At 62.8% G+C, this 114,453-nt stretch carries 99 protein-coding genes and 1 pseudogene (1 of these 100 running past the window's edge); 39 read left to right on the top strand and 61 right to left on the bottom strand.

Annotated features, from left to right (window positions below; all coding sequences use genetic code 11):
* Positions 1-147: 147 nt before the first annotated feature.
* From phnC to hutU, 11 genes are all read left to right on the top strand, one after another.
* Entirely contained in the window at positions 148-990 is an 843-nt protein-coding gene (phnC, locus tag AC0C6X_RS06250; RefSeq protein WP_472952246.1) for a phosphonate ABC transporter ATP-binding protein, read from the top strand.
* Between the two features lie 85 nt (positions 991-1,075).
* Positions 1,076-1,981 carry a phosphonate ABC transporter substrate-binding protein gene (phnD, locus tag AC0C6X_RS06255; RefSeq protein ID WP_173518599.1) on the top strand — a complete coding sequence of 302 codons (906 nt, stop codon included), beginning with the start codon at positions 1,076-1,078 and terminating at the stop codon, positions 1,979-1,981.
* A 200-nt stretch (positions 1,982-2,181) separates the two neighbouring features.
* Positions 2,182-3,144, top strand: a complete 963-nt coding sequence (phnE, locus tag AC0C6X_RS06260) for a phosphonate ABC transporter, permease protein PhnE (RefSeq protein ID WP_472952247.1) — start codon at positions 2,182-2,184, stop codon at positions 3,142-3,144.
* Between the two features lie 9 nt (positions 3,145-3,153).
* Positions 3,154-4,671 (top strand): phosphonate ABC transporter, permease protein PhnE, encoded by a 1,518-nt coding sequence (gene phnE / locus AC0C6X_RS06265; RefSeq protein WP_472952248.1) that lies wholly within the window; start codon positions 3,154-3,156, stop codon positions 4,669-4,671.
* 123 nt (positions 4,672-4,794) lie between these two features.
* Positions 4,795-5,502 carry a DUF1045 domain-containing protein gene (locus AC0C6X_RS06270; RefSeq protein ID WP_472952249.1) on the top strand — a complete coding sequence of 236 codons (708 nt, stop codon included), beginning with the start codon at positions 4,795-4,797 and terminating at the stop codon, positions 5,500-5,502.
* A gap of 1 nt (position 5,503) precedes the next feature.
* A complete protein-coding gene (locus AC0C6X_RS06275; RefSeq protein WP_173518603.1) occupies positions 5,504-6,643 on the top strand; it encodes an alpha-D-ribose 1-methylphosphonate 5-triphosphate diphosphatase in 1,140 nt (379 codons plus the stop codon).
* Positions 6,640-7,224 carry a phosphonate metabolism protein/1,5-bisphosphokinase (PRPP-forming) PhnN gene (phnN, locus tag AC0C6X_RS06280; RefSeq protein WP_173518604.1) on the top strand — a complete coding sequence of 195 codons (585 nt, stop codon included), beginning with the start codon at positions 6,640-6,642 and terminating at the stop codon, positions 7,222-7,224. The genes AC0C6X_RS06275 and phnN overlap by 4 nt, the downstream gene beginning before the upstream one ends.
* 296 nt (positions 7,225-7,520) lie before the next feature.
* Entirely contained in the window at positions 7,521-8,765 is a 1,245-nt protein-coding gene (hutI, locus tag AC0C6X_RS06285) for an imidazolonepropionase (RefSeq protein ID WP_173518605.1), read from the top strand.
* The gene (gene hutH / locus AC0C6X_RS06290; RefSeq protein ID WP_472952250.1) at positions 8,762-10,297 is read left to right on the top strand and encodes a histidine ammonia-lyase; all 1,536 of its coding nucleotides are present in this window, start codon (positions 8,762-8,764) and stop codon (positions 10,295-10,297) included. The genes hutI and hutH overlap by 4 nt, the downstream gene beginning before the upstream one ends.
* 1 nt (position 10,298) lies before the next feature.
* Positions 10,299-11,117: an N-formylglutamate deformylase gene (gene hutG, locus AC0C6X_RS06295; RefSeq protein ID WP_173518607.1), complete on the top strand. Its 819-nt coding sequence runs from the start codon at positions 10,299-10,301 to the stop codon at positions 11,115-11,117.
* A gap of 2 nt (positions 11,118-11,119) precedes the next feature.
* Positions 11,120-12,793 carry a urocanate hydratase gene (gene hutU, locus AC0C6X_RS06300; RefSeq protein ID WP_173520110.1) on the top strand — a complete coding sequence of 558 codons (1,674 nt, stop codon included), beginning with the start codon at positions 11,120-11,122 and terminating at the stop codon, positions 12,791-12,793.
* 18 nt (positions 12,794-12,811) lie between these two features.
* Here hutU and AC0C6X_RS06305 read toward each other — a convergent pair whose 3' ends face one another.
* From AC0C6X_RS06305 to AC0C6X_RS06330, 6 genes are all read right to left on the bottom strand, one after another.
* Entirely contained in the window at positions 12,812-14,035 is a 1,224-nt protein-coding gene (locus AC0C6X_RS06305) for an MFS transporter (protein ID WP_173518608.1), read from the bottom strand.
* A 185-nt stretch (positions 14,036-14,220) separates the two neighbouring features.
* The gene (locus AC0C6X_RS06310; RefSeq protein WP_472952252.1) at positions 14,221-15,663 is read right to left on the bottom strand and encodes a M81 family metallopeptidase; all 1,443 of its coding nucleotides are present in this window, start codon (positions 15,661-15,663) and stop codon (positions 14,221-14,223) included.
* An 11-nt stretch (positions 15,664-15,674) separates the two neighbouring features.
* A complete protein-coding gene (locus AC0C6X_RS06315; RefSeq protein ID WP_472952253.1) occupies positions 15,675-17,594 on the bottom strand; it encodes a beta-N-acetylhexosaminidase in 1,920 nt (639 codons plus the stop codon).
* A 22-nt stretch (positions 17,595-17,616) separates the two neighbouring features.
* Complete coding sequence (locus tag AC0C6X_RS06320) at positions 17,617-18,393, bottom strand: SDR family oxidoreductase (protein WP_472952254.1); 777 nt, start codon at positions 18,391-18,393, stop codon at positions 17,617-17,619.
* A gap of 21 nt (positions 18,394-18,414) precedes the next feature.
* Complete coding sequence (locus AC0C6X_RS06325) at positions 18,415-19,278, bottom strand: MurR/RpiR family transcriptional regulator (RefSeq protein WP_247959611.1); 864 nt, start codon at positions 19,276-19,278, stop codon at positions 18,415-18,417.
* Positions 19,279-19,365: 87 nt separating this feature from the next.
* Positions 19,366-19,755 (bottom strand): RidA family protein, encoded by a 390-nt coding sequence (locus AC0C6X_RS06330; RefSeq protein WP_173518613.1) that lies wholly within the window; start codon positions 19,753-19,755, stop codon positions 19,366-19,368.
* Positions 19,756-19,869: 114 nt separating this feature from the next.
* On the opposite strand from AC0C6X_RS06330, the gene AC0C6X_RS06335 reads away from it, so the two are divergent.
* Together AC0C6X_RS06335 and AC0C6X_RS06340 are read left to right on the top strand one after the other, a co-directional pair.
* Positions 19,870-20,361 (top strand): hypothetical protein, encoded by a 492-nt coding sequence (locus AC0C6X_RS06335; RefSeq protein WP_472952255.1) that lies wholly within the window; start codon positions 19,870-19,872, stop codon positions 20,359-20,361.
* A gap of 29 nt (positions 20,362-20,390) precedes the next feature.
* Positions 20,391-21,866: a M81 family metallopeptidase gene (locus tag AC0C6X_RS06340; protein WP_472952256.1), complete on the top strand. Its 1,476-nt coding sequence runs from the start codon at positions 20,391-20,393 to the stop codon at positions 21,864-21,866.
* 125 nt (positions 21,867-21,991) lie between these two features.
* On the opposite strand, the gene AC0C6X_RS06345 is transcribed toward AC0C6X_RS06340, so the two are convergent.
* The 10 genes from AC0C6X_RS06345 to osmF form a co-directional block, all read right to left on the bottom strand.
* On the bottom strand, positions 21,992-23,125 hold the full coding sequence (locus AC0C6X_RS06345; protein ID WP_472952258.1) for an ABC transporter ATP-binding protein: 1,134 nt from the start codon (positions 23,123-23,125) through the stop codon (positions 21,992-21,994).
* Positions 23,126-23,211: 86 nt separating this feature from the next.
* Positions 23,212-24,429, bottom strand: coding sequence for an ABC transporter substrate-binding protein (locus AC0C6X_RS06350; protein WP_173518617.1), 1,218 nt, complete (start codon positions 24,427-24,429; stop codon positions 23,212-23,214).
* Positions 24,430-24,465: 36 nt separating this feature from the next.
* Complete coding sequence (locus AC0C6X_RS06355; RefSeq protein WP_173518618.1) at positions 24,466-25,323, bottom strand: carbohydrate ABC transporter permease; 858 nt, start codon at positions 25,321-25,323, stop codon at positions 24,466-24,468.
* Entirely contained in the window at positions 25,320-26,204 is an 885-nt protein-coding gene (locus AC0C6X_RS06360) for a carbohydrate ABC transporter permease (protein ID WP_247959610.1), read from the bottom strand. The genes AC0C6X_RS06355 and AC0C6X_RS06360 overlap by 4 nt, the downstream gene beginning before the upstream one ends.
* 13 nt (positions 26,205-26,217) lie before the next feature.
* Positions 26,218-27,375 (bottom strand): Gfo/Idh/MocA family protein, encoded by a 1,158-nt coding sequence (locus AC0C6X_RS06365; protein ID WP_472952259.1) that lies wholly within the window; start codon positions 27,373-27,375, stop codon positions 26,218-26,220.
* 240 nt (positions 27,376-27,615) lie between these two features.
* Positions 27,616-28,428 carry a pirin family protein gene (locus tag AC0C6X_RS06370; RefSeq protein WP_472952260.1) on the bottom strand — a complete coding sequence of 271 codons (813 nt, stop codon included), beginning with the start codon at positions 28,426-28,428 and terminating at the stop codon, positions 27,616-27,618.
* An 84-nt stretch (positions 28,429-28,512) separates the two neighbouring features.
* Positions 28,513-29,250, bottom strand: coding sequence for an ABC transporter permease (locus tag AC0C6X_RS06375; RefSeq protein ID WP_173518622.1), 738 nt, complete (start codon positions 29,248-29,250; stop codon positions 28,513-28,515).
* The gene (locus AC0C6X_RS06380) at positions 29,250-30,188 is read right to left on the bottom strand and encodes an ABC transporter ATP-binding protein (protein ID WP_472952261.1); all 939 of its coding nucleotides are present in this window, start codon (positions 30,186-30,188) and stop codon (positions 29,250-29,252) included. The genes AC0C6X_RS06375 and AC0C6X_RS06380 overlap by 1 nt, the downstream gene beginning before the upstream one ends.
* Positions 30,185-31,354, bottom strand: coding sequence for an ABC transporter permease (locus AC0C6X_RS06385; RefSeq protein ID WP_247959606.1), 1,170 nt, complete (start codon positions 31,352-31,354; stop codon positions 30,185-30,187). The genes AC0C6X_RS06380 and AC0C6X_RS06385 overlap by 4 nt, the downstream gene beginning before the upstream one ends.
* 97 nt (positions 31,355-31,451) lie before the next feature.
* On the bottom strand, positions 31,452-32,363 hold the full coding sequence (osmF, locus tag AC0C6X_RS06390) for a glycine betaine ABC transporter substrate-binding protein OsmF (RefSeq protein ID WP_173518625.1): 912 nt from the start codon (positions 32,361-32,363) through the stop codon (positions 31,452-31,454).
* Positions 32,364-32,692: 329 nt separating this feature from the next.
* Between osmF and AC0C6X_RS06395 the strand changes: the two genes are divergently transcribed.
* Positions 32,693-33,160 (top strand): DUF4126 domain-containing protein, encoded by a 468-nt coding sequence (locus AC0C6X_RS06395; protein WP_173518626.1) that lies wholly within the window; start codon positions 32,693-32,695, stop codon positions 33,158-33,160.
* Positions 33,157-34,533, top strand: coding sequence for an FAD-containing oxidoreductase (locus tag AC0C6X_RS06400; RefSeq protein ID WP_173518627.1), 1,377 nt, complete (start codon positions 33,157-33,159; stop codon positions 34,531-34,533). Before AC0C6X_RS06395 ends, AC0C6X_RS06400 begins: the two co-directional genes overlap by 4 nt.
* Before the next feature lie 20 nt (positions 34,534-34,553).
* On the opposite strand, the gene AC0C6X_RS06405 is transcribed toward AC0C6X_RS06400, so the two are convergent.
* The 8 genes from AC0C6X_RS06405 to AC0C6X_RS06440 all read right to left on the bottom strand — a co-directional run bounded on the left by AC0C6X_RS06405 (position 34,554) and on the right by AC0C6X_RS06440 (position 41,918).
* Positions 34,554-35,705, bottom strand: coding sequence for a M20 aminoacylase family protein (locus tag AC0C6X_RS06405; RefSeq protein WP_472952262.1), 1,152 nt, complete (start codon positions 35,703-35,705; stop codon positions 34,554-34,556).
* Positions 35,706-35,715: 10 nt separating this feature from the next.
* Positions 35,716-36,480, bottom strand: a complete 765-nt coding sequence (locus AC0C6X_RS06410) for an ABC transporter ATP-binding protein (RefSeq protein WP_173518629.1) — start codon at positions 36,478-36,480, stop codon at positions 35,716-35,718.
* A gap of 39 nt (positions 36,481-36,519) precedes the next feature.
* Positions 36,520-37,221 carry an ABC transporter permease gene (locus tag AC0C6X_RS06415; RefSeq protein WP_472952263.1) on the bottom strand — a complete coding sequence of 234 codons (702 nt, stop codon included), beginning with the start codon at positions 37,219-37,221 and terminating at the stop codon, positions 36,520-36,522.
* Positions 37,221-37,934 (bottom strand): ABC transporter permease, encoded by a 714-nt coding sequence (locus AC0C6X_RS06420; RefSeq protein ID WP_173518631.1) that lies wholly within the window; start codon positions 37,932-37,934, stop codon positions 37,221-37,223. The genes AC0C6X_RS06415 and AC0C6X_RS06420 overlap by 1 nt, the downstream gene beginning before the upstream one ends.
* A gap of 274 nt (positions 37,935-38,208) precedes the next feature.
* Positions 38,209-39,009, bottom strand: a complete 801-nt coding sequence (locus tag AC0C6X_RS06425) for a transporter substrate-binding domain-containing protein (protein ID WP_173518632.1) — start codon at positions 39,007-39,009, stop codon at positions 38,209-38,211.
* Positions 39,010-39,037: 28 nt separating this feature from the next.
* Entirely contained in the window at positions 39,038-39,841 is an 804-nt protein-coding gene (locus AC0C6X_RS06430; protein WP_173518633.1) for a dimethylarginine dimethylaminohydrolase family protein, read from the bottom strand.
* A gap of 31 nt (positions 39,842-39,872) precedes the next feature.
* Positions 39,873-40,844 (bottom strand): citrulline utilization hydrolase CtlX, encoded by a 972-nt coding sequence (ctlX, locus tag AC0C6X_RS06435; RefSeq protein WP_472952264.1) that lies wholly within the window; start codon positions 40,842-40,844, stop codon positions 39,873-39,875.
* Positions 40,845-41,918: an ornithine cyclodeaminase gene (locus AC0C6X_RS06440; RefSeq protein ID WP_247959732.1), complete on the bottom strand. Its 1,074-nt coding sequence runs from the start codon at positions 41,916-41,918 to the stop codon at positions 40,845-40,847.
* A 100-nt stretch (positions 41,919-42,018) separates the two neighbouring features.
* On the opposite strand from AC0C6X_RS06440, the gene AC0C6X_RS06445 reads away from it, so the two are divergent.
* The 4 genes from AC0C6X_RS06445 to AC0C6X_RS06460 all read left to right on the top strand — a co-directional run bounded on the left by AC0C6X_RS06445 (position 42,019) and on the right by AC0C6X_RS06460 (position 44,926).
* A complete protein-coding gene (locus AC0C6X_RS06445) occupies positions 42,019-42,444 on the top strand; it encodes an Lrp/AsnC family transcriptional regulator (protein ID WP_043613515.1) in 426 nt (141 codons plus the stop codon).
* 54 nt (positions 42,445-42,498) lie between these two features.
* Entirely contained in the window at positions 42,499-43,020 is a 522-nt protein-coding gene (locus AC0C6X_RS06450; protein ID WP_472952265.1) for a carboxymuconolactone decarboxylase family protein, read from the top strand.
* Between the two features lie 111 nt (positions 43,021-43,131).
* Entirely contained in the window at positions 43,132-43,527 is a 396-nt protein-coding gene (locus tag AC0C6X_RS06455) for a MarR family winged helix-turn-helix transcriptional regulator (protein ID WP_173518637.1), read from the top strand.
* Positions 43,528-43,630: 103 nt separating this feature from the next.
* Positions 43,631-44,926: an MFS transporter gene (locus AC0C6X_RS06460; protein ID WP_173518638.1), complete on the top strand. Its 1,296-nt coding sequence runs from the start codon at positions 43,631-43,633 to the stop codon at positions 44,924-44,926.
* Positions 44,927-44,995: 69 nt separating this feature from the next.
* On the opposite strand, the gene AC0C6X_RS06465 is transcribed toward AC0C6X_RS06460, so the two are convergent.
* The 3 genes from AC0C6X_RS06465 to AC0C6X_RS06475 all read right to left on the bottom strand — a co-directional run bounded on the left by AC0C6X_RS06465 (position 44,996) and on the right by AC0C6X_RS06475 (position 47,838).
* A complete protein-coding gene (locus AC0C6X_RS06465) occupies positions 44,996-45,424 on the bottom strand; it encodes an OsmC family protein (protein ID WP_173518639.1) in 429 nt (142 codons plus the stop codon).
* Between the two features lie 133 nt (positions 45,425-45,557).
* Complete coding sequence (locus AC0C6X_RS06470; RefSeq protein WP_173518640.1) at positions 45,558-47,147, bottom strand: ABC transporter substrate-binding protein; 1,590 nt, start codon at positions 47,145-47,147, stop codon at positions 45,558-45,560.
* A gap of 10 nt (positions 47,148-47,157) precedes the next feature.
* Positions 47,158-47,838: a helix-turn-helix domain-containing protein gene (locus AC0C6X_RS06475; protein WP_247959599.1), complete on the bottom strand. Its 681-nt coding sequence runs from the start codon at positions 47,836-47,838 to the stop codon at positions 47,158-47,160.
* A gap of 304 nt (positions 47,839-48,142) precedes the next feature.
* On the opposite strand from AC0C6X_RS06475, the gene AC0C6X_RS06480 reads away from it, so the two are divergent.
* The 5 genes from AC0C6X_RS06480 to AC0C6X_RS06500 all read left to right on the top strand — a co-directional run bounded on the left by AC0C6X_RS06480 (position 48,143) and on the right by AC0C6X_RS06500 (position 52,203).
* The gene (locus AC0C6X_RS06480) at positions 48,143-49,132 is read left to right on the top strand and encodes an ABC transporter permease (RefSeq protein ID WP_247959731.1); all 990 of its coding nucleotides are present in this window, start codon (positions 48,143-48,145) and stop codon (positions 49,130-49,132) included.
* 12 nt (positions 49,133-49,144) lie between these two features.
* Positions 49,145-50,050, top strand: a complete 906-nt coding sequence (locus AC0C6X_RS06485; RefSeq protein WP_472952267.1) for an ABC transporter permease — start codon at positions 49,145-49,147, stop codon at positions 50,048-50,050.
* Positions 50,050-50,883: an ABC transporter ATP-binding protein gene (locus AC0C6X_RS06490; protein ID WP_472952269.1), complete on the top strand. Its 834-nt coding sequence runs from the start codon at positions 50,050-50,052 to the stop codon at positions 50,881-50,883. Before AC0C6X_RS06485 ends, AC0C6X_RS06490 begins: the two co-directional genes overlap by 1 nt.
* The gene (locus AC0C6X_RS06495) at positions 50,880-51,620 is read left to right on the top strand and encodes an ABC transporter ATP-binding protein (RefSeq protein WP_173518643.1); all 741 of its coding nucleotides are present in this window, start codon (positions 50,880-50,882) and stop codon (positions 51,618-51,620) included. The genes AC0C6X_RS06490 and AC0C6X_RS06495 overlap by 4 nt, the downstream gene beginning before the upstream one ends.
* A gap of 76 nt (positions 51,621-51,696) precedes the next feature.
* On the top strand, positions 51,697-52,203 hold the full coding sequence (locus AC0C6X_RS06500; RefSeq protein ID WP_247959598.1) for a GAF domain-containing protein: 507 nt from the start codon (positions 51,697-51,699) through the stop codon (positions 52,201-52,203).
* 44 nt (positions 52,204-52,247) lie between these two features.
* On the opposite strand, the gene AC0C6X_RS06505 is transcribed toward AC0C6X_RS06500, so the two are convergent.
* The 15 genes from AC0C6X_RS06505 to AC0C6X_RS06575 all read right to left on the bottom strand — a co-directional run bounded on the left by AC0C6X_RS06505 (position 52,248) and on the right by AC0C6X_RS06575 (position 70,247).
* Positions 52,248-53,339: an ABC transporter ATP-binding protein gene (locus tag AC0C6X_RS06505; protein WP_247959597.1), complete on the bottom strand. Its 1,092-nt coding sequence runs from the start codon at positions 53,337-53,339 to the stop codon at positions 52,248-52,250.
* 84 nt (positions 53,340-53,423) lie between these two features.
* Positions 53,424-54,878 carry an ABC transporter substrate-binding protein gene (locus tag AC0C6X_RS06510; RefSeq protein ID WP_247959596.1) on the bottom strand — a complete coding sequence of 485 codons (1,455 nt, stop codon included), beginning with the start codon at positions 54,876-54,878 and terminating at the stop codon, positions 53,424-53,426.
* Between the two features lie 40 nt (positions 54,879-54,918).
* On the bottom strand, positions 54,919-55,947 hold the full coding sequence (locus AC0C6X_RS06515; RefSeq protein WP_247959595.1) for a carbohydrate ABC transporter permease: 1,029 nt from the start codon (positions 55,945-55,947) through the stop codon (positions 54,919-54,921).
* On the bottom strand, positions 55,944-56,819 hold the full coding sequence (locus AC0C6X_RS06520) for a carbohydrate ABC transporter permease (protein ID WP_247959594.1): 876 nt from the start codon (positions 56,817-56,819) through the stop codon (positions 55,944-55,946). The genes AC0C6X_RS06515 and AC0C6X_RS06520 overlap by 4 nt, the downstream gene beginning before the upstream one ends.
* Complete coding sequence (gene rbsK / locus AC0C6X_RS06525; protein ID WP_247959593.1) at positions 56,816-57,748, bottom strand: ribokinase; 933 nt, start codon at positions 57,746-57,748, stop codon at positions 56,816-56,818. Before rbsK ends, AC0C6X_RS06520 begins: the two co-directional genes overlap by 4 nt.
* Positions 57,749-57,853: 105 nt before the next feature.
* Positions 57,854-58,309 carry an RbsD/FucU family protein gene (locus AC0C6X_RS06530; RefSeq protein WP_247959592.1) on the bottom strand — a complete coding sequence of 152 codons (456 nt, stop codon included), beginning with the start codon at positions 58,307-58,309 and terminating at the stop codon, positions 57,854-57,856.
* 133 nt (positions 58,310-58,442) lie between these two features.
* Complete coding sequence (locus AC0C6X_RS06535; protein ID WP_247959591.1) at positions 58,443-60,827, bottom strand: aldehyde dehydrogenase family protein; 2,385 nt, start codon at positions 60,825-60,827, stop codon at positions 58,443-58,445.
* 5 nt (positions 60,828-60,832) lie between these two features.
* On the bottom strand, positions 60,833-61,846 hold the full coding sequence (gene deoC, locus AC0C6X_RS06540; RefSeq protein ID WP_472952273.1) for a deoxyribose-phosphate aldolase: 1,014 nt from the start codon (positions 61,844-61,846) through the stop codon (positions 60,833-60,835).
* 166 nt (positions 61,847-62,012) lie between these two features.
* Positions 62,013-62,744, bottom strand: coding sequence for a DeoR family transcriptional regulator (locus tag AC0C6X_RS06545; RefSeq protein ID WP_247959589.1), 732 nt, complete (start codon positions 62,742-62,744; stop codon positions 62,013-62,015).
* Positions 62,745-62,945: 201 nt separating this feature from the next.
* The gene (locus AC0C6X_RS06550) at positions 62,946-64,748 is read right to left on the bottom strand and encodes an aminopeptidase P family protein (protein WP_472952274.1); all 1,803 of its coding nucleotides are present in this window, start codon (positions 64,746-64,748) and stop codon (positions 62,946-62,948) included.
* A 25-nt stretch (positions 64,749-64,773) separates the two neighbouring features.
* Positions 64,774-65,787, bottom strand: a complete 1,014-nt coding sequence (locus AC0C6X_RS06555; protein WP_472952275.1) for an ABC transporter ATP-binding protein — start codon at positions 65,785-65,787, stop codon at positions 64,774-64,776.
* Positions 65,784-66,797 carry an ABC transporter ATP-binding protein gene (locus tag AC0C6X_RS06560; RefSeq protein ID WP_472952276.1) on the bottom strand — a complete coding sequence of 338 codons (1,014 nt, stop codon included), beginning with the start codon at positions 66,795-66,797 and terminating at the stop codon, positions 65,784-65,786. The genes AC0C6X_RS06555 and AC0C6X_RS06560 overlap by 4 nt, the downstream gene beginning before the upstream one ends.
* 1 nt (position 66,798) lies before the next feature.
* Positions 66,799-67,668, bottom strand: a complete 870-nt coding sequence (locus AC0C6X_RS06565; protein ID WP_472952277.1) for an ABC transporter permease — start codon at positions 67,666-67,668, stop codon at positions 66,799-66,801.
* Entirely contained in the window at positions 67,665-68,606 is a 942-nt protein-coding gene (locus AC0C6X_RS06570) for an ABC transporter permease (RefSeq protein ID WP_247959585.1), read from the bottom strand. Before AC0C6X_RS06570 ends, AC0C6X_RS06565 begins: the two co-directional genes overlap by 4 nt.
* Before the next feature lie 63 nt (positions 68,607-68,669).
* The gene (locus AC0C6X_RS06575; RefSeq protein ID WP_247959584.1) at positions 68,670-70,247 is read right to left on the bottom strand and encodes an ABC transporter substrate-binding protein; all 1,578 of its coding nucleotides are present in this window, start codon (positions 70,245-70,247) and stop codon (positions 68,670-68,672) included.
* Positions 70,248-70,474: 227 nt separating this feature from the next.
* On the opposite strand from AC0C6X_RS06575, the gene AC0C6X_RS06580 reads away from it, so the two are divergent.
* Positions 70,475-71,095 carry a helix-turn-helix domain-containing protein gene (locus tag AC0C6X_RS06580; RefSeq protein WP_173518659.1) on the top strand — a complete coding sequence of 207 codons (621 nt, stop codon included), beginning with the start codon at positions 70,475-70,477 and terminating at the stop codon, positions 71,093-71,095.
* Between the two features lie 56 nt (positions 71,096-71,151).
* Here the strand turns inward: AC0C6X_RS06580 and AC0C6X_RS06585 are convergent, their stop codons facing one another.
* The 6 genes and pseudogenes from AC0C6X_RS06585 to AC0C6X_RS06610 all read right to left on the bottom strand — a co-directional run bounded on the left by AC0C6X_RS06585 (position 71,152) and on the right by AC0C6X_RS06610 (position 77,604).
* A complete protein-coding gene (locus AC0C6X_RS06585) occupies positions 71,152-72,183 on the bottom strand; it encodes a trans-3-hydroxy-L-proline dehydratase (protein ID WP_173518660.1) in 1,032 nt (343 codons plus the stop codon).
* Positions 72,184-72,436: 253 nt separating this feature from the next.
* Positions 72,437-73,063, bottom strand: a complete 627-nt coding sequence (locus AC0C6X_RS06590; protein ID WP_247959583.1) for a hypothetical protein — start codon at positions 73,061-73,063, stop codon at positions 72,437-72,439.
* Positions 73,064-73,215: 152 nt separating this feature from the next.
* Positions 73,216-73,365: pseudogene (locus AC0C6X_RS06595) on the bottom strand (Imm8 family immunity protein); the annotation flags it as partial.
* A 361-nt stretch (positions 73,366-73,726) separates the two neighbouring features.
* On the bottom strand, positions 73,727-75,943 hold the full coding sequence (locus AC0C6X_RS06600) for a xanthine dehydrogenase family protein molybdopterin-binding subunit (protein ID WP_472952278.1): 2,217 nt from the start codon (positions 75,941-75,943) through the stop codon (positions 73,727-73,729).
* 4 nt (positions 75,944-75,947) lie between these two features.
* Positions 75,948-76,406, bottom strand: a complete 459-nt coding sequence (locus AC0C6X_RS06605) for a (2Fe-2S)-binding protein (protein ID WP_247959581.1) — start codon at positions 76,404-76,406, stop codon at positions 75,948-75,950.
* Between the two features lie 235 nt (positions 76,407-76,641).
* Entirely contained in the window at positions 76,642-77,604 is a 963-nt protein-coding gene (locus AC0C6X_RS06610; RefSeq protein WP_173518665.1) for an AraC family transcriptional regulator, read from the bottom strand.
* Positions 77,605-78,197: 593 nt separating this feature from the next.
* On the opposite strand from AC0C6X_RS06610, the gene AC0C6X_RS06615 reads away from it, so the two are divergent.
* From AC0C6X_RS06615 to hpaH, 4 genes are all read left to right on the top strand, one after another.
* Positions 78,198-78,863 (top strand): GntR family transcriptional regulator, encoded by a 666-nt coding sequence (locus tag AC0C6X_RS06615; protein WP_173518666.1) that lies wholly within the window; start codon positions 78,198-78,200, stop codon positions 78,861-78,863.
* 202 nt (positions 78,864-79,065) lie between these two features.
* On the top strand, positions 79,066-84,522 hold the full coding sequence (locus AC0C6X_RS06620; RefSeq protein WP_472952279.1) for an alpha-2-macroglobulin family protein: 5,457 nt from the start codon (positions 79,066-79,068) through the stop codon (positions 84,520-84,522).
* Between the two features lie 8 nt (positions 84,523-84,530).
* Positions 84,531-86,612 carry a penicillin-binding protein 1C gene (gene pbpC / locus AC0C6X_RS06625; RefSeq protein WP_247959580.1) on the top strand — a complete coding sequence of 694 codons (2,082 nt, stop codon included), beginning with the start codon at positions 84,531-84,533 and terminating at the stop codon, positions 86,610-86,612.
* Positions 86,613-86,802: 190 nt separating this feature from the next.
* Positions 86,803-87,606, top strand: coding sequence for a 2-oxo-hept-4-ene-1,7-dioate hydratase (gene hpaH / locus AC0C6X_RS06630; RefSeq protein ID WP_247959579.1), 804 nt, complete (start codon positions 86,803-86,805; stop codon positions 87,604-87,606).
* A gap of 41 nt (positions 87,607-87,647) precedes the next feature.
* Here the strand turns inward: hpaH and AC0C6X_RS06635 are convergent, their stop codons facing one another.
* From AC0C6X_RS06635 to gcl, 4 genes are all read right to left on the bottom strand, one after another.
* Positions 87,648-88,916 (bottom strand): glycerate kinase type-2 family protein, encoded by a 1,269-nt coding sequence (locus tag AC0C6X_RS06635; protein ID WP_173518669.1) that lies wholly within the window; start codon positions 88,914-88,916, stop codon positions 87,648-87,650.
* A 308-nt stretch (positions 88,917-89,224) separates the two neighbouring features.
* Positions 89,225-90,109 (bottom strand): 2-hydroxy-3-oxopropionate reductase, encoded by an 885-nt coding sequence (locus AC0C6X_RS06640; protein WP_173518670.1) that lies wholly within the window; start codon positions 90,107-90,109, stop codon positions 89,225-89,227.
* A 5-nt stretch (positions 90,110-90,114) separates the two neighbouring features.
* Positions 90,115-90,930, bottom strand: a complete 816-nt coding sequence (gene hyi, locus AC0C6X_RS06645; protein WP_247959578.1) for a hydroxypyruvate isomerase — start codon at positions 90,928-90,930, stop codon at positions 90,115-90,117.
* 65 nt (positions 90,931-90,995) lie between these two features.
* Positions 90,996-92,780 carry a glyoxylate carboligase gene (gene gcl, locus AC0C6X_RS06650; protein WP_173518672.1) on the bottom strand — a complete coding sequence of 595 codons (1,785 nt, stop codon included), beginning with the start codon at positions 92,778-92,780 and terminating at the stop codon, positions 90,996-90,998.
* A 171-nt stretch (positions 92,781-92,951) separates the two neighbouring features.
* Between gcl and AC0C6X_RS06655 the strand changes: the two genes are divergently transcribed.
* On the top strand, positions 92,952-93,773 hold the full coding sequence (locus AC0C6X_RS06655) for an IclR family transcriptional regulator (RefSeq protein ID WP_472952281.1): 822 nt from the start codon (positions 92,952-92,954) through the stop codon (positions 93,771-93,773).
* Positions 93,774-93,848: 75 nt separating this feature from the next.
* Here the strand turns inward: AC0C6X_RS06655 and guaD are convergent, their stop codons facing one another.
* Together guaD and AC0C6X_RS06665 are read right to left on the bottom strand one after the other, a co-directional pair.
* Positions 93,849-95,201 (bottom strand): guanine deaminase, encoded by a 1,353-nt coding sequence (gene guaD / locus AC0C6X_RS06660; protein ID WP_472952283.1) that lies wholly within the window; start codon positions 95,199-95,201, stop codon positions 93,849-93,851.
* Entirely contained in the window at positions 95,198-96,436 is a 1,239-nt protein-coding gene (locus AC0C6X_RS06665; protein ID WP_173518675.1) for a urate hydroxylase PuuD, read from the bottom strand. Before AC0C6X_RS06665 ends, guaD begins: the two co-directional genes overlap by 4 nt.
* Before the next feature lie 147 nt (positions 96,437-96,583).
* Between AC0C6X_RS06665 and AC0C6X_RS06670 the strand changes: the two genes are divergently transcribed.
* Positions 96,584-97,498, top strand: coding sequence for a LysR family transcriptional regulator (locus tag AC0C6X_RS06670; RefSeq protein ID WP_173518676.1), 915 nt, complete (start codon positions 96,584-96,586; stop codon positions 97,496-97,498).
* A gap of 18 nt (positions 97,499-97,516) precedes the next feature.
* Here the strand turns inward: AC0C6X_RS06670 and AC0C6X_RS06675 are convergent, their stop codons facing one another.
* The gene (locus AC0C6X_RS06675) at positions 97,517-98,443 is read right to left on the bottom strand and encodes a LysR family transcriptional regulator (RefSeq protein ID WP_247959576.1); all 927 of its coding nucleotides are present in this window, start codon (positions 98,441-98,443) and stop codon (positions 97,517-97,519) included.
* A gap of 95 nt (positions 98,444-98,538) precedes the next feature.
* Between AC0C6X_RS06675 and AC0C6X_RS06680 the strand changes: the two genes are divergently transcribed.
* Complete coding sequence (locus tag AC0C6X_RS06680; RefSeq protein ID WP_247959575.1) at positions 98,539-99,330, top strand: NAD(P)H-dependent oxidoreductase; 792 nt, start codon at positions 98,539-98,541, stop codon at positions 99,328-99,330.
* A 32-nt stretch (positions 99,331-99,362) separates the two neighbouring features.
* Here the strand turns inward: AC0C6X_RS06680 and xdhC are convergent, their stop codons facing one another.
* From xdhC to uraH, 4 genes are read right to left on the bottom strand one after another with little or no spacing between them, the layout of a single operon-like run.
* Entirely contained in the window at positions 99,363-100,232 is an 870-nt protein-coding gene (xdhC, locus tag AC0C6X_RS06685; protein WP_247959574.1) for a xanthine dehydrogenase accessory protein XdhC, read from the bottom strand.
* A gap of 17 nt (positions 100,233-100,249) precedes the next feature.
* Positions 100,250-102,589, bottom strand: coding sequence for a xanthine dehydrogenase molybdopterin binding subunit (gene xdhB, locus AC0C6X_RS06690; RefSeq protein WP_247959573.1), 2,340 nt, complete (start codon positions 102,587-102,589; stop codon positions 100,250-100,252).
* A gap of 11 nt (positions 102,590-102,600) precedes the next feature.
* The gene (gene xdhA / locus AC0C6X_RS06695) at positions 102,601-104,079 is read right to left on the bottom strand and encodes a xanthine dehydrogenase small subunit (protein WP_247959572.1); all 1,479 of its coding nucleotides are present in this window, start codon (positions 104,077-104,079) and stop codon (positions 102,601-102,603) included.
* A gap of 3 nt (positions 104,080-104,082) precedes the next feature.
* Positions 104,083-104,454, bottom strand: coding sequence for a hydroxyisourate hydrolase (gene uraH, locus AC0C6X_RS06700; RefSeq protein WP_173518682.1), 372 nt, complete (start codon positions 104,452-104,454; stop codon positions 104,083-104,085).
* Positions 104,455-104,627: 173 nt separating this feature from the next.
* Between uraH and puuE the strand changes: the two genes are divergently transcribed.
* The 3 genes from puuE (at position 104,628) to AC0C6X_RS06715 (ending at position 107,667) form a co-directional block, all read left to right on the top strand.
* Positions 104,628-106,043 (top strand): allantoinase PuuE, encoded by a 1,416-nt coding sequence (puuE, locus tag AC0C6X_RS06705; protein ID WP_247959571.1) that lies wholly within the window; start codon positions 104,628-104,630, stop codon positions 106,041-106,043.
* Between the two features lie 10 nt (positions 106,044-106,053).
* A complete protein-coding gene (gene alc / locus AC0C6X_RS06710; protein ID WP_247959570.1) occupies positions 106,054-107,076 on the top strand; it encodes an allantoicase in 1,023 nt (340 codons plus the stop codon).
* A 105-nt stretch (positions 107,077-107,181) separates the two neighbouring features.
* The gene (locus tag AC0C6X_RS06715) at positions 107,182-107,667 is read left to right on the top strand and encodes an ureidoglycolate lyase (RefSeq protein ID WP_173518684.1); all 486 of its coding nucleotides are present in this window, start codon (positions 107,182-107,184) and stop codon (positions 107,665-107,667) included.
* Between the two features lie 90 nt (positions 107,668-107,757).
* Here AC0C6X_RS06715 and AC0C6X_RS06720 read toward each other — a convergent pair whose 3' ends face one another.
* Positions 107,758-108,606: a helix-turn-helix transcriptional regulator gene (locus AC0C6X_RS06720; RefSeq protein ID WP_247959569.1), complete on the bottom strand. Its 849-nt coding sequence runs from the start codon at positions 108,604-108,606 to the stop codon at positions 107,758-107,760.
* A 112-nt stretch (positions 108,607-108,718) separates the two neighbouring features.
* Here AC0C6X_RS06720 and AC0C6X_RS06725 point away from each other — a divergent pair, with 112 nt between their 5' ends.
* Together AC0C6X_RS06725 and AC0C6X_RS06730 are read left to right on the top strand one after the other, a co-directional pair.
* Positions 108,719-109,972 carry a cytochrome P450 gene (locus tag AC0C6X_RS06725; protein WP_173518686.1) on the top strand — a complete coding sequence of 418 codons (1,254 nt, stop codon included), beginning with the start codon at positions 108,719-108,721 and terminating at the stop codon, positions 109,970-109,972.
* Between the two features lie 40 nt (positions 109,973-110,012).
* Positions 110,013-110,333 carry a 2Fe-2S iron-sulfur cluster-binding protein gene (locus AC0C6X_RS06730; protein ID WP_173518687.1) on the top strand — a complete coding sequence of 107 codons (321 nt, stop codon included), beginning with the start codon at positions 110,013-110,015 and terminating at the stop codon, positions 110,331-110,333.
* 155 nt (positions 110,334-110,488) lie between these two features.
* Here the strand turns inward: AC0C6X_RS06730 and AC0C6X_RS06735 are convergent, their stop codons facing one another.
* On the bottom strand, positions 110,489-111,781 hold the full coding sequence (locus AC0C6X_RS06735) for an NCS2 family permease (RefSeq protein ID WP_247959568.1): 1,293 nt from the start codon (positions 111,779-111,781) through the stop codon (positions 110,489-110,491).
* Positions 111,782-112,209: 428 nt separating this feature from the next.
* On the opposite strand from AC0C6X_RS06735, the gene AC0C6X_RS06740 reads away from it, so the two are divergent.
* On the top strand, positions 112,210-112,407 hold the full coding sequence (locus AC0C6X_RS06740; protein ID WP_173518689.1) for a heavy-metal-associated domain-containing protein: 198 nt from the start codon (positions 112,210-112,212) through the stop codon (positions 112,405-112,407).
* Between the two features lie 375 nt (positions 112,408-112,782).
* Positions 112,783-114,453, top strand: partial view of a heavy metal translocating P-type ATPase gene (locus tag AC0C6X_RS06745; protein ID WP_247959728.1) — the 5' portion only. It continues 762 nt past the right edge of the window; only the first 1,671 of its 2,433 coding nucleotides appear in the window; its start codon is at positions 112,783-112,785; the stop codon falls past the right edge of the window.

Below are 114,453 nucleotides of genomic sequence, written 5' to 3' on the forward strand. Positions count from 1 at the left end.
GCGACGATTGTATGATCCGGGAGGGATTCCCGCCAGGCTGTGAACTGTAACAGAACTTACAACAAACTGACATTTCGCTTTCATGAAGCGCCGATATGGCAGGTGTCATACCGATGACCGGTCTCCCCGCGAGAGGACCTGCTAGAAATGTTTCAGTTGAAGAGTGTAACCCGCCAATTCGGCAAGAAGACAGCCGTGAGTTCGGTTACCTTCGACATCCCCGAGGGTCAGATGGTCGGCGTGATCGGCCGCTCGGGCGCCGGCAAGTCGACCCTCCTGCGCATGATCAATCGTCTCGCCGATTTGTCGTCGGGCTCGATCGTCTATGACGGTACCGAAGTCTCGTCGCTACGCGGTGCAGCACTTCGCAACTGGCAGCGCGACTGCGCGATGATCTTCCAACAATTCAACCTGGTGCCGCGCCTCGACGTGCTCACCAACGTCCTGCTCGGCCGCCTCAATCACCGCTCGACGGTCTTGAGCATCCTCAACATGTTCACCCGCGAAGAACGCATCATGGCGATCGGCGCGCTCGAACGCCTTGGCATCGAGCAGACTGCGCTCCAGCCCGCAGGCACGCTCTCCGGCGGCCAGCAGCAGCGTGTCGCGATCGCTCGCGCCCTCATGCAGCAGCCGAAGGTGCTGCTCGCCGACGAGCCGATCGCCTCGCTCGATCCGCTGAATGCCAAGATCGTCATGGATGCGCTTCGCGACATCAACGAGCGTGACGGCATCACGGTCATCACCAACCTTCATACGCTCGATACCGCGCGCAATTATTGCGAACGTATCATCGGCATGGCGCACGGCCGCGTCGTCTTCGACGGCCAACCCAAGGATCTGACCGCGGCAGCGGTTGCCGAAATCTATGGCGCCGATACGGGCATCGAGGAATCGATGACCTCCACCAGCATCAACATTCCGGCGGCCGAGCCGCAGGAAGAAACGGCATCGGCCGGCCTCAAGCCGCTGGCACTGGCCGGCATCTGAGCCCGCCAGGATCGAAAGCCCGCGTCAAGGGCACCTCTTTGAAACCGAATAGGATCCGGCCGAGCCGGACATACGGGAGAACCTTATGCTGAAGAAAGCTCTTCTGGGCGCCGTCGCGCTCCTCGCCCTCGTCGGCCACGCTCAGGCCGAAGACCTCAAGGAATTCCGCATCGGCATCCTCGGCGGCGAGAACGAAGCTGACCGCCTGCGCAACTTCCAGTGCCTCGTCGACAAGCTGCCGGCCGCCATCGGCGTCGAGAAGGTCTCGCTGTTCCCGGCCGCCGACTATGACGGCGTCATCCAGGGCCTGCTCGGCGGCACGCTCGACTACGCCGAACTCGGCGCTTCCGGCTACGCCAAGGTCTACCTCGCCAAGGCTGACGCCGTCGAGCCGATCCTGACGACCGTCCAGACCGACGGTTCGACCGGCTACCACTCGATCATGGTTGCCCGCAAGGATTCCGGCATCACCAAGCTCGAAGACCTGAAGGGCAAGAAGCTCGGCTTTGCCGATCCGGACTCCACCTCGGGTTACCTCGTTCCGCTCGTCACCCTGCCGGAAGCGATCGGCGCTCCGGTCAAGGAATTCTTCGGTGAGACCGGCTTCGGCGGCGGTCACGAAAACCTCGTTCTCGAAGTCGTCAAGGGCACCTTCGATGCCGGCACGACCTTCGGCTCGGGCGTTGGCGAATTCAAGGACGGCTACACCTCCGGCAACCTGAAGAAGATGGTCGACAAGGGCATCCTCGACATGAACGACCTCGTCGAGCTCTGGAAGTCGCCGCTGATCCCGAACGGCCCGATCGTTGTCCGCACCTCGATGAACGACGACATGAAGGCAAAGTTCAAGCAGTTCATGATGGACCTGCCGAAGACCGACGCCGCTTGCTTCTCGGCCATCCAGGGCGGTGATTTCACCGGCTACACCGAAGTCAACTCCGACTTCTACAAGCCGATCATCGACGCCCGCAAGGCGACAATCGGCGGCTGATAGGCCGCATCTCCCGGGAACGCTGGCCGCCCAAACGGCCAGCGTTTCACTGTTTGAAGGGGTGTCCGGCACCTGTCCCGACTGCATGTCTCCGCGGCGCGCTGCAGAGCATGTCTATCGCTTATCACGCATTTCCCGACGGAAAGCCGCTTCGCGCTTTCCAGGAAATGCCTAAGAGGCCGGTGTAAGCCGGAATGATCATGGCAACTTCCCTGCTCCCGCGGCATCTGAGCGACAACGGCGCCGTCATCGAGCGCCATTGGCAGGAACTCAGTTCCCGCCGCCGTCTCTATTCCTGGCTCGGCTTCGCCCTTCTCTTCCTGACGCACTCGGGTTCGCTCTGGTTCGCCAACGATTCCAACGCCGGCAAGTTCTTCGATCGCCTGCCGCATTTCTTCGACTTCGTCGGCGATCTCGCACCGCGTGACGGCCTGGAAATCTTCCGCGCCATGTTAGACCTACCCTCGCCCTATGACGACGGCAGCTTCAAGTACAACTACCCCGAAGGCCGGCTGTACCTGACCGACAGCTTCTACATCCCCGAATATTTCCACAAGATGCTGGAGACCGTGAACATCGCGATCTTCTCGACAGTCATCGGCACGGCGCTCGGCTTCGTGCTCTGCTTCCTTGCCGCGCGCAACCTGATGCCCAATCCGTGGATACGCGGCGCCGTTCGCCGCTTCATGGAGATCCTGCGCGCCTTTCCGGAAGTGGTGATTGCCGGCTTCTTCCTGGCGATCCTCTCGCTCGGGCCCATTCCCGCGATCGCCGCGGTCTCGATCCACACGATCGGCGCGCTCGGCAAGCTTTTTTACGAAGTGGTCGAAAACGCCGACATGAAACCGGACGAAGGCCTGCGTGCCACAGGCGGCAACTGGATCGAGCGCGTCTGGTTCGGCATGGTGCCGCAGGTGCTGCCCAACTTCACCAGCTATTTCCTGCTGCGGCTCGAAATCAACGTGCGCGCCTCGACCATCATCGGCGCCGTTGGTGGCGGCGGCATCGGTGAGCTTTTGCGCCTTTCGATCGGCCAGGGTCATCAGGCCAAGACGCTGGCGATCGTCATCCTGCTGTTCGCGACCATTTTCGCCGTCGACCAGTTTTCCGCTTGGCTTCGCCGCCGCCTCGTCGGCGAGCAGGCATTCCAGCTTGCCCAATAGGTGCGCGCCATGACCACGACCACACGACTGAGCCCGATGGAGATGGATGCGATCGCGACCCGCCATCCCGAGCTCCTGAAATCCTCGACCTCCAAGCGGGTACGCACGGCAGCGATCGCCGGCGGCGTCATCGTTTATCTCGTCTTCAGCTGGTGGTTCTTTTCGATCGGCCAGGTGCTCGGCAACGCGAATTGGGGCATTGCCGGCACCTATCTCGCCGACTGGGTTTCTTACGAAGTGCGTCCGCAAATCCACATCGCTTCCGACCGGACGATGAGCCTCAACTATCAGCGCAATTCGCCGCTTGGCCCCAATCCCAAGCCAGACTGGGTGGAACTCGACAAGGAGACGATGACGCGGCGCGTTGAAATACCGGCGTCGACGACGCAGGTGGCCAAGCCGAAAGCAAGCTCGTCCTTCAGCTTCATGGCGCCGGGCTCGGCCCTTGGCCGCGGCTCAACAGCCGAGGCGCAGAACCGCGTCGAAACCCGCACGGAAGAGGTGCTGACGCGCGTCGTCGTGACCTACGACCGCTCGACCAAGATCGAGATCGCCGACGGTCTGGTGAAGGCGACCCATGGCGGCGAGACGCTGACGATGGCCGTCGACGGCGCCGACACGGTGACACCGCAAGGCGCTTTGCCGTCCTGGGCGACGCAGAAGCGTCCCGGCGAAAAGATCGTCCTAGCCTTTGGCGCCACCGGCTGGGCCGAAGTCGAAGGCGACGAGGTCTCGGTGCGCAATCGGTTCTTCGGTTGGGCGAATTTCCTCTTCGACACCAACTCGCCCTTCTTCGGCAGGAGCTATGGCGAGGTCGCCTCGCTGATCACCTCCGGCGAGCGCATCGATCCGGCCCGCTCGAACCTTTCGCTTGCCTGGAACAACATTCTCTACAATGCCGAATGGCAGCACCTGGACGTCTGGACGAAGCTCCTACAGACCATCGTCATGGCCTTCGTCGGCACGCTCTCTGCGTCGCTGATCGCCTTCCCGCTCTGCTTCCTGGCCGCCCGCAACATCACGCCGAACTTCATGGCCAACCAGTTGGCCAAGCGCTTCTTCGACTTCCTGCGGTCGGTCGACATGTTCATCTGGGCGCTGTTCTTCACCCGTGCCTTCGGCCCCGGACCGCTTGCCGGTATCTCGGCGATTTTCTTCACCGACACCGGCACGCTGGGCAAGCTTTACTCCGAGGCGCTTGAGAACATCGACGACAAGCAGCGCGAGGGCGTCAAGTCGGTGGGTGCCGCGCCGCTTGCCGTACAGCGCTTCGGCGTGCTGCCGCAGGTGCTGCCGGTCTTTGCCAGCCAGGCGCTCTATTTCTGGGAATCGAACACCCGTTCGGCGACCATCATCGGCGCTGTCGGCGCGGGCGGTATCGGTCTCAAGCTCTGGGAAGCGATGCGCACCAATTCCGATTGGGAAAATGTCGCCTACATGGTGCTTCTGATCTTGCTGGTTGTCTTTATTTTCGACAGCATCTCGAACGCGTGCCGTTCGCGCCTGATGGGGCGCAAGGCACATTGACGACAAGCGAGCATTGCGCGCCCGCCATCATGATGTTGTCATGATCGGTTAGCTGCGCATCGCATCCCGCAAACACTCGACCCGCCGCCCTGGCGGGCCGGTCGCTACAAGAAAGTGAAGACCGTGCGTTATGCAATCTACTTCGCGCCGCCGGCAGACGACCGGCTGTCGCAGGTCGCGTCCCGTTGGCTCGGCCGTGATGCCTTTACCGGCCAGGCCCTCGATACCCCGCCGGTCGCTGGCCTCGACAAGGACACGCAGCGCGCACTGACAGCCGACCCGCGCCGCTACGGTTTCCATGGCACGCTGAAGGCTCCGTTCGAGCTTGCGGAAGGCCGCGACGAGGACGAATTGCTCAACATCTTCGAATGCTTTGCAGCCGATCTCGATCCCTTCGAAATCCCTGAAATCGCCCTCTACCAGCTCGGTCCGTTCTTTGCCCTGGTGCCGTCCGTCCCTTGCGCCGAACTGCAGGATCTGGCCGAAGATGCCGTTCACCGCTTCGACCCGTTCCGTGCCCCCCTTTCGGAGGCGGACTTTGCCCGGCGCAAGCCGGAGAGCCTTCCGGAGCGCCAAAGGCGCTACCTGAGGGAATGGGGCTATCCCTATGTATTCGAAGAATTTCAGTTCCATCTGACTTTGACCGGTCCCGTGCCCGGCGAGACGAGCAGCGTCATGCGCTTGGCACTGGAAACCACCTTTGCCGAGCACATCGGAAAGCCGCTTCACGTTACGTCAGTCGCGCTCTTCGTCGAACCGGAGCGCGGCGCCCCCTTTACTGTCCGCTCGCTGCTGCCGCTCGGCAGCGACACCCAACGAAAGATTGCATGAGATGAGCAAAGAACAGGTTCTAACCAATGCCCGCATCGTTCTGGAGGACAGTGTCCTCGACGGTTCGGTGCTGATCCGCGACGGCAAGATTGCCGATATTTCCGAGGGAACGGTCGCCGGCGGCGAGGACTTCGAAGGCGACTATCTGATCCCCGGCCTCATTGAACTGCACACCGATCACCTCGAAGCGCACTATTCGCCGCGCCCGGGCGTACGCTGGCTGAAGATCGCGGCGATTCAGGCGCATGACGCGCAGGTCGTCACCTCCGGCATCACCACGGTGTTCGACTGCCTGCGTCTAGGTTCCGACGAAGACGGCGGCTTCCAGAAGGGCGAGATGCGCAGCATGGCCGATGCCCTGGCGCAGGCCAAGGAAGAAGGCCGGTTGCGCGCCGATCACCTGATCCATCTGCGCTGCGAAGTGTCGACCTCCGACGTGCTCGACCACTACGAGGACTTCCAGAACGATCCGCAGGTCAAGCTCGTCTCGCTGATGGACCATGCGCCCGGTCAGCGCCAGTTCCAGACGATGGACCAGTACACGCTCTACTACAAATCCAAGCGCGGCCTCTCGGACGAGGAATTCGCCCGTTTCGTCGAGCGTCAGCAGGCGCTTTCGGCAAAATACGCCGGCCCGCACCGTACCGCGCTTGCCCAGGCCTGCGCCGCCCGCGGCATCACTATCGCCAGCCACGACGACGCAACCGTCGGCCATGTCGAGGAATCGATCGGCTTCGGTATCAAGCTTGCCGAATTCCCGACGAGCTTCGAAGCGGCGGAAGCTTCGCACCGGGCGGGCTTGAGCGTGCTCATGGGCGCCCCGAACATCGTGCGCGGCAAGTCGCACTCGGGCAACATCGCCGCACGTGACCTTGCAGAGCGTGGTGTCCTCGACGTGCTGTCGTCGGACTATGTGCCCTTCAGCCTGATCCATGCGCCGTTCGTCCTTTCCGACGAAATCGAGGCGATCGACCTGCCGAAGGCAATCGCGATGGTGACCTCGACGCCGGCGCGCACCGTTGGTCTTAACGACCGCGGCCGCGTCGCGGTCGGCCTGCGTGCCGATGTCGCCCGCGTCCACCGCAAGGAAGGCATTCCGGTCGTGCGTTCCGTCTGGCGCGAAGGACGGCGTGTCGCATGAGCGCGCGCGAACGAGGTGGCGCGCTCGTCGTCGTCGTCGGACCGAGCGGCGCCGGCAAGGACAGCGTCATGGGCTTTGCCGCCCGGCACTTTGCCGACTGTCACGACGTGCACTTCGTCCGCCGCGTCATCACGCGCCCTTCGGATGCCGGCAGCGAGGTGCATGAAAGCGTCTCGGAAGACGAATTCGCCGGCATGCAGAAGGACGGCGCCTTCGCCGTCTCCTGGGACGCGCATGGGCTGAAATACGGCATCCCCTCCGCGGTACTCCAAAATGTCAGGAACGGCACCACGGCAATCGTCAACGGCAGCCGTGGTGCCTTGCCTGCGTTCCGGGAAGCCTTCGGAGAGATTGCCGTCGTGGTGATCACGGCGGAAACGCCGGTGCTCGCGACGCGCCTTGCCGAGCGCGGCCGCGAGAGCGAAGAAGAGGTATTGCGGCGGCTCAGTCGCCAGGCCCCCGATGTCACATCGGGCCCCGGTGTCAGCGTCATCGACAACAGCGGCAGGCTTGAAGTCGCCGGCAATCGCTTCGTCGAGGTCGTGGAACGGCTGCGCATCAAGGCGGATCACGCCGCTTAGCGTGATCCATTCTTTGCCGCATCAGGGCTTCGACTCACGGACACTCTCGCGCTTATCCTTTCCTAAACATAAGCGGCGGCCCCGAACCTCAGGTTCGGGGCCTTTCTTTTTTTGCGCTCATGAAACCCGACTCCGGGAAAAAACTCCCAAGAAATCAGATGTCTAAAGCCGTCTGCTCAGATGTCTCATCGCTTTGAGGCGAACCGATCGCCCTTTCCTTTTCCTCCAGACCGCCAATTTTCCTCTTGTGGAGCGAATTAATATGTATATACATTATATCCAGTGGAGGCGACCTTATGAACCAACTCTCGACCCGCAAGCAGGCATCCGGCATCTGGCGCAACGTGCGTCTGGTGACGCTCGGCGAAAGCGTCGACGGACTCGATGTCATCGAGGATGCCGCGGTTGCGGTCGTCGATGGTCGTATCGTCTATGCTGGTGCTGAGCGTGATCTTCCTGCAGACTTCGCGCGCAGCCTTGAGGCCACCGACTGCAAGGGGCGCGTCATGACGCCCGCCCTCATCGATTGCCACACCCATCTCGTCCACGGCGGCAACCGCGCCCGCGAATTCCAGATGCGGCTCGAAGGAGCGACCTATGAGGAGATCGCACGTGCCGGCGGCGGCATCGTCTCCTCGGTGAAGGCGACCAATGCGCTGACGGTGGATCAACTGGTCGAGAGCGCCCTGCCGCGCCTCGACACGCTTCTTTCCGAAGGTGTCTCGACCGTCGAAATCAAGTCCGGTTACGGGCTTAATGTGGCTGCCGAGCTCAACATGTTGCGCGCGGCCCGCAAGCTCGAAACTCTCCGCCCGGTGCGTATCGTCACCAGCTACCTCGCCGCGCATGCGACGCCGGCCGACTACAAGGGCCGCAACGGCGACTATATCTCCGACGTGGTGCTGCCCGGCCTCGACGCGGCTCACGCCGAAGGGCTGGTCGACGCTGTCGACGGCTTCTGCGAGGGCATTGCCTTTTCGACCGCGGAAATCGCCCGGGTCTTCGACCGCGCCAGGGCGCTCGGCCTGCCGGTGAAGCTCCATGCCGAGCAGCTCTCCAATCTCGGCGGCGCCAAGCTTGCGGCTTCTTACGGCGCGCTTTCGGCCGACCATCTGGAATATCTCGACGCCGAAGGTGCCGCAGCTCTTGCCAAGGCGGGGACCGTCGCGGTGCTGCTACCTGGCGCCTTCTATGCACTGCGCGAAGAGCGCCTGCCGCCGGTGCAGGCGCTGCGCGACGCCGGCGCGCCTATCGCAATCGCTACCGACTGCAACCCCGGCACCTCGCCGCTGACCTCGTTGCTCCTCACCATGAACATGTCGGCGACCTTCTTCCGGCTGACGGTTGCAGAGTGCCTTGCCGGTGCGACGCGCGAAGCTGCACGCGCCCTCGGCCTGCTCACTGAGACCGGCACGATCGAGGTCGGCAAATCAGCCGATCTCGCGATTTGGAACATCGAGGATCCCGCCGAGCTCGTCTACCGCATCGGTTTCAATCCGCTTCATGAACGCATCTTCAGAGGGCAAAGGACTGGTCAATGACCATTATTCTGCATCCGGGCTCCGTGCCCCTTCGTGACCTCGAAACCATCTACTGGACCGGTGAACCCGCCCGTCTCGACCCGTCCTTTGACGCCGGTATTGAGAAGGCCGCACGCCGCATCGCCGACATCGTCGCCGGCAACGCGCCGGTCTACGGCATCAACACCGGCTTCGGCAAACTGGCTTCGATCAAGATCGACAGCGCCGACGTCGCGACGCTGCAGCGCAACCTGATCCTGTCGCATTGCTGCGGCGTCGGCGAGCCGCTCGCCGAAAACATCGTGCGCCTCATCCTGTCGCTGAAGCTCGTCTCGCTCGGTCGCGGCGCCTCCGGCGTTCGCCTCGAACTCGTTCGGCTGATCGAAGCCATGCTCGAAAAGGGTGTGATCCCCGTCATTCCCGAAAAGGGCTCGGTCGGCGCATCCGGCGACCTCGCGCCGCTCGCCCATATGGCGGCGGTGATGATGGGCCATGGCGAAGCCTTCTTCGAGGGACGCCGCATGTCGGGCGCCGAAGCGCTTGCCGCCGCGGGCCTGGCGCCCGTCGTGCTTGCGGCCAAGGAAGGCCTGGCGCTGATCAACGGCACCCAGACCTCGACGGCCCTGGCACTCGCCGGTCTCTTCCGCACGCACCGTGCCGCGCAGGCCGCGCTGATCACCGGCGCCCTGTCGACCGATGCGGCGATGGGATCCTCCGCGCCCTTCCATCCCGACATTCACACGCTGCGCGGCCATCGTGGCCAGATCGACACGGCCGCAGCCCTGCGTGCACTTCTTGCCGGCTCGGCCATCCGCGAAAGCCATATCGAAGGCGACGAGCGCGTGCAGGATCCCTATTGCATCCGTTGCCAGCCGCAGGTCGATGGCGCTTGCCTCGATCTCTTGCGCTCCGTTGCCCGCACGCTCGAGACCGAAGCCAACGCCGTCACCGACAATCCGCTGGTGCTCTCGGACAATTCCGTCGTCTCCGGCGGCAACTTCCACGCCGAACCGGTCGCCTTCGCCGCCGACCAGATCGCGCTCGCCGTCTGCGAGATCGGCGCGATCTCGCAGCGCCGCATCGCGCTGCTCGTCGACCCTGCCCTTTCCTATGGCCTGCCGGCCTTCCTCGCGAAGAAACCGGGCCTCAACTCCGGCCTGATGATCGCCGAGGTCACCTCCGCCGCGCTGATGTCGGAAAACAAGCAGCTCTCGCATCCGGCCTCGGTCGACTCGACGCCAACGTCGGCCAACCAGGAAGACCACGTTTCCATGGCCTGCCATGGTGCTCGCCGCCTGCTGCTGATGACCGAAAACCTCTTCTCGATCGTCGGCATCGAAGCGCTGACGGCCGTCCAGGGCGTGGAATTCCGCGCGCCGCTCACGACGAGCCCGGAACTTCAGAAGGCCGCCGCCGCACTTCGCGCCGTCTCGCCGACGATTGAAGAAGACCGCTATATGGCCACCGACCTCAAGGCAGCCGGCGACCTCATCGCTTCCGGTCGCCTGAACGCCGCGGTCTCCGCCGGCATCCTTCCCAGCCTGGAGGCGTGAGATGGCGGTTTTCGAAGTCAAAAGGGGAAACTCACCGGTCATCCTCGGATTTCCGCACACGGGCACTGACGTGCCGGGTGCGATCTGGGATCGGCTCAACGACAACGGTCGGATCTTGGCCGATACCGATTGGCACATCCACCAGCTCTATGATGGTCTGCTGCCGGAGGTGACCGTCGTTCGCGCCACCTTCCACCGCTACGTGATCGACGCCAACCGCGATCCCGCCGGCGTCAGCCTCTATCCCGGCCAGAACACGACCGGCCTCATCCCGGAAACGGATTTCGACGGCAAGCCGATCTGGAAGGATGGCGAGGCGCCAACCGAAGCCGATATCGCCGAACGTCTGCGGACGTTCCACGCGCCCTATCACGCAGCACTCGCCGCCGAGATCGAACGTATCAAGGCAATCCACGGCGTCGTCGTGCTCTATGACTGCCATTCGATCCGCTCGCATATCCCGTTCCTCTTCGAAGGAAAGCTGCCGGATCTCAACATCGGCACCGACATGGGCAAGACCTGCGCGCCGGAGATCGAGAAGGCGACTGCCGATATCGCTGCTGCGGCAGAGGGTTACACCAGTATTCTCAACGGCCGCTTCAAGGGTGGATGGACCACCCGCCACTATGGCCGGCCGGAAACCGGCGTGCATGCGATCCAGATGGAGCTCGCGCAATCGACCCATCTCGCCGCAGAAGAGCCGCCCTTCGCGCTCGACGCCGCCCGTAGCGCGCGGCTGCGCGAACCACTGAAAGCCATCCTCAACCGCATCGAAACCATCGCATTTGACCTCAAGACACAGACAGGGAGCGAGGCATGACCATGAACAATCCGCGCCACAACATTCGCGACGTGCGCGCCCCCCAGGGCACAACGCTCAATGCTAAGAGCTGGCTGACCGAAGCGCCGCTGCGCATGCTGATGAACAACCTCGACCCGAACGTTGCGGAAAACCCGCACGAACTGGTCGTCTATGGCGGCATCGGCCGGGCGGCGCGCACCTGGGCCGATTTCGACAAGATCGTCGAGACGCTCAAGGACCTCAACGACGATGAGACGCTGATGGTGCAGTCCGGCAAGCCGGTCGGTGTTTTCCGCACCCACAAGGACGCCCCGCGCGTGCTGATCGCCAACTCGAACCTCGTGCCGCATTGGGCGACCTGGGATCACTTCAACGAGCTGGATAAGAAAGGTCTCGCCATGTACGGGCAGATGACCGCCGGCTCCTGGATCTACATCGGCACGCAGGGCATCGTTCAGGGCACCTACGAGACCTTCGTGGAGGCCGGCCGCCAGCACTATGGCGACAACCTTAAGGGCAAGTGGGTGCTGACCGGCGGCCTTGGCGGCATGGGTGGTGCCCAGCCGCTCGCCGCCGTCATGGCCGGCGCCTCGTGCCTGGCCGTCGAGTGCAATCCGGACTCGATCGATTTCCGTCTGCGCACCCGCTACCTCGACGAGAAGGCCGAATCACTGGACGAGGCGATGGAGATGATCGCGCGCTGGACCAAGAATGGCGAAGCGAAGTCCGTCGGCCTGCTCGGCAACACCGCCGAGATCCTGCCGGAAATGGTCCGCCGCGGCATCCGTCCCGACATGGTCACCGACCAGACCTCGGCACATGACCCGGTCAACGGCTATCTGCCGAAGGGCTGGACGATGGGCCAGTGGAAGGAAAAGCGCGTCAGCGATCCGAAGGCGGTCGAAAAGGCTGCGCGCGCTTCGATGCGCGATCATGTCGAAGCGATGATTGCCTTCCAGGACATGGGCATTCCGACCTTCGACTACGGCAACAACATCCGCCAGATGGCCAAGGAAGAAGGTCTCGAAAACGCCTTCGCCTTCCCGGGCTTCGTTCCGGCCTATATCCGTCCGCTCTTCTGCCGCGGCATCGGTCCGTTCCGCTGGGCGGCCCTGTCAGGCGATCCGGAAGACATCTACAAGACCGACGCCAAGGTCAAGGAACTGCTGCCCGACAACAAGCACCTGCACAACTGGCTTGACATGGCCCGCGAGCGCATCTCCTTCCAGGGCCTGCCGGCACGCATCTGCTGGGTCGGCCTCGGCGATCGCCACCGCCTCGGCCTCGCCTTCAACGAAATGGTCAAGAACGGCGAACTGAAGGCTCCCGTCGTCATCGGCCGCGACCATCTCGACTCGGGCTCGGTCGCCTCGCCGAACCGCGAGACCGAAGCGATGAAGGACGGCTCGGACGCCGTCTCCGACTGGCCGTTGCTCAATGCCCTGCTCAACACCGCATCGGGTGCCACCTGGGTGTCGCTGCATCATGGCGGCGGCGTCGGCATGGGCTTCTCGCAACATTCAGGCGTCGTCATCTGCGCCGACGGCACGGACGATGCGGCCAAGCGACTTGAGCGCGTGCTCTGGAACGATCCGGCAACCGGCGTCATGCGCCATGCCGATGCGGGCTACGACATTGCCCTTGATTGCGCCAAGGAGAAGGGCCTGCGCCTGCCGGGCATCCTCGGCAACTGATGTTGTCTTCGGGGCGCCTCACGGCGCCCCGAACGTTCTTGGATGAGATGAGCTTTTGCCGTCAAGCACCAGCAGCAATACCAGCCCGGCAAATCCCCCGACACCGCCGAGCAGTGCGGTCCCTGAATAGTCGCTGATCCGGGTACCGAGCGCAAAGAGCCCGGCACAAAGCCCGCCGCTCAAGAAAAGGTTCACGGCGATCAGTGAGCTTCCAAGTCCCGGCCGGTCGGCAATCAGGTCTTGAAGATAGCTGATCGGAATGGTGATCAGCGCCGCGGCACCGAAGGCGCTGATGAGCGTGAGCGCGTAGATTTGCCATGTGGCAGCGGAAAAACCGAGCAGCAGCATGTAGCCGATATAGATGGCGCTCCCTAGCGCCAGCGCCTTGAAGGGGACGAGGCTCAACTGAATGCGCGCCCAGACGAAGATGAAGACGACTTCCAGGAAGGCGACGATACCGACGATGATGCCGATATCGGTGACGCTTCCGCCGATTTCGTCGGTCATGATCAGAGGCAGCACCGCGGCATTGACATGCAGCGTCGAGGTGACCGTCGCAACGGCAATCACCCGCAGAAAGATGCGCGGCGTCAGGATTTCCCGGAACGATGTCCAGTAGGACAGCCGCTTGCCGAGCGACGGATCGACGCCGCCCTCATTGGGGAGCGAAAAGAAAACGATCAGCAGGTTGACGGTGCAGCCAAGACAGGCAAGCAGATAGGCAGGCAACATGCTCTCTCCGCCCGCCAGCGCAAAGCCCACCAGTCCCGGCACCAGCACCCAGGCAAGCGAGATGGCGGCACGCGCGCCCGTCGTCAGGGATGCCGCATCATGCCCACTCATCCGCCGTGCGATGCTGCGCACATTGGCGAAGAGAAGCGTATAGAGTGAGCCGTAGATCGGCAGCAGCAAAAGGACGCTGATGACGAAACTCATCTGGTGCGGCAGCAGATAGACGATGCCATAGCCGACGACGCCGAAGAGGATCGCCGTTGACATCAGCACCCGGTAGTTGCCGACTCGATCGGCAAGAATGCCGATCGAAACGCTGACGATGACATTGACCGTCGAAGCGAGAAGGATCAGCAACGAATAGACGGCGTCGCTAAGCCCCAACTCGTTGATGCCGACGACCGACTGGTAGGGCGAGGTTGCTGCCCCCGCAAAGCCGAACAGGAAGATAGCCAGCATGCTGATCCGCATGGCCGGGTTGCGCATGGCGCCGAGAATGGTGGAAGTCATACCAGAACGTGTCCGCGAAGCGGGTGGAGGGCGCTGCAAAATTCCTTAAATCGGCATCGATTCAAGGACAATCATACAGCAACTTGAAGTATCGCTGCGACCTTGGCGCGTCTTCAGAAGACGCGCGGCGCTGCAGCAGAAAGCCTACCCAAGATTCAGGTAGGAACAATGCGGATAGCGCGACCTCAGTCGTCGCTCGACCAACGGGCCGAGAACCGCGCAGCCGGCTCGAAGGCAAAGTCCTGATCGAAGGGGTAGGCCGGCCGCTGGCGGCGGAGGCTTGCCAGACCGGCGATACCCTGATTGACGACGCCTTCGGTCAGGGCCATCAGATTGGGGTTGGCGATCGGCGCCAGTTCCGGCGACAGGTAACCCGACTTGACGACCAGCAACCGCACGGCGTGGGGATCGAGCCCCAGCCGACGGAAGTCCGCGATATCGTGATAGGGCCTGCGGCGCGCGGCAATGACGATATCGATCGCGCCGACACGCACCACCGCCTGCCGCTCCCTCTGAGCACCCGGATCGTCGAGGCTGACGACCTCCACCAGCATCTCGGCGCTTGGGCTTGCCGGGTCGAGGCTTCCGCCGATCTTGAGCATCAGCGTTTCGCCAACACCCGCGTCGAAACAGGCCTCGACAGCGGGCCGGTCGGTGATGCCGGCAATCAAGGCGCCGCGCCAGTTGCGTACAAGCAGCGCCTTCAGTACATCGGCACGGTCGCCGACGCCGCCGCCGGTCGGGTTGTCGCCGGAGTCGGCGAGGATGATCGGCGTTGTCGTCGCCCGCTCGGCGATGTCGAGCATCTCGTCGAGCGGTCCCGTCACCGGACCGAAACGGAAGTTGTTCCGCTCCGCCCAGTAGCCAGCGGCGATCTCTTCGACCGCTTGCTTGGCCGCGGCTCTATCCGTCGCGGTGACGACTGCGCAGGCGGTAGCCCGCGGCTCATCGGCCCAGACGTAACCGACCATCAGGTTCGCGTCGAGGATCCCCCGCCGCTTGTCGATCTCTGGCAGCTGCGCATAAAGCGACTTCGCCGGCTCGTCCTCGGTCGAGGTGCATTCGCCGGGCAGCAACACCGGAACCGGCGCCCAGGCGATACCCGGGCGCGTTCCGTCTTTGAGGGCCGAGACGAGCATCGACCAGGCACGGGTCATGGTTTCCGGCGTGTCGATATGCGGCGCGGTGCGGTAGGCGGCGAAGATATCGAGCTGATCGATGATCTTCTGGCTGACATTACCGTGCAGGTCATAGCTCGCCGCGATCGGGCAATCGGGGCCGACGACGGCACGGGCGGCCGAGATCCAGTCGCCTTCTGCATCGTCCATGCCGTCGACCTTGATCGCGCCATGCATGGCGAGATAGAGGCCGTCGATCGGCAGAGCGTCGTTGAGCTTTACGAAGAACTCCGCCTTGAACGCCTCATAGGTCGGGCGCGATACGGGTCCGCCCGGCACGGCGCGCGCATGCAAGAGCGGCAAATGCTCGACGCCTTCGGCTTTCATGAAGCTGAAATAGTCCACGTCGAGCAACGCCTGCCCGCGCAGGACACGGAAATCCTCCTCCGTCATCAGAACCGGTGAATAGGTGCTGCACTCGGTGTGGATGCCACCAACGGCGATGCGCATGGATTTTCCTCTCAGAGGTTCGGGCTGAGCGGCGCGATTGCCGCGAAACGCAGCCAATCCTTCGCCGACTTGGGTGTCCAGGCCGCTTCGGCGATCGCCGGAAGCCGCGGGAAGACCAAACGGTTGAAGTAGCCGCGCGAGAGGAAGTGCTCGCACCAGATGCAAGCCTGGACGCCCTTGAGGCGCGGCTTCAACTCCTCGGGGAATTCACCCTCGGCCTCATAGCCGTAGGTATGGGCGGGCGTTGCCGTACCAGCCCAGCTCGCACCGGGCTCCTGCCACGCGTCGGCCTGCGCCATGTCGAGGTAATAGGCCTGTCCGGGCGTCATCACCACGTCATAACCTTCGCGCGCGAGCTCGATGCCGACCTCCGGCCGCTCCCAGGCCATCAGCAGCGTATCTTCGGTCGAGACACCGCCGCCATGCGCCACCTCGTTCCAGCCGGCGAGCTTGCGGCCACGCGCCGTCAGCATCTGTTTCACCCGTTTCAGGAAATAGGACTGCAGCGCGAAGGTACCGGAAATGCCCTCCTGCTCCATTAGCTTCTTGGCAAGGGGCGAAGCAAGCCACGAGCCATTCGCCACTTCGTCGCCGCCGATATGGATGTACGCACTCGGGAAGAGCCCGACCATCTCGTCGAAGACCTTCTCGAGGAAATCGTAGGTGAAGGCGACGGCCGGATTGAGCGCATTGTTCGGATAGCCCTGGACCGAGTGGTAGCTCTCCGGCGCCTCCTGGCCATCGGTCAGATCCGGAAGCGCAACGAGCGTCGCCGTACTGTGTCCGGGAATGTCGATTTCCGGAACGACATCGATGTGGAGCGACGTTGCCTGCGCGACGATCGTCTTGACGTCCGCCTGGCTGTAGAAGCCTCCCACGGGCTCTGCACCATTGCCGAGCTGCGGCAAGAGCGGTTCATCGGGGCCACGCAGAACGCCGAGCGTCGTCAGCTCCGGAAACGCCTTGATCTCCAGGCGCCACGCCTCATCATCCGTCAGATGCCAGTGGAAGATGTTGAGCTTGAACCAGGCGAGGATATCGATCAGCCGCGCCACGTCCGCAGTCGGGTAGAATTGTCGAGAGACATCGAGGTGGCAGCCGCGCCAGCCGTAGCGCGGTGCATCCGAGATCGTGCCGCTCGCCGGGAAGCGGAACTTGCCGGGATGATTGCGCGCGCCGTGCAGAAGTTGGGCAAGGCTCGTCAGGCCGTATTGGCGGCCGGCGCTGCCGCCGTAACTCAGGCGAATGTCGGTTTCGGAGAAGTCGAGACGATAGGCCTCTGCCGCCAGACCGGCATCCGCGATGAAGACGATCGGCCGCCCATGCCGCGACGCAGCGAGGCTGAAGGGTGCATGGTTCTCGGGAAACAGTCGGTGGAAGAGCGACAGGACGGTATCAAGCGCAGCAATGTCGCCTTGCCCGGTGCCTGTGGCCGGATAGAGAACGACCGGAAAACCTGTTCCGGCACGAAGCTCGAGTGTCGCCGGCCAGGGTTGAAGCGCATAGGGTTGGTCGAGTTTGCCTTCCGGCAGCCGAACCGGCGGCGGCTCACTGACGGCGTTTTCAAGAAGCAAATCCGATACCGCGACCGGGACATGTCGGCCGTCGGCAAGCGTCAGATAGGCGGACTTGGCGCCATCGGTGCAATGGCGCGCATGGCGATGCAGGCCGCTGACGGTGAAGGTCCAGCTTTCGCCGTTGTCGATCGTCAGCCCCTCCGGCGGCGCAAACTCGTGAAAATTGGCGTTGCGGCGCAGGAAGACGGCATTGCCGCAGGCCTCGGGATCGATGACGCGCGTCAACGACGTATAGACGATGCTGAAGCCGGAAAGTGGCGCACCGGAGACATTAAACAGCGTGAAGGTGAACTGGCCGAACGGCCCGCCATCCGGCTGCCAGGACGCCTCGAGACGATAGGAAACCGGGTGCATCTTCTTCCTCCCAAATGCAATGTCAGTAATGGCTTGATTGCGAAAACGTGCGCGCCAGCTCCGCCTGACCGGCGGTAAGGCCGCAATCGACTGGCAGGCAGACGCCCGTAATGGCCGCGGCGAGTGGTCCCGCGAGAAACTGCACGGCATCGGCGACATCGTCGGGATTGACGATGCGCTGCAGCGGATACCAGCGACGTGCCTCCTCGAAGACATCAGGGTTTGCCGCAGCCCTCGCCTCCCAGGCCTGAGTGCGCACGGTGCCGGGGGCAACCGCGTTCGAGCGGATGCCGAACTTGCCGTATTCCACCGCGATGAGCCGCGTCAGATGCAGGAGGCCGGCTTTTGCGGCGCTGTAGGCCGGGTGGCCGAAGACGTTCATGCCGTTGACCGAGGCGATGTTGACCACAGATCCATGGGTATTTTTCAACATGTCCTCGACGGCACGAAAGCACAGGAACGCGGCTTCGAGGTTCAGCGCGTTGTCCATGCGCCAGATCTCAGGCGTCGTATCATGCAGGCTAACGGCGCGGGCAGCACCCGCATTGTTGACGAGCGTGCGAACCGCTCCTCTCTTAGCTGCCGTCGCCGCCATCGCCGCAACGCTAGTCGTGTCGGTCACGTCGCAAGCCATGGCCACGAAGCGTTCGTCATCGCCGAGCGCGCGTGCAGCCCGTTCGGCAGCGTCGGCATCGATGTCGACGAGCAAGATCACGTCGTGATCGTCGGAAAGCCGCCGGGCGATGGCCCGGCCAATATCGCCGGCCGCGCCGGTTACGATCGCGAGGGATTGCGTCATGCGCTGACCTTTCGCGGCGCGTCAGTCTCCGAGAAGCTGGCGATCGTCACCATCGCGGTGCGCCACCAGCTGCTGCTTGATGCGCCGAAGTGTGGTCGTCGCCTGGGCTTGCACCCGATAGGCGACGAGGCTGGAGAGGATGTCGAGCAGCGCCAGATAGGCGATGCGGGTGGAGGTGGGACGATAAATATTGTTGCCTTCTGGCAGGTCGACCGGCACCGTGATGCTGGCCGCGTCCGCCACCGGACTGCCACTCTGCGTCAAAGCAATGGTCGGCACCTTCAACTCGCGCGCCAGCGTGAAGGCACGCACCAGTTCGGCATTGCGGCCGGAAAAGGACGAGCCGATCAGCACATCGCTCGTCCGGGCGGCCGCCGTCATCATCAACTGCATGCTGTGGTCGGAACTGGAGGTGATGCGCAGGCCGTAACGGAAGAGCCGGTTCTGCAGTTCGCCGGCGATCATCGAGGAATTGCCGCCGGAACCAAAGGCGTAGATCATTTCCGCCGCAGCGATCCGCTCGACCGCCTGCTCGATCGCCGCAAGGTCGAGTGAGCGATGCAGCAGAAACAGCGCATTCTGCGCCTTGGTGATGATGTCCTGGGCGACATCGCCGGTCTCGCGGCTCTTCGGCTCGGGCTTCAGGTAGCGCATGCCGATATAGGCTGTGCGGGCGAGCTGCACCTTGAAGTCTGAAAAGCTGTCGCAGCCGAGCCGGCGACAGAAGCGGGTGACGGTCGGCGGCGACACGTCTGCCTTGCTCGCCAGCTCGATGATCGAGGCGTTCACCGCAAACTCGAAGTCATTCAGGAGAATCTCGGCAATGCGGTTTTCCGATTGGGAGAGCCGCCCTTTTTCTTCCTGCAGTGTCGCGAAGATGTCCATCGCCCGGTTATGCCTTGCTTATGATCACGAATGGGAGCGGGATGCGGGCGGAAAACCGCATACACTTTTCCTCATCCCGCTCTAAGATCAGCCTTCCTTCGGCCTGTAGGCGACGCAGTCGATCTCGACCTTGCAATCGACCATCATCGCCGACTGGACGCAGGCCCGTGCCGGCGGATGAGCTCCGAAATACTCCTGGTAGATCTTGTTGAATGTCCAGAAATCCCTGGGATCGTCGAGCCAGACGCCGCAACGAACCACATGCTCGGGACCGTAGCCGGCTTCGGTCAGGATTGCCAGTACGTTGGCGATGGTCTTGTGGGTTTGCGGGATAATCCCGCCCTCGATGATCTCGCCGTTTTCCATGGCAACCTGGCCGGAAACATAAAGCCAGCCGTCCGCTTCCACCGCGCGTGCGAAGGGCAAGGGTTTACCGCCAGCGCCGACCTGTTCCGCACCATAGCGCTTGATCGTCATCATCAGCCTTCTTGCAAATTATTTTCTTTGATCGTTGACAAGTGACCATAGAAAGCTGAATTTGGCTAGTGAAAAACGCCATTCATGAAAAGAATTTCAATCCAGGGCGCAAATATGCGGGATCCTTTCCTCAATCCATTCCCCTCCTCCGACACTGCACGCCATTCGATCTGGGAGATGCTCGTCTCTCGCGATATCGACGCCTTTCTCGCGGCCGACTGGTCGATGGTCGCGGACGACTTCGTCGAGGAGGGCTTCATCGGCATCGACGGTCGTCGCGAGACCAACCCTGACAATTGGCGGCTGACCTTCCCGTCGCTCGCCGCCTATCGTGACGAGTGGCTGCGCCAGGCGGAAGACTTCGCCGGCCAGAGCTTTGCCGAGGATCCACGCACCGCGATCTTCACGACGACGACGCTCGAGGACATCGAGATCAACGGCGACCAGGCGCTGGCACGCAAGAAGTTCGATGGCAGCCTGAAGAAGACAGATGGCAGCGTCGACATCCTGAAATGGCAGACGGTCTACTACTGCCGCCTGCATCAGGGACGCTGGAAGATCGCCGGCTTCACCGGCTACCTGCCGAACCCGATGGGTCCGGCCTAAAGATCGACGCGACAGAAAAGGCAAAGGCATTGCGGATCTTCACTGCGGCGCTTGCGACCGAGACCAACACCTTCTCCCCGATCTGCATCGACCGCCGGGCCTTCAAGGCCTCGCTCTATGCACCACCGGGTGAGCACCCGGAGACCCCGACGCTTTGCACCGCGCCCATCACGGTTGGCCGTCGCGTCGCCGCGGAAAAGGGCTGGGAACTGATCGAAGGCACCGCCACCTGGGCGGATCCGGCAGGCCTCGTCAACCGCGAAACATATGAGGGCCTGCGCGACGAGATCCTCGATCAACTGCGCGCGGCCATGCCGGTCGACGCCGTTGTGCTCGGCCTGCACGGCGCGATGGTCGCTGCCGGCTACGAGGACACCGAGGGCGACTTGCTGGCTCGCGTGCGCGAAATCGTCGGACCCGATATTCTCGTCTGCGCCGAGCTCGATCCCCACAGCCACCTCACGGCCAAGCGCGCCGCGGCTTCGAACTTCTTCGTGTTCTTCAAGGAGTTTCCGCACACCGACTTCGTCGACCGCGCCGAGGACCTTTGGCGCATCGTGGTCGATACGCTCGAAGGCCGCGTGACGCCGGTCATGTCGGTGTTCGACTGCCGGATGATCGACGTCTACCCGACCTCGCGCGAGCCGATGCGGTCCTTCGTCGACAAGCTGATGCGGATCGAAAGAGAAGACGCGGATGTGCTCTCGCTCTCCGTCGTCCATGGCTTCATGGCGGGCGACGTTCCCGAGATGGGTACGAAGATGGTGGCGGTGACCAATGGCAGGCCGGAGAAGGGGCGAAATCTGGCGCGCGAGCTGGGGCTCGAGCTCTTCTCGAAGCGCGGCACCTTTATCATGCCGCAGATCGACGAGAAGCAGGCCGTCAGCGAGGCGTTTGCCGCGGCCGCAGGGCCAGTGGTGATCGCGGATGTCTGGGACAATCCGGGCGGCGGCACGGCTGGTGACGCGACGGTGTTGCTCGAAGAACTGCTGAGACGTGGCGCAACCGACGTTGCGGTCGGAACGATCTGGGATCCAATGGCCGTACAGATCTGCATGGCGGCCGGCGAAGGCGCCGAAATCCGGTTGCGTTTTGGCGCCAAATCAGCCCCCGGAACCGGCAATCCGGTCGACGGCACGGTCAAGGTGGTCAAACTGGTGCGGGACGCCGAGATGCGCTTCGGCGAGAGTTTCGCACCGTTCGGCGACGCCGCTCACATCCATTTCAGCGGTATCGACATCATCCTCAACTCGACCCGGGCACAGAGCTTCGATCCAAGCCTCTTCTCGGTGATGGGCATCGATCCGACCACGAAGAAGATCCTGGTCATCAAGTCGACCAACCATTTCTACGCCTCGTTCTCGAAGATCGCGTCCGAGATCCTTTATTGCTCGGCGGGCACTCCCTATCCGAACAACCCGGCGCGGACCGACTACAAGCGCGCCCGCAAGGATATCTGGCCGAAGGTCGACAATCCGCACGCAGCGGAAAAGGGTGCGGCCTGAACTGCTCTACACGCGCCGCAGTCTCACCCCGCACCGGTACTTCTCGGACGCGTTCAGCACATAGAAAAAAGGGACCGCCGGCTAACGAAAGCCGGCGGTCCCTTTCCTTGTTCTGAACGTTGCGATCAAGCAGCTGCTGGATCGAGCACGCCCATGTCGATGTCGGTCAATTCGACGTGGCGTTCGAGTGCGATGCCCGCTTCGTCGAAGAGATGGCAATCGGCAACCTGGATGCCGGTCTGGATCGTCACCTCCGGCCGGATCGCCGCCGTGCCCGGCAACATGGCGCAGAAGTTTTCGCCTTCGCCGCCAATCGCCGCATAGGCGACCGTATGGGCGCCGAGACGCTCGATCACCGTCGGCGTAACCTTGAGGGTCAGATCTCCGGGCCCGAGCGTGATGTGTTCAGGGCGAACCCCGAGCGTCAGCGTTCGGCCGACGAGGCCGCCTTGCGGGGCCACGGGAATGACCGCCGTCTGCCCCTTGTAGTCGACCTCGACGCCGGCATCGCTGACGCCTTTGCAGCGAACAGGGAGGAAGTTCATCTTCGGATTGCCGATGAAGCCGGCAACGAAGGTATTGGCAGGCTTGTGATAGAGTTCGAGCGGCGCGCCCGTCTGGGCGATCTGCCCGGTATTGAGAACGACGATCCGGTCCGCCATCGTCATCGCCTCGACCTGGTCGTGCGTGACGTAGATCATCGTTGCCTGCAACTGCCGGTGCAGTTTCGCCAGTTCGATGCGCATGTCCGCCCTAAGGGCCGCGTCGAGGTTCGACAACGGCTCGTCGAAGAGGAAGATCTTCGGCTCGCGCACGATCGCCCGCCCGATCGCGACACGCTGGCGCTGGCCGCCGGACAACATGCCGGGCTTCTGCTGCAGGCGCTGGTCGAGGTGCAGGATGCGCGCGGCATGCTCCACCTTCGCCTTCAACTTCTCTTCGGCCATTTTTTCCACGCGAAGCGGAAAGGCGATGTTCTCGAAGACGGTCATGTGCGGATAGAGCGCGTAGGACTGGAAGACCATGGCGATTCCGCGCTTGACCGGCGGCAAGTCGTTGACGCGCTTGCCCTCGATCAGGATATCCCCTGAGCTGGTCTCGTCGAGACCGGCTATCATCCTGAGCAAGGTCGACTTGCCGCAACCGGAGGGTCCGACGAAAACGACGAACTCACCGTTCTTGACTTCGAGATCGATGCCTTTCAGTACCTCGTAAGTCCCGTAGAATTTCTGAATCCGATTGAGATTGAGCTGTCCCAAGAAACTGTCTCCGGCCACCGGCGAGAAGCGGCTCTTTCATGGCAGAATGCGGGCCGCGAACTTAAGAAAGTCGCGGCCCCGTGACCTTACTTGTACTGTTCGAGGTCGGCGGCGGCCTTCTTCAGCGCGTCAGCCGGTTCGGCCTTGCCAGTCACGACCGACTGGACCATCTCGATCATCGTGTTCTGCAGGCCCTTGTAATCGGTGAAGAGCGGCTCCGGACCACCGTTGGAAATGCCGTCGATGAACGGCTTCCAATAGGGGTTGGCGGCAACCATGTCGTCGACCGCCTTGCCCGGGCGCAGCGGCGTCAGGCCTTCCTGCGCTTCGTAGATCGGCTGGTTTTCCGGATCCGTCAGGAACTTGGCGAATTCAACCGCCTTTTCCTCGACGCCAGTGCCGCTGAAGACAGCCAGGCTGTCGGTGATCAAGAGCGTGCCCGGGCCCTTGGCGCTCGGACCGAGCGGCAGCGGTGCGACGCCCCAGTCGATCTTGGTTTCCTTCAGGCGGTTCACCGCGCCGACCGAAGCCTGGATCATGCCGAGCTTGCCGTCGAGGAAGATCGCGCGGACTTCGTTCTGCTCGTAGGACGTCGGACCTTCTTCGGCGTAGGGAACGATGTCCTTCAGCGCGGTCAACGCCTCCAGGTTCTGCTTGCTGTCGAGCGTGATCTTGCCGTCGGCATCGATGACGGAACCATCATTGGTGTAAACCCAATGCAGGAACTGGTGCATCGTATTGTCGAAGGTCTTGGCGACCACACCGAAGCCGGCAATGCCGGTTTTTTCCTTGATCGTCTTGGCGTATTCGAGCTCTTCCGCCCAGGTTGTCGGCGGCTTTTCCGGATCGAGACCGGCCTGCTTGAACAGGGCCTTGTTCCAGTAGAGGGCCTTGGTCGAGAAGGCGACCGGCACGCCCCACTGCTTACCGTCGGTCGTCACCGTATCCATGATATACGGATAATAGGACTTCTTCTCTTCGTCGGAGAAAGTGATCGGCACGATCAGCTCGTTGTCGGCAAATTCCTTCAGCGTGCGTGAGCCGACATAGGCAAGCGCCACCGGCGTGCCGGAAGCGGCAAGCGTCGTCACTTTGTCCTGGCACTGGCCCCAGCCGACCACTTCGGCCGCGATCTTGTAGCCGGGATTGGCCTCTTCCCACTTTTTGATGAACTCGGCATGGGCCGGCTGCATCTTGTCGCCGCAGGCGATGAAGCTGATTTCCGTGTCGGCGGCCAGCGACGGCAGCGCCGTCGTGGCAAGCAGCGCCAAGGTTCCTGCAATCAATGAGGCATGCTTTTTCATGGTGGTTCCCCTTGCTTATGAAGCTCGTTGTTGCGGTTACTGTTTCACGGCGCCGGCCGTCAGGCCCGCGACGAGATAGCGTTGCATCAGGAAGATGAGGATGACCGCGGGCGCGATGCCGACGAAGCTCGCTGCCATCAGCTCGTTCCAGATGACTTCCTGCCGGCCGAAATAGGCGTAGAGCCCGATCGGCAGCGGCATGTATTCGGTCTTCGAGTTGAAGGTCAGCGCGAAGATGAATTGCTGGGCGTAGGACCCGATGAAGGTGGTGATCGCGACGACCGTGATGCCGGGCATGGCTATCGGCAGGATGACGCGGCGAAGCGTATAGAAGTGGCTGGCGCCATCGACGAAGGCCGCTTCGTCCAGTTCGCGCGGAATGCGCATCATGTAGGTGCGCAAGAGCCAGATCGCCGACGGGATGAGGAAGGCGACGCCCGGCACGATCATGGCGAAATAGGTATTGAGCACGCCGAGGCTGCGCATCAGCCGGAAGAGCGGAATGAGCAGCACCGCGCCGGAGAACATGTTGACCGCGAGGAATGCCGCCAGCAGCGCACCGCTGCCGCGGAATTTGAAGCGCGCAAAGGCATAGGCCGCCGGCACCACCAGCACCAGCACGATCACCGTCACGATCGACGAGATGAAGAACGAGTTGAAGATGTAACGGGCAAAGCCCGGTACGCTCACCCACATCGACTTGTAGGCCGCAAACGACCCGTTCTCCGGCCAGAACTTGTAGGGCGAGGAAAACAAGAGGCCGAGCGGTTTCAGCGACACCAGGAAGCCTTCGACGAAGGGCGCCAGAATGAACGCCAGGAAAACGAAGATCCCGCAATAGATCGCCACCAGCTCATGCCAGCGATAGCGGTTGATCATGGCGGGCTGGCTCATCGGTGCTCTCCCGAGGCAAGGCGGCTGGTGACGCGGAAATAGGCGAGGCAGAAGATCGACAGGAAGATGCAGATGAGCACCGCGCGGGCCGCCCCTTCCCCGTATTTCTTCGAACCGATCGCCGTGCGGTAGGTGTCGATGATCATCGTCGTCGTTTCGCCGTTCGGTCCGCCCTGGGTCAGGATCCAGATGATGTCGAACGAGTTGAAGGTCGCGATCAGCGACAGCATCGACATGGTGATCATCGAGGGGATGAGCAGCGGCAACGTGATGCGACGGAAGCGATAGAGGCGCCCTGCCCCATCCGTCCAGGCGGCCTCATAGAGATCCTGCGGGATCGCCTGCATCGCCGCCAGCATATAGAGCGTCACCAGCGGTACGCCGATCCAGACGTCGGTAATGATCGTTGCCCAGAAGGCTGTCTCACCACGCGCCAGGAAGGCGACCGGCCCGTCAACCAGACCCCAGTTCTGCAGCATGCCGGAGATCATGCCAAACTGGCCGTTGTACATCCAGCCCCACATGAAGATGCCGATCGCCATCGGCACGATCCACGGCGGCATGGTCAGCACGCGGAAGAGCGCGCGGCCCGGTACGGCTGCGTTCAGCATGGTTGCGCCGAAGACGCCGATGATCATCTTGATCGAGACCGAGAAAAAGGTCCAGATGAAGGTGCGGAAGATGACCTCGGCGAAGGTCTCGTTGAAGATCTTGTCGTAGTTCGCCCAGCCGACCCAATTCGTCGTCTTCTTCAGCGAGGCGTCGGTGAACGACAGGATGAAGGTATCGACCAGCGGATAGGCAACGATCACCGTGACGTAGAGCAGGGCCGGTAGGAGCAGGATCCAGGCGAAGATGACCGTGCTGCGTTGAACACTCATCCCGCTTCTCCCCTCACGCCGCGCGGGAATGCAGGGTTTCGTCGAAACGATCCCAGATCGGTCGGAGGTCGATGACGCTCTTTTTGCGCCGCGCCTCGTCCATGGAAAGCGCCAGGATGCCCGCCTCCAGCGCATCGAGCGTCGAGACCGGCAGCGGCCGGCCGTCCCGGACGTGGCCGATGATATCGGTCGCCATTTGCTCGTCGGCACCGTAGTGCTGCGACAGTTCCGTGGCGGCGTATTTGTTCTCGATGACCTTCTTGCCGGTCAGCATCTCGTGGACATCGAAATAGCCGCGGATGAAATCGCCCTCGGCCATGCCGCGCGATCCCATGATGCAGAAGCGGCGGAACTGATCCGGAACGTTGAGATTGGTGTGGAAGTTCATGCCGACGCCATTGGCATATTCGACGATCGCCACCTGATAGTCGATGATGTCGCCGTCGCTGTCGAAGACCTTGTCGGATCCCATCCAGCCGCTCGGCTTGCGATGGAAGAGTTCGAGATCGTTGATGCCTTCGCGCGCCGGATCGTTGGCGGGAATGAAGCTCTTGCGGCCGCCGAAGCTCGCCACCCGTTCCGGCCGCGCGCCGACGACGCCGTTGTAGAGGTCAAGGTCGTGGCAGCACTTCTCCAGCATGAAGCTGCCGGAGTAGCGCTCGTAGCGGCGCCAGTCGCGCATGAAGAAGGCGCCGTGATAGGGCTCGATATGTTCGGCCGCCTCGATCGAGACCACCTGGCCGAGCTTGCCTTCGGCAAGCGCCGCCCGCAGGTCGCGATACATCGGCGCGTAGCGCAGCACCAGACCGACCATCAGTCGCTCATGACCGAATTTCGCCATCAGCGCTGCGAGTTCCATGCTCTCCTGGATCGTCGTCACGATCGGCTTTTCGCTGAAAACCTTGAGACCCGCTTCAAGCCCAATCCGGATATGTTCGAGATGCATGTGGTTGGGCGAGCCGATCATCAAAAGATCGAGTTTCTCATTGGCGATCAGTTCTTCGGGCGTCGCATAGGCCTTGCCGGCCGGGATGCCTTTTTCGGTCAGGGTGGACAGACCCGCCGGGTTCGGATCGACATAACCGGCGATCCCGAAGCTCTCGTCCACGGCCTTGAAGACATAGCCCAGATACCCCAAACGGAATCCGAGTCCGATGATGCCGACTTTCATGCTCGTCCTGTTCCCCTGCCTTTTGGCGTAATTTATTTTCGCAGACTGGGACAGTTTTTTCAGGGCGTCAACCCAAATCCGCAAATTCCGTAAAAATGTGAAATTCATTTTCATAATCGGGGCAGATGCCGCCAAAACAGGCAATTCACCCGACAACCCATGAGGGTACCGTCGCCGCAACTCTACAACAGGAGGAAAGCGGTCCAGACCACTGGACGTTGCGCGGATGGTTTCTGCAATTCAGGTTTTTCCAACCAGACGGTCACGCCAGTGCAATAGCCTCAGCAACGGCCGGGCCAGGTAGGGCGGCGGTATTTTGGGATGGTCGCCAACCGTCCCTCTCCTCGCGACACCGGCATTCGGCTCGATGAGGAACGCAACGATCAATGTGCTACGAGTAGAAAAAAGGTCCAAGGGTTCATCCGACAAGAATAGCCCCTGATCTCCCGCGCCAAATCCGACATCGCCGACCTGTATCGAGCCCGAAAAGAGATAGAAGTAGAGGTGCCGCCCCTCCGCCCGCGGGAACGTAACCTCTGCCTCAGCCTCAAGCCTGAGGTCGAAGATGTCGACGTTGTTACGCACGAAAAACGGCGCCACGCCATCTTCCGTTCCGACAAGGTGCCTCCATTGATTGACGGGTGCCGGCGCAATGGGACCATGCTGGATGTTCGGCGGAAGATCGAGGCTATGAGGACGCACGAAGACTTGCAGCATCCGTAGCGGAGGATCGCTCGGCAACGTCTCCTCCGAATGCCAAAAGCTCTTTCCGGCGTTCATCACCATAAGGTGCGCGCTGTCGGTAATCAGCCGACCGGTAGCCGGGTCGTTGTGACGCATCACCCCATCTGGCACCCATGACAGGATTTCGTCGTTCTGGTGCTCGTGCATGGCGATAAGCCTGCCTGGCTCCAGCATCGACTCGACGACCATGGCCAGGGGGCCGTAGCCATGATCGCGCGGTCTGGGCAACAACCATCCCGGCATATTGAGCCTGGTCTTGAACCCGCCCATATCCCTGACAATCGGACTCTTGGCGCCTCGGTACAGCACGCGCCATTCTAGCATGTGCCACCGCAATTTGGCGCAATAGTCGATCGCCGAGACTTGTCAGCCTGTCGCGTTTCCAGATGGCATCTAGCGCCCCATCCGGGCGGCGAGTTTTCTCTCGGCAGCCTGCAAGCCGTCGTGCAGCAACACGGCAAGCGTCGCGACGATCAGGCCACCCTGAACGACGAATGCCAGATTGTTCGATTGCAGTCCGGCAATGATCACTTCGCCCAGGGTCTTCGCCGCGACTGTCGATCCGATCGTGGCGGTCGCGAGGCTGATGACCACCGAAAGCCGGATGCCGGCAAGGATCACCGGCATGGCAAGCGGCAACTCGACCTTCAGCAGGCGCTGTCCGCCCGTCATCCCGGCGCCGCGCGCCGCCTCCATGACGGAGGGAGGCAAGGTCGTCAGCCCGGTCAGGGCATTCTCGAAGATCGGCAGCAGGCCGTAGAGGAAAAGCGCAATCAGCGTCGGTTTCTCGCCAAAGCCGAAGATTGGGACGGCCAAAGCCAGCACCGCGACCGGGGGAAAGGTCTGGCCGATGTTCACAAGGCTGCGCGAGAGCGGCAGGAATTCCGCGCCGGAGGAGCGTGTCACGAGTATGGCCAAGGCGAGTGCGACCAGCGACGCAGCGGCGGTCGCCACAGCGACGGTCCGCAGATGCAGCAGCGTCAGTTGCAGCAGGCTGCCCTGATTGTAGATCACGGGCGCATTCTCCTGAACCAGCGGCCGCAACAAGGGTTCGAACCATTGCGGCTGCAGCAGGAAGGCGACCAGCACCAGGAACGCTCCCGCGCGAAAAAGCGTGGATAGGTTCGGCATCAGGCAGGCCCAGCTGCTCGTTTTGCCAGCCCTTCGAGACTAACCTTGCCGATGATTGCACCTGCGGGATCAGCCACCGGCAGCGCGCTCCGTCCGGACCAGAGGAGTTCGGCAAGGGCCTCCCGTTGCGTGAGCGCGCTCGATATGGCAGCGCCATCTGCCGAACCCGGTTCGACGGCGCTTGAGACCTGCTCGATCGCGAGCAACCGATAGGGCCGCTCGCTGACCCCGATCAGGCTTTCGACGAACGGGGTCGCGGGCTTGATCAGCATTTCGGCGGGCGTCGCATATTGCACCACCTTGCCCTTGTCCATGACGGCAATGCGGTCGGCGAGCTGGAAGGCCTCCTCCATGTCATGGGTGACGAGAATGATCGTCGTCTCGAAGTGCTTTTGAATGGCGAGCAGATCATCCTGCGCCTTGGCGCGAATGATCGGGTCGAGTGCGCCGAAGGGCTCGTCCATCAGCAGGACTTTCGGTTCGGCAGCCAACGCCCGCGCGACGCCGACACGCTGTTGCTGACCGCCGGAAAGCTCGTGCGGAAAGCGTGGACCAAAGGCGGCCGGATCGAGTTGGAACAGTTGGAGAAGCTCGTCCACCTTGGCATCGATGCGCGAGCGTTCCCAGCCGAGCAGGGTCGGCACGGTGGCAATGTTCTGTGCGACGGTCCGATGCGGGAACAGGCCGTGCCCCTGGATCGCGTAACCGATGCGCCGGCGCAGTTCATAGCCTGGCAGCGAACGGTTGTCCTCACCATCGAGGCGGATCGTCCCCGCCGTCGGCTCCACCAGCCGGTTGATCATACGCAGAAGCGTCGTCTTGCCGGAACCGGAGGTGCCGACCACGACGATGACTGTGCGCGGCGCGATCGTAAGGCTGACGTCGTCGACGACGGCGGTCTCGCCATAGCGCTTGGTGATGTTCTCGATCTCGATCATGCGGCCTCTGCCTGTCTGTTGTTTGGTGTGGCCATCTCGATCATCGCGTCGAGGACGATCGCCGCGGCAAACGCCATCACGACGGTCGGAACGGCCCCGAGCAGCACGAGATCCATCGCTGTCTGCCCGACACCCTGGAAGACGAAGACGCCGAAACCGCCGCCGCCGATCAGCGCCGCAATGGTTGCCAGGCCGATATTCTGCACGAGCACGATGCGGATGCCGGTGAGGATCACCGGAAAGGCCAGCGGAAATTCGATGCCGACAAGCCGCTGCCAATCGGTCATGCCGATGCCGCGGGCGGCGTCATTCGCGTCCCTCGGAACACCGGCCAGCCCAACGACGGTATTGGCGACGACCGGCAAGAGCGAATAGAGAAACAATGCGACGAAGGCCGGCGCGACACCAATGCCGCGAATGCCGATCGTGGCGGCGCCCGGCACGTTGGCGGCGATCCAGCCAAGCGGTGCAATGAGAATGCCGAAAAGTGCGATCGACGGGATCGTCTGGATCGCGTTCAGGACTCCGAGCAAGCCGTCGCGCAGCCGCGTGACGCGATGGCAGAGGATGCCGAGTGGGATGCCGGCGATGGTTGCGGCCGCAAGCGAGCCGAGCGCCAAGGTCACATGCTTGCGAGCTTCCGCCCAGAAAGTATCGACCCGGCTTGCATATTCCTTGAGGATCGAGAGACCGTCCCAGGTACCGGAAAGCAACAGCATCCCGATGAAGGCGAGCACGGCGACAAGCACGATGATGCGCACGAAAGGCGCCGGGCGCAATCGCGTCAGAGCATCGGCGGCCAGCAGCCCGAAGGCGAAGAGCATGACCCAGAAGCCGGAGGCCGGCGAAACGCGGGCGTAGCTGTTGCCTTCCGGCGCCAGGTGGCTGGCGGCGACACCGATGCCGAGCGCCAGCACGCCCAGCGCTGCGAAAGCTGCGACAAGGCGCAAAATGGCGGGCGACCGCATGGCCGCCGCGAGCGCGCCCGCAAGGATCACCAAAAGCACTGCCGCGCTCCAGGGCTGCGGCAGGGACTCGACGAGCGTCTTCGCCTCACCGGCGACGATGCGATTGGCGCGAAACGTTGCGAAGGGCGCGATCAAGGCGCCGCCAAGCGCCAAAGCCGCGATGATCGCTCCGAGCTTGTCAAAGCGGAGTTCTCTCAAACCATATCCCTCCCCGCCTGTGCCGGCGCGACTTCAGCACCTGCAGGCACGCCCCGGAACGCCGGCCATCGGACCAGCGTCCCGGTTGTCGGTCAACTTATTTCAGAAAGCCGTTCTTCTTCAGGAAGTCTTCGGCAACGGTCTTGGCCGGCTCGCCGCCAACCTGTACGCGGCCGTTCAGGTCCTGAAGCGTCTGGAGATCGAGCTTCTCGAACACCGGCTTCAGCAGTTCCTCGATCTGCGGATTTTCCTTGAGCACCGCTTCGCGAATGATCGGTGTCGGCTGATAGACGGGCTGCACCGCCTTGTCGTCTTCGAGCACGACGAGGCCGGAAGGCGCGATGCCACCGTCGGTTCCGTAGACCATCGCCGCATTGGCGCCATTCGTCTGGTTCGCCGCGGCCGCAATCGTTGCCGCGGTATCACCGCCAGACAGCGTGATGAGTTGGTCCTGCTTCAGGGTGAAGCCATAGGTCGTCTGGAAGGCCGGAAGGGCAGCGGCCGAATTCACGAACTCGGACGATGCGGCGAGCACGACCTTGCCGCCGCCCGAAACATATTTGCCGAAATCGCTCAGCGTCTTCAGCTTGTTCTCATCCGCCACTTCCTTGCGAAGCCCGATCGCCCAGGTGTTGTTGGCCGGAGACGGCGTCAGCCAGACGATCTTGTTCGCGTCGTAGTCGAGCTTCTTGGCGGTCTCGTAACCCTTGGCCGCGTCCTTCCACACCGGATCGTCAGCCTTTTCGAAGAAGAAGGCGGCATTGCCGGTGTATTCCGGGTAGATGTCGATCTCGCCCGCGGTGATCGCCTTGCGCACGACCGGCGTCGCACCGAGCTGAACGCGGTCTACCGTCTTGATGTTGTTGGCGTTGAGCACGGCAAGGATGATGTTGCCGAGCACACCGCCCTCGGTGTCGATCTTCGAGGAGACGACTACGTCGGCACTGGCCGCGGCTGCGGTCAAGGTGAAGGCAAAGGCAGTTCCGATAAGCAGTCTGGTCAGGCGCATGGGATTCTCCTCGGATTTCGATCCCCAAGTTTGATCACGGAAAGTCCGCCGCGTCGGGGTAAGCCATTCCATATATGTCAGCCCCCGGCAAAAAATAGGGTTGCACGCTGAGACTGTGACGCATGAAAAATCTCGCCATCCACTAATACGATCGAGAAGCTGGACTATCGTATTCGGCGTTACCGAATGGCGGTTGCAATCGACAGCATTGTCGGCCACCTTGATCAAGGCCCGCCAGAAACATCTGCGTCACTCTTGGTTGCGATGCCGCTCGACCCAACCGCTCGGGGGCTGACGGAGGGTTCGCCCGGCGAAAGTTCGGGGATTTCATGTCGATCCATCTTCTCGCGCTGCTTATCGGCGTGGTTGCCGGCCTGCGAACCATGACTGCACCGGCGGCCGTGAGCATCGGCGCTGCGGCCGGTTGGTTATCGCTTGACGGCACCTGGGCCGCCTTCATGGGCTTTCGGTTCACGCCCTACATCTTCGGCCTGCTCGCCCTCGTGGAGTTCGTCACCGATCAATTGCCGAGCACGCCGAGCCGAAAGGCTCCGCAGCAGTTCGGCGCCCGCATCGTCAGCGGTGGCTTCTGCGGTGCCGTGCTTGGCGCCGCCGGAGGTGCTATGTTGGGCGGGCTGGTCGCCGGCGTCATCGGTGCAGTCATCGGAACGCTCGGCGGCTACGAAGCTCGCAAGCGCCTCGTTGCGGCCATCGGCGGCAAGGATCTGCCGATTGCCCTTAGCGAGGATGCCGTCGCCGTTCTCCTCGCACTCTGGGTGGTGTCCTTAGTCTCATGACAAAACACTTCGACGCAATCATCATCGGCGCCGGTCAGGCCGGCCCTTCGCTCGCCGGTCGTCTGACAGCCGCGGGAAAGACCGTCGCCATCATCGAGCGCAAGTTCTTCGGCGGCACCTGCGTCAACACCGGTTGCATGCCGACCAAGGCGATGGTTGCAAGCGCCTATGCGGCCCATCTGGCGCGGCGAGGTGCGGACTATGGTGTCACCACTGGCCCCATCTCCATTGATTTCGCCCGCGTCATGGCACGCAAGGACACGGTGCGGTTCACGTCGCGCAAGAATGTCGAAAGCTGGCTGAAGGGGATGAAGAACTGCACAGTCTTCGAAGGCCATGCCCGCTTCGAAAGCCCGCATGAAATCCGCGTCGGCGAAGACCTGCTTTCGGCCGATCAGATCTTCCTGAATGTCGGTGGCCGCGCCGCGACACCGGATTTCCCTGGCGTCGAGGAGGTGCCCTATCTCACCAACGTCTCGATCATGGATCTCGACACCCTGCCCCGCCATCTGATCATCGTCGGCGGCAGCTATATCGGGCTCGAATTCGCGCAGATGTTCCGCCGCTTCGGCTCCGAGGTGACCGTCATCGAAAAGGCGCCGCGGCTGATCGGCCGCGAGGACGCGGATGTTTCCGATGCCATTCTCGCGATCCTGGAAAAAGAAGGTATCGAGTTCCGGCTGAATGCCGAGTGCATCCGCTTCGCCAAGCGGGGCGACGAGGTCGTCGCTGGCGTCGATTGCGCGGCAGGCGCGCCCGAGATCGCGGGCTCCCATCTCTTGCTGGCGGCCGGACGTCGGCCGAACACCGACGATCTCGACCTGGACCGCGCCGGCGTCAAGACCGACACCCGCGGTTACATCGAAGTCGACGAGCGCCTCAGGACCAACGTACCGCATATCTTCGCCATGGGCGACTGCAACGGCCGCGGCGCCTTCACCCACACCGCCTACAACGACTTCGAAATCGTCGCGGCAAACCTCATCGATGGCGAGGCGCGAAAGGTCAGCGACCGGATCTCGACCTATGCTCTCTTCATCGATCCGCCGCTCGGACGCGCCGGCATGACGGAAACCGAGGCGCGCAAGTCGGGGCGCAAATTGCACATCGGCACCAGACCGATGAGCCGCGTCGGCCGCGCCGTCGAGAAGGGCGAGACCGAGGGTTTCATGAAAGTGATCGTCGATGCCGACACCAAGGAAATCCTCGGTGCCTCAATCCTCGGCACCGGTGGCGACGAGGCGGTGCAGAGCATCCTCGACGTGATGTACGCAGCCAAGCCCTACACGACGATTACCCACGCGGTGCACATCCATCCGACCGTATCGGAACTGATCCCGACCGTCTTCGGCGACTTGCACCCAAACGCCTGAACGGTCAGCGCCGCCGCGGTTCAGACGAGCGCTGCGCGGGCGAGATGGTAGAAATACATCGCCCCGCGCTCGAGGATTTCGTCGTTGAAATCGTAGCGGGTAGTGTGCAGACCACTGCTTTGACCGTTGCCGATCAACACATAGGCGCCCGGCACCTTTTCCAGCAGGAAGGAAAAGTCCTCGCTGCCCATCAATGGCTCGGGGAGGTCGACATAGGCATCGGCGCCGAAGGTCTCGGCGATCACGGCGCGTGCGTCTTCGACCGCCTGCGCATCGTTGATCGTCGCGGGATAGCCGACCTGCCAATCGAAGGTAGCCTCGGCATTGAAGCTCTGCGCCTGGAAGCGGGCGATCTGCTCCACACGCTCCTGCAACTGCTTGCGCACGGCAGGATCGGTCGAGCGCATGCTGATCTCCAGCACCGCCGTATCGGGAATGATGTTCGAAGCGGAGCCCGACTGGAACGAACCGACCGTCACCACGGACGGCTGATGCGGCGAGACGTTGCGCGAGACCAGCGTCTGCAGCGCCATCACCACGCTCGAGCCGACGACGACGGGATCGACCGTCAGTTCCGGCTGGGCGCCGTGGCCGCCCTTGCCCCGGATCGTCAGCGTCAACACGTCGATCGACGCCGCCATCGCACCTGGACGGCTTGAGAACTGGCCGACCGGCAGGCCCGGCCAGTTGTGCAGCGCATAGACCCGTTCGCAGGGGAAGCGCTCGAACAGGCCGTCCTCGATCATCAGCTTGCCGCCGCCAAAGTTTTCCTCGGCCGGCTGGAAGATCAGATGGACCGTGCCGTTGAAACTCTCATCCCTCGACAGTGCCCAGGCGGCACCGAGCAACATGCTGGTGTGGCCATCGTGGCCGCAGGCGTGCATCGCGCCCGGGTGCTTGCTCTGATAGGCAAGGCCGGTTTCTTCCAGCATCGGCAGCGCATCCATGTCGGCGCGGAAGCCGATGGCGCGATTGCTGTTGCCGCGCTTCAGCGTGGCGACGATGCCTGTCGTCGCCAGGCCGCGCGTCACCTCGAAGCCCCAGGACTGCAGCAATCCTGCGACAAACTCGGAGGTCTTCACCTCGGAAAGTCCTATCTCGGGCATCTCATGCAGCCTGTGACGGATCTCGACGAGCTCGGGCAGGAACTCGGAAAACGTGGCGTCGCGCATTTCAGCCTCCTCAAGCCATCTGCAGGAACTGGCGCAGCCGCGACGATTGCGGATCGCGCATCACCTTTGATGGCGCGCCGCGTTCTTCGACCAGTCCCTTGTGCAGGAAGATCACCTCGCTTGAGATATCGCGGGCAAGGGACATCTCATGCGTGACCATCACCATGGTGCGCCCCTCTTCGGCGAGCTTCTTTATGACGAGCAACACCTCGTTGACAAGTTCCGGGTCGAGCGCAGAGGTCGGCTCGTCGAAGAGCATAACCTCCGGCTTCATCGCCAACGCCCGGGCGATCGCCGCGCGCTGCTGCTGGCCGCCCGAGAGCTGATTCGGGTAATGATCGCGCTTCGGGGTGATGCCGACTTTTTCCATCAGCAGTTCGGCCTCGCCGATCGCATCCTTGCGCGCCATGCCGAGCACGTGGATCGGCCCTTCGATGATGTTTTCGAGGATGGTCTTGTGGGACCAGAGATTGAAGCCTTGGAACACCATGCCGAGGCGCGTGCGGATATGTTCGAGCTGTCGCTTGTCGGCGGCGACGAACTTCCCATCCTTGCCCTTGACGGTGCGGACCACCTCGCCAGACACCGAAATCTCGCCCTCGTCGGGCGTTTCCAGATAGTTGATGCAGCGCAGCAACGTGCTCTTGCCGGAGCCGCTGCTGCCGATCAGCGAGATGACATCGCCGGAATTCGCCTCGAAGGAGACGCCCTTGAGCACCTCGACGGAGCCGAAGCTCTTGTGAATGTTCTTCACGGAAAGCGCTGTTGCAGCCATGTTCGTTCCTCTCGTCGCGTCTTTGCGCGCGCCTCCTCGTTATGCCCACGCCGTGCGGTAGCGGGTAAGCCTCTTCTCGACGACGTGCATGACGCGCGTCAGGATGAAGACGACGGTGAAATAGATGATGCCGGCGGCGATCAGCGGTTCGAAGATCAACAGCGACTGGCGCTGCAGCATGCGGGCAGTGCCCATCACCTCGAGGATCGTGATCGTCGAGGCGAGCGACGTCGTCTTCAACAGGATGATCAGATCGCCCGTCAGCACCGGCAGGCAGGAGCGGAACGCCTGCGGCAGGGTGATGCGGCGGAGGATCATCGACGAGCGCATGCCGATCGATTTTGCCGCTTCGATCTGTCCGAGCGGGACCGCCTTGATCGCGCCGCGGATGACCTCGGCATTGTAGGAAGCCTGGTTGAGGCTCAGCGCGAAGATCGCATACCACAGGCCGTCACGCAGATAGGGCCAGAGGAAGCTGTGGCGCACCCAGGTGCCGGGCAGCACCTGCCCCAGGCCGTAATAGATCAGATAGATTTGCACCAAGAGCGGCGTGCCGCGGAAGGCGAAGGTGAACACATAGGCCGGAACCGAAAGCACGCGGCGGCCGGAAAGCCGGGCAAGTGCCGCGAGCGTACCGATGACCAGTCCGAAGACGCCGGCGACCGCAGTCAAAAGCAGTGTCAGCGGGGTTGCCTTGATCAACGCCGGCAGGAAACCGATGACGTTGGAGATCGTTTCCATCAGTGGTGCCCCCGGTTGAGGCGGCGCTCGATCTCAGCGATCGCCAGGACGGAAACGAGCGTGATCGCAAGAAACAGGATGGCCGTCAGCCCGTAGAAGAAGATGTACTGCTTGGTGCCGGCCGCGGCTCGGTACCCGGTGTAAAGCAGTTCGCTGAACGAGCCGAGCACGCTGATGATGGCGCTTTCCTTGGTGATCGACAGCCAGAGATTGCCCATGCCGGGCACGGCGTAGCGCATCATTTGCGGAAAGATGATGCGGGTGAAAACCTTGCGTCTCGGCATGCCGATCGAGACCGCTGCCTCGATCTGGCCAGGCGGCACGGAAAGGAAGGCGGAGCGCAGCACCTCGGTCATGAAAGCGCCCGAGACGAAGGCAAGCGCAATGATGGCCGCCCAGAAGGAACTGAACTGGAAGGTCTCGGCGACGAGGCCGAAGTGTTTCAACAGCCGCTCGGCGCCGCTGGCTACCGAGAAATAGAGAAGCAGGATGACCAGCAGTTCCGGAAGCGAGCGGACGACGGTCGTGTAGATTTCGGCAAGGACGCGCGGGACGCGGTGCTTCGACAATTTGCCGGCAGCCCCCAGGAAGCCGAAGAGAACCGCAACCGCATAGGCGACCACGGAAACCTGCAAGGTCATCAGCAGGCCCCAGGCGAAATCGTCGCCCCAGCCCTCCCCGCCCCAGGCAAGCAATTGCCAGTAATAGTCCATCCGTCGTTACCTGTTCCCGATTTTCGTCAGCCCTACTGCATGTCTCCTTAAATCGACCTCGATTTAAGGACAAAGACATGCAGCAAATCAAAGTGCTACAGCGACCTTTGCGCGTCTCATAAGACGCGCGGCGCTGTAGAACGCCGCCCGTCCAGTCACGGCGGGCAAAGGTCGTCGTCGCGGTGGCTGCAAGGGTGCCCCGGCGCTGCGGCCGGTTTGGCGAGCAAGGGCGGCGGCGGCCCGAGGCCGGAGCGCCGCCCTCAAGAACGTGCGTTTACTTCTTGCCGAAGATCCACTTGTCGACGAGCTTCTGCGTCGTGCCGTCCTTTTCGAGAACGGCAAGCGCGGCATTGACCTTGTCGAGGGTCGCAGCGTCACCCTTGCGCACGGCATAGGCGACGCCTTCGCCGAGCGTGACGTTCTTCGGCACCTCGACCTTGACCTCGTAGTCGGTGCCTTCCGGCGTCTTCAGGAAGGTCTGGATGTAGAGGTCGGGGATCAGCACGTAGTCGACGCGGCCGGCGATCAGGTCGGCAACCGAGTTGTCTGCCGTGTCGTAGCTCTTGGCTTCGGCACCGGTCAGGTACTTGGCAACGTAAGCCGCCTGCACGCTCGACGTCTGCACGCCGATGATCTTGCCCTCGACATTAGCCGGATCGATGATCTTGCCGGAACCGTCCGCTGCATCGACCGTCTTGATCTCGCTCGTGTCAGCCTTGGCGCCGACGAAGGACGTGCCTTCAGTGTAATAGGGCGTCGAGAAGTCGACGACCTGGCGGCGCTCGTCGGTGATCGAGAAGGCGCCGATGATGAAGTCGACCTTGTTTTCCTTCAGCGACGGGATCAGTCCGTCCCAGGCCATCTGGTTGATGTCGCACTTCACCGCCATCTTCTCGCACAGCGCGCGGGAAAGGTCGGCTTCCAGGCCCTCCCATTCGCCGCCGGCGTTCACCTGGGTGAAGGGCATGTAGGGCTCCGGCGTCATGCCGAGCCGCAGCGTATCCTCGGCAAATGCGCTGCCGGCAGCCATGGAAAGGGCGATCCCTGCGAACAGGGCGGTCTTCAACGTCTTCATAATGTTCCTCCTCGGGGATTGCGTCGGATCAGAGCGTGTTGCTGAACCAGCGCAGCGACATGCAGGAGAGACCTGCATCGATCTTGCCGATCTCCGTCGTCTTCATGGGCACGACCTTGTAGCCGAGCTTGTCGAGCATCTCGATCGTGCGCGGGAAATCGGAGCCGACCATGACGACGTCGTTAACGCGCAGCGCGTTGGCAGCAGGCTCTTCGCCTTCCGGAATGATCACCTGCTTGAAGCGCTCGAAGACGCCGGACTTGGCGAGACGCGCAGTCGAAAGCACGGTCTCGTCGTCGAGCAGCGAGCAATCGGTCTTGAAGTGCAGTACGCCTTCCGGCGTCGCGACGATCTCGCTCTTGCGGCCGAGCTTGGCAAGGCAAGCCTGGAGGGCCTCGGCGCCAACCTTGTTGGTGCGGGCCGACAGGCCGATCATCACGCTTTCCCGGGTCGTCAGCACGTCGCCGCCATCAGCAAAGCCGTCACCCGGCAGGTCGAGCACCGTCTCGAACATTGCACGCAGCGTCGGTTCGATCTCCGGCGTTTCCTTGACGCGCGTTACGGCACCCGGGCGCAGGAGGATTGCGCCTTCGGTGAAGACCAGCGCCGGATCTTCGACGAAGATCGAATCCGGGAAGGCTTCGAGCGCCGGCAGAACCGTCACCTTCACGCCCGCGTCCTTCATCGCCGCGATGTAGGCATCGTGCTCGGCCTTCACACCTTCGAAGGTGGGGTTGCCGCGATCATCGGCGCGCAGGCCGTTGACGACCGACTTCGACGGGGTGCGGACGATGATGTTGTTGAACTGGTAGACGGGGCGGGATTGCGACATTTGTAGTACCTTTGGCTTGGATGAGGTGCTTCTAGCGATCGGACATGGCGACGTAAAGCGGTTGCTTGTTCACGCTTTCCCGACGGGACAAGTGAACCCCTGCAAGCATGCAGCGGACGGATCCGCCGGCTAGCTCGATGGTCGGCACGTCGAAGGCGAGAACACGGGCGGATGCTTCTAGCGCCTTGATCTGATCGGTGCGGAGAGAGGCGAGCGCGCGCGCCGACATGACGACGACGCGGCCGTCCGCGCCGTCGAGCTCGATGGCATTGCCGGCGAAATTCTCGATCTGGTCGATCGTGAGATCGATTACCTGGCGCCCGGTTTCCTCGAGGCGGGCACAGATTTCCTGGCGACGGGCGACATCCGGGATCATCCCCGTGCCGATCAGGGCAAATTCCGTGCCGATGCACATCAAAACATTGGTGTGGTAGATCGAATTGCCGTGGCGATCGACCGCGCCGAAGATCATCGGCTCGAAATTGAAGTGGGTGCAGAAGCGTTCCAGCGCCACTTCATTGGTGCGGTTGGAGCGGGCGGCGTAGGCAACGCGACCGATATGGTCGAGAACCATGGCGCCGGTGCCTTCGAGATAGACGCCGTCCTTTTCGAGACCGGAATAGTCGATCACGTCCTGAACGCGATACTCGTTCTTCAGCATCTCGATGATGTCGGAGCGGCGTTCGCTCTGACGGCTTTCCGAATACATCGGATAGATCGCGACGTGACCGCCGGAGTGGGTCGAGAACCAGTTGTTCGGAAAGACGGAATCGGGCCGCGTCGTCGTCTCATCTTCGAAGAGATGAACGGCAACGCCGGCACCGGCGAGCCCATCAGCCATGCGGCTGACTTCATCGTAAGCTGACTTGGCAATCGCCGAGGGCTGACGCTTCGCATCGGTTGCCTGGAAGGCGTTATCTTCCGCGGTCATCGGGTTCGGGCCGAAATGATGCGGACGGATCATCACGACGCCCTTCGGCGCCTGTACGGACGGTCTCTTCATTCAGGCAACGCTCCGCTCGGCAAAAGCGGCCGGCTGCTGCTTGAACAGGCCGTAGAGATCGCGCGGATGCTCCGGCTGCGTCGTTAGGTCGAGCTCGGTGTAGAAGGCAGTGCCCTGGATCTTGTCGCGCAGGAAGCGCAGCGCCGAAAAGTCTTCCGTCGCGAAACCGACGGAATCGAAGATGGTGATCTGGCCGTTGCTGCGGCGACCTTCGGCCTCGCCGGCGATGACCTGCCAGAGTTCGGTGACCGGGAAATCCGGCGCCATCTGCTGGATCTCGCCCTCGATGCGCGTCTGCTCCGGATATTCGACGAAGACGTCGGCACGGCGCAGGATATCGCCCTGCAGTTCGGTCTTGCCGGGGCAGTCGCCGCCAACCGCGTTGATATGCACGCCGGCGCCGACCATGTTGTCGGAAAGGATCGTGGCGTTGCGCTTGTCGGCCGTGACCGTCGTGATGATGTCGGCACCGGCAACCGCCTCCTCCGCGGTCGCCGCAACGACGATGTCGAAATCCATATCAGCGAGGTTGTTGCAGAACTTGTCAGCCGCTTCGGCATCGATGTCGAAGACCTGGAGACGCTTGACGCCAAGCAAAGCGCGGAAGGCCAACGCCTGGAACTCGGACTGGGCGCCGAGACCGATGATCGCCATCGAGCGGGCGTCGGGACGAGCAAGATACTTTGCAGCAAGTGCTGAGGTCGCGGCGGTCCTCAGGCCCGTCATGATGGTCATCTCGGAGACCAGGCAGGGATAACCGGTGCTGACGTCGGAAAGGACGCCGAAGGCGGTGACCGTCTGCAGACCGACATTCGGGTTCTTCGGGTGGCCGTTGACGTATTTGAAGCCGTAGTGCTCGCCATCCGAAGTCGGCATCAATTCGATGACGCCGGTCTTGGAATGGCTTGCGAGCCTCGGGGTTTTCTCGAATGCGTTCCATCGGCGGAAATCATTTTCGATATATTCCGCAAGCCCCAAAAGGAACGTCTCGATGCCGATCGATTTGACCAGCTCGATTACGTTGCCGACACCGACATACTGAACCACGTTACCACTCCATCGGAGAAATTCGATGAGGTCAGCCTAGGCAGGCAAGAAGTGAGTTGAAATTTTAAACTTGCCCAAAATTGAGGAGCATATTGAGCAATTTGCACAATCGTAATATGCAACATTCATGCATATCTTCGACGACCTCGATCACCAGCTCATCTCCCTGTTGCGCGAAGATGGCCGTGCGCCCTACTCCAAGATCGCGGCGGTGCTCGGCATCTCCAGGGCGACGGTGCAGACGCGGATCGACCGTCTGCTCGAAAGCGGCGCCGTGCTCGGCTTCACGCTGCGCGTGCGGCAGGATTATGACGATCGCGCCATCCGTGCGATCATGATGATCGAGGTCAGCGGCCGCAACACCACCAAGGTCATCAAATACCTGCGCGGCCTGCCCGAGCTTTACGCACTCCATACGACCAATGGCGGCTGGGATCTGGTCGCCGAAATCCGCGCCAACAGCCTCAGCGACTTCGACCGCATCCTGCGCGAAGTACGCGACGTCGACGGCGTGTCGAACAGCGAAACGAGCATTCTGCTCAGCACCGTCTGATTCCTCACCATCACAAGCGCACCAAGAATGCGTCCTTCATAGACAGGCAAGCCCGTGAGCCACATCCCCCAGATCGACTACGAAACCGCTTCCGACGAGATCCGCGCCGCCCATGACGAAGAGGTACGCGTGCGCGGACGCATGACCAACATGAAGCGCACGCTGCTGCATTCGCCGGTTGCGCACCGGATCTATGCAGAATGGTTCACTTTACGCGAGGGACTGCGTCCAGCGCTTGACGATCGGGCGATCTGGTTTCTCTCGCACGCGATTTCCGAGGCCATGCGCTCGCCGATCGCCATGGGCTTCTTCCGCCGCGCCTTCGCCGATGCCGGTATCGATTTCCATACCGTTGTACCCACGCAAGACGAGCAGCGGTTGATCGCCTTCGGACGCGCGATCGTTGCCGATTCCAATGCGGTCCCGGAGGAGATCTGGGCCGGGCTCAAGGCGCGCTACGATGCCAAGGCGCTGGTCGATCTCGTCGCCTTCTCCGGCATCATGGTGGCAACTGCGCTCTTCAACAATGTTGTCGAGGTGGAGTTCGACAAGGAGCTCGAACCCTTCGTCGATTGAGCGCCGCGGCCTGAACGGGCTCCGGGATCATCTCATTGCCTGCCACGCAATCGCGCCCGCCTCGGCTCCGGGGCGCTTGACTCCATCGAGTTGCGTGTATATACACACATTATGTCTCGTTGCTACTGTGCCCTGTTACGCAAAGCCACTCGGAGAGTGACGTCGCTCTATGACGATGCACTTCAGCCGATCGGCATCAACCTCGCCCAATTCAGTTTGCTTCGGCACATTGAGCGCGATGAACCGATCTCGATGACCGAACTTGGCCGCAAGATCGAACTCGAGCGCTCGACGGTCAGCCGCAACGTCAAGGTGCTGGAGGGAATGGGGCTGGTCGAAACCGGGAGCGGCAAGGATCAGAGGGAGGCCGTCGTCGAGCTCACCGAAAACGGCCGGCGGATCCTCGAAGACGGTGCGCCGCTTTGGCAGGGCGCACAGGACCGGATCGAGGCGCGACTGGGGACGGACGCCGCCGCGCAACTGAAGGAACTGCTGCAAACGCTTTAGGCCCCCTCCGTCAGCTGACAACCATTCAATTTGCGAAACGCGCTCGGTAAGCCCGCGCGGCGCTCTCGCACATCTCAAAATCACGGACATAAGGAAATCGACGATGCTCGGTCCAGCGCTTGCGCGTTACCTTGTCAAACGCAATATCCACTACGGCTGGGCCATGGCCGCCGTCACCTTCCTGGTCATGCTGTCGACCGCAGGCGCCATGGGCTCGGCCGGCGTGCTGATCAAACCGCTTGAGACCGAATTCGGCTGGTCCAACGCGCAGATTTCGATGGCGCTGGCGATCCGCCTCTGCCTCTTCGGCCTGCTTGGCCCCTTCGCCGCTTCGTTCATGAATCACTTCGGCGTCCGCCAGGTCGTCTCCGCGGCACTGGTCCTGATCCTCTCGGGCATCGCCGCCTCCTTCTACATGACCGAACTCTGGCACCTCGTCGCGCTCTGGGGCGTGGTTCTGGGTATCGGCACCGGTATGACCGCCCTGGTTCTCGGCGCCACAGTCGCGACACGCTGGTTCGACAAGCGACGCGGCCTCGTCGTCGGACTGATGACCGCGAGCAATGCCACCGGCCAACTCGTGTTCCTGCCCCTGCTCGCATCGCTGACCGAAGCGATCGGCTGGCGGTCGGCCCTGACGCTCGTCATCATCGTTCTCGCCGTTGCCTTCATTCTCGTGCTTTTGCTCATGCAAGACCGGCCAAGCGATCTTGGTCTTGCGCCCTTTGGCGCCAAGCAGGTCGTCCCGGCCCCGCCCAAGGCAAAAAGCTTCGGCGCCTTGCTGACGGCGCCGATCAGGGCGCTCGCCGATGCCGCGAAGACCAACACCTTCTGGGTGCTGTTCGCCACCTTCTTCGTCTGTGGTTTCAGCACCAATGGGCTCATCCAGACCCATTGGGTTTCGATCTGCGGCGATGTGGGCATTGCCGCCGTCGCCGCTGCCGGCTTGCTTGCGCTGATCGGCGTGTTCGATCTCATCGGCACTGTCGGCTCCGGCTGGCTTTCCGACCGCTACGACAATCGCTGGCTGCTGTTCTGGTTCTATGGCCTGCGTGGCCTGTCGCTGATGTTCCTGCCGTTCAGCGGCTTCAATATTTACACGTTGTCGATCTTCGCGGTCTTCTACGGCCTGGACTGGGTCGCCACGGTCCCACCGACCGTGAAACTCGCGGCTGAACGCTTCGGCCCGGAACGGGCGGCGCTGGTCTTCGGCTGGATCTTCGCCGGTCACCAACTCGGCGCCGCCAGTGCGACCTTCGTCGCCGGAGCAAGCCGGACGTCGCTCGAAACCTATACCCCGGCCTTGCTCGCCGCCGGGATGCTCTGCGTGGTTGCGGCCCTGCTGGTGCTGACCATCGGCCGGCGCCAGACGGAAGCACTGGCGCCGCAGCCTGCTTAGGCCGCACTTAGGCCACTTATCTGCGGCCGGCTTTCGATGGCAGCCGGCCATAGGCGCGAATAGCTCGCCTCAAGAACTGAAGCGCGTCACGAATTCCGGATTGCCGCGGATCGTGTTGCTGACGGTGCAGATCTCGTTTTCGGCCGCCTCCGCGATCGCATGGCGGACCGCATCATCGAAATCGCCCTTGATGTCGAAGACGATGTTGAATGTTGCGACGCGCGAAGGCTCGTCATGCGCTTTTTCGCCGGTCACCTTGGCGCTCACTTCCGTCAACCGGTCGAGCACGCCGTAGCGGCTGGCGGCGATGCGGGCGCTGAGCACCAGGCAGCTCGCAAGCGACGCGTAGAGCAGATCGAGCGGACCGTAGCCGGGCTGCGACGGGCCGGTGACGATATCGAGCTCACCCCCGGTCACCGAGGTCACATGCGGAAAGCCGGTCCTGCCGACGACGGCCGTCGCACCGGTTTCACGCGTTCTCACCTTCACATCCGCCATCGCTACTGACCTTCCCTCTGCTTCCTATTCGACCGGCGCTTACCGGTGCCGAAAAACATGTCGCCCCGGGCCGTTTCCGGTCCAGGGCGTTGATATGTGCGCCTTTGAGGATCGGCGCAAGAGCGGCGTCGGCTCAGTTCTTCTTCACCAGGCGGTAGAAGACGAAGTCCGAGATGGCGCCGTTGACGTAGCCTTCGACCTTGTCCTTCATCGCGATCTGGGTCGCGGCCTGGAACATGATCACGATCGGCGACTTTTCCTGCACCTTGTGCTGCAGGTCGACATAGAGCGCATCACGCTTGGCCGGATCGGCTTCCTTGAGCGCTGCCTTGGTCGCTTCGTTGAGTTCCGCCGGCACGGCCCAGCCGTTACGCCAGGTGGTCGTCGACTGATACTTGTCGTCGGCGTTGTCCTCGTTATAGGCGAAGGCCTTGGCGTTCGAATGCGGGTCCATGAAGTCCGGGCCCCAGTAAAGCAGCATGGCTTCGTGGGTGCGTGCACGGTACTTGGTGATCACCTGGCTGCCGGTGCCCGGGATGATTTCGAAGTTGATGCCGGCTTCGGCGAAGGACGCCTGCAACGACTGCGCCATGTCAGTGAACGGCGTCGAGTTGATGACGTCGAGCGTCACCTTGATCGGGGTCTTGATGCCGGCGTCGGCGAGGATCTTCTTCGCCTTTTCAACGTCGTAGCTGTAGGGCGTCTCATCGAGCGAGCCGGGGAAGCCCTTCGGCCAGAAGGCCTGGTGCACTTCCATCTGGCCCTTGAGGAAGCTGTCGGTCATGCCCTTGTAGTCGACGAGGTAGCGCGCGGCTTCCCAGACGGCTTCCGGCTGCAGTGCCGCGTTCTTCTGGTTGAACGACAGGAAGTGAACGGCCGCCTGCGGATAGGATTCGACCTTCGTGCCGCCCTTGCCCTGAAGGCCCGATACCTGGTCCGGCGTCAGGTTCTTCGCCATGTCGACGTCGCCGGTCTCAAGCAGAAGCTGCTGGGTGGCGGCTTCGGCCACGTGGCGGATGATGACGCCCTTGATTGCCGGAGCGCCGCCGAAATAGCTCGGGTTGGCCTGGAGGTTCAGAAGTTCGCCGGCGCGGAACGCCTTCAGCACGAACGGACCGGTACCGGCCGAATTGGCCTTCAGCCAGGCATTGCCGAAGTCGCCATTGGCTTCGTTGGCCTTGACGGTTTCCGCGTCGACGACCGAGGCCGGGCGGGCGGCGAGCACGTTGAGAACGAAGGCCGAGGAGAAGTCGCCTTCGTACTTGATCGTGACCTTGTTGCCGTCGGCGGTCACCATCTTGTCGATATTGTCAGGCGTCCAGCCGAGCTGCGTGAGGATGAAGGCCGGGGCCTTGTTGAGAACGACGACGCGCTTGAAGGAATAGACGACGTCTTCGCCGCGCAGCGGATTGCCGGAGGAGAAGGTAACGCCATCGCGCAGCGTGAAGGTGATCGTCTTGGCGGCATCGTCGGCGGTCCATTCCGAAGCAAGGCCCGGCGCCAGCTTCTTCACGTCGGGCGCATCGTACTGCACCAGGCGGTCATAGGTCTGGGTGACGTATTCGCCTGAGGAAAACTCATAGGCCTCGGCCGGGTCGATGCTGACGATGTCGTCGATATTCTGGGCAACGACCAGCACTTCCGCCGGCGTTTCGGCGAGCGCTGCCGGCGCCACGCTCAGCATCAGGGACGCCGCGAAGACCGCGGCCTTGAACATTCTCATCATCATTCTCCTATTTTCGATGAGGCTTGGTTTTTGTCATTGCCGGCTTCAGCGCCGATTTCGGCGCGCCGGTCTCGTTGGATTGGGATGCGCGCGCGCGGAAGAGCGGCAAGGTGCCGGTCCAGATCAGCCGCACGGGCGTGTTGGTCCTGTTCCACCAGTAGTGAGGCTGGATGCCGCGGAAATGCAGGCCGTCGCCGACCGAAAGCGTCGTCTCGTCGCCATCGAGTCCGAACAGGATTTCCCCTTCGAGCATGTAGACGAGCTCCTCGCCCTCATGGCTGAAGACCTCGGAGCGATGCCCGGGCGGTATCGTGATAACGAAGCTCGAAAGCTGGTTTCCGGCAAAGTCCGCGCCGATCCGCTCATAGGAGACCGGCGAACCGCCGACGGAAAACACCATGCGCCCCTCGGCGCGCGAGAGGCCGGTATCGATCGCGGGCGCCAGGATGAAGTGGTTGAGTTCGGCGCCGAGCCCTTGCGCGATCTGGGCGAGCGTGCCGAGCGAGGGCATGGCGAGATCGCGTTCGATCTGGCTGAGATAGCCGACGGAAACGCCCGCCGCATCGCTCAGTTCCTGCAGCGTCATATGCATCTGTCGCCGACGCGCGCGCACCAGCGCGCCGATCTTCGGTTGTCCTGCCCCGGCACTTTTCCCGGACGTGGCTTCGTCATCCGACGGACCGCTCACGTTTCCCTCCCTGTTGCGATGACTGGGTCGGATCGACCCAGCCGTAAACGCGCTCGCCTCTTATGCGCTGGAGCGACGCGGGCGGAGACCAACACACACTTTTCCCCATAGTCGCCCCAGTAAAATTTTTTTGATTTAAGCAAACTTATTTATATACTCCAAGCGATTTTTTGCGCTATCGGCAAGTGAGACCGCAAGCGAAGAGGGATGGAATCGCCACGTGGCAAACGACAGCACGACACCAGCAGCGCCTGTACGCCGCGCCGCCCGGCCAAGCCGAGCACGGCAGCGCCTATTCTCGTTGATGGGCTTCCTGATCACGCTCGCGATAACCTTTCTCGGCCTGCTCGCGATCACCTTCTTCATCGGCCGGATCGTGCCGATCGACCCGGTTCTCGCCCTCGTTGGCGACCGCGCGCCGGTCGCCGTCTATGAACGTGTCCGCCAGGAAATGGGGCTCGATCAGCCGTTGACCGTCCAGTTCGTCAGCTATGTCGGCGACGTCCTGTCAGGCAATTTCGGCACCTCGGTTTCGACCGGCAAGCTGGTCATCGAGGATCTCGCCCGCGTCTTCCCGGCGACGCTCGAAATGGCGACACTCGGCATCATTCTCGGCGTTCTGATCGGCGTGCCGCTCGGGGTTTTTGCCGCCGCCCACCGCGGCTCGTGGCTCGACCAGGGCATTCGCGTCGTCGGCCTGCTCGGCTATTCCGTCCCCGCCTTCTGGCTCGGCCTTGTCGGTCTTGCCGTGTTCTATGCGCGGCTGAAATGGGTCGGCGGTCCGGGCCGCGTCGATATCTTCTATGACGGCATGGTTACGCCGGTGACCGGTCTGATCCTCGTCGACAGCATCATCGCCGGCGAATGGGAGATCTTCCGCAATGCCGTCTGGCACCTGATCCTTCCGGCGTCCTGCCTCGGCTTCTTCTCCCTCGCCTATATCGCCCGCATGACGCGCTCCTTCATGCTCGACCAGTTGAGCCAGGAATATGTCACCACCGCACGGGTCAAGGGCGTGCCGGAGCGCCTCGTCATCTGGCGCCATGCCTTCCGGCCGATCCGCGTGCCGCTGATCACCGTCATCGGCCTGTCCTATGCCGGCCTGCTTGAAGGCTCGGTCATGATCGAGACGATCTTCTCCTGGCCCGGCATCGGCAACTACCTGACCGTCGCCCTGCTCAACGCCGACATGTCGGCCGTGCTCGGCTCGACGCTCGTCATCGGCGCGGTCTTCATCGGCATCAACAAGATTTCGGACGTGCTCTACCGCGTGCTCGATCCGCGTGCACGCTAAGAGGAGGCGGACATGACCACACTTCGCGACTGGCTGATCGACGACAGCCCCGCCTCGCCGATGCAGGCACGCCTCGGCCGCTTCTACCGCATCTTCGGCGCGCTCATGCGCAATCCGCTGGCCGTCGTCGGCGCAATCATCATCGCGGCACTGGTGCTGACGGCCCTCTTCGCCCCCTGGTTGGCGACACATGACCCGCTGCGCCAGTCGCTCGGCGAGCGCCTGCTGCCGCCGAGCGCTGCCCACTGGATGGGAACCGACGAACTCGGCCGCGACATCTGGTCCCGCGTCGTCTACGGCGCGCGCATCACGCTCGCCATCGTTACGCTGGTTGCCGTGCTCGCAGCACCAGCCGGTCTCGTGATCGGCGTTGTCGCCGGTTACTTCGGCGGCTGGATCGATCGTATCCTGATGGGTATTACCGATATTTTCCTGTCGCTGCCGAAGCTCATCCTGGCGCTCGCCTTCGTCGCCGCATTGGGTCCAGGGATCGAAAACGCGATCATCGCCATCGCCATCACCTCCTGGCCGGGCTATGCCCGCGTCGCCCGCGCCGAAACGCTCACCTTCAAGAACTCCGAGTTCATCTCGGCGGTCCGCCTGCTCGGCGCGTCAAGCCTGCGTGTCAATCTCGGCCACGTGCTGCCGCTCTGCACCTCGTCGATGATCATCCGCGTCACGCTCGACATGGCCGGCATCATCCTGACGGCCGCCGGCCTCGGCTTCATCGGCCTCGGCGCCCAGCCGCCGCTTCCCGAATGGGGCGCGATGATCTCGCGTGGCCGCTCGTTCATTCTTGATCAGTGGTGGGTTGCGACCATGCCCGGCTTTGCCATCATTCTCGTCAGCCTCGGCTTCTGCTTCCTGGGTGACGGACTGCGCGACGTGCTGGATCCGAAGAGCGGGGAGCAGCGCTGATGAAGAAACTTCTCGAAATCGAAAACCTGCGTGTCACCTTCCCGACGCCGCGTGGTGACCTCGAAGTCGTGCGCGGCATCTCCTTCACGCTTGGCCGCGAGCGCCTCGGCATCGTCGGCGAGAGTGGTTCCGGCAAGTCGATGACCGGCCGCTCGATCCTGCAGCTCATCCGGGCTCCCGGCCGGGTCACCGCCGACAAGCTCGTTTTCGACGGCATCGACCTGCTGAAACAGTCCGAGCGACAGATGCGCGCCATCCGCGGCGCCCGCATCTCGATGGTGATGCAGGACCCGAAGTTCTCGCTGAACCCGGTCATGACCATCGGCGAACAAATCGCCGAGGCGCTGCTGACGCACCAGAAGCTGCCGCGCCGCGAGGTCAACAGCCGCATGCTCGCCATGCTGGAATCGGTGCGTATCGCCGATCCGGAGCGTGTCGCCCGCCTCCACCCGCACGAAGTCTCCGGCGGCATGGGCCAGCGCGTGATGATCGCGATGATGCTGATCCCCGAGCCGGACCTTTTGATTGCCGACGAGCCGACTTCGGCGCTCGACGTCTCGGTCCAGGCCCAGGTGCTCGACATCATCGACGAACTGGTGAAGCGCAAGGGCATGGGGCTGATCTTCATCAGCCACGACCTGAACCTCGTCTCCAGCTATTGCGATCGCATCCTGGTCATGAACACCGGCGAGGTGGTCGAGGAATGTAGGGCCGGCGAGCTGATGGCGGCAAAGCATCCCTATACGCGCGGGCTGATCGCCTCGATCCCGCGCCTCGATGAAACACGGGACGAGCTGCCGGTGCTCGACCGCAGTGCATGGGCCAAGGCATGACCGCGCTCTCTCTCAAGAACCTCGACATCTCCTATGGTGACGTGCAGATCACCCACGACGTCAATCTCGACATCGCCGACGGCGAGAGCTTTGCGCTCGTCGGCGAAAGCGGCTCGGGAAAATCGACGGTGCTGAAGGCGATCGCTGGTCTCGCACCGGAATGGACGGGCGAGATCACCGTGCTTGGCTCGCCGCGCGGCCACGGCATCGACCGCGCCTTCTCGCGCCAGTGCCAGATGGTGTTCCAGGATCCCTACGGCTCGCTGCATCCGCGCAAGACGGTGGACGCGACACTCGGTGAAGCGCTGACGATCCATGGCATCGGCGACCGCAGCGCGCGGATCGAGGAAGTCATGACTTCGGTCGGTCTCGATCGCAAGTTCCGTTTCCGCTTTCCCCACCAGCTTTCGGGCGGCCAGCGCCAGCGCGTGGCGATCGCCCGCGCGCTGATGCTCAAACCGAAGGTGCTGTTGCTCGACGAGCCGACCTCGGCGCTGGACGTTTCGGTCCAGGCGGAAGTCCTCAACCTGCTGAAGCGACTCAGGCGCGAGCAGAACCTCACCTTCCTGATGGTCACCCACAACCTGGCAGTCGTCTCATTCCTCTGCGATCGCCTCGCCGTCATGCGCCAGGGCCGCATCGTCGAAGTGGCCGACGTCGCCGATCTCAAGCGCGGCGACCTCAAGGATCCCTATTCGCGTGAACTGATGCAGATCAGCGCCGCGCATGCCACCTAGAGCGGGACAAGGAAAGCGCGTGCGGCTCTCCGCCGGCGTCCCGCTCTAAAATATCGAGTAACCCCAAGGACATAGCATGAACAGTGAACAGATCGCTGCCGCGCTGGCGGAATTCGACGCGGCCATCGCCAAGACCACCGATGCCGATGCGGTATGGACCGCATTGCAGACGCTTTGCCGCCAGGTGATCGGTGCCAAGCTCTTCACCATCATGACGGTCGACATGATCAACGAAGTCGCCCGCCGCGCCTACACCTCGCACCCGCAAGAATACCCGACCTCCGGCACCAAGCCGATCCGCTACGACAGCTGGTTCGACATCGTGCACAAGGCGCACCAGACCTTTGTCGCCAACACCATCGTCGACATTTCCAAGGTCTTCGGCGACCACGAAACCATCTGGTCGCTCGGCTGCGGTTCGGTCGCCAACATCCCGGTTGTCGTCGGCGGCGAACTGCTCGGCACGGTCAACTGTCTCGACGTCGAGCACCACTATACGCCAGAGCGTGTGGTGCTTTCCAAGCATCTGGAAATGCCGGCGAAACTCGCCTTCCTCGCCACTGCGCGCGCCGAAAAGCAATAATACGGCAGGCCGGGGGCGTCATCGCCTTCGGCCCCGCCCGCCGGTCAGCGGCCGATAGCCACGCCGGTTTCCTTCAGGAAAAAGTGCATCTTCTCAGACTCAATCGGCACCTCGATCTCGTCATCCGGGCCGATGCGCGAGGCGGCGTGAACCTGCGCCGTGAAGGCCGCCGGCCCTATTCTGCCGAGCGCGAGCGTATGGGGGCCGAGCGGTTCGATGTCACGCACCGTCAACCTGACCGTCGGCGCACTTGGATCCGCCGCCATTGTATGTTCCGGCCGAATACCGAGCACGACGGTTTGACCGACAAAGGCGCCAAGCTTCTCAGCGCGGCTTTCCGCAATTTTGATCGCCACCCCGCCATCGGCCCTGAACTGCAGCCCGCCGTCACCACGCTCGAGCTGCCCCTCGACGAAGTTCATGCTGGGCGCGCCGATGAAGGCGGCGACGAAGAGGTTGGCCGGGGCTTCGTAGAGCGTGATCGGATCGGCCGCCTGCTCGATGCGGCCCTGATTCATGACGACGACGCGATCGGCCATGGTCATCGCCTCCACCTGGTCGTGGGTGACGTAGACGGCAGTCGTCTGAAGGCGGCGATGCAACAGCTTGATTTCGGTTCTCATTTCGATGCGAAGCTTGGCGTCGAGATTCGAGAGAGGCTCGTCGAAAAGGAAGACATCCGGCTGGCGCACGATTGCACGACCGATCGCCACGCGCTGGCGCTGGCCGCCGGAAAGCGCGCTCGGCTTGCGATTGAGGTAGGCGCCGAGATTGAGGATGCGGGCGGCATCCGCCACCGCCTTGTCGATCTCCGCTTTCGGCGTGCCGCGCACTTTCATGCCGTAGCCGATGTTTTCGGCGACCGTCATATGCGGGTAGAGCGCGTAGTTCTGAAACACCATCGAGCAATTGCGCGAGCCTGGCCGCAGGTCGGTTACGTCGCGCTCGCCGATCCGGATCGATCCCGATGACGCGGTTTCGAGACCGGCGATCATCCGCAGCGTCGTCGTCTTGCCGCAGCCGGACGGCCCGACGAGCACGACGAATTCGCGGTCGGCAATGTCAAGGTCGAGCGGCGGAATGACGGTGACGTTCCCGAAGGACTTGGTGATCTGCTGCAATCGGACCTGTGACATGCTGTAGCCTCTGCTGCTGGCGACGCCCGGTGTAGCCGGGATGCGGGAGCCCGCCCCGACGCGATCGGGACGGGCGTGGTCTCATTATTCCTGGGGAAGGCCCATCGATGCGCGATAGGCGGCAAGCTGCTTGTCGCGGCCGAACTCGTCGGTCAGCTTGTTCCACTGCTCGGCGACGCTATCGAGCGCCTGCTGCGGCGTCACCTCGCCGGCGAGCGCCTTGGAGAGTTCGATTTCCAGCACTTCCGTATAGGAGAAGTAGCCGGGCAGGCGCATGTCGAGTGCAATATTCTTGGCGGTGACCGCCTCCTTCTGGGCGCCGAGATATTCCTTTGCCTCCCGCTCGGAGAAGATCTTCGACCAGAGATCGAGATTGGTCGTGTGCGAGATGCGGTAGGGGTTGACCCCGGTGCCGCCGGTGATCGCCGCCTGGCCGGAAACTGCCGGGCTCGTCAGGTACTGGATATAGTTCCAGGCTGCTTCCTGCTTCGTCGAGGTCGCAGGCACCGCCGCCTGCCACCCGCCGAAGGCCATGAAGGAGGTCTGGACGATGTTATCGAACTTGTCCCACGTCTTGGTCTTGTAGTTCCAGATCTCGTCCGATCCCGGCAGCGGCGCGGAGCCGACATTGCCGGCCACCTTCGATTGTTTCGGGTCGGCGCCGATGACGCCGGTATCACCCCAACCGATCGATTCCGCCACCTGGCCGCCGGCAAAGGCGGCGTTCACTTCACCGAAGGAGAAGTTCAGCGCGTTCGGCGGCGCAAGCTTGGAGGCGCGGATATATTCCTCGAGACCGCGCACCCAGCCTGGATTGTTGACCTGCGCGTCCATCGTTTCCGGATTGAAGAACATGGCACCCGGATTGTCCGGATGGCTGGTGTAGCCGGCGACATGGCTGAACAGGAACCAGAACTGCTGGCCACCGCGACGGAAGGCTTCCGCCGTGCCCCAGAGGTTGTTGGCCGGCTGGTTAAAGTATTCAGCGATGTCCAGATACTGCTTCCAGGTCTTCGGCGGAGCCAGATCGTAGCCGTATTTCGCCTTGAACGCCTTCTGGTTGTCGGCGTTTTCGAAGAGATCGATGCGGTAGCTATAGGTATGGGCATCGCCGTCCATCGTCTGCGACAGCACCTTGCCGTTCCAGACCATCAGCTGTTCGCGGTAGACAGGCGCGATGTCTTCCCAATCGGCGCCCTTGCGCATGTCGGCCGGCATTTCCGACAGGAAATCAGTGAAGTCGGGCGCCCAGGCCGGGGCGAAGGCGATGACATCGAAAGCGTCTTCGCCCGAGGTCAGCGACGTGACGATCTTCGGATAGAGCTCCGACCAGGGAAATTCGACGACCTTGACCTTGCCGCAGGTCTTCTCCTCCCAGCCCTTGGCCGCAAGCTGCAGCGCCGAGGCGATATAGGGGCCGGTCTGTGTCGTCGCCGTCAATTCGACACCGGTGTAATCCGGATCGCAGGCAAACGCCGTTCCCGCGCTCCCCATCGCGAGAGCTGCGAGAGAGCCAGATGCCAGTAGCAATTTCCTCATTCTATCCTCCTATGAATGAATGCATGCCAAAGCGGGTTGGTTACTTGATCGCTCCGAGAAGCAGGCCGGAGCGCATGAGCCGGCTCAAAAGCCCGGCCATGACCATCATCGGAATGATGGCAACGAGAGCGGCAGCCGAGATCGCCCACCATTCGTCGCCGCGCTGGCTGTTCTGGCCGGCGACGAGGATCGGTAGGGTCTGCCATTTGGAATTGGTCAGGAACAGCGCGAACAGGAACTCGTTCCAGACGAAGGCGAGCGTGATCATGAAGGTGGCGATCAGTCCCGGCTTCGACATGGGCAGCACGATGCCGAAGAAGATCCGCCAGGACGGCACGTTGTCGACCATCGCCGCCTCCTCCACTTCGACCGGCAACGCCTCGAAGAAATCGCGCATCAGCCAGATGACGATCGGCAGCGAAAAGGCGATATAGGCGAAGGTGAGGCCGATGTAGCTGTCGACCAGCTTGAAGCCGAGTTTGCCCATCTCCGTGTACATCAGATAGAGCGCGAAGGCGGCGACGATTGGCGGGAACATGCGCTGGCTGACGAACCAGAAGACGATGTCGTTATTGCCGAGTTCCGGCCCCGGAAGGGGGAAACGGCTCGAGATCACTGCAAGCACGAGCGCGGCGACAAAAGCGTAGATCAGCGAGATCCCCTGGCCGAAGCCAAACACATGGCGGCCAAGCAGGAAACCGCCGAAGGCGATCGCCACGAAGATCAACGCCGACAGAAGGCGGAAACGGAAGGTAAAACGCACAAGCGCATAGGCAGCCATGGCACCGATCCCGGTGGCCGCAACCGCTGCTGACAGCCCGATGATCGTCGAGGCGAGGAACGTGTTGAAGAACTCGCCGCGCTGGCCCGACAAGAGCTCGCTCCAGGCCGTCAGGCTTGGCTCGAAATCGACGAAGGGCAGATAGGTCGGCCCCCCGACGACGGCGATCGGCGTCTTGAACGAGGTGATCAGCACCCAGTAGAGCGGGAAGAAGGTGACGGCGAGCCAGACGAGGCAGCCGCCGAGCGCCAGCCAACGCCGCTTCCCCTTGAGAGTACGCACGCTCATTTGTGCTTCTCCAGATAGGGCTTGAGGACCGCGAGATAGACGAGACCGATCACCGTGATGACGATCAGGAACAGGAAGGAAAGCGCCGAGGTGTAACCGAGGTTGAACTTCTTGAAGCCCTCCTGATAGGCAAAGAGGGTCAGCGTCTCGGTCGAGATCCCCGGCCCGCCGCCAGTCATGACGAAGACCGTGTCGATGATCTTGTAGCTCTCGATCAGCCGGATGAAGACAACGGCGACCGAGATCGGCAGGAGCATCGGAAAGGTGATGTCGCGGAACTGCTGCCAGGGCGTGGCATTTTCCAGCGCGGCTGCCTCGTAGACATCGTCCGGCAGGGTCTGAAGGCCGGCAAGCAGCATGAGGATGACGAAAGGCGTCCATTGCCAGACCTCGACGGCGATGATCGAGCCGAGCGCCCAGCTCGTCTGGGTGAGGAAAGGCAGATTGGCAAAGCCGAGCGCCGTCATCAGTTCGTTGAGCGGCCCCATTGTCGGATTGAGCACCTGCCGGGCGATCAGTGCGACGGCGACGGGCGCGACCAGCATCGGCAGCAGGAAGCTGACGCGAAAGATGCCCTCACCCGGTACCCGCGAGTTCAGCGCCAACGCCACCGAGAGACCGATCACATATTGCAGCCCGACGGAGATGAAGGCGATCAGCGTCGTCGTGCCCGCCACGTGCCAGAAGCGTGGATTCTGCAAGAGATCGAGATAATTGCCGAAGCCGACGAAGCGGGCCGGTGTCGGGGGCACGAGCCGCATGCTCATGAAACTCGTCGTCAGCGAATAGACGAGCGGAAAGATCGAAACAAGCAGAACGATGATGAGGGCGGGCCAGATGAAGAAGTGCTTGATCGGGTCGTTGCGCGTCATGCGGACACCCCTCGTGCCAGCAGCGCCTCGATCTCGGCGAGCGTCGGCATGGCCGGTGCGGTGCCGCGGCGGGTGACCGCGATGCCAGCGGTCGCGCAACCAAAGCGAACGGCTTCGATCGGAGCGTGTCCGCGCGCCAACGCCGCTGAGAAGCCGCCGACGAAGGCGTCGCCTGCCCCGGTCGTATCGATCACCGGGCCGCTCGCAATCGCGGGCACCAGCACCGACTGCTCGTGGTTGTGATAGAGCACTCCACGTTCCCCGAGGGTGATGAGCGCGGTCTTCGCGCCCTTCTTCAGGATCGCATCGCCGGCGCGACGGATGTCATCCTGCGAAGAAAGTGCGAAACCGACGATGGCTGCGGCCTCCGTCTCGTTCGGCACGAGGTAGTCGCTAAGCGGATAGATCGCATCCGGGAAGGCTTCGGCGGGCGCCGGATTGAAAACCGTAGTGACGCCGGCCGCATGGGCGATCTCGAGCGCGCGCTGCGCGGCTGCGACCGGCTGCTCCAATTGGGTCACGAAGATGCGTGAAGTTTCAATCGTCTCACGCGCCGCTTCGACGTCGTCGATGCCGATCGAGCCCGCCGCCCCGGGATAGACGATGATCGCATTCTCACCGTTCTGGTCGTTGACGTAGATAAAGGCCGCGCCCGTGGGCAGGTCGTCCATCTGTACGATCTTCGACGTCACGCCCGCTTCCGCATAGGTGCGCAATGCCATCTCTCCGAAGGTATCGCGACCAAGCTTGGAGATGAAGGAGACCGGACTGCCGGCACGTGCTGCTGCAACCGCCTGGTTGGAGCCCTTGCCGCCGGGACCGACCGAGAACCCACTGCCGGTAATCGTTTCACCGATGACCGGCATGCGCGGTGCCAGATAGGCCGTGTCGGCCACGAAGATTCCAAGGATCGAAACACCAACCTTCATTCATGCCTCCCCCTGCGACCGCACCGCAGCAAACGGTGTGCCCAGGCAATCTCTCGCGATTTCATCTGTAGTCAGGCGCTGCGCGGCGACCGCGCAGGCGGTCGATCAGGCGGTCTTGGGCGGGATGACGCCCTTGGTGAACAGAAAGCAGCCGTAGAAGCGGGTCTCGCCCGTGGTGATGACGCAATAGGCTTTTTTGGCTTCCTCGTAGAAAGCGAAGCGCTCGATGCCGTACATCGGCGCCGATTTGCCCTCTGCACGGTCGATCACCGCCTGCACTTCCTGCTGCACCGGCAGGACCTCATCAGGCGCGCCCATAACCTCCATGCGACCGGCGGAAGGCTGCAGCGGCGTGTCGAGCGGCAGCACCGAAAGCACGGCCTCGACCGCCCGCGCGGCCGATACGTTATCGATGCGCAGCAGCGTGCCGAGCGCCGTCTTTCGCGCAATCGCATCGGACGGAAAGTTGGTGTCGGAAATGACCAGCGTGTCGCCGTGTCCCATGGACCGCAGCGCGTGCAGCACGTCGGCGTTCAGCGCCGGATCGATATTCTTCAGCATTACAGTCCTCCTCCTGCGCGCGACGAGTGCCATCGCGCTCTCTGCGCTGCCCTTCGCGGGCGAACGCGTCTCCCTAACTGTTCATTTCCTCCATCGCGCTGACCGGCTCCCCCCGCCCGCGCAATAGCTGCCCCTACTCGCCGTAGGGGATCCAGATGTTTTTGACGTCCGTTGCGCGGCGCAGATAGGCCGGACCTTCTGCCGCCTCGCGATCGAGCCAGTTCGTCGCCTTGCCGTAGTCGACGAAAGTGCGCTTGAGGTTGCCGGCTGAGAGCTTCTCGACCAGCGTCGAAAGCTCGGGCGTGCCGAAGGCCCAGAGCGCATCCACATCGTTGTGGCTTGCAAGAGTCTTTGCCAGCTCGATCGCCGAACCGGTAACGATGTTGACGACGCCGGCCGGAACGTCTGAAGTTTCCAGAACCGTATAGAAATCGGTGGCAGCCAGCGGATGCGGCTCGCTCGGCACCACGACGACGCGGTTGCCGGTGGCAATCAGCGGCGCGACGAGGCTGATCATGCCGAGAAGCGGCGCTTCGGGCGGGCAGACCACGCCGACGACGCCAAGCGCCTCAGGCATGGCGAGCGCGACACCGCGAAGCGGCGGCTGGTGAATGGCACCCTCGTACTTGTCCGCCCAGGCACCATAGGTGAAGAGGCGGGCGATCGAGGCCTCGACCTCGGCATCGGCGTTCGCCGCAGACGCGCCGGTCATGGCCGCGATGCGATCGGCGAACTCATCGGCGCGACCGCTCAGGTTTTCGGCGATGTAATAGAGGATCTGTGCGCGATTGTGCGTCGTTGCCGAAGACCAGGCGGAGGCGGCTTGCGCCGCGACGACGGCGTTGCGGATATCCTTGCGATTGCCCTCGCCGACCTCGCCGAGCACCTTGCCCTTGGGCGAAAGTACGTTGCGGTTATAATTTCCATCCGGCCGCGCCTGCTTGCCGCCGATGAAGAGCTTGGCGGTGCGATCGACATCAGGCATGGCGAAATCACCAACGACGGGTTTCAGCGCCGGTTCGGCGACGGCCGCCCTGAGCTTGCGGCCAAGCCAAGCCTTCGGCTTCAGATATTCGTAACAACCTTCGCGACCACCTTCTCGGCCGAAGCCGGACTCGCGCTTGCCACCGAAACCGGCGGAGGCATCGAAGAGATTGGTGGCATTGACCCAGACGACGCCGGCGGCGAGCTTGGCCGCGACATGAAGTGCGAGGCCGATGGTCTCGCTCCAGACGCTGGCGGCAAGGCCGTAACGCGTGTGGTTGGCAAGCTGGATCGCCTCTTCCGGGGTGCGGAAGGTCATCGATACCGCGACGGGTCCGAAGATCTCCTCGGTCGCAACGATCGAGGTCGGCTGCACGCCGGTCAGCAGCGTCGGCGGATAGAAGCTGCCGCCCTTCGGCAGTTCGATCGTCGGCTGGTGCAAAGCAGCACCCTCGGCAACACCCTTGGCAACAAGGTTTTCGATCCGCTGCAACTGCACGGGAGCAACGATTGCCGCCATGTCGATCGCCTTGTCGAGCGGATGGCCGACGCGCAGCGTCTGCATGCGGCGCTTCAGACGCTCGTAAAAGAGTGGCGCCACGCCTTCCTGCACGAGGATGCGCGAGCCGGCGCAGCAGACCTGACCCTGGTTGAACCAGATGGCGTCCACCACGCCTTCGACGGCGCCGTCGATGTCGGCATCGTCAAAGACGATAAAGGGCGACTTGCCGCCGAGCTCGAGCGTCAGAGACTTGCCGGTGCCGGCGGTCCGCTCGCGAATGAGACGACCGACCTCGGTCGAGCCGGTAAAGGCGATCTTGTCGATATCCGCATGCTCGACGATCAGCGCGCCGGTTTCGCCTTCGCCGGTCACGACATTGAGCACACCGGCCGGCAGTCCAGCGGCGGAAGCGAGTTCTGCGAAGAGCAGCGCCGTCAGCGGCGTGAACTCCGCGGGCTTGAGGATGACGGTGTTGCCGAGTGCCAGCGCCGGCGCAACCTTCCAAGCGAGCATCAGGAACGGAAAGTTCCAGGGAATGACCTGACCGACGACGCCGACCGGTACCTGATCGGCAAACTCGGTTTCCTGAAGCTGCGCCCAGCCGGCATGGTGATAGAAGTGGCGAGCGGCGAGCGGAACATCGATGTCGCGCGTTTCGCGGATCGGCTTGCCATTGTCGATCGCCTCGACCACGGCGATCAGGCGGGCGTGGCGCTGGATCATACGGGCGAGCGCATAGAGATGGCGCGCGCGGGCATGGCCCGGCAGCTTCGCCCACGGGCCCTGAGCCTTGCGGGCGGCCGCAACGGCGTCGTCCACGTCCTTGGCGCCGCCGAGCGCGATCTTTGCGAGCAGCTTGCCGGTCGCCGGCTCATTCGTCTCGAAAGTCTTGCCCGAGGCGGAAGCAACAAAGGCGCCGTTGATGAAGTGGCCGAACTCGCCCTTGTGGCGCGCCAGCCACTGGCGGGCTTCCGTGTCGGCTTCGGGCGCGGGACCATAGGACATTTCGTCAAAATACCTTGCGACAGTCATCGGGATCATCCAATCGGGTGTCGGTTGAGGGCCGAATAGGCGCCGGTCACGTGATGTTCGAGCTGGCGCTCGATGTCGGCGAGCAGGCTCGATGCACCGATGCGGAAGAGATCCGGCTCGAGCCATTCGCGACCGAGTTCGTCCTTCATCAAAAACTGGTAGTTCAGGATGTCCTTGGCCGCGGAAATACCGCCGGCCGGCTTGTAGCCAACCTTGAGGCCGGTCCGCTCCTGATAGGCGCGGATCATGCGCAGCATGACGAGCGTTACCAGAAGGGTGGCGTTGACGCCCTCCTTGCCGGTCGAGGTCTTGATGAAATCGGCGCCCGCCATCATGCAAACGAGCGAGGCGCGCGCGACGTTGCGCAGCGTCTTCAGGTCGCCAGTCGCCAGGATTGCCTTTACATGGGCATCGCCGCAGGCGGTGCGGAAGTCGCGCATCTCGTCGTAGAGTGCCTGCCAGTTGCCGGTCAGCACGTGCTCGCGGGTGATGACGATGTCGATTTCCTTGGCGCCGTCGGCAACCGATGCCTCGATCTCCCGCAGTTTCACATCATGGGGGATGAGGCCGGCCGGGAAGCCGGTGGAGACGGCAGCGACCGGGATGCCGGATCCGTCCAGCGCCTCGACAGCCGTCGAAACGAAGCGGTGATAGACGCAAACCGCACCGGTCGTGATGCCGCGACCGCCCATGCCCATCGCGTCGAGCAGATCCTGGCGCACCGGCTGGCGCGCCTTGGCGCAGAGCCGCTTAACGCGCTCCGTCGTGTCGTCACCGTTAAGGGTGGTGAGATCGATGCAGGTGACGGCCTTCAGCAACCAGGCAGCCTGCGCATCCTTCTTGACGGTGCGGCGGCCAGGCAATGTCGCGACGCGGCGCTCGGCAGCAGACAGGTTGACGCGCTGATCCAGCACCCAGCCGAGATCGAGATCGATGCCGTTGTTGCGCGGCCAGTTATGGCCCGCCGCCGGCGACTGCGCGACTTTCGACGCGCCGGTTTTCACAGCTAGGTCTTCCAAGCGATGGCTCCTTGAACTCCCTGTCGCAACCAGCACGCGGGCATGGCCGCCGAGATCTCGATTTTGTTATTTTTCTATCGAATTTTTGTGACTATTTCATCAAAAACTGAGAGTGTCAAGCGAACCTCTCATGCTTTGACGAATTTGTAATATTTTTGCGCTGCCGCTACAGGCCCGACAGCTGCGTCTCGCCCTCTTCCGTAATGATAGAGCGAAAAACACCGATTGACGCGAAAAAAGCCGGCTTCAATTTGCCGATCTTGCTGAGATCGACAACGAGATGGCTTTCGCGCGCAAGCGAAATGACCTTCTGCTTCACCGAGACTTCGTGAAAATGCACGCAGGTGGCGCCCCGGCCCGGATCGACACCGGCCGCCGACAGAAACGCAACGTTGATGCCGAGCGATTCGAGCGTCTCCAGCCCGGAATTGCCGGAAAAAGACGCCGAGGACGGATGATAGACACCGCCCAGCATGACAATCCGCACATTTGGCTTGTGCGTCAGCTTTTCAGCTACGTTCAGCGAATAACATACTGCCGTAATTGAATAATTTTCCGGAATGAGATCAACGAGATATTCGAGCGTCGTGCCGCAATCGATGAAGATCGTCTCATCCGGACGAATGTGGCGGGCCGCGTGGACGCAGGCCTCGCGCTTGGCGGCGGCGTGGCTGTCGGCTTCGCGCGCCAGTTCGTAGGGTGCGTCGCCCTCGATCTCCGCCGCCGGAACGATATGCCCACCGAGAAAGGCGAACTGGCCCGGGTTGTCGGCGACATCGCGGCGAACCGTCATTTCCGAAACGCCGAGCAATGCAGCGGCGTCGCGCAGATGCAGCACCCTTCGCCCGGAAAGCGCGTCGGCGAGTTGAATGATGCGAGCGGTTTTACGACTGACCATGCCCTTGTCCGTGTTCGAGCCATTTCGTGGCCTCGGCGACCACGAACAATATTTGTGAAAATTATCACAAATTCTGCCTGACGAGCAAGAGGACTCACACGGCGTGTAAGGCGCTGCAACCGTTCGGGTCGTTTGTAAAGAGGTTGCGGCGGGCCGATTGGCCCGCCGTCCGGTGGTCAAGGCTCAAGCACAGGTGTCGCTTCAGGCGTCGATCGGAGCGGTTCTCTCCGAGAGCCAGCGCAATGTCTCGGCATCGAGCAGGCCATCCATCTCGCGCGCAACGCGGCTGTGGTAGGCGTCGATCCATCGCCGTTCCGCTTGGGTCAGGAGACCGATGTCGGCGAGCCGCAGATCGATCGGTACGAGTGTCAGGCTGCGGAAGCTCCGGAAGCCGTCGCCGTCATCCACGACCTCGACCTGGTTCTCGATGCGGATGCCATAGGCGCCGGCCTTGTAATAGCCAGGCTCGATGGTCGTGACCATGCCGGGTTTCAGCTCGATCTCATTGACGCGACGGTCGAAGCGCTGGGGCTGCTCGTGGACCGAAAGAAAATGCCCGACGCCGTGGCCGGTGCCGTGATCATAATCGAGCCCCAGATCCCAGAGCGGACGCCGGGCAAAGGCGTCAAGCTGGTGACCGAAGGTACCCCTCGGAATTTTCAGCGACACCATCGAAATCAGCCCTTTGAGAACGGCGGTATAGGCGCGCCGGATCTCGTCATCGACCGCACCGATCGCCGTTGTCCGCGTGGCATCGGTGGTGCCCGTCAGATACTGTCCGCCGGAATCGAGCAGGTAGACGCCGCCCTTGCGGATCAAGCCGTTGCTCTTCTCGGTGGCCGCATAGTGGCACATCGCGGCGTGGCCGCCGGCTGCCGAGATCGAGCGGAAACTCGACTCGACGAAGCTCTCGGCCATCGAGCGATAGGCGAGGATCCGTTCTTCCGCCTCGAGCTCGGTGACCGGCTTACCGCTCGCATCTCGTTCGGCGGCGTGGCGATCGAGCCAGGCGAAGAAGCGTATCCATGCGGCACCGTCGAGACGGTGGCAGTCACGAAATCCTGCAAGCTCCGTGGCGTTCTTGTGCATCTTGGCAAGCGTGATCGGGCTTTTTGCAAGCTTTACGGTCCCACCAACGGCGCGCGTGGCATGGGCGGCCGCCGATGGGGCGAAACCCGGATCGATCAGCGCCGTTCGCCCGGCCGCCAGTGTCCGAACGCGCTCAAGCAATTGGGCCGGCTCGGCCAGCGCGACCCCGTCGAGTTCGAAATCGGAAAGATCGTTCGGGAGCTTGCGATGGTCGACCAGCCATTCCGTTTGCCCGGTGCGGTCGAAGACCAGGAAAGATTGCGGCATCGGGTTGAACGCGACGTCGCGTCCACGAACATTCAGGAACCAGGCGATATTGTCCGGCTGCGCCTCGATCAGAAGGTCTGCCCCCTGTTCCGCCAGCATTTGAGCGATACGACGTTTTTTCCCGGCAACGCTTTCGCCGGAATAGGCAACAGGGAAAGCCATGATCTTGCCGAGCGGCTTTTCCGGCTGGTCGGTCCAGATCGCGTCGACGAGGTCTTCGTCGACAGGAGTCCAAAGGCCACCTGCCCCTTCCACCGAACGGCCGCAATCGGCGTCCCAGGTCGAGGGCAGCAGCATGGCGTTGAACCCAACGCGCTCGCCCTTGCGGAGATTGTTATTCAGCCAATCCTTGAGCGGTGCGTCATAGAAGTGCTCGATCGCGAAAGTGCCGAGATCCACTTCGTCGCGCACCTGCACCTGATAGCGGCCATCGACGAAGATCGCGGCACGGTCGCGCATGATAATCGCCACCCCGGCCGAGCCGGTGAAACCGGTGACGAAAGCCAAGCGGTTGTCATGTGGCGCGCAGTATTCGCCCTGATGCTCGTCGAAGCGCGGCACGACGTAGCCGTCGAGCCCGGTTTCGGCAAGCTTGCGCCGCAAGGCGCCGATGCGGCCGGAGATATCCGGCCTTGCTGTCGTATCCATAATGTCTTTCCTATCGAGTGGAGTTTCAGGCGTCGCCGATCGTTTCGGCGAAATGGCAGGCGGTCATGCCCGCACCGACTGGACGCAACGCCGGCTTTTCGCGGCGGCAGCGTTCGGTCGCGTGCAGGCAGCGCACGTGGAAGGGGCAGCCGGGCGGAATGGCGAGCGGGCTCGGCAACTCGCCGACGAGTGCCGGCGCACGCCGTCTGGCGCTGGGATCGAGCGACGGTGCTGCGGCAAGAAGCCCCTTCGAATAGGGATGCATCGGCGTTGAAAACAGCGCTTCGGAGGGTCCGATCTCGACGATCGCGCCGAGATAGATGACGGCGACACGGTGCGAAACGTGACGTACGAGCCTAAGGTCATGCGCCACGAACAGCACCGTCAGGCCCAGCTCGTCCTGAAGCTCGATCAAGAGATTGACGACCTGCGCCTGGATCGAGACGTCGAGCGCCGAGACCAGCTCATCCGCGACAAGACACGTCGGCTCCAGCGAGAGCGCACGCGCAATGCCGATGCGCTGGCGCTGCCCGCCCGAGAATTCGTGCGGATACTTGTCGGCGGCCCCTTCCGGCAGCCGGACAAGGTCCAGCAATTCATCGACCCGCCGGTCGATCGCAGCACCGTCGCGCATGCGATGCACGGTGATCGCTTCCCGCAGCGTATCGCGCACGGTCATGCGCGGATTGAGCGAGGTATAGGGGTCCTGGAACATCATCTGGACCCGCCTGTTGTAGGCGCGTCGCCGTGCACCCTTGAGACCGACGACACTTTTCCCCTCGAACAGGATGTCGCCGGCGGTCGGTCGGTGCAGCCCGGCAATCAGGCGCGCCAGTGTGGACTTGCCGCAGCCGGATTCGCCGACGATCCCGAGCGTCTCGCCGGGCATCACGTCGAGGTCGACGCCATTGACCGCCGAAACGACCTGTTGCGGGCGCCGGGCCAGCGTATCGGAGAGCGAACGTCGTTTCGCGAAGCGCATTGAAAGCGCGCGTAGCGAAAGCAACGGGGTCGGGCCTGCTTGCATGGGCATGGTCATTGCGCCGCCTCCCGCGGACCGAAATGCGCAAGCGCATCCTGAAGATGATGACAGGCAACCTGCCTGAGTGCGCCGGCGCCCTGGAGCCGTGGCCGAACATCGGCACAGTCGCCACCGGCAACGGGACACCGCGCGCTGAAGGCACAGCCGGGCGGAAGCGCGTTCAGCGCCGGCGGTGCGCCAGGGATGGAGTAAAGCGGCGTTCGCGGCGCGACATCGCGCGGGATCGAGCGCAGCAACCCCAGCGAATAGGGATGGCGCGCATCGGCGATCACCTCCGTCGTCGTCCCGATCTCGCAGAGCCGTCCGCCATACATGACCGCGACGCGGTCGCAGGTTTCGGCAACGACGCCCATGTCGTGGGTGACGAGGATCACCGCCATGCCGAGATCGCGGCTCAGCGACTGGATCAGTCGCAAGATCTGGTCCTGAATCGTCACGTCGAGCGCGGTGGTCGGCTCATCCGCGAGCAGCAGCTTTGGGTTGGAGGCAAGCGCGATCGCGATCATCACCCGCTGCCGCATGCCGCCGGAGAACTCGTGCGGGAAATCGTCGAGGCGGCTGCGCGCAGCGGGGATGCCGACGAGATCGAGCAGTTCGATCGCGCGCGCCTTCCTTCCCCTGGCGTCGAGATCCGTGTGCGCGACGAGGTTCTCCGAAATCTGCAGGCCGACGGTCAGCAGAGGATTGAGTGACGACATCGGCTCCTGGAAGATCATCGCGATCTCACGGCCGCGGATGCGTCTGAGCCGCGCCTCATCCAGCGGAACGAGGTCCTGTCCGTTCCAGAGGATCTCGCCGGCGACGCGGCCGCGCGGCCGGATGATGCCGAGGATCGAGCGCAGCGTGATGCTCTTGCCCGAGCCGGACTCGCCAACAAGGCCAAGGATCTCGCCTTCCGCCACCTGGAACGAAACGTCGTCGACAGCGACCAACGGCCGTTCTTGCATGCCGAACTCGGTGCGAAGGTGCCTGACGTCAAGAACAACAGTTTTCTTCTGTACTCTCATCTCAACGCCCCTTCGGTCGAAGCAGGTCGGCAAGCGCGTCGCCGACGAGGCTGAAGCCGAGCCCGGTCAGAACGATGGCGATGCCTGGCATCAGGCTCATCCACCAGGCCGTCAGCAGGAAGTTGCGGCCCTCGGCGATCAATACACCCCATTCGGCAGCCGGCGGCTGGGCTCCAAGGCCGAGATAGCCGAGTGACGAGCCGAGCAGGATGGCGAGCGCCATGTCGGTCATCCAGTAGACCAGAATCGGCGAGATCGCGTTCGGCAAGAGATGGCGGAAGATGATGCGGCGATCGGAATAGCCGAGTACGCGGCCGGCGGCGGCATAGTCGTTGGCCTTCTGCGCCATGATTTCGGCGCGGGTGAGCCGGGCGTAATAAACCCAGTTCACAGCGGTGATCGCCACATACATATTGACGAGGCCGGGGCCAAGCACCGCGACGATCGCGATCACCAAGACCAGGAAGGGAAAGGTGATGATCGCATCGACGCAACGGCCAAAGATCGCATCGGCTATGCCGCCATAGTAGCCGACGAAGGCGCCGACGGCGAGGCCGATCAGCAGCGCGAAGATCGTCGCGAAGAAGGCCATCTGCATATCGACCCGATAGGCCCAGATGACGCGCGAGAGTACGTCGCGCCCGAAATTGTCGCTGCCGAAGGGGTGCGCAAGGCTCGGCCCCTGCTGGATCGCCTGGAGGTCGAAGGCCAGCGGATCGTAGGGCGCAAAGACTTGCGGGAACAGCGCAAGCGCAAGCGACAGGCCGAGGATGGCGATGCCGACGATAAAGGACGGGCGGGTAAAGGCGCGGGCGAGAAAGGTCTGCAGACGTCCCCGCGTCCGCGCATGGGATTGCGTCAAGGCGGTCATGATTGGCGAAGCCTCGGATCGAGCCAGGATTGCACGACGTCCGTCAGCAGGAAGACGACGGAGACGAGCACGGCGAAGGTGAGCGTCAGGCCCTGGATCAGCGGATAGTCGCGGGCGAAGATCGCCTCCAGCATCAGCCGGCCGACGCCGGGAATAGCAAAGACCGTCTCGGTCACCAGCGTGCCACTCATCAGGTTGCCGATCGACAGGCCGAGCAGCGTTACGGTGGAGACCAGCGCATTGCGCAGCACATGCCGGGTCATGATGATGCGCGGTGAAAGCCCCTTGGCCCGGGCGAACTGCACATAATCGGCATCGAGCACCTCGATCAGCGAGGCCCGGAGATTGCGCAGGATGATCGCGGACGTGTAGAGCGCGACGCTCAAGGCCGGCAGGATGAGATGATAGAGGTTCGCGAGAAAGGTCTTGCCGTAGCCACCGACCGGGAACCAGCGCAGTTGCGCCGCCAATACGGTCAGCAACAGGAGCCCGATATAGAAGACGGGCATGGAAAGGCCGACCTGAAAGACACCGCGGATCGCGACATCGACCGAACTGTTGACACGCGACGCCGCGAGGAAGGCGAGTGGCCCGGCGAGAAAGACGGCAAGCACGACCGAATAGAGCGCTAGGAAGATCGTCGTCGGCAGCCGATCGAGAATGATCTCCGTCACCGGCGCTTTCAGCATGATCGAGCGACCGAGGTCACCAGTCAGCGTGTTTTTGACGAAGACGAGGAACTGAACCGGCAGCGGCTGGTCCAGGCCGAGATTGTGCCGGATCTGTTCGAGTTGGGCATCGGTCGCCTTGGCCTCTGCCATGGCGATCGCCGGGTCACCGGGCAAGAGGCGTACGAGTAGGAAGATGAAGATCATCACCAAAAGAAAGGTGGGGATGATCTGCAGCAGCCGTGCCACGAGATAGGAAAGTGAGGGCATGAATCCAACCTTCAACGGAAAACCGGGCGGCCTGCCGCCCGGCTCTCGCAGATCGTTTCGCTATCAGTCGGCGCGCCAGGCTTCCGAGAAGTCGTTGGCGCCGAGTGGCGTCTGTACGTAGCCTTCGATCGACTTGGATACCGCGACGGCGAATGGCGTCTCGAACAGGAAGAGCAGCGGCGCTTCCGCCGCGTAGATCTCCTGCATGCGCTTGTATTCGTCCTTGCGCTTGGCCGGGTCGGGTTCGACGTTGGAGGCCTCGAACAGCGTGTTGAATTCCTGGTTGTTCCAGCCGGTGCCGACGGCCTGGCGCTGCTTGTAGTAGCCGAGCCAGCCGGTCACCTGCGCCGGATCGTTGACATCGTTCGCCCAGCCATAGGTATGGATGTCGAAATCACCGGAGCGGTTCTTTTCGCCGCGAGTCGGATTGTCGACCTGCTCGACCTTGAGGTTGACGCCAAGCGGCGCCCACATCTGCTGAAGGGCTGTAAACAGCGTCGCGTCGTCGGCGCTGCCGGCAAGTGTCGTGAACTTCACGTCGAAACCGCTGCCGAGGCCGGCTTCAGATAGCAACTGCTTGGCCTTTTCCGGATCGTAGGGATAGAGCGGCGCAGGGCCATAGTGAAGCTGCGTCGCCGCCGACATCAGCGAGGTCATCGGCTTGCCGGTGTCGAAGGTGACGAGCTTGATCAGCACGTTCTTGTCGGTCGCGTAGTTCAGCGCCTGACGCACCTTGATATCGGCAAGCGGGTTCTTCGAGCCGTCTTTCTTCGTTTCGCGCGTATTGATCGGCGCGTAGACGATACGGGTCGAGGGGAAAAGCTCCATCTTCAGGTTCGGATCGGCGCTGAGCTCACCGACGCGAGCGAAGGGGATGAACTCGGCGGCGTCGACTTCGCCGGCCTGGAGCTTGAGGATACGGGTGGCGTCATCGGGAATGACGACGAACTCCACCTGGTCGAGATAGGGCAGCGGCTTGCCGTCTTCACCCTGACGCCAGTAGTGCGGGTTGCGGACGAAGGTCATGCTGGTGCCCTGCACGTGGCTTTTCATGACGAAGGGGCCGGACGTTACCGGGCCGGCTGCAAAGAAGGCGCGCGCCTTCTCCTGATCCGTTGCACCGGCTGCTTTTTCGAAAGCTGCCTTCGGCACGATGCCGGTATTGAAGGTTGCAAGGATCGAAATGATCGTCGGGTCGGGGTTCTTGAGCGATACGGTGATCTTGTTGCCGTCTGCGGTGACCTTGTCGACAGCGCCGAGCAGTCCTGCCCAGGGACCAAGATCCGGGTTGCGCGCACGATCGAGCGAGAAGACGACGTCGGCGCCGGTCAGTTCCGAGCCGTCGGAAAATTTCAGACCACTTCTCAGCGTCAAAGTGATGGTCTTGCCATCAGCCGAAACCTCGTGCGCCTCGGCAAGCCCCGGCACGATCGAGCCGTCAGGGCCGTTGCGCAGCAGCGTTTCATAGAGGCCGTTCACCATCCAGAGGTCCGGATTGCGGTCCGCGTAAACAGGGTCGATGACGGTCGAGTCGTCGTAGCGCGCGAAGGTCATCGCACCGCCGCGCTCGATCGCAAATGCCGAAGTGGCCGCAAGCAGCCCGAGCGTCGCGCCGAGCAGAATAGGCAATATACGTTTCATCTCACTCCTCCTTTTGACCGCAGACAGCATCGATCGCGCGCCGAACACGTTAATTGGATATTGGATCCAATTTTTCTTGGTGTTTTTTGTCGCCGACGGATTGCCGCGAAGACGTTCTTGTAGTTCCCCTTTTTAAGAAGGCCGGCATCCGATCTGATCGGCTTGCCGAACCAACTTTAGCTGAACTAAAGTACATCGATAGACGCAAGTCAAGCGGAAAGAAAATCATGCCCCTGAAGATCGAAGAGGCGCCTGACGCTGCCGAAAGCGCCTCCCTCCCGGAAACCGCGACGCCCGCCTCGCTCGGGCAAATGCTCAGGGCGCGCCGCAAGGAAATCGGCAAGACGATGAAGGACGTGGCACGCGAAGCCGGTCTGACGGAAGGCTTCATCAGCCAGATCGAGCGCGGCATTTCCACGCCGTCGCTGATCTCGCTCTACAACGTCGCCAACGCGCTCGGCACCAGCGTCGATACCTTCCTGTCGCAGCCGCCGCAGCATGGGCATTCGATGCTCTCGCGCGCCGGCGAACGCCCCGGCTACAATGTCGAGACCAAGGAGCGCGTCTACGAACTGATCGAGCGCGGCTTTCCGGGCGCGACGCTCAATGGCTGCATCACGCACATGCCTAAGGGCTACGCCTCCGAACTGACGAGCCACGAGGGTGAGGACTTCCTTTATCTGATCGAAGGCGAAATGCTCTACGAGATTGACGGCAAGGAATATCTGTTGAAGGCCGGCGATACGCTGCACTTCCCCGCCTCGCTGCCGCATCGCGCCCGCAATGTCGGCGCGGGGCCGGCCCGCGAACTCTGGGTCGGCACCACCCGGATCATAAAGGAAGACTGAGCCAGCAGGATGAAAGGCGGTGTGCGGGCCGCACGAGGCAACCCGCACGCGGCGCCTTACTGCTTGCGCGGCCAGGTGTCAGCAAGACGATAGCCGGCCGGCCACGGATCCGCCGGGTCGAGCATCACCTGGTGCGTGCCGGTGATCCAGGCGCGGCCAGAAATCTCAGGAACGATTGCCGGGCGGCCGCCGACCGTCGTTTCGCCGACGATACGGCAATTGAACGTCGAATCGATGATGGAATGGCCGCTGAAGCGCTGGCCGATCTTCATCACGCCGCGAGCATGGAGCACCGCCATGCGCGCCGAGCAACCGGTCCCAGTCGGAGAACGGTCGAGCTTGGCCGGCTGAATGACGACCGTGTTGCGGCCGTGCAGCACGCCGTCCTTCTCCTCGACCGGCAGCGTCAGCTGGCAGAAGGAGATATGGTCCCATTCCGGGTTTTCCGGATGGGAGAAGCCGAGCTGCTCGTTGGCTGCGCGAGTGATCTTGATGCCGGTTTCGGCCAGTTCCCGCGCCTCGTCTGGCGTCACCGAGAAACCGAGCGCGCGTGCGTCGGTGATGACGAAGCTGTCGCCGCCATAGGCCGTATCGACTGTCAGCGTGCCCAGGCCCTCGACCTCGAGCTTGGCATCAAGCTTGTCGGCAAAAGACGGCACGTTGGTAACGGTGATGCGCTCGGCCTTGCCGCTACGGCACTCGGCAACGACGTTCACCAGGCCGCCGGGCGCCTCGAGCACCATGCGGGTCTCCGGCTCCTGCATCGGCACGATGCCGCTGTCGAGCAGCACGGTGGAGACGCAGATCGAGTTGGAGCCGGACATCGGCGGCGTATCCTCCGGTTCCATGATGATGAAGCCCATCGTCGCGCGCGGGTTCTTCGGCGGCACAAGCAGGTTGATGTGGCGGAAAACGCCGCCGCGCGGCTCGTTGAGCACGAAATTGCGCAGCGTCTGGTCCTCCGCAATGAAACGGCGCTGCTCCCAAAGGGTATTGCCCGGCGGCGGCGCGACGCCGCCGACGATCACGTCGCCGACTTCCCCCTCCGCGTGGCAGGAAACGATGTGGACGACCTTGTTGCTGCGCATGCCCCTTCTCCTTCCGTGCTGGTGGACGGGCGCCACCCGGGCGCGCCGATGCCCTGTGCATCAGCCGCGCTCCCCCGTTTCGCCGGATGATGGAGCAACCGCGCTCGCCACCGGCAAAGAGAATCATAGAAATATTGGATCCAATATACAATCTAGAAAATTCGAACTGCTGCGACTACCGAAGGAAGGCGTCTGTTTGTAAAAAGTAACCTGAATTGCCCACGGCAAGCTGCAGCTTCCGCAAAAGTAAGGCTCAAACTTCCCAGCGCTGAAAACCGCGATTTTTCACTGGGTTAGGCAAGCGCGCCGATACCATTCCAAATAGGATGGCTTGCGAGTTCAAATTCTTGCCCGTCCGATGCATCGAGGCGCCAAGTGTCCAATCTGATGTCATGGCCGCGACTCCCCCGCCAACGGCAAGAGTACCGCCACCGAGCGCGTCACCAGCCATCATTTCACCCACGGCAATGGCCGCCTCGTTGCGGCAGACCAGATTGGCCATGCAAGCGGCAACTGCTGGTGATACTTCGGCAATCGGTCCTGCAGCGAGAACGAGCGCCGTTGTAATCCGCGCCCGCTCTACCGCGTTTCCGACGTCCTTCGCGTGGTTTTCGGCGTAGACATTCAGGGAATTGATCAGTGCGATGCGGTCGTCGAGGCTGAGGTTGGCGCTCGCGAGCGTAATTGCCGCCTTGATGCCATTGGCATTACCACCGCCGATGCCGTTGATACCGGTCATTCCCGTCTGGAATAGGGCTTTTGCCAAGTTGCCTGCAGTACTTTCGATGATTTGCGCTCGCTGTGCTGCCGGCAATACCAGGTGGCGGGCTGACGCCCGCAAATTGAGCGCGGTTGACGCGACGGGGAGGTTCAGATTCAAAACTGCGATGACTCGAACCGGCGAACCTGATGTTGCAGAGTTGAAGGCGCAGTTGGCGGCACATGATGTCGCCCTGCCGGAGTCGGGGTTAGTCGGCGGCGATGCATCCAGTCGATCATGAACAGGATCCGCTCGACGCGACCGACTTGAGCTTACGCTTCGTAGTCCTCAAACTCCCAGAACATGAACCTACCAAGCTTATTGGCAATCTCCGTCCAGGTTTCGCCTTGGGCGGAGGAGACGGTGTCGCGTATAAGCTGCGTTAACGCAACGAAATCGTACTCTTTCATAAAAATCCAGTGCCGAGCAAATTGCCTTGCGAGGAACTTCTTTGCTCGAAATTTGCCTGCTCGCGATTAAGTTGAGGCTTATAACTCGGTGGGCGAAACTGTCGCAAACCGTCTGCACTTTCGTAATACCCCCGAGACGTGATGCGATACCCTGGCCCCACCCACGCTTCGCCCATGGCCATGGTCTCGGCTCTGGTGAAAGCCCCCATACCAAAGTTAATCTTACCTTTCCGGCTAGAGCAGCATTGGCGGCGTTTGAAGCGTCTTTCAACGCGCCTCTTAGGCTGGTGGACGGCGACCACGCGGTTTATGTGACCGGCAGAAGGTCTGGCCCCATGCCCGGCCGGCCGTGCGGCCGGCCGGGCATGCGAGATCACGTGTTGAGCGATTTCACGAATGGCATCACGCGAATCCGCTTGCCGAGCGCCCTGTAGGCAGCATTGGCGACTGCCGGGCCGATGGGCGGAACGCCGGGCTCGCCGATGCCGGAGGGCGGATTGGCGGAGGCGACGATGTGAACTTCGACCTTTGGCATCGCATCGATCCTGAGCGGCGTGTAAAGGTCGAAATTGCTCTGGTCGATGCTGCCGTCCGTCAGCGTGATCTCCTCGCCGAGTATCGCCCCCAATCCAAAGCCGATCCCGCCCTCCACCTGGGCGCGGACCTGGTCCGGATTGATCGCCAGACCGCAATCGACAGCGGCGACGACGCGCTCGACCCGGATCTGGCCTTTTCCGTCGGTCGAAACCTCGGCGATCTCGGCGACAACCGAGCCGAAGCTCTCGGCGATGGCAACCCCTCGGAAGCGCCCCTCGGGCAAGGGCTTGTGCCATTCGGCCTTTTCCGCCGCCAGCTTGAGGACGGTCGCGTGACGCGACTGCGGCTCAAGCATAGAAAGACGGAATTCTACCGGATCTCGTCCTGCCGCCTCGGCCACCTCGTCCAGGAAGGTTTCGGCTGCGAAGGCGGTGTGGGTCGAGCCGACCGAGCGCCACCATAGAACCGGAACGCCGACCTCAGTTGTGGTCAAGCCCACCGTCTGGTTCGGAATGGCATAAGGCAGATTGTTGGCCCCTTCGACCGAGGTCGGGTCGACCCCATTTTTGACCATTCCGTCGAACGCAGTCTTCGCCATGATGGATTGGCCGACGATGTGGTCGCTCCACGCAACGAGCTTTCCGTTCGCATCGATGCCAGCCTTGAGGCTATGCACATAGGCGGGTCGATAGCGACCGGCCCGCATGTCATCCTCCCGAGTCCATTGCACCTTTACCGGCGCTCGGAAACCGAGGGCCTTGGCCACATGCACCGCCTCGACGACGACGTCACCGTCGAATACGGCCCGCCGGCCAAAACTGCCGCCGGTCTTCATCACATTGAGGCGTACCCTTTCGGGGGCAATCCCGGCCACCTGGCCGGCAAGCATCTGGTATACGTCAGGGAACTGATGTCCACCCCAAACCTCGAGCGTGCCGTCCTCGTTCATGCGCGCCACGGCATTCAGCGGCTCCATCGCGGCATGCGCGAGATAGGGGAACTCGAAATTTGCCTCGATTACCTGGGTTGCGCCGGCGAAGGCTGTTTCGGCGTCACCCTCGTTGCGCGCAAGCGCGGCCGGCGCCTTCTTCGCAAGGTCCCGATACGCAGACATCAGCTCAGCCGTGCCGCGCCTCTCCGCCGCCGTTTCGTCCCAATTGACAGTGACCGCCTCGCGGCCCTTAATCGCCGCCCACATGTTCTCGCCGACCACGGCAATGCCCCGAGGCGTTTCGACGATGTCGACCACCCCCTTGACGGTGCGCGCGGATGAGGCGTCGAAGGACTTTACCTTTGCTCCGAACAGCGGCGGATGAATCATCACGGCGGTCAGCATGCCGGGAAGCTTGATGTCGATCGTGTACTGCTCCGTTCCGTTTGCCTTGCCGGCGCTGTCGAAACGCTTCAGCCCGGCATTGCCGATCAGCTTCCAGTCGCTCTGCTGCTTGAGTGCCACGTCCGTGGGCACCGGCATTGTCGCCGCCTTTGCGGCGAAGACGCCGAAGCCGCCGCTCTTGCCGGATGGATGGGCAAGAGTGCCGTTCTCGACGGTGATCTCTGCCGCGGAAACACCCCATTCGGAGGCAGCGGCGGCGACCAGCATGGAGCGGGCCGCGGCACCCGCCTTGCGATAGCGCTCCCACGAGGACGCCATCGACGTGGATCCGCCGGTGCCCTGGAAGGCGCCGCCAAAGGCGAGGTTGCCATAGGCCTTCACGTCGCCGGCGGCCCCCTTCACTTCGATCGTGGACCAGTCGGCATCGAGTTCTTCCGCCACCAGTGTGGCAATGCCGTTATAAGAGCCCTGGCCCATCTCAAACTGTGACGAAAGGACGGTCACTTTTCCATCGCCGTCGATCGTGACGTAGGGGGAAAAGGCATGTGACGCGCTGGTCGTCGCTGTCTCGCCCGCTACCGCTGGGGACGCGGACAGAAGGCGAAAGCCGATGGCTATACCAGTCCCTGCAGCAAGGGCACCAATGAGGAACTGTCGCCGCGATGCCTGCGCTTTCGCGGCCGGAAGGAAAACCGATTGCATGAGTTTGGGCAGCATGGCTTTAACCCTCCAGACGCTTAGCGGCTTCGTGAATGCCGGCTCGGATTCGGTGATAGGTGGCGCAACGACAAAGATTACCCGACATGGCCCTGTCGATGTCCTCATCGCTCGGCTTCGGATTGTTCGTCAGGAGGTCCGTCGCCGACATGATCTGTCCCGACTGGCAGTAGCCGCACTGCGGCACGTCGAGATCGGTCCAGACGGCCTGAACCGTTTCCGCGACCTTTCCCTTGAGGCCCTCGATGGTCGTCACTTTTGCGCCTTCGATGTCACCGACGAAGGTCTGACAAGACCGAACCGGCGAACCATCGACATAGACCGTGCAGGCACCGCACTGCGCCATGCCACAGCCAAATTTCGTCCCTGTTAGTCCAACCAGGTCGCGGATCACCCAAAGAAGCGGCATATCCGCCTCGGCCTCGACCGTGTGTTCGACGCCGTTGATCGTTACAATTGCCATGATGCTCTCCTCGCGTTCGGGCGCGTGGTCTCGGGATGCTCATCCGGAAACCCCGCTTCACGCGCCGCAGCCATTCGCCAGACCGCGGCGGCAGCTTAGAAGACCATCCTGCACGTTGGTAGGTTCGATCCTGTCAGATTATTGCCTATTCCTCTTGGCTTGACGAAATTGTGATCATAGCAAGAGTTGCGCCAATGCGCCCGACGGCCACGCTCCGCCCGCGCTTAGCTGTTGCTCAACCGATGGAGTCGCGTCTTTTTGAATCGCTGGCGCTGAGGATTGCCTTGACGTCTCTAAGCGGCGGATGACCGAAGGCGCGCCGATATTCCCTGTTGAACTGTGTCTGGCTTTCATAGCCGACCCGCAGCGCAGCTGTTGCGGCGTCGAGCGATTCCGAAAGCATCAGTTCCCGCGCATGATGCAGGCGCAGGTGTTTCTGGAACTGCAGCGGGCTCATGGCTGTCATGGCGCGGAAATGGTGGTGCAACGTCGATACCCCCATGTTCGCAATCTCGGCGAGTTCTTCGACCCGAAGCGGACGGGCATAGTTTTCTTTCAGCCACGCGACGGCCTTTGCTACCCGGTTACTGTTCGTGCCAGCGAGCGCGAAACGCCGCAGCCGCGCGCCTTGTTCGCCGGTGAGCAGCCGATAGAGAATCTCGCTTTGGATTTGACTGGCCAGGAACGGGATGTCCGCTGGCGTGTTCGCGAGCGAAATCAGTCGCAATAAGGCGTCGAACAGTTCCGGTGTGGCAGCGCCAACCGCAACGCCGAGATCGCGTTCGGGTGCATCCGGCGGCTGTATGTCGTAATCGGAGATGATTCGACGCAGCTTTTCGAGATCGAGGCGAAGCGTAGCGGCCACATAGGGCTCACTCTCGCTCGCCTCGCAGATCTGGCCGGTCATCGGCAGGCCGATGGCGGTCATGAAGAAGCAGGATTCATCGTAAACGAGCATTTCGTTTCCGACATGGATACGCTTGCTTCCCTTGATGATGAGCGCCACGCTTGGTTCGGAGACGCTGGAAAACGGGCCGGCTGGCGCGATGATGCGATAGAGCGAAAGCCCCGGAATAGGGTGGCCGTAGCGAACGCCGTCCCATGGCAGATGCGTGAGCATGTCGAGAATTCGCGCCCGAAGGGGCGCGGTTTCCTCGCGCAGGTCGCGCTGCTGCATCATTGTCTCGCTCGTTGCCATGCCCTGACCCATCCTCCGACCCGCCCGTCAAATTGGCTTCTCATCATATTACTTTATACTACTTTGATCTCGACAGGATTAGGCAACCACAATGCCGGAGCGCGAGGCGAAGCAGCCGCGCCAGAAGGTCATCATCCAGCAGATCTGCGATCGTGCCGCAGAAGGATGCCCGCCCGGCGCCGATCAACCACGGTGGCCGTCACCCTGCGCCACCGCCAGAAAGTGGCGCAATGGCAGAAATCATTTCTTCTTTCCAACGCCTAGTCATCGCCATTCAATAAAACGATCTTAGAAATCGTTATTGGAGAGCTTTGCCATCCGTGCGCGATCGACCGGTAGCTCCAGGCGATACTTTATGTGATCTTTTGATCGCTTGGCGTGGGCAACTTGAGGTTCCTTTTGGGAATCGAGGTTTACTCTTGGACTTTCCAAGCCAATGATATCAATGGGTTGCGCAGGAGGTTGGGCAACTTGAGCTTATTTTCGACACTGTTGCCCGACGCCTGAATTGGACCTATGACCATTGACCAAGAGCGCGAAAACGCTTCCAAATTCGCCGAGCCACATGGTTCGGCCAGCAGGGTTTGAACACGATGAAACTCGATGCCGTCGATGTCAGGCAAGTGGCCTCAGCCGCCGATATCGTCTATGAAGCCTTGCGCAAGGCGATCATCGAAGGCGACCTCGCCGAAGGCGAGAACCTGCGCCAGGACCACATCGCCCAGATGTTCAACACCAGCCGCATTCCGGTGCGCGAGGCGCTTTCGCGCCTTGAGCAGCATGGGTTGATCACCACAGAGCGCTACAAAGGCGCGGTCGTCGCCGGGCTTTCGATCGAGGAAATCGAGGAGATTTTCGAGTTCCGCGCGCTGATCGAAGCCGAAGTCATCCGCCTCGCCGTGCCCAATCTCGATCGCCGCACGCTCGAACTTGCACGCCAGCATTGCGAGGAGTTCGAGCGCGAGGAAAATTCCGACCGGTGGGGCGAGATCAATCGCAACTTCCACTATAGCCTCTATGAGGCAGCGCGCCGCCCCTACTACCTGCAGATCGTGCGCGCCTCGCTCGACCGCATCGATCGCTACCTCAGAGCGCAGCTGACGCTGACGTCAGGCGTTGCCCGGGCGCGCCGCGAGCACAAGGCGATCTTGGACGCCTGTATCGCGCGCGACGCCGGACGCGCCAGCGAGCTCACACGCGACCATATCCTCGACGCGGGCCGCTCGCTGACGATCTTCCTCAGGGAACAAAGAGGTTAGCCTCGTCGCTTCGTCGTTCGATGTCATAATAGTTTGATTTACATATCGTTTTATCCTGTTTCATTCCGGATCGACGCTTGACCCTTCACACCAGGATACCCGTGGAAATTGCGCTGAGCCTTGAGCTCTCCTCAGTTGACAAGCGGCCCGGAAGCCTGAAAAGTGAAGCCCCTATCGAGACCGGCAGCGTTGGGAGGACTTGATGTCTGTGCGCGCGTTTTTCGGCCTTTTCACCCTCCTTTTGTCTCTTCTGACCATCGGAAGTCTCGCCATCGCGCAGGAGACCGGCCGCCAGGTCGAGATAACGCGGGATGGCGACTATTTCGGCTTCGACCTCCGCACCGAGCAGAACGTCTCGCTCGATGAGTGCCAGCAGACCTGTATCGCGGATCAGTCCTGCCGCGCCTTCACCTACAATCCCAAGGTGAAGTGGTGCTTTCTCAAGTCCGACTACAACCAGCTGAATTCCTTCCCGGGCGCGATCGCCGGCAAGATCGTGCAGCCGCAGGCCGCCGAAGCCGATATCGGCGCACCGCCGCGCCTCAAATTCCTGTCGGACCAGATCCTGCAGGACGCCCGCAACACCAAGGCCAATCTCGCGCTGGCCGACGACCAGCAGGGCTTGGGCGTCAATACGCTCATCGACATGGCCCGCGGCCAGGCCGGTATGGGCAATATCGAAAACGCGCTGAAGGCCTTCCAGGGAGCCCTGGCGATCACACCCGATGACGCCGAGCTTTGGCTGGAAGCGGCGCGCACCGCAAACCGCATCACCAACAACTCGGCCGTTTCGATGCAAGCGGCGATCGCCGCGATCAACGGCTACGAGCTGACTCGCACCACCGAGAGCCGGGCGCATGCGCTTGCCGTCATGGCGAAATCGCTCGAAGGCGCTGAAAACTATCGTGCCGCATTGGACGCTTACAAGGCGAGCCTGGAACTGGTGAAGGCGAAATCGGTCGAGGCCGCCTATCTCGATCTCAAGCAGCGCAAGGGTTTCCGTGTCGTCGAACATACGATCGATTCCGACGCGGCCACACCGCGTGCCTGCGTGCAGTTCTCCGAACAGCTTTTGAAGAGCGGCGGTGACTACGCCTCCTTCGTCACCGTCAACGGCGCGGCGCCGAAGGCGCTCGAAGCCAAGGGCGACCAGATCTGCATCGAAGGCCTTTCGCATGGTGAACGTTACAAGCTGACGCTCCGCACCGGCCTGCCCTCCACCGTCGACGAGGTGCTGGAAGCGCCCGTTACTCTCGACATCTATGTTGCGGACCGTGCCCAGATGGTTCGCTTCACCGGCGACAGCTTCGTGCTGCCATCGACCGCGCGCCGCGGCATCCCGATCGTCTCCGTCAACACCGACAGCGCCAAGCTGAAACTCTACCGCGTTGGCGACCGCAGCATCGCACAGGTGCTGCAAAGCTCGCAGTTCCTCACCCAGCTCGACGGCTACAGCGCCCAGCGCATCGAAGACGAGAGCGGCGAGCTCGTCTGGCAGGGCACAATCGACATCGAGCGCAACGTCAACAAGGAAGTCGTCACCAGTTTCCCGGTCGATGAGGCGCTGCCCGAGCGCAAGCCCGGCGTCTATGTCCTGACCGCGGCGCCGACCACCGGCGTCAGCCAGGAGTGGGACGCGCGCGCGACGCAGTGGTTCGTCGTTTCCGATATCGGCATCTCCACCTACGCCGGCACCGACGGTTTGAACGTCTTCGTGCGCTCGCTTGCCACCGCCGAGCCGATTGAAGGCGTCGAACTGCAGCTCGTCGCCAAGAATAACGAGATCCTCGGCACCGCGACCAGCGATGGCGACGGCCGCGTCACCTTCACGGCGGGCCTGATCCGCGGCACGGCGGGTCTGACGCCGGCGGTCATCACCGCGAAGAAGGGTGAGGACGACTACGTCTTCCTCGACATGAGCCGCGCCGGCTTCGACCTCTCCGATCGTGGCGTCACTGGCCGTGCGGCCCCCGGCGCCATCGATATTCTCGCCTGGACCGAGCGTGGCATCTACCGCGCCGGCGAGACGGTGCATGCCGCAGCGCTTGCCCGCGATGTCGACGGCATTGCGATCGAGAATCTGCCGCTGACCTTCGTGTTCCTCCGGCCAGATGGCGTCGAATATCGGCGCATGACCAGCGCCGGCGGCAAGCTCGGCGGCCATACGCTCGACCTCGACACCCAGGCAAACGCCATGCGCGGCACCTGGACGATGCAGATCTTCACCGACCCGAAGTCCCCGGCGATCGGCGAGAAGCAGTTTCTGGTCGATGACTTCGTGCCGGATCGCACCGAGTTCGAGCTGACGAGCGACGCCAAGGAAATCGCCGTCGGCGAAACGGCAAGTGTGGCGGTCGACGGGCGCTATCTCTATGGCGCGCCGGCAGCCGGTCTCGAGCTCGAAGGCGAAGTGACGATCAAGCCGACGCGAGAAAGCGCTGCCTTCAAGGGCTACTCCTTCGGTCTCGCCGATGAAGAGGCAAGCGAAGACACGCGCCTTCCGCTTGAGGAACTCTCGCCGCTCGACGAGGAAGGCAAATCCAGCTTCGACGTCCTGCTCGACGAAGTGCCCTCGACCACGCAGTTGCTCGACGCCACCGTCACCGTCCGCATGCGTGAAGCCGGCGGCCGTGCCGTTGAGCGCTCGTTGAAGCTGCCCGTGCGGGCCGAAGGCCCGATGCTCGGCATCAAGCCGGAATTCGAGGGCGAACTCGCCGAGAACTCCGTCGGCAAGTTCCGCGTGATCGCCGTCGATCCCTCGGGCGCCAAGGTCGCGATGCCCGGGCTACTCTGGAAGCTGATCAGCGTCGAACGGGACTATCACTGGTACCGCGACGGCAGCGCCTGGAAATACGAACCTGTCGTCACCACCAAGCAGGTGGCTAACGGCAGCGTCGACTTGACCGAAGACGGCGGTGAGATCGCCGTTCCTGTTGGTTGGGGACGCTATCGCCTGGAAGTCGAGACAGCCTCGATCGATGGTCCGACCTCGAGCATCGAATTCGACGCCGGCTGGTATGTCGCGGCCACTTCGACAGAAACGCCCGACGGCCTGGAGATCGCGCTCGACAAGGAGAAATATGCGGTCGGCGACACGGCCAAGCTCAAGGTCTCGCCGCGCTTTGCCGGCGAATTGCTGGTAACCGTCGGCACCGAGAACCTGATCACGACCCAGACCGCATCGATCGCCGCGGAAGGCGGCGAAGTCGAGCTGCCGGTTACCGAAGCCTGGGGCGCCGGCGCCTATGTCACGGCGACGCTTTACCGCCCGGGCGATGCCCAGGAGAGCCGCATGCCGATGCGTGCCATCGGCATCAAATGGCTGTCGGTCGATCCGGCCGAACGCAAGCTCGCCGTCACCCTCGATGCGCCGGAGAAGATGGAGCCCCGCAAACCGCTCGACATCAGCCTTCAGGTCGCCGGTGCCGGCGCCGACGAGGAAGCCTATGTGACGGTGGCCGCCGTCGACGTCGGCATTCTCAACCTCACCCGCTACGAGGCACCGGATCCGGAAGCCTGGTACTTCGGCCAGAGGCAGCTCGGTCTCGAAATCCGCGACCTCTACGGCCGCCTCATCGACGGCTCGCTTGGCGCCACCGGAAAACTGCGCACCGGCGGCGACGGCGGCCAGGTCGCGCTCCAGGGCAGTCCGCCCACGGAAAAGCTGGTCGCCTTCTTCGAAGGGCCTGTGCAGCTCGACGGCGACGGCAAGGCGACCGTCAGCTTCGATGTCCCTCAGTTCAACGGCACGGCGCGGCTGATGGCCGTCGCCTGGACGAAATCCGGTGTCGGCCACGCCACCCGCGACGTGGTGATCCGCGATCCGGTTGTCGTCACCGCCAGCCTGCCGAAGTTCCTGGCGCCTGGAGACCGGTCCGAGCTGAGGCTCGACATCGCCAATACCGACGCGCCGGCCGGTGAATACCAGATCCAGGTTACGACCAGCGGTCCGGCGACCGTCGAACAACCGGGCACAGGCAACACGGTAACCCTGGATCAGGGTGGCCGCTCGGCGGTAACCTTGCCGGTGGTGGGACAATATCCCGGCAATGGCGTCGTCACCGTGACGCTCACCGGCTCCAACGGCCTTTCGCTCGAACAGTCGCTCGATCTGCTCGTGCGTCCGGCGACCTTGCCGGTTACTCAGCGCCAAGTGGTCGCGATCGCGCCCGGAAGCAGCCTGACGGTCGACGGGCAGTTGCTCGCCGACAGCATCCTGCAGGGCGCCTCGGTCAACCTTAGCGTCACCCGTTCCGCGGCCTTCGACATGCCGGCGCTGCTGATCACGCTCGACCGCTACCCCTATGGCTGCGCCGAGCAGACGACCAGCCGCGCGCTGCCGCTGCTCTATCTCAGCGAGCTCGCGAAACAGTCCGGACTCGCCGATGACGAAGGCGTGACGAAACGGGTGCAGGAGGCCATCTATCGCGTTCTCTCCTACCAGTCCTCGTCGGGCAGCTTCGGTCTCTGGGGTCCGGGCTACGGCGACCTCTGGCTCGATGCCTATGTCACCGACTTCCTCACCCGCGCCCGCGAGCAGAAATACGACGTGCCCGAGGCCGCGATGGTCCAGGCGCTCGAAAACCTGCAGAACGGCGTCAGCTACGACACCAACGCCAAGGATCGCGGCAACGAGATCGCCTATGCGCTCTATGTGCTCGCCCGTAATCGCAAGGCGGCGATCAACGATCTGCGTTACTACGCCAACACGCTGATCGATGACTTCCCGACACCGCTTGCGAAGGCGCATATCGCCGCCGCGCTGGCGCTCTATGGCGACGCTCAAGGGTCCCAGGACACATTCGCCAAGGCGGCGAACATGTCGACGGGCCTCGTCAATGTCAGCCTCTCGCGCTCCGACTACGGCTCGTCGCTGCGTGACAACGCGGCCGTGTTGGCGCTCGCGGCTGAAAGCCGCCCGGTCCCGCCGATCGTTCCTGAGCTGTCGAAGACAGTCGCGCGCGAATGGGAGCAGAAGACCTATACCAGCACCCAGGAACAGGCCTGGATGCTGCTTGCCGCCCGCGCCATCCAGAATGGCGACGAGGACATGGCGCTTGACGTCAACGGCGCATCGAAGACCGGCAGCTATACGGCCCAGATGACCGGCGATGCGCTGGCGACCCATCCGGTCGTGATCCGCAATCAGGGTGCCGATCCGGTCTCGGCCGTGGTCACCACGGTCGCCGCGCCCGCCCAGCCGCTCTCGGCCGGCGGCGACGGTTTCACCATCGAGCGCACCTACTACACGCTCGACGGTGCGGAAGCTAACGTCATGGAAGCACGGCAGAACGAGCGCTACGTCGTCGTGCTCAAGATGACGGAGACCAACGACTGGCCGTCGCGGGTGCTCGTCACCGATCTTCTGCCGGCCGGCTTCCAGATCGATAATCCGAGCCTCGTCGATAGCGCCCAGCTCAGCAACTTCGAATGGCTCGGCGAAATTACCGCGACCCACACGGAGTTCCGCAACGACCGCTTCGTCGCGGCGATCGACCGGAGCACCGGATCCGCGCGTGATGTCACGCTCGCCTATGTGGTGCGCGCGGTGACCCCGGGTGTCTACGACCATCCGGCAGCCACCGTCGAGGATATGTACCGGCCGCAGCTCTCGGCCCGCACCGCGACCGGTCGCATGGAGGTGCTCGCGGCGCAATAGGCCAGATCATGTCAATTGGGCGCAAACTGCTGATTGCCTTGCCTGTCTGCCTGCTGCTGACGGGGCTGACGGGCTTTGCAATAGAGAAGGCCGACCAAGCCTTCCCGCCCCCCCTCGACGAGGCCGATGTCGTCTCGCGCGAGGTGGACGATGCCAATGGGCAACTGCTGCGCGCCTTCGCAACGCATCAGGGTCTCTGGCGGCTGAAGACGACGGTGGACGATGTCGATCCGCAGTTCCTGAAGATGCTGATCGCCTACGAAGACCGGCGCTTCCGGGAGCATTCGGGTGTCGACCTGCTGGCACTCGGCCGAGCCGCGCTTCAGTTCGTCAGCAATGGCCGGATCGTCTCGGGCGCCTCGACGCTGTCGATGCAGGTCGCACGGTTGATCGAGCCGCGGCAGCAGCGTTCCGTCACGGCAAAGCTCTTGCAGATCGCCCGCGCCATCCAGATCGAAAGGCGCCTCTCGAAGGACCAGATCCTCAACCTTTACCTGACCCACGCCCCCTATGGCGGCAACATCGAGGGCGTGCGTGCCGCGAGCCTTGCCTGGCTCGGCAAGGAGCCGAAGCGGCTGACGGCCGGCGAAGCGGCCCTGCTCGTCGCCCTGCCGCAATTGCCGGAAAAGCGTCGGCCGGATCGCAATCATGCCGCAGCGGTTGCCGCCCGCGAGCGTGTGCTGAAGCGTCTCGCCGTCGCTGACGTCATTGGAGACGGCGAGGCCGAACGCGCAATCGCGACATCTGTCCCCTCGCGCCGCCTGCAACTTCCGTCCTATGCCGCCCATCTCGCCGAGCGGGCGTTGCGCAAAAATCCGCAGGCGATCCGGCATCAGACGACCTTGCGCCTTGCCGTTCAGCGCAGCCTCGAAGCCGTTGCACGCGACAGTGCCGCCAGGCTCGGACCGAAGGTTTCGGTCGCCATGGTGATGGCCGATGCCAAAACCGGCGAGATCGTCGCCTCAGTCGGGTCGGCCGACTATTTCGATGCCAGCCGTTCAGGCTGGATCGACATGACCCGTATCACGCGCTCGCCGGGTTCCACCCTCAAGCCCTTTATTTATGGCCTGGCCTTCGAAGGAGGACTGGTCAGCCAGGAGACGATCATCGAGGACCGTCCTGCGGATTTCTTCGGCTATCGACCCCGCAATTTCGACATGAGTTATCACGGCGATGTCAGCGTGCGCGAGGCGCTGCAATTGTCTTTGAACGTTCCGGCGATCCGGCTTCTCGACGCGGTCGGCCCGGCCGAACTGATGATGCGCTTCCGCCGCGGCGAAGTGAAGCCGGCCCTGCCTCCCGGCGAAGCGCCGGGCCTTGCGATCGGCCTTGGCGGTGTTGGGCTTTCGCTGCGCGATCTCGTGCAGCTCTATGCCGCACTTGCCAATCGCGGCTTCCCTCTCCGGCTCGGCGACGGCGTCGATGGCAAGGCCGGCCTGATCGAAGCGGAGCCGCTGCTTTCTCCTGTTGCCGTCTGGAACGTCTCCGATGCGCTTTCGAGCGTATTGCCGCCGACGGGCAGCCGCCAGCGCGGTATCGCCTACAAGACCGGCACCAGCTACGGCTACCGCGACGCCTGGTCGGTGGGCTACGACGGGCGCCATGTGCTCGGCGTCTGGGTTGGCCGTCCGGACAATGGCGCCGTGCCGGGCCTCACCGGCTATGGCAGCGCCGCACCGATTCTCTTCGAAGGCTTCGCCAAGTCCGGCTTCGGCATCACGCCGCTGCCGGATGCGCCGGCGGGCGCGGTCCGCATTTCGCAAGCCGAATTGCCGATCAGCCAGCGCCGCTTCTCGCTGACCGCAAGCGGCCTCGTCAACGCCTCGGCGCGCGAGCCGGCACCGCAGATCGTATTTCCGCCCGAGGGGGCGCGTGTCGAACTCGGGATGGATCACCAGGCGATTTCGCCGCTGACGCTCAAGCTGCAAGGCGGCCGAGCGCCATTTCGCTGGCTCGCCAATGGCCGGCCGCTGCCGGAGCTGACACGCCGGCGGATTACTCAATGGCAGCCCGACGGGATCGGCTATTCGACGCTCACCGTCATCGACGCGGTCGGCCGTGCCGCCAGCGTACGTGTCTTTATCGAGTAGCGGCGCTCGGTTCGCGGACACGATCGTCGGGCTTTGCGGCGGGGCACACCCTGTGCCGCGCGTGCTGGTCGATCCTCATCGGCCTCGTCCCGATGCCAGTAAGCCAGCCGATCTGAACGCAAAAGACGGCCCGTGCCGGACCGGCGACCTTGGTGTATCGTTAGACACGCTTAAGTGGAGGGGCCGGACCATGCTCAATGCGACAGAGATTGCCAAAGCCGCTGAAAGCCTGCATGAGGCAGAACGCGACCGAAAACAGATCGGGCTCCTGTCGCACAAACATCCTGACATGACCATCGACGACGCCTACGCGATCCAGGCCGCCTGGGTCAGACGCAAGCGCGACGACGGCCATCGCATCATCGGCTGGAAGATCGGCCTGACCTCCAACGCCATGCAACAGGCGCTTGGCATCGACACGCCGGATTCCGGTGTGCTCTTCGACAATATGCTGTTCGACGACGGCGCGAACATTCCGGCCGATCGCTTCATCCAGCCGCGGGTCGAAGCGGAGATCGCCTTTGTCATGAAGGCCGGGCTGAAGGGGCCGCGCGTCAACATCGTTCAGGTGCTGAACGCCACCGATTACGTAATGCCGGCACTGGAAATCCTCGACAGCCGCATCGTTCAGACGGATCCGAAAACCAGGAAGGCGCGCACCCTCGTCGATGCGATATCCGACAATGCCGCCAATGGCGGCCTCATCCTTGGTGGACGCGCCGTGCGTCCCGACACGGTCGACATGCGCTGGATGGGCGCGATCGTTTCGCGCAATGCGGTGATCGAGGAGACCGGGCTTGCGGCAGGCGTGCTCAATCATCCGGCCCGCGGCATTGCCTGGCTTGCCAACCGGCTTGCCCAATGCGGCGACGCGATCGAGCCCGGCCAGATCGTGCTCTCCGGCTCCTTCATCCGCACGCTCGAGGCCAAGAGCGGCGATACGATCGTCGCGGATTTCGGCGCCTACGGTTCGGTGAGCTGTCACTTCGCGTGACGCGGACAATGACGGGCGAGCTCTCGCCCGCCGCGCCGGTTTCACTGCACCAGAATGGCGCGGAAATCGTTCACATTGGTGCCGGTCGGACCCGGTTTGAAGAGATCGCCGAGCGCATCGAACGCCGACCAGCTATCATTCTTCTGCAGCAAAGCTGCGGCGTCGAGGCGTCGTGCGACGAGCCTTGCAATGGTCGTGTCATCGGCAAAGGCGCCGGCATTGTCCTCGGACCCATCGATGCCGTCGGTATCGGCGGCAAGCGCCGAGACGCCCTTGGCGCCGTCGATGCCCAGCGCCAGCGCCAGCAGGAATTCGCTGTTGCGTCCGCCCTTGCCCTTGCCGCGAATGGTCACCGTCGTCTCTCCGCCCGAGAGAACGACGACCGGCTTGCGGAACGGCCGGCCGCGGCCGGCAACTTCACGGGCGATCGCCGCGTGCACGCCACCGACGTCGCGCGCCTCGCCCTCGATCGCATCGGAAAGGATGACGGCCTCGATGCCGGCGGCACGCGCCTTGGCAGCCGCAGCCTCGAGCGAAACGGACGCCGACGCGATGAGCCGGACTTCGTTTCGGGCAAAGCGCGGATCGCTTGGCGAAGGAGCAGCACTTTCAGGATTCTTGAGCCAGTCCATGACCTTGGCCGGGAGCTGAAGGCCATAACGCTCGACGAGCCTCAGAGCGTCTTCGCGAGTGCTGGCGTCCGGCAGCGTCGGGCCCGACGCAACCAGTGCCGGGTCGTCGCCTGGAATATCGGAGACGATCAGCGAGACGACCTTCGCCGGATAGGCGGCGGCGGCAAGCCTGCCGCCCTTGATCAGCGAGACGTGCTTGCGCACGGCATTCATGGCGCTGATCGGCGCGCCGGAGGCGAGCAGCGCCCGGTTGACTGCAATCTCGTCTTCCAGCGTCAGGCCGGGCGGCGGCGCGGGCAGCAGCGCCGAGCCGCCACCGCAGACGAGCGCCACGACGAGGTCGTTCTCCGTCAGGCCGTTGACTTCCGCAAGCAGCCGCTTCGAGGCCTGCAGACCGTTTTCGTCCGGAAGCGGATGCGACGCTTCCAGCACCTCGATATTCTTGCACGGGGCCGCGTAGCCATAGCGGGTGACAACCACACCGGAGAGCGGACCATCCCAATGGCGCTCAAAGGCTGCCGCCATCTGTGCGGCGCCCTTGCCCGCGCCGACGACCACCGTGCGCCCCCTTGGCCGTTCCGGCAGATTAGCCGCAATCACCTTCTCCGGATCGGCCGCGGCAACCGCAGAGGCGAACAGTGTTTCCAGGAAGCTGCGTGGGTCGGTGATAGCTGGCATTCGTCTCCCCCTACTGCATGTTTCCTTTAATCGTACCCGATTAAAGGACAAAAACATGCAGCAATTCAAAATGCTACAGCGACCTTTGCGCGTCTGATAAGACGCGCGGCGCTGTAGGAGCATGTCGTATCGCTTCTATGCTCCATCCATATGTGCAATTCCACACCCAAAAGTCTCTAGACTCTTTTGCTGGACTTGCGTTCAGAACCGTCTCGGGCGGCGGTTCCTCCAACCGCCGCCCGGACACATGACCGGCCCGGCACAATGGGACGCCGAACGGATCATGCGCATTTTTGCGTTGTCTGCGATCAGGCGACCTGGTGGTTCGCCATGCGCTCCAGCGCCCGGACGAGGCCGGAGTGGTCGAGACCACTGTCGCCATTGGCGGCGCAGTTGTTGAAGAGCTCCTGCGTTGCGGCCGTGTTCGGCAGCGAGATGCCGAGCGACTTCGCCCCCTGAAGGGCCAGGTTGAGGTCCTTCTGGTGCAGCGAGATGCGGAAGCCCGGATCGAAGGTGCGCTTGATCATGCGCTCGCCGTGAACCTCGAGGATCCGCGAGGAAGCAAAGCCGCCCATCAGCGCTTCGCGCACGCGCGCCGGGTCGGCACCGGCCTTCGACGCAAAGACGAGGGCTTCCGAAACCGCCTCGATCGTCAGCGCGACGATAATCTGGTTGGCAACCTTGGTGACCTGGCCATCGCCGCAGTCGCCGACGAGCGTGATGTTCTTGCCCATCAGCTTGAGGAGCGGCAGAGCGCGATCGAAGCTCTCCTGGCTGCCACCCGCCATGATCGAGAGCGACGCGTTCTTGGCGCCCACTTCGCCGCCGGAGACCGGAGCGTCGATGTATTCGGCGCCGGTTTCGCGGACCTTCTTGGCGAATTCCTTCGTCTCGATCGGCGAGATCGAGCTCATGTCGATGACGAGCTTGCCCTTGGAGAGGCCGTAGGCGACACCGTTCTCGCCGAAGAGAACGTCCTTGACCTCAGGCGTGTCCGGCAGCATCAGGATGATCGTGTCGACGGTCTCGGCCAGCGCCTTCGGCGTGTCGACGAACTTGAGGCCGTTGTCGAGCAGTTCCTGGCGCGGCGGGATGACGAATTTCGAGGTGATGACGGTGTGGCCGGCATCCTGCAGGTGGCGCGCCATCGGCGTGCCCATGATGCCCAGTCCAATGAAACCGATTGTTGCCATGGTGCTTAGCTCCTGATCTTGATGATATTTGCGGATTGGGTGCGCTGGCGCTCGGTGCCGAGCCAGCCAAGGCCATCGGCCGTCGTGGTGCGCGGCTTGTATTCGCAGCCGATCCAGCCGTCGTAGCCGGCCTCCTCCAGCGCGTCGAAGACGAACGGATAGTTGATCTCGCCGGTGCCCGGCTCGTTGCGGCCCGGATTGTCGGCAAGCTGAACGTGGGCGATGCGATTGGCATGGCGCTTGTAGGTGCCGACCAGTTCACCCTCGGTGCGCTGCTGATGGTAGAGATCGTACTGGATGAAGAGGTTGTCGCTGCCGACGTCCTCGATGATCGAGGCAGCCTGACCCACGGTGTTCAGGTAGAAGCCCGGAATGTCGAAGCGGTTGATCGGCTCGATCAGCAGGCGGATGCCGTGCTTGCCGAGTTCGCTTGCTGCGAGCTTCAGGTTGGCGACCAGCGTCTTGCGCAGGATGCTGTCGGAAACGCCGTCCGGCGCGATGCCGACCAGGCAGTTGACCTGCTTGCAATCGAGCGCCGTCGCATAGTCGATCGCGCTCGCCACACCCTGGCGGAATTCGTCGACCCGATCGGGCAGGATGGCGATGCCGCGCTCGCCGCGTCCCCAGTCGCCGGCCGGCAGGTTGTGCAGGACCTGGGTCAGGCCGTGGCGCTGAAGTTCGGCGCGCAGGCTCACCTTCTCGAATTCGTAGGGAAACAGATATTCCACGCCTTCGAAGCCGGCCTTGGCAGCAAGGGCGAAACGATCGAGGAACGGCACCTCGTTGAACAGCATTGTCAGGTTCGCAGCGAACTTCGCCATGCGATGCTTCCTCCTTGTGTTTGTCTTTGGAGCGGGATGCGGGCGGAGAACCGCCCACACTTTCCTCAGTCGAGCAGAGCGGTGATCGCCGTCGGCACGTCTTCGCCGCGGGTCGCCAGTTCCTCGAACTCGACGACGGCATTGATGTCGGCGCCCATCGAGATGTTGGTGACGCGCTCCAGGATGAACTCGATGACGACGGGAACCTGGTGCTCGTCCATCAGTGCGCGGGCCCGGTCGAAGGCCTCCTGGAATTCGTTCGGGCTGCGCACCCGGATCGCTTTGCAGCCGAGGCCCTCGGCAACTGCGACGTGGTCGACGCCGTAGCCCTTTTCCGCATCACCCGACGCATTGATGTTGTCGAAGGCGAGGCTGACCTCGAAGTCCATGTTGAAGCCGCGCTGTGCCTGGCGGATGAGGCCGAGGTAGGAATTGTTCACGACGACATGCAGGTAGGGCAGCTTGTGCTGGGCGCCGACGGCGAGCTCCTCGATCAGGAACTGGAAATCGTAATCGCCGGAAAGTGCTACGATCGGCCGGTCCGGATCCGCGGCGCGAACACCGAGGGCGGCAGGCAGGGTCCAGCCGAGCGGGCCGGCCTGGCCGCAGTTGATCCAGTTGCGCGGCTTGTAGACGTGCAGGAACTGGGCACCCGCGATCTGGCTGAGACCGATGGTCGAAACGTAGCAGGTATCGCGGCCGAAGGCCTTGTTCATCTCTTCATAGACGCGCTGGGGTTTCAGCGGCGTCTGGTCGAAGTGCGTCTTGCGCAGCATGGTGCGCTTGCGCTCGCGGCACTCTTCCGCCCAGGCGGACCAGTCGCGCAGTTTGCCGGCCGTCTTCCACTCCGTTGCGACATCGAGGAAAAGTTTAAGGGCAGCGCCCGCATCCGAGACGATACCGAAATCAGGCGCAAAGACGCGGCCGATCTGGGTCGGCTCGATGTCGACGTGAACGAACTTGCGGCCTTCCGTATAGGTCGGAACGTTGCCGGTGTGGCGGTTGGCCCAGCGGTTGCCGACGCCGAGAACGAAATCGGAGGCCAGCAAGGTGGCGTTGCCGTAGCGGTGCGACGTCTGCAGGCCGCACATGCCGGCCATCAGCGGATGATCGTCCGGGATCGTGCCCCAACCCATCAGCGTCGGGATGACAGGAACGCCGGTGATCTCGGCGAATTCGGTCAGGAGATCGGAGGCGTCGGCATTGATGATGCCGCCGCCGGCAACGATCAGCGGACGCTCCGCTTCGTTCAGCATCGCCAAAGCCTTTTCGGCCTGGGCGCGCGTCGCCTTCGGCTTGTAGGGTTCAAGCGGCTGATAGGTGTCCGGATCGAACTCGATTTCCGCCAGCTGGACGTCGACCGGCAGGTCGATCAGCACCGGGCCCGGACGGCCGGAGCGCATGATGTGGAATGCCTTCTGGAAGACGAAGGGAACGAGTGCCGGCTCCATGACCGTGACCGCCCATTTGGTGACGGGTGCAGCGATCTTGGCGATATCGACCGCCTGGAAGTCTTCCTTGTCGAGACGGGCGCGCGGCGCCTGGCCGGTGATGCAGAGGATCGGGATCGAATCCGCCGAGGCCGAATAGAGGCCGGTGATCATGTCGGTACCGGCCGGGCCGGATGTGCCGATGCAGACGCCGATATTGCCGTGCTTGGCGCGGGTGTAGCCCTCGGCCATATGCGAGGCGCCCTCAACGTGGCGAGCCAGGATGTGGCGGATCGAGCCGCGCGCCTTCAGCGCGGAGTAGAACGGGTTGATGGCAGCGCCGGGCACGCCGAAAGCGCAGTCGATGCCTTCCTTCTCCAGAACATAAACAGCCGCGTCGACGGCACGCATCTTAGCCATGAGATTTCCTCCTATTTCCTGGAACCATAATCCATTAAGCGCAAACAGCAATACATAAATGGAAATCATTTCCATCATACGGAAATAAAGATTTTCAACAAATCGGAGAAAATCCCAGCGCGTCCTGATAGAGGATGATGGGCGAGAGACGTGATTTGCAGAGAGGCTTCGATGGACGGCAACGGCAGAGGAAAACGCGGACGCAAGGCGGGCGAGAATGCGGCACCGTCATCCGTCCAGGTGCTCGATCGCAGCCTTGCTCTTCTGACGGTCGTCGCCCAGGAGGACGGCTCGACCTTGACCCAGCTTGCCGACGAGACCGGTATGGCGCCGTCCACGGTCCACCGCTTGCTGACGACGCTGGCCGGCCACGGCATGGTAACGAACGACCCCGACACCGGCGCCTGGACCGTCGGCCTCAGGGCATTCGAGATCGGCAATGCCTATCTGCGCTTCCGCAAGCTCGGAACGATCAGCCGCCCCTTCCTCAAGGGTCTCATGGAAGAAAGCGGCGAGACGGCCAACATCGGCATCGAGGAAGGCGGCGACGTCGTCTTCATTTCGCAGGTCGAAAGCCACGCGCCGATGCGCGCCTTCTTCCGTCCCGGGCGCCGCGGTCCGGTTCATGCCTCCGGCATCGGCAAGGCGATCCTTTCGACCTGGTCGGACAAGGAGATCGCCCAGCTTCTCGGCGGCCGCGAGCTCGCGCATTTCACCGACAAGACCCGCGACACGCTCCCGGCCCTCTTGAAGGATATCCAGGAGATCCGCCACCGCGGCTGGTCCGTCGATGACGAGGAGCACACGCTCGGCATGCGCTGCGTCGCAGCCCCCATCTTCAACGAGTACGGCGAAACGATCGCCGGTATCTCGATCTCCGGCCCATCGGTTCGCGTCAATGACGAGAAACTGTCAACCCTCGGCCCCATCGTGCGTGAGCGCGCCGATGCGCTCACCAAGGCGATGGGCGGCAAGCGGCCGGAAGAACTGTAGCTGCCAAGAAGAAGCAGACGCCGCGCATCGATCAGACGCGCGGCGCTTCACGTTTGAGAAAAAACTTCGTTTCGCTCAGGCCGTTTCAAGGCTTCGGGCAGCCGCTGCCGCCGTATCCTTCACAGCAATCGCAGGGTGTTTCATCGGCTTGCCGGCGACGTAGGTCTCGGCCACGCAGCGGTCGTCGCCCATCGTCTGCAGGATGAAGAGTTCCTCCGCCAGCGAACCGGCGACCCGCATGCGCAGCTCCATCGATGGCTTGGCGCGGCTGTCGAGCACGACGATATCGGCGTCGGCGCCGACATGCAGCGAGCCGATACGGTCGTCGAGGTCGAGCGCGCGGGCATTGCCAAGCGTCATGCGGTAGAAGGAGTTGAACGGCGTCAGGCGCTGGCCCTGCAGGTGCAGCACCTTATAGGCTTCGTCCATCGTCTCCAGCATCGAGAAGCTGGTGCCGGCGCCGACGTCGGTTGCGACCGACCATCGGGCGCCGAGCTTGTCGAAACGGTCACGGTCGAAGAGACCGGAGCCGAGGAAGAGGTTCGAGGTCGGGCAGAAGGTGCCGACGGCCCCGGTCTCGGCAAGAACCGAAATCTCGCGATCACTCAGATAAATGCAGTGACCGAGCAAGGTCTTGCGCGTCAGAAGATCATAACGCGCATAGATGTCGGTATAGTCCTTGGCCTCCGGGTAGAGCGAGGTCGCAAAGGCGATCTCGTCCCTGTTCTCGGAGAGGTGCGTCTGGACATAACATTCCGGGTGCTCGGCGACGAGCGTGCGGCTCGCCTCCATCTGCTCCGGCGTCGACGTGATGGCGAAGCGCGGGCTGATGGCGTAATGCGCACGGCCGCGGCCATGCCACTTGGCGATCAGCGCCTTCGTCTCGTCATAGCCCTGCTGCGGGGTGTCGCGCAGCGCGTCCGGCGCGTTGCGGTCCATCATCACCTTGCCGCCGATCATCAGCATGCCACGCGCTTCCGCCGCGCTGAAATAGGCGTCGACGCTCTCCGGATGCACCGAGCAATAGGCGACTGCCGTGGTCGTGCCGTTCGACAGGAGTTCGTCCATGAAGCGGCCGGCGATGAAGTCGGCATGTTCTGGCTTCCGGAACTTCTGCTCCTCAACGAAGATGTAGGTGTTCAGCCATTCGAGAAGCTGGGCGCCATAAGAGGCGATCGCCTGCGTCTGCGGGAAGTGCAGATGCGTGTCGATCAGGCCGGGCAGCACCAGATTGGGGCGATGGTCGGCGACCTTGACGCTCGCGCCGGCGCGGCGGGCAACATCGATATGCTCGCCGATATCGGCAATCTTGCCGCCTCGCACCAGCACGGCGCCGTCTTCGAAGTAGCGATGGGACGCCGCATCGTCGATGCCCTTCGGTTCCTCGACAAAGGTCAGCACGCGGCCGCGGATCAGCAATTCGGTCATTGGGTCTTTCCTCCATTCACGACGGACTCGTACCAGGCGACGAGCAGTTGCCGCTCCTCGTCGGATACGCCGGTGACGTTGGCGGGCGGCATCGCGTGGCTGCGGCCGGCCTGCAGGTAGATTTCACGCGCGTGGTTGGCGATCTCGGTGTCGGTTTCGAGCGTCACGCCCTTCGGTGGCACGATCAGGCCTTCCCAGCCCGGCTCCTTGGCATGGCACATGGAACAGCGGCCAAGCACCGTGTCGCGCACCTTCGGAAAGGCTTCCGCGGTCACGAAGGGCTGCTGTGCGGCGGAGATCTTCTCCTCCCCGCCGCCGGCGAGCACCTTCGGCACGGTCGAGAGCCACATGATCGCAACGAAGAGCAGCGCGGTGACGAGCCAGGTCCAGGTCGGGTTGCCCTTGTCCGCATGGCGGGTGTTGAAATAGTGGCGGATGGTGACGCCCATCAGGAAGACCAGCGAGGCGATGATCCAGTTGTACTGGGTACCGAAGGCCAGCGGATAGTGGTTCGACAGCATCAAGAACAGAACCGGCAGCGTCAGGTAGTTGTTATGGGTCGAACGCTGCTTGGCGATCACGCCGTACTTCGCGTCCGGCGTGCGGCCGGCAATGAGATCGCCGACGACGATTTTCTGGTTCGGAATGATGATGAAGAAGACGTTCGCCGACATGATCGTGGCGGTGAAGGCGCCGAGATGCAGGAAGGCGGCGCGGCCGGTGAAGAGCTGCGTATAGCCCCAGGCCATGCCGACCAGAATGAAGTACAGAAGCACCATCAGCTTGGTATTGTCGCGGCCGAAGGGCGACTTGCAGATCGTATCATAGGCAAGCCAGCCGAAGCCGATCGAGCCGAGCGAGATGGCGATTGCCACCGGCTTCGAAACGTCGAGCACGTTCGGATCGATCAGAAAGAGGTCGGCACCGGCGTAGTAGACCAGGCACAGCATGCCGAAGCCGGAAAGCCAGGTAACGTAGGATTCCCATTTGAACCAGATCAGGTGATCCGGCATGTTGGACGGTGCGACCAGGTATTTCTGGATGTGATAAAAGCCGCCGCCGTGCACCTGCCATTCTTCGCCATAGGCGCCAACAGGCAGGTCTGGCCTCTTCTTCAGACCGAGGTCGAGTGCGACGAAATAGAACGACGAACCGATCCAGGCGATGGCGGTGATCACGTGCAGCCATCGCACGGCAAAGGTCAGCCAATCCCAGGCTATGGCATACTCGTACATGCAATTCTCCCATTTCTCCTCGGCGCATTATGTGTCATTGCTGGAGGTCGCGGGAACGTCGCTGCTTCACCAACACTTTCAAAAAAATCTATAAAATGGCGACGGAATGGATAGGCTAGAGAGAGGCCGGAGGAGTGGGACGGAGGCATGTCATATCTGGACAATGTGCGCGTCTTCGTGCGCGTCGTAGAGCTTGGAACCCTGTCGGCAGCCGGTCGCGACCAGCGCGTGACGCCGGCGGTTGCAAGTAATAGAATCAAAGAGTTGGAGCGCCATATGGGCGTTCGCCTGTTCAATCGGACGACGCGCAAGCTGACCCCGACGGAGCACGGCCGCGTCTTTTACGACGGGGCGGTGAAGATCCTCGAAGCGGTCAACGAAGCGGAAAACGCGATCGCCGATCTCTCGCGCAATCCGAAGGGTGCGCTGAAGATTACCGCTCCCTTGGGGATAGGTCGGCGCCTGATTGCGTCGGGCATTCCGGAGTTCCACGACAAATATCCCGACATCGAAGTGCGGCTTCGCCTGTCGGACCACAATGTCGACATCCTCTCCGAAGGCGTCGACGTCGCCTTCAAGCTCGGCATCCTCGAAGATTCGAACCTGCGCATGCGCGGCATCATGAATTGCGAACGCGTGGTCTGCGGAGCGCCCGCCTATTTCGAAAAACGTGGCATACCCCAGACGCCCGACGCGCTGATCGCCGACAAGCACGACTGTCTGTTGCTGCGTTATCCCGGCTCGAAGGAATATTTCTGGACGCTGCAGACCATGGAGGGCGTGCGCAAGCTCGAGGTGACCGGCCCTTATGATTCGGACGACGGTGACGTGCTCACCCAATGGGCGCTCGACGGCCGCGGCATAATCAACAAGCCGCTCTTCGAGGTGAAAAGCCACATCAATTCCGGTGCGCTGGTGCCGATCCTCGCCGACACGCCACCACTCAGCGTGCAACTTGCGGCGATCTACCCGCACAAGCGCTTCCAGGATCCGAAGGTCCGGCTGATGATCGACTACATGGCCGAGCGCTGTCAACGGCTTATCGGCAAGGCGCTGGAATAGGCTGGCTGATCGCAGATCCTACGGCTTGGCCTTCTCGATCCCAGGAATGCCGCGGATTTGCTCAACGAGAAAGTCGACCAGCAAGCGAACACGAGCGATGCCCGCGCGCTCAGGCACGATCAGCATGCTAAGCGGTACGGACGGCAGCGCGTAATCCGGAAGGAGCGGCACGAGCCGGCCGCTCGCCAGCAGATCATCGACCAGCCATTGATGGGTGGGGGCGATCCCACGCCCGGCGATGAGGGCCTCTCGCGCGGCAAGCCCATGATCGACGCGAAAACGCCCGGCAAAGGGTACCGAATGGCTGCGGCCGTCCGGTCCCTCCAAAATGAGAATGTCGCTGCCCGCCACGTTCGACATGCGGATCCCCTCATGACCGGAGAGGTCCCGCGCAGAAAAGGGAGTGCCACGCGCTGCGAGATAGGCGGGCGCAGCCACCAGCAGACGCCGACTTTCGCCCAACGGCCGTAGTTTCATCGAACTGTCGGTGAGCGGCCCGAGACGCAGTGCGATATCGACGCCTTCGCGCACCAGATCGATGCGCTCGTCGGTCAGGCTGAGGTCGACCGCGATCTCCGGATATTGGTCCTGAAAGGCGAAGATTAGTCGGCTGGCGTGCAAGACCCCAAAGGCTGCCGTGCAGGATATACGAATGGTGCCGGCGGCAGCACCGCGCGTGCCGCGGGCCTCGTCGCCGGCCTGCTCCACCAGGCGCAGGATCTGGATGCTGTCGGCATAATAGCGGCTGCCTTCGTCGGTCAGCGTGACGCGTCGGGTGGTGCGGCTGAGCAGCGGCACGCCGACCGCCTCCTCAAGCTCCCGCAACTGCCGCGTAACCGTGGACTGGCCAACGCCGAGCTCACGGGCAACCGCCGACAGGTTGGCGCGCTCGGCGACGCGCACGAAGGTACGCATCCGTTCAAGCGTGACGTCCGATCTATCCATTTTTCAGCACAATCTTATGCATTCCGGATGTCTAGCGCATAGGGTCGCCGCGGTCTACCTAAGTTGTCAGTTGATGACACCAGGGAACACCGACCATGAAAGTTCTGCTCGTCTATGCCCACCCCGAACCCCGTTCGCTCAACGGCGCGCTGCGCGATATCGCCATCAAGGCCCTTGAGGCCGAGGGCCACGAGGTCCGCGTGACAGACCTCTATGCCGAAGGCTGGAAATCCGAAATCGACCGCGCCGATTTTCCTACCTTTGCCTCGGACACGCGTTTCAAACCGAGCCGGGCATCGAAGGAGGCCTTCGCCACCGATACGCTGACCGCCGACGTCAAGGCCGAACAGGAAAAGCTGCTATGGGCCGATGCCCTGATCCTGCAGTTTCCGCTGTGGTGGTACTCGATGCCGGCGATCCTCAAGGGCTGGGTCGATCGCGTCTATGCCTATGGTTTTGCCTATGGCGTCGGCGAGCACAGCGACAAATACTGGGGCAAGCGTTTTGGCGAGGGCACGCTTGCCGGAAAACGCGCCATGCTGGTGGTGACGACGGGCGGCTGGGAGGAGCACTATTCGCCGCGTGGGGTCAACGGGCCGATCGACGACCTGCTGTTCCCGATCAACCACGGAATCCTCTTTTACCCTGGTTACGACGTACTGCCGCCCTTCGTCGCCTATCGGGTCGACCGCCTTGACGACGCCGGTTTTGAAGCGACGGCCGAGCGTCTGCAGCAAAGGATGCGCACACTGGCGACGACCGCGCCCATTCCCTATCGCCGACAGAACGGTGGGGATTATGTGATCCCGACGCTGGAACTTCGCCCGGAGGTCGGAGCCCCGGATGCGCGCAGTTTTGCGCTTCACCTGAACGGCGAGACACAATAGCGCGACCCTAGGCCCATTGTCGGGCGGCAGCGTCAGCGGACAATTTTGGCCGCAGCCGACCGACGCGAGACATCGGCTTGCACCGGTTGGCGGAAATTGAGCGCCGCCGCCATCACCTCGGCGGCGGCGAGCGCAGCGATGACCGCCGGCCGTTTGTCCTTCACCGTCGTGCCGCCGATCGGGCAGACGAGCCGGTCGAAAAGCTCTGGCCGGCCAATTTCACGCGACAGCCAGTTCTTGAAGGTCGCGCGCTTCGTCTTCGAGCCTATCATCCCGACATAGGATGCGTCATCGCGGCGAAGCGCTTCCGCCGCAATCAGGAAGTCGAGCGCATGGTCGTGGGTGAGGATGACGAAGGCACTGCCGGGCGGGGCATCGCGCACCACCGCCTCCGGCATCGCCGTCAGGCAGGTTTCGATGCCGGGAATGTCGGCGACGGCCGAAAGCTCGTTCTCGCGGGTATCGACGAGAACGGTGCGCACCGGCACCAAAGAGAGCGCCATGGCCAGCGCATCGCCAACATGGCCGGCGCCGAAGACATAAACATGCGGCCGGCCGGCGATCTCCAGGTCGCTGCATTCAATCAGCATGTCGGCTTTCTCCCGATCGATGCGCGTGAAGGCGAGCGCCACGCGCCCGCCGCAACACTGGCCGATCTCCGGGCCGAGCGGGATCGTCAGCGTATCGGGCACATCACCACGCTTCAGTGCCCGCCGGCCATGATCGATCGCCATGTATTCGAGCTGTCCGCCGCCGATCGTGCCGAAGAGGCTTTCGGGGGCAACGAGCATCCAGGCATCGGTGTCGCGCGGCGTCGAACCCGCAGCACCCGTCACTTCCACGAGCACGCAGTCCGGCTCGCGTCTGAGAAAGTCCCTGATATCCTCGCGGCTCGTTACCATGACCGATCAGCCCTTCTTCACCCTTTCTGCCGTGCGGCCGCCCGGAGCCGCTCGATCGCCATCAGCACCCGTTCCGGCGTTGCCGGCGCATCGAGGCGCGGAGCTATACGATACTCCGCAACGCTGGCCGCCGCCATCGAAAGGGCTTCGAGGACCGAAATGCCGAGCATGAACGGTGGTTCCCCCACCGCCTTCGAACGGCGGATCGTCTCCTCGCGGTTGACCGACCATTCGGCAAGGCGGGTGTTGAAGACACGCGGGCGATCGGAGGCAAGCGGGATCTTGTAGGTCGACGGTGCATGCGTGCGCAGCCGGCCCTTGGCGTCCCACCAGAGCTCTTCCGTCGTCAGCCAGCCCATGCCCTGAATAAAGGCGCCTTCCACCTGACCGAGATCGAGCGCCGGGTTCAGCGACCGGCCGACATCGTGCAGGATATCGGTGCGGTCGACCTGATATTCCCCGGTCAGCGTATCGACACTGACCTCGGAGCAGGACGCACCGTAAGCGTAGTAGAAGAACGGCCGTCCACGGCCTTCCTCGCGGTTCCAGTGGATCTTCGGTGTCTTGTAGAAACCGGCCGCCGAAAGCTGGATGCGTGCGCCATAGGCGATCTTGATGAACTCGTTGAAACTCAGGCGATCGGCGCCGATCCGCACCGTGTTCGGCTCGAAGGCGACATCCGTTTCGCTGACGTTCCAGCGCTCGGCAGCAAACTTGATCAGCCGTGCCTTGATCTGCTGGGCGGCGTTGGCTGCGGCCATGCCGTTGAGATCGGAGCCGGACGACGCCGCGGTCGCCGAGGTGTTCGGCACCTTGCCGGTCGTCGTCGCCGTCACCTTGATCCGGTCGAGATTGACCTGGAACTCGTCGGCCACCACTTGGGCGACCTTCGTGTAGAGCCCCTGCCCCATCTCGGTGCCGCCATGGTTCAGATGGATGGAACCATCCGTATAGACGTGCACGAGAGCGCCGGCCTGGTTGTATTCCGTCTTGGTGAAGGAGATGCCGAACTTCACCGGCGTCAGCGCGATGCCACGCTTGACCACTTTGTTTTCGCGGTTGAAGGCGGTCACCGCTTCACGGCGCTTGGCGTAATCGGCCGAGGTTTCCAGCTCCTCGATGATCCGGCCGATGATGTTGTCTTCCACGGTCTGGTGGTAGGGCGTCAGGTTTCGCCCCTCGCCGCCGTAGAAGTTCAGCTTGCGGATTTCGAGCGGATCCTTTCCGACGGCATAGGCGATCTCCTCGATCATGCGCTCGCCGCCGACCATGCCCTGCGGACCGCCGAAACCGCGGAACGCCGTGTTGGAGACCGTGTTGGTCTTCAACGGACGCGAGCGCAGGCGCACATTCGGATAGAAGTAGCAATTGTCGGCGTGGAACAGCGCTCGGTCGGTAACCGGTCCGGAGAGATCGGCCGAGTAGCCGCAGCGCGCTGAGAAGACGGCGTCGACGGCTTCGATACGCCCCTCGTCGTCGAAGCCGAGCTTGTAGTCCACGTGGAAATCGTGGCGCTTGCCGGTCGCGCTCATGTCGTCATCGCGGTCGGGCCTGACCTTGACCGGGCAGCGGTACTTCTTGGCGGCGACGGCCGCAACGGCCGCGAAGATATTGGCCTGGGTTTCCTTGCCGCCGAAGCCGCCGCCCATGCGGCGCACGTTGACGGTGACCGCATTCGACGGCACGCCGAGTACGGTCGCGACCATGTGCTGCGTCTCGCTCGGATGCTGGGTCGAGGAATAGACGAGGACCTCGTCGTCCTCGCCCGGAATAGCGAAGGAGATCTGCCCTTCCAGGTAGAAGTGGTCCTGGCCGCCGATCCGCATCTCGCCTTCAAGGATGTTCTTCGCCTTGGCGAAGCCGGCCTCGATGTCGCCGCGCTCGAGCTTCAGCGGATCGATCACCAGCGGATAGTTCGCCGCTGCCGCTTCCAGCACGTCGGTCACATGTGGCAGGTCGCGATATTCGATCTTGACCTTGGCGGCGGCGCGCCGGGCCGCCTCCCGCGACGTTGCGACGACCGCGAAGATCGGCTGGCCGTGGAACTCCACCTTGTCGGTGACGAAGATCGGCTCGTCGTGCTTGTGCGCCGGGCTGATGTCGTTCTCGCCGGGAATGTCGGCCGCCGTCAGGATGCCGATCACGCCTGCGCTGCTCGACACTGCTTCGAAATCGATCGACAGGATCTCCGCATGCGCGCGCTGCGACAGTCCGAGATAGCCGTGCAACGTGCCCTGGGGCTCCGAAATGTCGTCGATATATTCGGCGGTACCCGACACGTGCTTGTGGCCGGACTCGTGCCGTTCCTTTTCATGTACGCCGCCGCGGATGCGGTCGATGGGCTGCATCACATTCATGGCTTCCTCCCTTAAACCGCGACAGCAATGGTGCGATCGAGGCGGATCTGGCCGCTCGACTGCGTTTCGAGATAGAAGCGGCGAAGCAGGTTCTTCGCCACCAGCTGGCGGTACTCCGCCGAGGCGCGCCAGTCGGTGAGCGGTGTGAAATCCTGGTCAAAGGCAGCAACCGCGCGCTCGATCGTCTCCTCGGTCCACTCCGCCCCCTTGAGGGCAGCCTCGACATTGGAGGCGCGCTTCGGCGTACCGGCCATGCCGCCGAAGGCGATGACCGCGTCAGTCACCCGGCCGGCATCAAAGGCGATACGGAAGGCGCCGCAGACGGCGGTGATGTCCTCGTCCAGGCGCTTCGTCACCTTGTAGACGGCGACACGGGCATTATCCGAGACGAAGGGGATGCGCACGGATTCCACGAACTCGCCGGGCTCACGGTCCTGCTTGCCGTAGGCGATGAAGAAATCCTCGAGCGCGACGGTGCGGCGACGGTCGCCTTTCCGCAGCGTGATCGATGCGCCGAGCGCGATCAGTGCCGGCGGCGTATCGCCGATCGGCGAGCCGTTGGCGATGTTGCCGCCGACGGTGCCCATGTTGCGTACCTGCTGGCCGCCGATGCGATCCCAAAGCTCCGTCAGTTCCGGGAAGTGCTCGACGATGACCGGATAGGCCTCGGCATAGCTGACGCCGGCGCCGAGGGTCACGCCCTCCGCATCGACGCTGATCCGGCGCAGTTCTTCGAGATGGGTCAGGTGGATGACCGGCGAGATGTCGCGCATGAACTTCGTCACCCAGAGACCGACATCGGTCGAACCGGCAACGATCGTCGCCTTCGGGTTGGCTTCGAGAACGGCGGCGAAATCGTCGACCGAGCCCGGAAGAATGAAACGCTCCGTCTCCGAGCCGATTTCCACCCGGCGACCATCCTGCAGCGCAACCAGTTCCCCGGCGATCCGATCACGTTCGACCACCAGCGGATCCTTGCCGACATCGCCGATCGTCGAGATCGCTTCTGCCGCGCGGATGATCGCGGCATAGCCGGTGCAGCGGCAGAGATTGCCCTGCAGCGCCTTTTCAATCTCAGCGATGGACGGCTTGGCGTTTTCCATCCAGAGGCCATAGAGCGACATCACGAAGCCCGGGGTACAGAAACCGCACTGCGAGGCATGGGTGTCGACCATCGCCTGTTGTACCGGATGCAAGGGCCCCGCCGGCTGCGCCAGCGAATCCACCGTCACGATATGACAGCCGTCGAGCGAGCCGACGAAGCGGATGCAGGCGTTGACGGATTCGTATTTGAGCTTGCCGTCGAGCAGTCGGCCGACGAGCACCGTGCAGGCGCCACAGTCGCCTTCGGCGCAGCCTTCCTTGGTGCCCTTGAGATTGCGGTCGATGCGCAGGAAATCAAGAAGGGTCTGTACCGGCGACACGTCGGCAAGTTCGACCAGCCGATGGTTCAGGATGAAGCGGATGGTGTTGCGGATCTGGATGGTCATGCCTCAGCTCCCGCGGTAGGTGGAGTAGCCGTAGGGCGAGAGAAGCAGCGGCACATGGTAGTGCGCGCCCTGGTTCTCGATGCCGAAGCGGATCGGGATCACGTCGAGGAACGGGTTCTCGCCGCGCTGGCTCGCACCGCCGAGATAGTCGCCGGCATGGAAATGCAGCTCGTAGGTGCCCGTCTGCATCCGCTCGCCGCTCAAGAGCGGTTCGTCGCAGCGGCCATCGTCATTGGTCTTGACCGACTTGATGTGCGTCTGGCGCTCGCCATCGACCCGGTAGAGCTCGATGCGCAGCCCCTCGGCCGGCTTGCCGCTTGCCGTATCCAGCACATGCGTCGTCAGGCGACCGGCGTTTCCACCATGAGATTGCATTCTGTTCGCTCCTCCCGAAGTCAGCTTTCCACCTCGCAGTATTCCGGCATTCCGGCCCGGTTGATAGCGAGCGGATCATTCGAGACTTTCAAATTTTTTGGGGGGAATGGGTCAGCGGAAATGCCATTAGAAATCTTGGCGCAGAGACGAAAATGTCTGGAGGAGCTGCTTTGATGAGATACCCCCGCGATCTTCACGGCCACGGCCCGAACTTCAAGATCACATGGCCCGACGGCGCGCGGATCGCCGTGCAATTCGTCATCAACTACGAGGAAGGCGGCGAGAACTGCGTGCTGCATGGCGACGCAGCATCCGAAGCATTCCTGTCGGAAATCGTCGGCGCGCAACCTTGGCAGGGCCAGCGCCACTGGAACATGGAATCGATCTACGAGTATGGCGCCCGCGCCGGCTTCTGGCGGCTGCACCGCATGTTCACGGAGCGTGGCGTGCCGGCAACCGTCTATGGTGTGGCAACCGCGCTGAAGCGTTCGCCGGAACAGGTCGCGGCCATGCAGGATGCCGGCTGGGAAATCGCCTCGCACGGACTCAAGTGGATCGAGCACAAGGACTTTTCAGCCGAGCGCGAGCGCCAGGAGATCGCCGAGGCGATCCGCCTGCACACCATCGTCACCGGAGAGCGCCCGCGCGGCTGGTACACGGGGCGCTGCTCCGACAACACGCTCGACCTCGTCACCCAGGCGGGCGGCTTCGACTACGTTTCCGACGCCTATGCCGACGACCTGCCCTATTGGCATGAACACGCCGGGCGCCATCAGCTCGTCATCCCCTATACGCTCGACAGCAACGACATGCGCTTCGCGACGCCGCAGGGCTTCAACAGCGGCGACCAGTTCTTCAGCTACCTCAAGGACAGCTTCGACGTCCTCTACGCCGAAGGTACCGCCGGCGCGCCAAAGATGCTGAGCATCGGGCTGCACTGCCGCCTCGTCGGCCGGCCCGGCCGCGCGGCAGCCTTGGCCCGCTTCCTCGATTACGTGCAAAGCCATGAAAAGGTCTGGCTCGCAAAGCGCATCGACATCGCCCACTACTGGACCGAGAATTATCCGTACAAGGCCTGGGACGATCGTCCGTCACGACTTGGCGAAGAGGCCTTCGTCGCCAAGTTCGGCGGCGTCTTCGAACATTCGAAGTGGATCGCCAAGCGCGCCTTCCAGGGTGAGCTTTCGCCCGCCAACGACACGGCGATCGGCCTTGCCGCAGTGCTGTCCGCCGTCTTCCGCGAAGCCTCGGTCGAGGAACGGCTTGCCGTTTTGATCGCCCACCCGGATCTCGCCGGCAAGCTGGCGCAGGCGAAACGGCTTACCGAAAGCTCGACCAACGAGCAGGCGTCCGCCGGGCTCGACGCGCTGACCGACGCTGAACGCGAACGCTTCACCACGCTCAACACTGCCTATGTCGAGAAGTTCAAGTTCCCGTTCATCATGGCGGTCAAGGGGCGCACCAAGGGTGAAATCCTTGCGGCCTTCGAGAGCCGGATCAACAACGACCGTGAAACGGAGTTCGAGACCGCGTGCCGGCAGGTGGAACGGATCGCCTATCTGCGCCTCAAGGACATGCTGCCGAGCTGAGGGCCTCGCGATGACGACCGACGGCGTGAGCCCGCCCGAATTCGCGCTGAACGCGATCAACCTCGCCTCCGCCGGTCTCGGCGCAAGGCCGGTCTTCGCGACCGACGAGTTCTTCGCACCGCTCGAGCGTTTGCTCCAGGACGCGCCGCCGGTCTATCATCCCGGTGTCTACGACGAAAACGGCAAGTGGATGGACGGCTGGGAGACGCGGCGACGCCGCGGGCCCGGCAACGATCACGCCATTATCGCGCTGGCCGCGAATGGCCGTATCCAAGGCTTCGAGGTCGATACCGCGCATTTCACCGGCAACTATCCGAGCGCCTGCGCCATCGACGCCTGCCTAGCTCCGGGAGAGCCGAACGAAGAGACTGTCTGGACGGAACTGGTGTGCCCACGGCCGCTCGGCCCGAGCGCGCTGCATCACTTCGAGGCGAAATCGGATGCGGTCTGGAGCCATGTCCGCCTGCGCATCTATCCCGATGGCGGCATTGCCCGCCTCAAAGTTTACGGCACGCCTGCTCTCGATCCGACGGTGATCGGCGACACGGTGGTCGACCTCGCCTCATCGCTGTTCGGCGGGCGCATCATTATCTATTCGAACGGGCACTACGGCCACCAGCGGCTGCTTGCACCCGGCCGCGGCATCAACATGGGCGACGGCTGGGAAACCCGCCGGCGGCGCGAGCCCGGAAACGACTGGATCGTCGTCAAACTTGCCGCACGCGGCGAAGTCGAGCGGATCGTGGTCGACACCGCCCATTTCAAGGGCAATTATCCCGACGCCTGTTCGCTGCAGGCGGCCGACCTCGGAGCCGCCAACTGCGACTTGGCGGCGTCCGTCACGGCATCGTCGATGTTCTGGCGCGAGGTTCTGCCACCGCAGAAGCTTCAGGCCGACAGCATCCATACCTATGAAGCCCACGATCTCGCCGCCGTTGGGCCAGTGACCCATGTGCGTTTCAACATCTTCCCCGACGGCGGCGTCAGCCGGCTGCGTGTCTTCGGGCGTATTGCGAAAGCCGGCACCCCTTAGATCGTCTCGCTGAGGAAACGAAATGATCGGACCTGAAGCGCAGCTCCCAGGAATACCGAACCTGGAATTGCTGCCATCGATCAACATTGGACGGAGGAGCGTCGCATGAAGGAAATCGTCATACAACCACTGACCCGGGAGGCCTTTGCGCCCTTCGGCGACGTGATCGAAACGGAGAATGCCCACAACTTCCCCATCAACGGCGGCAAATGCACCCGCTATCACGACCTCGCCAAGATCGAGACCACGGGCGAGAAGGCCCGGCCGATGATCAGCCTGGTGCGCGGCGAGCCCTATCCGCTGCCACTGAAACTCACCATGGTCGAGCGCCATCCGCTCGGCAGCCAGGCCTTCATCCCCTTGAGCGACAATCCGTTTCTCGTGGTCGTATCCCGGGAAACCGACGAAGGCCCGGGTGAACCGATCGCCTTCAAGACCACGCCGGGCCAGGGCGTCAACATCGCCCGCAATGTCTGGCACGGCATCCTGACGCCGCTTGATGACGTCTCGGATTTCGCAGTGGTCGACCGCGGCGGCGAGGGCGTCAACCTGGAGGAACACTTCTTCAAGGAGCCGTTCCTGATCGTGTGATCGAACGAATGGCCCGGTCGGCCGGCCGGGTCATCGGTGCGCCAGGGCCTCGCTGGCGGCCGAAACTGTGCGAATGATACGATTGCCCCATCAATAACCGCCATCCCGACGAAACTTCGTCGGCGTGTACCCCGTCAATCGCCGGAAATCGCGCGAGAAATGATAGGGATCCGGGTAGCCGCAGACCGCCGCCACCGCCGCGACCTTGGCGTCGGGGCCGACCAGCAGGCGTTTTGCCTGGTTGATGCGCTCGTGGCGCAGCCAATCCATCGGCGTGGTCCCCACCATGTCGCGAAAGCGGCGAAAGAACTGCGACTGGCTGAGTCGCGCTAGGCTCGCGAGATCATCGATCGTCCAGGCGCTGGCGAGATCCTCACGCATCGCTGAAAGAACCGCCTGCAAACGATCCTCGTCCGGAGCATCCTCGCCCGGCTCACGACCGGTCAGACGCGGCCCGATCATGTCCGCAATCAGCCCGGAGATGGCCGCACTCGCCAAGGCATCGGTCGCCGGCGAGCGTTCGGCAAGATATCCGCTCACGGCCTCAAAGGCGGCGCGTGCCGTCTGTGGATCCCTAGGCATGAACAGCGGCGACTGCTGCACGCCGAGGAATTGATAGAGCGCATCAAGCCCGTGTCCCTCGATCCCCATCCAGAGATAGGACCAGTTTTCACTGTCGGGCGCGCAGCTATGCGCATAGGCCTGGGCGGTATCGAGCCAGGCGACACTCCCCGTTTCGGCGAGGAAGCGTTGTCCGCGCACCTCGATCAGCCCGCAGCCACCTGTCGTGTAGACGAAGACATGCTGATGGAACCGCTTGCGGATCGGCGGCTCCTCCCGACGGGCCGTTCGGCTTCCGGCGACCAGCGCCAGATACGGGAACGCATCGGCAAATTTCGCCGGCGTATGGAAGTGGATCTCTTCGTTTTCAGACAGCATCTACGCTTTCTGTCAGCCGATGCGAGTTTTGTCCATCATCTTGCGATGGACCACCATTCCCAGCAAGACGGTGTTGACGCTATCATGCAGCTTTATGCACGGAGTGTTGCCCATGACCGAAGCCGCGTCGACCGGCGAAGCAGCGAGTTTGACCTTCGCGCCGCTGTCCCCGGATTTTGCCCGCGATCCCTATCCGACCTATCGCGCCTTGCGCGAAATGGAGGGACTGCACTACTTCGCGGACTTCGACATTTGGCTGGCGTCGCGCTTCGAGGACGTCTCGGCAATCGTCATGGACAAGCGCATGGTGCGCTCGCTGGAGGACATCGCGACGGCGGAAGAGCTGGCGAAACTGCAACGTGCCGGCAACTGGCATGACATGCCGCACCACGAGCGCTTCGTGCAGTTCAGCCTGCTCGATAGCGACGGCGCGGTGCACGACCGGCTGCGCAAGCAGGTGTTCAAGCTGTTCACGCCGGCCATGATCGCCAAGCTTCGCGACCAGATCCAGGCCTATGTCGACCGCCTAATCGACAGCCTTGCCAATCGCGGCGAGATCGATTTCGTCGAAGACCTCGCCGCCCACGTTCCCGGCCATATCATCGGCCGCCTGCTCGGCGTTCCGGACGAAGACTGTCCCCAGCTTCGCATCTGGTCGGAGAACATCGTGCAATTCTTCGACGTCGACCGCTCCGACGCCCGCAAGAAGATCGCCGAAGACAACACGACCGAATTCTACGAATATCTGACGGCGCTGAAGGCCGAACGCGAGCGGGCGCCGAAGGATGACCTCATCTCGGTGCTGATCGAAGCGGAACGCTCCGGCGCAATGAACTTCGACGAGTTCATCTCGACCTGCATGCTGATCCTGATGGCCGGCCACGGCTCGACGATCGACGTACTCGGCAGCGGCATGCATGCGCTCCTGCGTTTCCCCGAACAGATGGCGCGGCTGCGCAACGAGCCTGGCCTGATCCAGACCGGCGTGCAGGAGATGTTCCGCTACGAGTCGCCGCTTCCATTCTTCCATCGCCATTGCGTCGAGGACGTCGAGATCTGCGGCCGGCGCTTCGAGCGGGGCACCAAGTTCGGCCTGCTCTACGGTGCTGCCAACCGCGATCCGAAGCAGTTCGAGAATGCCGATACCTTCGACATCGGCCGCACGCCCAACCGGCACCTCGCCTTCGGTGGCGGCGTGCATTTCTGCCTCGGCAACCATCTCGCGCGTCTCGACATGGATATCATCTTCAGCACGCTGCTGCGCCGCTTCCCCACCATCGACCTCGTCGACCGGGAACCGGAATACAAGTGCGGGCTCTCGGTCCGCGGCCCCAAGCGGCTGAAGATCGCCATCCGCCCGGCTTAACCCGAACCGACACCAACATTTTCAGAACCGGAGAATATCCATGCCCAAGATCGTCTTCATCGACGCGGACGGCACGACGAAGGAAGTGCAGGCGGAGGTCGGTCAATCGCTGATGTCCGCCGCCGTGCAGAACGGCATCGATGCCATCGCCGCCGAGTGCGGCGGCTCCTGCGCCTGCGGCACCTGTCACTGTTACATCGACGGAGAATGGGCCGAGCGATTGCCGGCGCCCGAATTCCAGGAGCAGGACATGATCGAGTGCGTCGTCAACCCGAACGAGAGAAGCCGCCTGAGCTGTCAGATCACGGTCTCGGCCGAGCTCGATGGCCTGGTGGTGCACCTGCCGGCCGGGCAATACTGAGCAAATCCAGGAAAAGTGTGACGCGTTCATCCGTCCGGATTTGCGTACTTCAAAACCAAGTCGACACAAAAAGGCCGGAGCGACTTTTGTAGCTCCGGCCAGCACTTACGGGGAAGTTCTGATTGGCCGAGGCGGCATGCCTCGGCCAATTTGCGTTATCCTGCAAAGAACGCGAAGCGGACGATGAAGAGTGCCGCAACGATCTGGGTGGCCGGGTGGATGACGCTCCATTTGCCGGTGCAGACCTTGAGCACGACGTAGCTGACGAAACCGAACGCAAGACCATTGGCGATCGAGTAGGTGAAGGGCATGGCGAGCGCGGTGAGCGCAGCCGGTGCCGCTTCCGTCAGGTCGTCCCACTCGACTTCGGTCAGCTCGCGCATCATCAGGCCAGCGACATAGAGCAGAGCCGGAGCCGTCGCATAGGACGGAACGGCGGCTGCCAGCGGCGAGAAGAACAGCGCTGCCAGGAACAGCACGCAGACGGTGAGCGCGGTGAGACCCGTGCGACCGCCGGCCTGAACGCCCGAGGCGCTTTCGACATAGGCAGTGGTGCTGCTGGTACCGATCAGCGAGCCAGCGACGATCGCCGTGCTGTCGGCGAGAAGGGCGCGGCCGAGACGGCTCGGCTTGCCTTCTTCGACCAGCCTGGCGCGCTTGGCGACACCGATCAGCGTGCCGGTGGCGTCGAAGACTTCGACGAGGACGAAGACGAGGATGACGTGCAGCAGGCCGCCATGCAGCGCCCCCATGATATCGAGTTGCAGGAAGGTTGGCGCGATGCTTGGCGGTACCGAGACGACCCCCTTGAACTCACTGACGCCGAGGATCATCGACAGAACCGTGACGACCAGGATGCCGATCAGGATCGAGCCGCGAACCTTCAGCGCGTCGAGCACGGCGATGACGAAGAAGCCGAGGATGGCGAGCATCGGTCCGGTCTGCTTGAGATCGCCGAGGCCGACCAGCGTTGCCGGATTGTCGACGACGATGCCGGCATTCTTCAAGGCGATGATGCCGAGGAAGAGGCCGATACCGGTGGCGATCGCGCTTCTGAGCGAATGCGGGATGCCGGCAATCAGCCAGCTACGCACACCGGTCACGGTGAGAATCAGGAAGATCACGCCCGAGATGAAGACAGCACCGAGCGCCTGTTGCCAGGTGAAGCCGAGGGCGGCAACGACGGTGAAGGCGAAGAAGGCGTTGAGACCCATGCCGGGCGCCATGCCGATCGGCCAGTTGGCGACGAGTGCCATGACGGCGGAACCGAGTGCTGCGGCAATACAGGTCGCAACGAAGACGGCATCCCTATCCATGCCCGTGCTCGACAGAATGTCGGGGTTGACGAAGATGATGTAGGACATCGTCAGGAATGTCGTGATGCCGGCGATCACCTCGGTGCGCGCGGTCGTCTGATGCTCTTTCAGCTTGAATAGTCGTTCAAACATATTTCCTCCCTTGGCGGCGTCACCACGACGCAGCCGAACGACAGAGATCGGGAAACCGTCTCCTCCAGTTCCCGGTCAGTGCATTTCGAAACGCCCGGGGGTTTCCGGGTCGATCGCTTCACGAACCACCTCGCGGTCCGTGCCGGCCGGCGATCGTCCGCCCTCTTTCAGACGACGCGAATGCCTTTTGCACAGCCTTCGGATTGTGCGTGTTCCGGCGCCGGATCGCTAGCCGTCCATTCCCGGGCTCTAAAATGAAAGACTTTCAAATTTTTCGGAGCATTTGTCGCCGTCGAAACGGCGGTTTGCAGCGCCTCGCTACCCCGAGAGGCGATCCCGGATCCCCAGGAAAACAAGTTGAAGAGGCCTATTGACCTTCCAACGGTGGGAAGCGCCAAGTTTCTCTCACAACGAAACAAAGGACAAGCATGCAGACCTATAAGATCGACAACATGACCTGCGGCCACTGCGCCGGCGCCGTCCAGAAGGCGATCCTGAGCGTCGACCCGCAGGCGACGATCAAGGTCGATCTCGGCAACAGGGAGGTCAGCGTCGACACCGCTGCCGGCCCCGATGCAATCGGCGACGCTCTGAAGGCTTCCGGCTACGAGAGCCGCGCGCTCTGAACGATGCTCCGTGCGGATAACTTCCGACCAAACGTCCCGGCCATGTCGGGGCGTTTTTCTTTGGTTCGGTAGCTCGCCAAAAGCGCTTTCCTTCCAGGAGAAGAAATTTAAGGCCCTGCTCTTGACCTTCCAACGGTGGGAACCTCTACCTTCCCGTCATAGGAAGCTTTGAGACCTACCAAACGCACTGAAGTTCATCTCTCATTTCGTCGCACGGAAGTTCGGCGGCACCCTTGACCTTCCCATCGCTGGAAGGCCCAGATTGCGATAAAAGACTGTGAAAGGAGCTCGATCATGGGATCGGTGACCCCCATTAGAAATAACGACGTCGAAGCGATTTCCGCTGCCTTCAGCGCCAGCATTCCTGTCGAGGGCATGACCTGTGCCTCCTGCGTTGCGCGCGTCGAAAAGGCGATTCGCGCCGTCCCGGGTGTGACTGCGGCCTCGGTCAACCTTGCGACCGAACGCGCCGACGTTCGCTTCGATGCCGGCACCAAATCGGCCGATATCGTCAAGGCGATCGAAAATGCCGGCTATGGCGCTGCCGAAGACACGATCGAGTTCACCATCGAAGGCATGACCTGCGCCTCCTGCGTCGCCCGCATCGAAAAGGCATTAAAGACGGTGCCGGGTGTCACTGAAGCCAACGTCAATCTGGCGACCGAGCGCGCTTCGGTCCGCGTGACGACGGGGATCGCAACGGCCGCGGCGCTCGAAGAAGCGGTTCGTGTTGCCGGCTACGCAGCCAAGCGCATCACCGGCGACGAAAGCGTCGATCGCGAAGGCGAAAAGCGCGAACAGGAGACCCGGAAGCTTGCCCGCTTGCTGTTGCTGGCAGGCGCCCTGACACTGCCGATCTTCGTGCTCGAAATGGGCTCGCACTTCGTCCCGGCCGTGCATGATTTCGTCATGACCAATATCGGCATGCAGGAAAGCTGGTACCTGCAGTTCGTGCTGACGACGCTGGTGCTCTTCGGCCCGGGCTTGCGCTTCTATCAGAAGGGTGTGCCTGCCCTCCTCCGCCTGGCTCCGGACATGAACTCGCTGGTCGCGATCGGCACGTCCGCCGCCTGGATCTATTCCGTCGTCGCAACCTTTGCGCCGAACCTCCTGCCTGACGGTACCGCCAACGTCTATTACGAGGCGGCGGCCGTCATCGTCACGCTGATCCTGCTCGGCCGCTTCCTCGAAGCGCGCGCCAAGGGCCGGACCTCCGAGGCGATCAAGCATCTGATGGGCCTGCAGGCCAAGACCGCCCGCATCGTTCGCGACGGCGAGACGATCGAGGTCCCACTCTCCGATGTCCACACCGGCGACACCGTACTCGTGCGCCCCGGCGACCGGGTGCCCGTGGATGGCAGCGTCATCGACGGCAACTCCTATGTCGACGAATCGATGATTACGGGCGAACCGGTTCCGGTCGAAAAGATCGCGGGCAGCGAAGTCGTCGGCGGCACCATCAACAAGACCGGCTCCTTCACCTTCCGTGCGACCAAGGTCGGCGCCGACACGGTGCTGGCGCAGATCATCAAGATGGTCGAGCAGGCCCAGGGCGCCAAGCTGCCGATCCAGTCGCTGGTCGACCGTGTCACCGCCTGGTTCGTGCCCGCGGTCATCGCCGTTGCGCTCGTCACCTTCGGCATCTGGCTGTTCCTCGGCCCCGATCCGGCCCTGACCTTCGCGCTGGTCAACGGCGTTGCGGTGCTGATCATCGCCTGCCCCTGCGCCATGGGCCTTGCCACTCCGACGTCGATCATGGTCGGCACCGGCCGCGCCGCCGAAATGGGCGTTCTCTTCCGCAAGGGCGAGGCGCTGCAGACGCTGCGCAACGCCACGGTCATCGCCGTCGACAAGACCGGCACCTTGACCAAGGGCCGGCCGGAACTCACCGACCTCGAAACTGCCGAGGGCTTTGAACGTGACGCCGTGCTGGCACTGGTCGCCGCCGTCGAGACCCGCTCCGAGCACCCGATTGCCGAGGCAATCGTCGAGGCGGCCAGGGCAAAGGGTCTGGCAATCGCTGAGCCCGCGAGGTTCGAAGCCATT

This window comes from Ensifer sp. VA4 (assembly GCF_055710065.1).

What these genes read in the sequence shown, in the direction of transcription:
- AC0C6X_RS06335 (WP_472952255.1), top strand. Translation starts at nt 19,870, where the DNA reads ATGCGGGATCCTTTCCTCAATCCATTCCCCTCCTCCGACACTGCACGC.
- AC0C6X_RS06275 (WP_173518603.1), top strand. Translation starts at nt 5,504, where the DNA reads ATGAGCAAAGAACAGGTTCTAACCAATGCCCGCATCGTTCTGGAGGAC.
- phnE (WP_472952248.1), top strand. Translation starts at nt 3,154, where the DNA reads ATGACCACGACCACACGACTGAGCCCGATGGAGATGGATGCGATCGCG.
- AC0C6X_RS06480 (WP_247959731.1), top strand. Translation starts at nt 48,143, where the DNA reads ATGGGCTTCCTGATCACGCTCGCGATAACCTTTCTCGGCCTGCTCGCG.
- ctlX (WP_472952264.1), bottom strand. Translation starts at nt 40,844, where the DNA reads ATGAAGAGACCGTCCGTACAGGCGCCGAAGGGCGTCGTGATGATCCGT.
- AC0C6X_RS06445 (WP_043613515.1), top strand. Translation starts at nt 42,019, where the DNA reads ATGCATATCTTCGACGACCTCGATCACCAGCTCATCTCCCTGTTGCGC.
- uraH (WP_173518682.1), bottom strand. Translation starts at nt 104,454, where the DNA reads ATGCAATCTCATGGTGGAAACGCCGGTCGCCTGACGACGCATGTGCTG.
- xdhA (WP_247959572.1), bottom strand. Translation starts at nt 104,079, where the DNA reads ATGACCATCCAGATCCGCAACACCATCCGCTTCATCCTGAACCATCGG.
- AC0C6X_RS06395 (WP_173518626.1), top strand. Translation starts at nt 32,693, where the DNA reads ATGTCGATCCATCTTCTCGCGCTGCTTATCGGCGTGGTTGCCGGCCTG.
- AC0C6X_RS06555 (WP_472952275.1), bottom strand. Translation starts at nt 65,787, where the DNA reads ATGACCATGCCCATGCAAGCAGGCCCGACCCCGTTGCTTTCGCTACGC.
- AC0C6X_RS06400 (WP_173518627.1), top strand. Translation starts at nt 33,157, where the DNA reads ATGACAAAACACTTCGACGCAATCATCATCGGCGCCGGTCAGGCCGGC.
- hutU (WP_173520110.1), top strand. Translation starts at nt 11,120, where the DNA reads ATGAACAATCCGCGCCACAACATTCGCGACGTGCGCGCCCCCCAGGGC.
- AC0C6X_RS06460 (WP_173518638.1), top strand. Translation starts at nt 43,631, where the DNA reads ATGCTCGGTCCAGCGCTTGCGCGTTACCTTGTCAAACGCAATATCCAC.
- AC0C6X_RS06505 (WP_247959597.1), bottom strand. Translation starts at nt 53,339, where the DNA reads ATGTCACAGGTCCGATTGCAGCAGATCACCAAGTCCTTCGGGAACGTC.
- AC0C6X_RS06455 (WP_173518637.1), top strand. Translation starts at nt 43,132, where the DNA reads ATGTCTCGTTGCTACTGTGCCCTGTTACGCAAAGCCACTCGGAGAGTG.
- AC0C6X_RS06635 (WP_173518669.1), bottom strand. Translation starts at nt 88,916, where the DNA reads ATGCCAGCTATCACCGACCCACGCAGCTTCCTGGAAACACTGTTCGCC.
- AC0C6X_RS06740 (WP_173518689.1), top strand. Translation starts at nt 112,210, where the DNA reads ATGCAGACCTATAAGATCGACAACATGACCTGCGGCCACTGCGCCGGC.
- guaD (WP_472952283.1), bottom strand. Translation starts at nt 95,201, where the DNA reads ATGACCGAATTGCTGATCCGCGGCCGCGTGCTGACCTTTGTCGAGGAA.
- pbpC (WP_247959580.1), top strand. Translation starts at nt 84,531, where the DNA reads ATGTCAATTGGGCGCAAACTGCTGATTGCCTTGCCTGTCTGCCTGCTG.
- alc (WP_247959570.1), top strand. Translation starts at nt 106,054, where the DNA reads ATGACGACCGACGGCGTGAGCCCGCCCGAATTCGCGCTGAACGCGATC.
- AC0C6X_RS06380 (WP_472952261.1), bottom strand. Translation starts at nt 30,188, where the DNA reads ATGATCGAGATCGAGAACATCACCAAGCGCTATGGCGAGACCGCCGTC.
- AC0C6X_RS06305 (WP_173518608.1), bottom strand. Translation starts at nt 14,035, where the DNA reads ATGACTTCCACCATTCTCGGCGCCATGCGCAACCCGGCCATGCGGATC.
- AC0C6X_RS06360 (WP_247959610.1), bottom strand. Translation starts at nt 26,204, where the DNA reads ATGAGTGTTCAACGCAGCACGGTCATCTTCGCCTGGATCCTGCTCCTA.
- AC0C6X_RS06675 (WP_247959576.1), bottom strand. Translation starts at nt 98,443, where the DNA reads ATGGATAGATCGGACGTCACGCTTGAACGGATGCGTACCTTCGTGCGC.
- AC0C6X_RS06655 (WP_472952281.1), top strand. Translation starts at nt 92,952, where the DNA reads ATGGACGGCAACGGCAGAGGAAAACGCGGACGCAAGGCGGGCGAGAAT.
- AC0C6X_RS06725 (WP_173518686.1), top strand. Translation starts at nt 108,719, where the DNA reads ATGACCGAAGCCGCGTCGACCGGCGAAGCAGCGAGTTTGACCTTCGCG.
- AC0C6X_RS06375 (WP_173518622.1), bottom strand. Translation starts at nt 29,250, where the DNA reads ATGCCGAACCTATCCACGCTTTTTCGCGCGGGAGCGTTCCTGGTGCTG.
- AC0C6X_RS06570 (WP_247959585.1), bottom strand. Translation starts at nt 68,606, where the DNA reads ATGCCCTCACTTTCCTATCTCGTGGCACGGCTGCTGCAGATCATCCCC.
- phnC (WP_472952246.1), top strand. Translation starts at nt 148, where the DNA reads ATGTTTCAGTTGAAGAGTGTAACCCGCCAATTCGGCAAGAAGACAGCC.
- AC0C6X_RS06310 (WP_472952252.1), bottom strand. Translation starts at nt 15,663, where the DNA reads ATGCGCATCGCCGTTGGTGGCATCCACACCGAGTGCAGCACCTATTCA.
- AC0C6X_RS06355 (WP_173518618.1), bottom strand. Translation starts at nt 25,323, where the DNA reads ATGAGCCAGCCCGCCATGATCAACCGCTATCGCTGGCATGAGCTGGTG.
- AC0C6X_RS06735 (WP_247959568.1), bottom strand. Translation starts at nt 111,781, where the DNA reads ATGTTTGAACGACTATTCAAGCTGAAAGAGCATCAGACGACCGCGCGC.
- gcl (WP_173518672.1), bottom strand. Translation starts at nt 92,780, where the DNA reads ATGGCTAAGATGCGTGCCGTCGACGCGGCTGTTTATGTTCTGGAGAAG.
- AC0C6X_RS06610 (WP_173518665.1), bottom strand. Translation starts at nt 77,604, where the DNA reads ATGGCAACGAGCGAGACAATGATGCAGCAGCGCGACCTGCGCGAGGAA.
- AC0C6X_RS06470 (WP_173518640.1), bottom strand. Translation starts at nt 47,147, where the DNA reads ATGAGAATGTTCAAGGCCGCGGTCTTCGCGGCGTCCCTGATGCTGAGC.
- AC0C6X_RS06315 (WP_472952253.1), bottom strand. Translation starts at nt 17,594, where the DNA reads ATGCACCCGGTTTCCTATCGTCTCGAGGCGTCCTGGCAGCCGGATGGC.
- AC0C6X_RS06730 (WP_173518687.1), top strand. Translation starts at nt 110,013, where the DNA reads ATGCCCAAGATCGTCTTCATCGACGCGGACGGCACGACGAAGGAAGTG.
- AC0C6X_RS06465 (WP_173518639.1), bottom strand. Translation starts at nt 45,424, where the DNA reads ATGGCGGATGTGAAGGTGAGAACGCGTGAAACCGGTGCGACGGCCGTC.
- AC0C6X_RS06420 (WP_173518631.1), bottom strand. Translation starts at nt 37,934, where the DNA reads ATGGACTATTACTGGCAATTGCTTGCCTGGGGCGGGGAGGGCTGGGGC.
- AC0C6X_RS06515 (WP_247959595.1), bottom strand. Translation starts at nt 55,947, where the DNA reads ATGAGCGTGCGTACTCTCAAGGGGAAGCGGCGTTGGCTGGCGCTCGGC.
- AC0C6X_RS06350 (WP_173518617.1), bottom strand. Translation starts at nt 24,429, where the DNA reads ATGAAAAAGCATGCCTCATTGATTGCAGGAACCTTGGCGCTGCTTGCC.
- AC0C6X_RS06330 (WP_173518613.1), bottom strand. Translation starts at nt 19,755, where the DNA reads ATGACGATCAAGCGCTATGGTGCGGAACAGGTCGGCGCTGGCGGTAAA.
- AC0C6X_RS06500 (WP_247959598.1), top strand. Translation starts at nt 51,697, where the DNA reads ATGAACAGTGAACAGATCGCTGCCGCGCTGGCGGAATTCGACGCGGCC.
- AC0C6X_RS06365 (WP_472952259.1), bottom strand. Translation starts at nt 27,375, where the DNA reads ATGAAAGTCGGCATCATCGGACTCGGATTCCGTTTGGGGTATCTGGGC.
- AC0C6X_RS06510 (WP_247959596.1), bottom strand. Translation starts at nt 54,878, where the DNA reads ATGAGGAAATTGCTACTGGCATCTGGCTCTCTCGCAGCTCTCGCGATG.
- xdhC (WP_247959574.1), bottom strand. Translation starts at nt 100,232, where the DNA reads ATGGTAACGAGCCGCGAGGATATCAGGGACTTTCTCAGACGCGAGCCG.
- AC0C6X_RS06325 (WP_247959611.1), bottom strand. Translation starts at nt 19,278, where the DNA reads ATGGACATCTTCGCGACACTGCAGGAAGAAAAAGGGCGGCTCTCCCAA.
- AC0C6X_RS06410 (WP_173518629.1), bottom strand. Translation starts at nt 36,480, where the DNA reads ATGGCTGCAACAGCGCTTTCCGTGAAGAACATTCACAAGAGCTTCGGC.
- hutH (WP_472952250.1), top strand. Translation starts at nt 8,762, where the DNA reads ATGACCATTATTCTGCATCCGGGCTCCGTGCCCCTTCGTGACCTCGAA.
- AC0C6X_RS06605 (WP_247959581.1), bottom strand. Translation starts at nt 76,406, where the DNA reads ATGGCAATTGTAACGATCAACGGCGTCGAACACACGGTCGAGGCCGAG.
- AC0C6X_RS06615 (WP_173518666.1), top strand. Translation starts at nt 78,198, where the DNA reads ATGAAACTCGATGCCGTCGATGTCAGGCAAGTGGCCTCAGCCGCCGAT.
- AC0C6X_RS06640 (WP_173518670.1), bottom strand. Translation starts at nt 90,109, where the DNA reads ATGGCAACAATCGGTTTCATTGGACTGGGCATCATGGGCACGCCGATG.
- hutI (WP_173518605.1), top strand. Translation starts at nt 7,521, where the DNA reads ATGAACCAACTCTCGACCCGCAAGCAGGCATCCGGCATCTGGCGCAAC.
- AC0C6X_RS06565 (WP_472952277.1), bottom strand. Translation starts at nt 67,668, where the DNA reads ATGACCGCCTTGACGCAATCCCATGCGCGGACGCGGGGACGTCTGCAG.
- AC0C6X_RS06535 (WP_247959591.1), bottom strand. Translation starts at nt 60,827, where the DNA reads ATGACTGTCGCAAGGTATTTTGACGAAATGTCCTATGGTCCCGCGCCC.
- AC0C6X_RS06520 (WP_247959594.1), bottom strand. Translation starts at nt 56,819, where the DNA reads ATGACGCGCAACGACCCGATCAAGCACTTCTTCATCTGGCCCGCCCTC.
- AC0C6X_RS06600 (WP_472952278.1), bottom strand. Translation starts at nt 75,943, where the DNA reads ATGCTGCCCAAACTCATGCAATCGGTTTTCCTTCCGGCCGCGAAAGCG.
- AC0C6X_RS06585 (WP_173518660.1), bottom strand. Translation starts at nt 72,183, where the DNA reads ATGCGCAGCAACAAGGTCGTCCACATCGTTTCCTGCCACGCGGAGGGG.
- AC0C6X_RS06545 (WP_247959589.1), bottom strand. Translation starts at nt 62,744, where the DNA reads ATGGTCAGTCGTAAAACCGCTCGCATCATTCAACTCGCCGACGCGCTT.
- AC0C6X_RS06485 (WP_472952267.1), top strand. Translation starts at nt 49,145, where the DNA reads ATGACCACACTTCGCGACTGGCTGATCGACGACAGCCCCGCCTCGCCG.
- rbsK (WP_247959593.1), bottom strand. Translation starts at nt 57,748, where the DNA reads ATGAAGGTTGGTGTTTCGATCCTTGGAATCTTCGTGGCCGACACGGCC.
- phnD (WP_173518599.1), top strand. Translation starts at nt 1,076, where the DNA reads ATGCTGAAGAAAGCTCTTCTGGGCGCCGTCGCGCTCCTCGCCCTCGTC.
- AC0C6X_RS06680 (WP_247959575.1), top strand. Translation starts at nt 98,539, where the DNA reads ATGAAAGTTCTGCTCGTCTATGCCCACCCCGAACCCCGTTCGCTCAAC.
- AC0C6X_RS06320 (WP_472952254.1), bottom strand. Translation starts at nt 18,393, where the DNA reads ATGACGCAATCCCTCGCGATCGTAACCGGCGCGGCCGGCGATATTGGC.
- hyi (WP_247959578.1), bottom strand. Translation starts at nt 90,930, where the DNA reads ATGGCGAAGTTCGCTGCGAACCTGACAATGCTGTTCAACGAGGTGCCG.
- osmF (WP_173518625.1), bottom strand. Translation starts at nt 32,363, where the DNA reads ATGCGCCTGACCAGACTGCTTATCGGAACTGCCTTTGCCTTCACCTTG.
- hpaH (WP_247959579.1), top strand. Translation starts at nt 86,803, where the DNA reads ATGCTCAATGCGACAGAGATTGCCAAAGCCGCTGAAAGCCTGCATGAG.
- hutG (WP_173518607.1), top strand. Translation starts at nt 10,299, where the DNA reads ATGGCGGTTTTCGAAGTCAAAAGGGGAAACTCACCGGTCATCCTCGGA.
- phnE (WP_472952247.1), top strand. Translation starts at nt 2,182, where the DNA reads ATGGCAACTTCCCTGCTCCCGCGGCATCTGAGCGACAACGGCGCCGTC.
- AC0C6X_RS06715 (WP_173518684.1), top strand. Translation starts at nt 107,182, where the DNA reads ATGAAGGAAATCGTCATACAACCACTGACCCGGGAGGCCTTTGCGCCC.
- AC0C6X_RS06405 (WP_472952262.1), bottom strand. Translation starts at nt 35,705, where the DNA reads ATGCGCGACGCCACGTTTTCCGAGTTCCTGCCCGAGCTCGTCGAGATC.
- AC0C6X_RS06575 (WP_247959584.1), bottom strand. Translation starts at nt 70,247, where the DNA reads ATGAAACGTATATTGCCTATTCTGCTCGGCGCGACGCTCGGGCTGCTT.
- phnN (WP_173518604.1), top strand. Translation starts at nt 6,640, where the DNA reads ATGAGCGCGCGCGAACGAGGTGGCGCGCTCGTCGTCGTCGTCGGACCG.
- AC0C6X_RS06550 (WP_472952274.1), bottom strand. Translation starts at nt 64,748, where the DNA reads ATGGATACGACAGCAAGGCCGGATATCTCCGGCCGCATCGGCGCCTTG.
- puuE (WP_247959571.1), top strand. Translation starts at nt 104,628, where the DNA reads ATGAGATACCCCCGCGATCTTCACGGCCACGGCCCGAACTTCAAGATC.
- AC0C6X_RS06415 (WP_472952263.1), bottom strand. Translation starts at nt 37,221, where the DNA reads ATGGAAACGATCTCCAACGTCATCGGTTTCCTGCCGGCGTTGATCAAG.
- AC0C6X_RS06560 (WP_472952276.1), bottom strand. Translation starts at nt 66,797, where the DNA reads ATGAGAGTACAGAAGAAAACTGTTGTTCTTGACGTCAGGCACCTTCGC.
- AC0C6X_RS06670 (WP_173518676.1), top strand. Translation starts at nt 96,584, where the DNA reads ATGTCATATCTGGACAATGTGCGCGTCTTCGTGCGCGTCGTAGAGCTT.
- AC0C6X_RS06425 (WP_173518632.1), bottom strand. Translation starts at nt 39,009, where the DNA reads ATGAAGACGTTGAAGACCGCCCTGTTCGCAGGGATCGCCCTTTCCATG.
- AC0C6X_RS06530 (WP_247959592.1), bottom strand. Translation starts at nt 58,309, where the DNA reads ATGCTGAAGAATATCGATCCGGCGCTGAACGCCGACGTGCTGCACGCG.
- AC0C6X_RS06580 (WP_173518659.1), top strand. Translation starts at nt 70,475, where the DNA reads ATGCCCCTGAAGATCGAAGAGGCGCCTGACGCTGCCGAAAGCGCCTCC.
- AC0C6X_RS06490 (WP_472952269.1), top strand. Translation starts at nt 50,050, where the DNA reads ATGAAGAAACTTCTCGAAATCGAAAACCTGCGTGTCACCTTCCCGACG.
- AC0C6X_RS06720 (WP_247959569.1), bottom strand. Translation starts at nt 108,606, where the DNA reads ATGCTGTCTGAAAACGAAGAGATCCACTTCCATACGCCGGCGAAATTT.
- AC0C6X_RS06620 (WP_472952279.1), top strand. Translation starts at nt 79,066, where the DNA reads ATGTCTGTGCGCGCGTTTTTCGGCCTTTTCACCCTCCTTTTGTCTCTT.
- AC0C6X_RS06495 (WP_173518643.1), top strand. Translation starts at nt 50,880, where the DNA reads ATGACCGCGCTCTCTCTCAAGAACCTCGACATCTCCTATGGTGACGTG.
- AC0C6X_RS06430 (WP_173518633.1), bottom strand. Translation starts at nt 39,841, where the DNA reads ATGTCGCAATCCCGCCCCGTCTACCAGTTCAACAACATCATCGTCCGC.
- AC0C6X_RS06665 (WP_173518675.1), bottom strand. Translation starts at nt 96,436, where the DNA reads ATGTACGAGTATGCCATAGCCTGGGATTGGCTGACCTTTGCCGTGCGA.
- xdhB (WP_247959573.1), bottom strand. Translation starts at nt 102,589, where the DNA reads ATGAATGTGATGCAGCCCATCGACCGCATCCGCGGCGGCGTACATGAA.